Origin of the sequence: Pseudomonas sp. PSE14, from assembly GCF_029203285.1 — a bacterium.
Classification (GTDB): Bacteria; Pseudomonadota; Gammaproteobacteria; order Pseudomonadales; family Pseudomonadaceae; genus Pseudomonas.
In genome coordinates this window covers 2,826,802-2,941,154 of sequence record NZ_CP115669.1, presented here as the reverse complement: position 1 = coordinate 2,941,154, position 114,353 = coordinate 2,826,802, and the positions used below count along the sequence as shown (strand labels likewise).

At 66.3% G+C, this 114,353-nt stretch carries 100 protein-coding genes and 1 pseudogene (1 of these 101 running past the window's edge); 52 read left to right on the top strand and 49 right to left on the bottom strand.

What is annotated here, in order from left to right:
- Positions 1-313 precede the first annotated feature (313 nt).
- Together O6P39_RS13510 and O6P39_RS13505 are read left to right on the top strand one after the other, a co-directional pair.
- On the top strand, positions 314-1,549 hold the full coding sequence (locus O6P39_RS13510) for an MFS transporter (protein WP_275611824.1): 1,236 nt from the start codon (positions 314-316) through the stop codon (positions 1,547-1,549).
- Positions 1,550-1,612: 63 nt separating this feature from the next.
- Positions 1,613-2,512 carry a LysR family transcriptional regulator gene (locus O6P39_RS13505; protein WP_275611823.1) on the top strand — a complete coding sequence of 300 codons (900 nt, stop codon included), beginning with the start codon at positions 1,613-1,615 and terminating at the stop codon, positions 2,510-2,512.
- Between the two features lie 3 nt (positions 2,513-2,515).
- On the opposite strand, the gene O6P39_RS13500 is transcribed toward O6P39_RS13505, so the two are convergent.
- Together O6P39_RS13500 and O6P39_RS13495 are read right to left on the bottom strand one after the other, a co-directional pair.
- Positions 2,516-3,427 carry a LysR substrate-binding domain-containing protein gene (locus O6P39_RS13500; RefSeq protein ID WP_275611822.1) on the bottom strand — a complete coding sequence of 304 codons (912 nt, stop codon included), beginning with the start codon at positions 3,425-3,427 and terminating at the stop codon, positions 2,516-2,518.
- Positions 3,428-3,535: 108 nt separating this feature from the next.
- Entirely contained in the window at positions 3,536-4,516 is a 981-nt protein-coding gene (locus O6P39_RS13495) for a GlxA family transcriptional regulator (RefSeq protein ID WP_275611821.1), read from the bottom strand.
- 103 nt (positions 4,517-4,619) lie between these two features.
- Here O6P39_RS13495 and O6P39_RS13490 point away from each other — a divergent pair, with 103 nt between their 5' ends.
- The 7 genes from O6P39_RS13490 (at position 4,620) to nahK (ending at position 15,202) form a co-directional block, all read left to right on the top strand.
- On the top strand, positions 4,620-5,414 hold the full coding sequence (locus O6P39_RS13490) for an SDR family oxidoreductase (protein WP_275611820.1): 795 nt from the start codon (positions 4,620-4,622) through the stop codon (positions 5,412-5,414).
- 139 nt (positions 5,415-5,553) lie between these two features.
- Positions 5,554-6,153: a DJ-1/PfpI family protein gene (locus O6P39_RS13485; protein ID WP_275611819.1), complete on the top strand. Its 600-nt coding sequence runs from the start codon at positions 5,554-5,556 to the stop codon at positions 6,151-6,153.
- A 116-nt stretch (positions 6,154-6,269) separates the two neighbouring features.
- Positions 6,270-8,528 (top strand): pyrroloquinoline quinone biosynthesis protein PqqF, encoded by a 2,259-nt coding sequence (gene pqqF, locus O6P39_RS13480; protein ID WP_275611818.1) that lies wholly within the window; start codon positions 6,270-6,272, stop codon positions 8,526-8,528.
- Between the two features lie 279 nt (positions 8,529-8,807).
- Positions 8,808-10,007, top strand: a complete 1,200-nt coding sequence (locus O6P39_RS13475) for a porin (RefSeq protein ID WP_275611817.1) — start codon at positions 8,808-8,810, stop codon at positions 10,005-10,007.
- An 84-nt stretch (positions 10,008-10,091) separates the two neighbouring features.
- A complete protein-coding gene (locus O6P39_RS13470; RefSeq protein ID WP_275611816.1) occupies positions 10,092-10,484 on the top strand; it encodes a hypothetical protein in 393 nt (130 codons plus the stop codon).
- Positions 10,485-11,487: 1,003 nt separating this feature from the next.
- Positions 11,488-12,645: a nitric oxide-sensing protein NosP gene (gene nosP, locus O6P39_RS13465; protein WP_275611815.1), complete on the top strand. Its 1,158-nt coding sequence runs from the start codon at positions 11,488-11,490 to the stop codon at positions 12,643-12,645.
- The gene (gene nahK, locus O6P39_RS13460) at positions 12,575-15,202 is read left to right on the top strand and encodes a hybrid sensor histidine kinase/response regulator NahK/ErcS' (protein WP_275611814.1); all 2,628 of its coding nucleotides are present in this window, start codon (positions 12,575-12,577) and stop codon (positions 15,200-15,202) included. The genes nosP and nahK overlap by 71 nt, the downstream gene beginning before the upstream one ends.
- 89 nt (positions 15,203-15,291) lie before the next feature.
- Here nahK and agmR read toward each other — a convergent pair whose 3' ends face one another.
- The 6 genes from agmR to O6P39_RS13430 form a co-directional block, all read right to left on the bottom strand.
- Positions 15,292-15,957, bottom strand: coding sequence for a response regulator AgmR (gene agmR, locus O6P39_RS13455; RefSeq protein ID WP_275611813.1), 666 nt, complete (start codon positions 15,955-15,957; stop codon positions 15,292-15,294).
- A gap of 53 nt (positions 15,958-16,010) precedes the next feature.
- A complete protein-coding gene (locus O6P39_RS13450) occupies positions 16,011-16,586 on the bottom strand; it encodes a PQQ-dependent catabolism-associated CXXCW motif protein (protein WP_275611812.1) in 576 nt (191 codons plus the stop codon).
- 105 nt (positions 16,587-16,691) lie between these two features.
- Positions 16,692-17,510, bottom strand: coding sequence for an ABC transporter permease (locus O6P39_RS13445; RefSeq protein WP_275611811.1), 819 nt, complete (start codon positions 17,508-17,510; stop codon positions 16,692-16,694).
- Complete coding sequence (locus tag O6P39_RS13440) at positions 17,507-18,238, bottom strand: ABC transporter ATP-binding protein (RefSeq protein WP_275611810.1); 732 nt, start codon at positions 18,236-18,238, stop codon at positions 17,507-17,509. The genes O6P39_RS13445 and O6P39_RS13440 overlap by 4 nt, the downstream gene beginning before the upstream one ends.
- Positions 18,235-19,203: a YVTN family beta-propeller repeat protein gene (locus tag O6P39_RS13435; RefSeq protein WP_275611946.1), complete on the bottom strand. Its 969-nt coding sequence runs from the start codon at positions 19,201-19,203 to the stop codon at positions 18,235-18,237. Before O6P39_RS13435 ends, O6P39_RS13440 begins: the two co-directional genes overlap by 4 nt.
- A 41-nt stretch (positions 19,204-19,244) precedes the next feature.
- The gene (locus tag O6P39_RS13430) at positions 19,245-20,447 is read right to left on the bottom strand and encodes an ABC transporter substrate-binding protein (protein WP_275611809.1); all 1,203 of its coding nucleotides are present in this window, start codon (positions 20,445-20,447) and stop codon (positions 19,245-19,247) included.
- Positions 20,448-20,613: 166 nt separating this feature from the next.
- On the opposite strand from O6P39_RS13430, the gene O6P39_RS13425 reads away from it, so the two are divergent.
- From O6P39_RS13425 to O6P39_RS13345, 17 genes are all read left to right on the top strand, one after another.
- Positions 20,614-20,763 (top strand): hypothetical protein, encoded by a 150-nt coding sequence (locus tag O6P39_RS13425; protein ID WP_275611808.1) that lies wholly within the window; start codon positions 20,614-20,616, stop codon positions 20,761-20,763.
- 336 nt (positions 20,764-21,099) lie between these two features.
- Positions 21,100-21,537, top strand: coding sequence for a cytochrome c-550 PedF (pedF, locus tag O6P39_RS13420; protein WP_275611807.1), 438 nt, complete (start codon positions 21,100-21,102; stop codon positions 21,535-21,537).
- A 5-nt stretch (positions 21,538-21,542) separates the two neighbouring features.
- Positions 21,543-22,430 carry a transporter substrate-binding domain-containing protein gene (locus O6P39_RS13415; protein ID WP_275611806.1) on the top strand — a complete coding sequence of 296 codons (888 nt, stop codon included), beginning with the start codon at positions 21,543-21,545 and terminating at the stop codon, positions 22,428-22,430.
- 10 nt (positions 22,431-22,440) lie between these two features.
- Positions 22,441-23,190: a quinoprotein dehydrogenase-associated SoxYZ-like carrier gene (locus tag O6P39_RS13410; protein ID WP_275611805.1), complete on the top strand. Its 750-nt coding sequence runs from the start codon at positions 22,441-22,443 to the stop codon at positions 23,188-23,190.
- Positions 23,191-23,200: 10 nt separating this feature from the next.
- Entirely contained in the window at positions 23,201-24,130 is a 930-nt protein-coding gene (locus O6P39_RS13405) for a quinoprotein relay system zinc metallohydrolase 1 (protein ID WP_275611804.1), read from the top strand.
- Between the two features lie 455 nt (positions 24,131-24,585).
- Positions 24,586-26,358 (top strand): methanol/ethanol family PQQ-dependent dehydrogenase, encoded by a 1,773-nt coding sequence (locus O6P39_RS13400; protein ID WP_275611803.1) that lies wholly within the window; start codon positions 24,586-24,588, stop codon positions 26,356-26,358.
- Between the two features lie 692 nt (positions 26,359-27,050).
- Positions 27,051-28,571 (top strand): aldehyde dehydrogenase family protein, encoded by a 1,521-nt coding sequence (locus tag O6P39_RS13395; protein ID WP_275611802.1) that lies wholly within the window; start codon positions 27,051-27,053, stop codon positions 28,569-28,571.
- 515 nt (positions 28,572-29,086) lie between these two features.
- Entirely contained in the window at positions 29,087-29,158 is a 72-nt protein-coding gene (gene pqqA, locus O6P39_RS13390) for a pyrroloquinoline quinone precursor peptide PqqA (protein ID WP_003106462.1), read from the top strand.
- A gap of 47 nt (positions 29,159-29,205) precedes the next feature.
- Complete coding sequence (gene pqqB, locus O6P39_RS13385) at positions 29,206-30,120, top strand: pyrroloquinoline quinone biosynthesis protein PqqB (protein ID WP_275611801.1); 915 nt, start codon at positions 29,206-29,208, stop codon at positions 30,118-30,120.
- A gap of 11 nt (positions 30,121-30,131) precedes the next feature.
- Positions 30,132-30,881 carry a pyrroloquinoline-quinone synthase PqqC gene (pqqC, locus tag O6P39_RS13380; RefSeq protein ID WP_275611800.1) on the top strand — a complete coding sequence of 250 codons (750 nt, stop codon included), beginning with the start codon at positions 30,132-30,134 and terminating at the stop codon, positions 30,879-30,881.
- A complete protein-coding gene (gene pqqD, locus O6P39_RS13375; RefSeq protein WP_275611799.1) occupies positions 30,881-31,159 on the top strand; it encodes a pyrroloquinoline quinone biosynthesis peptide chaperone PqqD in 279 nt (92 codons plus the stop codon). The genes pqqC and pqqD overlap by 1 nt, the downstream gene beginning before the upstream one ends.
- Positions 31,131-32,279 (top strand): pyrroloquinoline quinone biosynthesis protein PqqE, encoded by a 1,149-nt coding sequence (gene pqqE / locus O6P39_RS13370; RefSeq protein ID WP_275611798.1) that lies wholly within the window; start codon positions 31,131-31,133, stop codon positions 32,277-32,279. Before pqqD ends, pqqE begins: the two co-directional genes overlap by 29 nt.
- A gap of 2 nt (positions 32,280-32,281) precedes the next feature.
- The gene (locus tag O6P39_RS13365; protein WP_275611797.1) at positions 32,282-34,075 is read left to right on the top strand and encodes a S9 family peptidase; all 1,794 of its coding nucleotides are present in this window, start codon (positions 32,282-32,284) and stop codon (positions 34,073-34,075) included.
- Positions 34,076-34,160: 85 nt separating this feature from the next.
- Complete coding sequence (ercA, locus tag O6P39_RS13360; protein ID WP_275611796.1) at positions 34,161-35,324, top strand: alcohol dehydrogenase-like regulatory protein ErcA; 1,164 nt, start codon at positions 34,161-34,163, stop codon at positions 35,322-35,324.
- A complete protein-coding gene (locus O6P39_RS13355) occupies positions 35,308-37,005 on the top strand; it encodes a NahK/ErcS family hybrid sensor histidine kinase/response regulator (RefSeq protein WP_275611795.1) in 1,698 nt (565 codons plus the stop codon). Before ercA ends, O6P39_RS13355 begins: the two co-directional genes overlap by 17 nt.
- A gap of 234 nt (positions 37,006-37,239) precedes the next feature.
- A complete protein-coding gene (hchA, locus tag O6P39_RS13350; RefSeq protein ID WP_275611794.1) occupies positions 37,240-38,118 on the top strand; it encodes a glyoxalase III HchA in 879 nt (292 codons plus the stop codon).
- A gap of 248 nt (positions 38,119-38,366) precedes the next feature.
- Positions 38,367-39,251 (top strand): hypothetical protein, encoded by an 885-nt coding sequence (locus O6P39_RS13345; RefSeq protein WP_275611793.1) that lies wholly within the window; start codon positions 38,367-38,369, stop codon positions 39,249-39,251.
- Positions 39,252-39,280: 29 nt separating this feature from the next.
- Here the strand turns inward: O6P39_RS13345 and O6P39_RS13340 are convergent.
- Positions 39,281-39,394, bottom strand: a pseudogene (locus tag O6P39_RS13340) (glutaminase); the annotation flags it as partial.
- 193 nt (positions 39,395-39,587) lie between these two features.
- On the opposite strand from O6P39_RS13340, the gene O6P39_RS13335 reads away from it, so the two are divergent.
- A complete protein-coding gene (locus tag O6P39_RS13335; protein ID WP_275611792.1) occupies positions 39,588-40,319 on the top strand; it encodes a hypothetical protein in 732 nt (243 codons plus the stop codon).
- Positions 40,320-40,664: 345 nt separating this feature from the next.
- The gene (locus tag O6P39_RS13330) at positions 40,665-40,958 is read left to right on the top strand and encodes a hypothetical protein (RefSeq protein WP_275611791.1); all 294 of its coding nucleotides are present in this window, start codon (positions 40,665-40,667) and stop codon (positions 40,956-40,958) included.
- Between the two features lie 521 nt (positions 40,959-41,479).
- On the opposite strand, the gene O6P39_RS13325 is transcribed toward O6P39_RS13330, so the two are convergent.
- Positions 41,480-42,406: a site-specific integrase gene (locus O6P39_RS13325; protein ID WP_275611790.1), complete on the bottom strand. Its 927-nt coding sequence runs from the start codon at positions 42,404-42,406 to the stop codon at positions 41,480-41,482.
- A gap of 180 nt (positions 42,407-42,586) precedes the next feature.
- Between O6P39_RS13325 and O6P39_RS13320 the strand changes: the two genes are divergently transcribed.
- Positions 42,587-43,558: a DNA-binding protein gene (locus tag O6P39_RS13320; protein WP_275611789.1), complete on the top strand. Its 972-nt coding sequence runs from the start codon at positions 42,587-42,589 to the stop codon at positions 43,556-43,558.
- 23 nt (positions 43,559-43,581) lie between these two features.
- Here O6P39_RS13320 and O6P39_RS13315 read toward each other — a convergent pair whose 3' ends face one another.
- The 8 genes from O6P39_RS13315 to O6P39_RS13280 all read right to left on the bottom strand — a co-directional run bounded on the left by O6P39_RS13315 (position 43,582) and on the right by O6P39_RS13280 (position 51,377).
- Complete coding sequence (locus tag O6P39_RS13315; RefSeq protein ID WP_275611788.1) at positions 43,582-44,490, bottom strand: LysR substrate-binding domain-containing protein; 909 nt, start codon at positions 44,488-44,490, stop codon at positions 43,582-43,584.
- Between the two features lie 210 nt (positions 44,491-44,700).
- Complete coding sequence (locus tag O6P39_RS13310) at positions 44,701-46,125, bottom strand: OprD family outer membrane porin (protein WP_275611787.1); 1,425 nt, start codon at positions 46,123-46,125, stop codon at positions 44,701-44,703.
- Between the two features lie 11 nt (positions 46,126-46,136).
- The gene (locus O6P39_RS13305) at positions 46,137-47,078 is read right to left on the bottom strand and encodes a pirin family protein (RefSeq protein ID WP_275611945.1); all 942 of its coding nucleotides are present in this window, start codon (positions 47,076-47,078) and stop codon (positions 46,137-46,139) included.
- Positions 47,079-47,136: 58 nt separating this feature from the next.
- Positions 47,137-47,535 (bottom strand): OsmC family protein, encoded by a 399-nt coding sequence (locus O6P39_RS13300; RefSeq protein WP_275611786.1) that lies wholly within the window; start codon positions 47,533-47,535, stop codon positions 47,137-47,139.
- A gap of 78 nt (positions 47,536-47,613) precedes the next feature.
- A complete protein-coding gene (gene ycaC / locus O6P39_RS13295) occupies positions 47,614-48,240 on the bottom strand; it encodes an isochorismate family cysteine hydrolase YcaC (protein WP_275611785.1) in 627 nt (208 codons plus the stop codon).
- Between the two features lie 56 nt (positions 48,241-48,296).
- The gene (locus tag O6P39_RS13290; RefSeq protein WP_243808219.1) at positions 48,297-48,983 is read right to left on the bottom strand and encodes a hydrolase; all 687 of its coding nucleotides are present in this window, start codon (positions 48,981-48,983) and stop codon (positions 48,297-48,299) included.
- Positions 48,984-49,103: 120 nt separating this feature from the next.
- The gene (locus O6P39_RS13285) at positions 49,104-49,970 is read right to left on the bottom strand and encodes a pirin family protein (protein ID WP_275611784.1); all 867 of its coding nucleotides are present in this window, start codon (positions 49,968-49,970) and stop codon (positions 49,104-49,106) included.
- Positions 49,971-50,174: 204 nt separating this feature from the next.
- Entirely contained in the window at positions 50,175-51,377 is a 1,203-nt protein-coding gene (locus O6P39_RS13280; RefSeq protein ID WP_275611783.1) for an FAD-dependent oxidoreductase, read from the bottom strand.
- A 139-nt stretch (positions 51,378-51,516) separates the two neighbouring features.
- On the opposite strand from O6P39_RS13280, the gene O6P39_RS13275 reads away from it, so the two are divergent.
- Positions 51,517-53,016, top strand: coding sequence for a PLP-dependent aminotransferase family protein (locus O6P39_RS13275; RefSeq protein WP_275611782.1), 1,500 nt, complete (start codon positions 51,517-51,519; stop codon positions 53,014-53,016).
- Between the two features lie 7 nt (positions 53,017-53,023).
- On the opposite strand, the gene O6P39_RS13270 is transcribed toward O6P39_RS13275, so the two are convergent.
- Positions 53,024-53,929: a LysR substrate-binding domain-containing protein gene (locus O6P39_RS13270; RefSeq protein ID WP_275611781.1), complete on the bottom strand. Its 906-nt coding sequence runs from the start codon at positions 53,927-53,929 to the stop codon at positions 53,024-53,026.
- A 148-nt stretch (positions 53,930-54,077) separates the two neighbouring features.
- Here O6P39_RS13270 and ycaC (O6P39_RS13265) point away from each other — a divergent pair, with 148 nt between their 5' ends.
- Positions 54,078-54,707 (top strand): isochorismate family cysteine hydrolase YcaC, encoded by a 630-nt coding sequence (ycaC, locus tag O6P39_RS13265; protein ID WP_275611780.1) that lies wholly within the window; start codon positions 54,078-54,080, stop codon positions 54,705-54,707.
- A gap of 191 nt (positions 54,708-54,898) precedes the next feature.
- Positions 54,899-55,468 (top strand): cysteine dioxygenase family protein, encoded by a 570-nt coding sequence (locus O6P39_RS13260; RefSeq protein ID WP_275611779.1) that lies wholly within the window; start codon positions 54,899-54,901, stop codon positions 55,466-55,468.
- 106 nt (positions 55,469-55,574) lie between these two features.
- Here the strand turns inward: O6P39_RS13260 and katG are convergent, their stop codons facing one another.
- Positions 55,575-57,761, bottom strand: a complete 2,187-nt coding sequence (gene katG, locus O6P39_RS13255) for a catalase/peroxidase HPI (RefSeq protein WP_275611778.1) — start codon at positions 57,759-57,761, stop codon at positions 55,575-55,577.
- Positions 57,762-58,054: 293 nt separating this feature from the next.
- Positions 58,055-58,525, bottom strand: a complete 471-nt coding sequence (locus tag O6P39_RS13250; protein WP_275611777.1) for a GNAT family N-acetyltransferase — start codon at positions 58,523-58,525, stop codon at positions 58,055-58,057.
- A 169-nt stretch (positions 58,526-58,694) separates the two neighbouring features.
- Between O6P39_RS13250 and O6P39_RS13245 the strand changes: the two genes are divergently transcribed.
- Complete coding sequence (locus O6P39_RS13245; RefSeq protein ID WP_275611776.1) at positions 58,695-60,179, top strand: PLP-dependent aminotransferase family protein; 1,485 nt, start codon at positions 58,695-58,697, stop codon at positions 60,177-60,179.
- A gap of 63 nt (positions 60,180-60,242) precedes the next feature.
- Here the strand turns inward: O6P39_RS13245 and mqo are convergent, their stop codons facing one another.
- Positions 60,243-61,877: a malate dehydrogenase (quinone) gene (mqo, locus tag O6P39_RS13240; protein WP_275611775.1), complete on the bottom strand. Its 1,635-nt coding sequence runs from the start codon at positions 61,875-61,877 to the stop codon at positions 60,243-60,245.
- A 389-nt stretch (positions 61,878-62,266) separates the two neighbouring features.
- Here mqo and O6P39_RS13235 point away from each other — a divergent pair, with 389 nt between their 5' ends.
- The 8 genes from O6P39_RS13235 to O6P39_RS13200 all read left to right on the top strand — a co-directional run bounded on the left by O6P39_RS13235 (position 62,267) and on the right by O6P39_RS13200 (position 69,809).
- A complete protein-coding gene (locus tag O6P39_RS13235; protein WP_275611774.1) occupies positions 62,267-63,016 on the top strand; it encodes a GntR family transcriptional regulator in 750 nt (249 codons plus the stop codon).
- Positions 63,013-64,764, top strand: a complete 1,752-nt coding sequence (locus tag O6P39_RS13230) for a fumarate reductase/succinate dehydrogenase flavoprotein subunit (RefSeq protein ID WP_275611773.1) — start codon at positions 63,013-63,015, stop codon at positions 64,762-64,764. Before O6P39_RS13235 ends, O6P39_RS13230 begins: the two co-directional genes overlap by 4 nt.
- Positions 64,765-65,017: 253 nt before the next feature.
- Complete coding sequence (locus O6P39_RS13225) at positions 65,018-65,263, top strand: ferredoxin family protein (RefSeq protein WP_081517023.1); 246 nt, start codon at positions 65,018-65,020, stop codon at positions 65,261-65,263.
- Positions 65,264-65,468: 205 nt separating this feature from the next.
- Positions 65,469-66,875 (top strand): ABC transporter substrate-binding protein, encoded by a 1,407-nt coding sequence (locus O6P39_RS13220; RefSeq protein WP_275611772.1) that lies wholly within the window; start codon positions 65,469-65,471, stop codon positions 66,873-66,875.
- Positions 66,876-66,926: 51 nt separating this feature from the next.
- Positions 66,927-67,715: an ABC transporter permease gene (locus O6P39_RS13215; protein WP_275611771.1), complete on the top strand. Its 789-nt coding sequence runs from the start codon at positions 66,927-66,929 to the stop codon at positions 67,713-67,715.
- A complete protein-coding gene (locus tag O6P39_RS13210) occupies positions 67,712-68,560 on the top strand; it encodes an ABC transporter ATP-binding protein (protein WP_275611770.1) in 849 nt (282 codons plus the stop codon). Before O6P39_RS13215 ends, O6P39_RS13210 begins: the two co-directional genes overlap by 4 nt.
- Positions 68,557-69,528, top strand: coding sequence for a HEAT repeat domain-containing protein (locus O6P39_RS13205; RefSeq protein ID WP_275611769.1), 972 nt, complete (start codon positions 68,557-68,559; stop codon positions 69,526-69,528). Before O6P39_RS13210 ends, O6P39_RS13205 begins: the two co-directional genes overlap by 4 nt.
- On the top strand, positions 69,525-69,809 hold the full coding sequence (locus O6P39_RS13200; protein WP_275611768.1) for a gamma-butyrobetaine hydroxylase-like domain-containing protein: 285 nt from the start codon (positions 69,525-69,527) through the stop codon (positions 69,807-69,809). Before O6P39_RS13205 ends, O6P39_RS13200 begins: the two co-directional genes overlap by 4 nt.
- 176 nt (positions 69,810-69,985) lie before the next feature.
- Here the strand turns inward: O6P39_RS13200 and O6P39_RS13195 are convergent, their stop codons facing one another.
- Positions 69,986-70,759, bottom strand: coding sequence for an ATP-binding cassette domain-containing protein (locus O6P39_RS13195; protein ID WP_275611767.1), 774 nt, complete (start codon positions 70,757-70,759; stop codon positions 69,986-69,988).
- 243 nt (positions 70,760-71,002) lie between these two features.
- Here O6P39_RS13195 and O6P39_RS13190 point away from each other — a divergent pair, with 243 nt between their 5' ends.
- The 5 genes from O6P39_RS13190 (at position 71,003) to O6P39_RS13170 (ending at position 75,565) form a co-directional block, all read left to right on the top strand.
- The gene (locus O6P39_RS13190) at positions 71,003-72,796 is read left to right on the top strand and encodes an acyl-CoA dehydrogenase (protein ID WP_275611766.1); all 1,794 of its coding nucleotides are present in this window, start codon (positions 71,003-71,005) and stop codon (positions 72,794-72,796) included.
- A 334-nt stretch (positions 72,797-73,130) separates the two neighbouring features.
- A complete protein-coding gene (locus tag O6P39_RS13185; protein WP_275611765.1) occupies positions 73,131-73,544 on the top strand; it encodes a hypothetical protein in 414 nt (137 codons plus the stop codon).
- Between the two features lie 144 nt (positions 73,545-73,688).
- Positions 73,689-73,868, top strand: a complete 180-nt coding sequence (locus tag O6P39_RS13180; RefSeq protein ID WP_207887598.1) for a hypothetical protein — start codon at positions 73,689-73,691, stop codon at positions 73,866-73,868.
- A 159-nt stretch (positions 73,869-74,027) separates the two neighbouring features.
- Positions 74,028-74,702 (top strand): polysaccharide lyase family 7 protein, encoded by a 675-nt coding sequence (locus O6P39_RS13175; RefSeq protein ID WP_275611764.1) that lies wholly within the window; start codon positions 74,028-74,030, stop codon positions 74,700-74,702.
- 272 nt (positions 74,703-74,974) lie between these two features.
- Positions 74,975-75,565: a GNAT family protein gene (locus tag O6P39_RS13170; protein WP_275611763.1), complete on the top strand. Its 591-nt coding sequence runs from the start codon at positions 74,975-74,977 to the stop codon at positions 75,563-75,565.
- A gap of 8 nt (positions 75,566-75,573) precedes the next feature.
- On the opposite strand, the gene O6P39_RS13165 is transcribed toward O6P39_RS13170, so the two are convergent.
- The 9 genes from O6P39_RS13165 to O6P39_RS13125 all read right to left on the bottom strand — a co-directional run bounded on the left by O6P39_RS13165 (position 75,574) and on the right by O6P39_RS13125 (position 84,199).
- On the bottom strand, positions 75,574-77,088 hold the full coding sequence (locus O6P39_RS13165; protein ID WP_275611762.1) for an aldehyde dehydrogenase family protein: 1,515 nt from the start codon (positions 77,086-77,088) through the stop codon (positions 75,574-75,576).
- A gap of 17 nt (positions 77,089-77,105) precedes the next feature.
- Entirely contained in the window at positions 77,106-78,137 is a 1,032-nt protein-coding gene (locus O6P39_RS13160; protein WP_275611761.1) for a phosphotransferase, read from the bottom strand.
- A gap of 4 nt (positions 78,138-78,141) precedes the next feature.
- Complete coding sequence (locus tag O6P39_RS13155; protein WP_017519228.1) at positions 78,142-78,486, bottom strand: cupin domain-containing protein; 345 nt, start codon at positions 78,484-78,486, stop codon at positions 78,142-78,144.
- A 137-nt stretch (positions 78,487-78,623) separates the two neighbouring features.
- Entirely contained in the window at positions 78,624-78,989 is a 366-nt protein-coding gene (locus O6P39_RS13150) for a cupin domain-containing protein (protein WP_275611760.1), read from the bottom strand.
- Entirely contained in the window at positions 78,982-80,286 is a 1,305-nt protein-coding gene (locus tag O6P39_RS13145; RefSeq protein WP_275611759.1) for a glycosyltransferase, read from the bottom strand. The genes O6P39_RS13150 and O6P39_RS13145 overlap by 8 nt, the downstream gene beginning before the upstream one ends.
- 33 nt (positions 80,287-80,319) lie before the next feature.
- Positions 80,320-81,399, bottom strand: coding sequence for an ABC transporter ATP-binding protein (locus O6P39_RS13140; RefSeq protein ID WP_275611758.1), 1,080 nt, complete (start codon positions 81,397-81,399; stop codon positions 80,320-80,322).
- Positions 81,392-82,195, bottom strand: a complete 804-nt coding sequence (locus O6P39_RS13135; RefSeq protein WP_275611757.1) for an ABC transporter permease — start codon at positions 82,193-82,195, stop codon at positions 81,392-81,394. Before O6P39_RS13135 ends, O6P39_RS13140 begins: the two co-directional genes overlap by 8 nt.
- Positions 82,188-83,060 carry an ABC transporter permease gene (locus O6P39_RS13130; RefSeq protein WP_275611756.1) on the bottom strand — a complete coding sequence of 291 codons (873 nt, stop codon included), beginning with the start codon at positions 83,058-83,060 and terminating at the stop codon, positions 82,188-82,190. Before O6P39_RS13130 ends, O6P39_RS13135 begins: the two co-directional genes overlap by 8 nt.
- A gap of 89 nt (positions 83,061-83,149) precedes the next feature.
- Positions 83,150-84,199 carry a spermidine/putrescine ABC transporter substrate-binding protein gene (locus O6P39_RS13125; protein ID WP_275611755.1) on the bottom strand — a complete coding sequence of 350 codons (1,050 nt, stop codon included), beginning with the start codon at positions 84,197-84,199 and terminating at the stop codon, positions 83,150-83,152.
- A gap of 201 nt (positions 84,200-84,400) precedes the next feature.
- On the opposite strand from O6P39_RS13125, the gene O6P39_RS13120 reads away from it, so the two are divergent.
- Together O6P39_RS13120 and O6P39_RS13115 are read left to right on the top strand one after the other, a co-directional pair.
- Positions 84,401-85,333 (top strand): GntR family transcriptional regulator, encoded by a 933-nt coding sequence (locus tag O6P39_RS13120; protein WP_275611754.1) that lies wholly within the window; start codon positions 84,401-84,403, stop codon positions 85,331-85,333.
- An 86-nt stretch (positions 85,334-85,419) separates the two neighbouring features.
- On the top strand, positions 85,420-86,706 hold the full coding sequence (locus tag O6P39_RS13115) for a glycosyltransferase (RefSeq protein ID WP_275611753.1): 1,287 nt from the start codon (positions 85,420-85,422) through the stop codon (positions 86,704-86,706).
- A gap of 93 nt (positions 86,707-86,799) precedes the next feature.
- Here O6P39_RS13115 and O6P39_RS13110 read toward each other — a convergent pair whose 3' ends face one another.
- The 5 genes from O6P39_RS13110 to O6P39_RS13090 all read right to left on the bottom strand — a co-directional run bounded on the left by O6P39_RS13110 (position 86,800) and on the right by O6P39_RS13090 (position 91,890).
- On the bottom strand, positions 86,800-87,237 hold the full coding sequence (locus O6P39_RS13110) for a thioesterase family protein (RefSeq protein ID WP_275611752.1): 438 nt from the start codon (positions 87,235-87,237) through the stop codon (positions 86,800-86,802).
- On the bottom strand, positions 87,234-88,385 hold the full coding sequence (locus O6P39_RS13105; RefSeq protein ID WP_275611751.1) for an iron-containing alcohol dehydrogenase: 1,152 nt from the start codon (positions 88,383-88,385) through the stop codon (positions 87,234-87,236). Before O6P39_RS13105 ends, O6P39_RS13110 begins: the two co-directional genes overlap by 4 nt.
- A 102-nt stretch (positions 88,386-88,487) precedes the next feature.
- Complete coding sequence (locus O6P39_RS13100) at positions 88,488-89,414, bottom strand: FAD-binding protein (RefSeq protein WP_275611750.1); 927 nt, start codon at positions 89,412-89,414, stop codon at positions 88,488-88,490.
- Positions 89,414-90,163, bottom strand: coding sequence for an electron transfer flavoprotein subunit beta/FixA family protein (locus O6P39_RS13095; RefSeq protein ID WP_275611749.1), 750 nt, complete (start codon positions 90,161-90,163; stop codon positions 89,414-89,416). The genes O6P39_RS13100 and O6P39_RS13095 overlap by 1 nt, the downstream gene beginning before the upstream one ends.
- A 155-nt stretch (positions 90,164-90,318) precedes the next feature.
- Positions 90,319-91,890, bottom strand: a complete 1,572-nt coding sequence (locus O6P39_RS13090; protein WP_275611748.1) for an arylsulfatase — start codon at positions 91,888-91,890, stop codon at positions 90,319-90,321.
- Positions 91,891-92,189: 299 nt separating this feature from the next.
- On the opposite strand from O6P39_RS13090, the gene O6P39_RS13085 reads away from it, so the two are divergent.
- From O6P39_RS13085 to O6P39_RS13070, 4 genes are read left to right on the top strand one after another with little or no spacing between them, the layout of a single operon-like run.
- Positions 92,190-93,977, top strand: coding sequence for an acyl-CoA dehydrogenase (locus O6P39_RS13085; RefSeq protein ID WP_275611747.1), 1,788 nt, complete (start codon positions 92,190-92,192; stop codon positions 93,975-93,977).
- 29 nt (positions 93,978-94,006) lie between these two features.
- Positions 94,007-96,118: a 3-hydroxyacyl-CoA dehydrogenase NAD-binding domain-containing protein gene (locus O6P39_RS13080; RefSeq protein ID WP_275611746.1), complete on the top strand. Its 2,112-nt coding sequence runs from the start codon at positions 94,007-94,009 to the stop codon at positions 96,116-96,118.
- A gap of 50 nt (positions 96,119-96,168) precedes the next feature.
- Positions 96,169-97,356, top strand: coding sequence for an acetyl-CoA C-acyltransferase (locus O6P39_RS13075; protein WP_275611745.1), 1,188 nt, complete (start codon positions 96,169-96,171; stop codon positions 97,354-97,356).
- The gene (locus O6P39_RS13070) at positions 97,353-98,123 is read left to right on the top strand and encodes an SDR family NAD(P)-dependent oxidoreductase (protein ID WP_275611744.1); all 771 of its coding nucleotides are present in this window, start codon (positions 97,353-97,355) and stop codon (positions 98,121-98,123) included. The genes O6P39_RS13075 and O6P39_RS13070 overlap by 4 nt, the downstream gene beginning before the upstream one ends.
- A gap of 106 nt (positions 98,124-98,229) precedes the next feature.
- Here the strand turns inward: O6P39_RS13070 and O6P39_RS13065 are convergent, their stop codons facing one another.
- The 12 genes from O6P39_RS13065 to O6P39_RS13010 all read right to left on the bottom strand — a co-directional run.
- Entirely contained in the window at positions 98,230-99,585 is a 1,356-nt protein-coding gene (locus O6P39_RS13065; RefSeq protein WP_275611743.1) for a DUF1329 domain-containing protein, read from the bottom strand.
- A 475-nt stretch (positions 99,586-100,060) separates the two neighbouring features.
- The gene (locus tag O6P39_RS13060) at positions 100,061-101,242 is read right to left on the bottom strand and encodes a lipid-transfer protein (protein ID WP_275611742.1); all 1,182 of its coding nucleotides are present in this window, start codon (positions 101,240-101,242) and stop codon (positions 100,061-100,063) included.
- Positions 101,243-101,380: 138 nt separating this feature from the next.
- Entirely contained in the window at positions 101,381-102,535 is a 1,155-nt protein-coding gene (locus O6P39_RS13055) for an acyl-CoA dehydrogenase family protein (RefSeq protein ID WP_275611741.1), read from the bottom strand.
- 160 nt (positions 102,536-102,695) lie between these two features.
- On the bottom strand, positions 102,696-104,363 hold the full coding sequence (locus O6P39_RS13050; protein ID WP_275611740.1) for an AMP-binding protein: 1,668 nt from the start codon (positions 104,361-104,363) through the stop codon (positions 102,696-102,698).
- A gap of 88 nt (positions 104,364-104,451) precedes the next feature.
- Positions 104,452-105,570, bottom strand: a complete 1,119-nt coding sequence (locus O6P39_RS13045; RefSeq protein ID WP_275611739.1) for a CaiB/BaiF CoA-transferase family protein — start codon at positions 105,568-105,570, stop codon at positions 104,452-104,454.
- A 37-nt stretch (positions 105,571-105,607) separates the two neighbouring features.
- Positions 105,608-106,066 (bottom strand): MaoC family dehydratase, encoded by a 459-nt coding sequence (locus O6P39_RS13040; RefSeq protein WP_275611738.1) that lies wholly within the window; start codon positions 106,064-106,066, stop codon positions 105,608-105,610.
- Between the two features lie 27 nt (positions 106,067-106,093).
- Entirely contained in the window at positions 106,094-107,233 is a 1,140-nt protein-coding gene (locus O6P39_RS13035; RefSeq protein ID WP_275611737.1) for an acyl-CoA dehydrogenase family protein, read from the bottom strand.
- Between the two features lie 13 nt (positions 107,234-107,246).
- Positions 107,247-108,443 (bottom strand): acyl-CoA dehydrogenase family protein, encoded by a 1,197-nt coding sequence (locus O6P39_RS13030; RefSeq protein ID WP_043099930.1) that lies wholly within the window; start codon positions 108,441-108,443, stop codon positions 107,247-107,249.
- A gap of 12 nt (positions 108,444-108,455) precedes the next feature.
- On the bottom strand, positions 108,456-109,643 hold the full coding sequence (locus O6P39_RS13025) for a lipid-transfer protein (RefSeq protein ID WP_275611944.1): 1,188 nt from the start codon (positions 109,641-109,643) through the stop codon (positions 108,456-108,458).
- A gap of 257 nt (positions 109,644-109,900) precedes the next feature.
- Entirely contained in the window at positions 109,901-110,698 is a 798-nt protein-coding gene (locus tag O6P39_RS13020; protein ID WP_275611736.1) for an enoyl-CoA hydratase/isomerase family protein, read from the bottom strand.
- Positions 110,699-110,727: 29 nt separating this feature from the next.
- The gene (locus O6P39_RS13015) at positions 110,728-111,873 is read right to left on the bottom strand and encodes an acyl-CoA dehydrogenase family protein (protein WP_275611735.1); all 1,146 of its coding nucleotides are present in this window, start codon (positions 111,871-111,873) and stop codon (positions 110,728-110,730) included.
- 136 nt (positions 111,874-112,009) lie between these two features.
- A protein-coding gene (locus O6P39_RS13010; RefSeq protein WP_275611734.1) for a LuxR C-terminal-related transcriptional regulator crosses the window boundary here: on the bottom strand, positions 112,010-114,353 show its 3' portion. The gene runs 362 nt beyond the window's last position; only the last 2,344 of its 2,706 coding nucleotides appear in the window; its start codon lies beyond the right edge, outside the window; its stop codon occupies positions 112,010-112,012.

Below are 114,353 nucleotides of genomic sequence, written 5' to 3'. Positions count from 1 at the left end.
CAGTTGCAATGGTGTTTCAAGCGCTGCTCCGGGCGCGGCGCGGAGGACGTTCGCCAGAGTGATGGGCTGCATGGGGGCTTCCTTCTGAACGCTCATGGCCGGCGGGCGGCCCGGTGCTTGGAACGACATGGTAGGCAGCCATTGCGCGGCGACGGTATCGCCTCCGCGCGCAATGCCGTTTTGCGCGAATGGCAATGCCGGGCAGCGTTGCGTGCTGTGCATCGCTGTGTTGCCTGGCCGCCGGATTCCGGACCACGGTGGCGCGCTCTAGTCTGGCGTCCTCACTCTCGAATCACCCCCATGAGGTGCCACCATGTCCTTTGCCAATTCCGCTACGGCCGATCCCGACTCCATTTCCGTCAACGCAACGCCGACGCTGTCCACGGCCCTGGTGATCTTTCTCGCCTTCTGCTGTGGCGCGGTCGTCGCCAATCTCTACTACGCCCAGCCGATCGTGGAGATGATCGCGCCCTCCATCGGTCTCTCCACCGCACATGCCAGCCTGATCGTTTCCCTGACCCAGTTCGGCTATGCCCTGGGTCTGCTGTTCCTGGTTCCGCTGGCCGACCTGCTGGAGAACCGCCGGCTGCTGGTGGGCTTCACCCTGGCCGTGGCGCTGTGCCTGGCCGCCGCCGCGCTGAGCCGTACGCCTTCGCTGTTCCTCGTCAGCTCCTTGCTGATCGGCCTGACCTCGGTGGCCGTGCAGATCCTCGTGCCGCTGGCCGCGCACATGGCCCCGGAAGCCTCCCGGGGCCGCGTCGTGGGCAACATCATGAGCGGCCTGCTGCTGGGCATCCTGCTGTCGCGCCCGCTGGCCAGCACCCTGGCCGAAGCCTTCGGCTGGCGCGGTGTGTTCTACAGCGCAGCAGTGCTGATGGCGGTGATGGCCGTGGTGATGGGGCGGGTGCTGCCGCGCCGGGTCCCGGCGCACCAGGCCAGCTATGCCGCGCTGATCGCCTCGGTGTTCGCCCTGGCTCGCCGCCACGCGGTGCTGCGCGAGCGCTCGCTCTATCAGGGGCTGCTGTTTGCCAGCTTCAGCAGCTTCTGGACCATCGCCCCGATCGAGCTCGTCCGCCAGCACGGCTTCAGCCAGAACCAGGTGGCGCTCTTCGCCCTGGTCGGCGCGGTGGGCGCCGTTGCCGCCCCCATCGCCGGCCGACTGGCCGACGCCGGGCATGGCCTCCGCGGTACCACCGTCGCCTTGCTGCTGGCTCCGCTGTCGCTTCTGGCCGGTGCACTGCCGGGCGCCGGCTGGGTCTGGATGGTAGTCGCCGCGGTGCTGCTGGACTTCGCCGTGCAACTGAACATGGTGCTCGGCCAGCGCGAGGTGTACGCCCTCGACCCGAACAGCCGGGCACGCCTGAACGCCGTGTACATGACCAGCATCTTCGTCGGCGGGGCCTTCGGTTCGCTGATCGCCAGCCCGCTCTACGAACACCTGGGCTGGGCATCCTTCTCAGGTTTGTCCGCACTGTTCCCGGCCCTGGCGCTGCTGCTGTTCCTGTTGCATTCGAACATGAAGAAGAGCACAGACGTGCAAGTCAACTGAGGCTCGGCTGCCTAGGCTCGGAAGTCAGATGTCGAGCCTTGGCGCCGATCCGGGAGTTCTGCCATGGACAAACTGCTGGCCCTCACCATGTTCGTCGAAACCGTACGCTGTGGCGGTTACTCCGCCGCGGCACGCCGGCTGGGCGTAGCGACTTCCTCGGTGGCCCGCCAGGTCGCTGGCCTCGAAGCCGAACTGGGCGCCGCGCTGCTCAATCGCACCACGCGGCAGAACAGCCCAACCGCAGTCGGCCTGGGGTACTACGAAAAGGCCGTGAGCATCCTCGATGCGCTGGCCGAGGCGGACGGCGCCATTTTCGACCGTGGCAGCGAGGCCAGGGGACGCCTGCGGGTCAGCATGCCGGTGGAGTTCGGCCGGCGGATCATCGCGCCGCACATCGGGCGCTTCCTGGCGCAGCATCCCGAACTGGAAGTCAGCCTTTCCCTGAGCGACCAGATGACCGACCTGCTGAAGGAACGGATCGACGTCTCGGTCCGCCTGGGTTCGAGCCTGGCGAACGACGACATCATCAGCAAGCCCGTGGGGCGCTTCGAGCGCTGGGTGGTGGCCAGCCCCGAGTACCTGGCGCGTACCCGCGTTCCCACCCATCCGCACGACCTGCTGGAGCACCAATGCCTGTGCTTCGATTACGACAGCGCGCCGCCGAACTGGGTGCTGCGCGATGACGTGGAGAGCTTTGCGATCAACGTGCAGGGGCGCCTGCAGAGCAACAACGCCGAGATACTCCGCGAGGCCGCGCTCTCAGGTGCCGGCCTGACCCTGCTGGCGGACTGGCTGGTCGCCGAGGACGTGCGCCAGGGACGCCTGACGCGCGTACTGGCCGGCTATGACGCAAGCCCAGGTGGCGCCAGCTGCCTGATCAATGCGCTGTACCTGCCCAACCACCGGGGTTCCAGTCGCATCAGGGCGTTCATCGCCTTTCTTGAAGACGCGTTGCGGCGCTGACCCTCAGGCCCCCGGCTCGGCCATGTGTTCGACGATCTTGTTGCGCAGCCAGCGCTCGGCGGGGTCGTTGTCGGTGACTTCGCCCCAGACCATGGACAGCTCCGAGGTGGCGATGGGGAAGGGCGGGTCGTCGGCACGCAGGCGACTGCCATCGATGAGAGCCGCCGCCGCATAATCCGGGACGCAGGCGAGCAGCTCGGTGCCCGGCAGTATCGAGCGCAGGCCGCTGAACTGCGGGACCGCCAGCGCCACGCGGCGAGTGCGTCCGACTCTGGCCAGGTCGTTGTCGATGTTGCCGCACAGGTCGCCGGAGAACGACACCAGCGCATGGGGGCGCTCACTGAAGTCATCCAGGGTGAGCGCCTCGGGACGATCGTCGCCGCGCAGCACCTTGGCCTTCATGTCGCGCAGCTTGCGGCGCTTGGCGTTGGCCGGCAGCTCGGTGGTGTAGCTGACGCCGACGGAGATTTCCCCCGAGGCCAGCATCGCCGACATCAACAGGAAGTTCACCCGCCGCACCACCACGACCACGTCCGGTGCTTCCTCGCGGATCTGCCTGAGCAATTGCGGAAAGAGGCCGAACTCGGCGTCATCGGACAGGCCGATGCGGAAGGTGTCGCGGTTGGTCGCCGGGTCGAACTCACGGGCGCGGCTGACGGCGCTGGAAATGGTGTCCATGGCCGGCTGCAGTTCACGGAGGATCGCCAGGGCACGCTGTGTGGGCTCGTAGCCCTTGCCGTTGCGCACCAGCAGCGGGTCGTCGAAGAGGTCGCGCAGGCGGGCCAGCGCGGCGCTCACGGCGGGCTGGCCGAGGAAGAGCTTTTCGGCGGCGCGGGTCAGATTCCTTTCGAACATCAGCGACTCGAAGATCACCAGCAGGTTCATGTCGACGCGGCGCAGATCGTTACGGTTCATCCCGGCTCCTCGTGGGTTTTTCGTTGAGCTGGCAAGTATCGTGCGCGCCGGGCGGTTGTCTTGGACGATTGTGTTGAACTCTCTGGGCGCAGCTTCGTGCTCGGCCCATTACGCCCCGGATTCAGCAGCCCCAGGCCGGTCGGCCATCACCCGGCGAGCATCGCGGCGTACCGCCTGCGGGGGTACGCCGAAGCCGCGGATGAAGGCTTCGCGCAGGTGGCGACGATCGCGGAAGCCGGCTTCCCGTGCCACTACGTCCAGGGAGTGGCGGCTCTGTTCGATCATCAGCCGGGCGGCTTCCAGGCGCAGTCCCTCGATGGCCTTGGCCGGGGATTGCCCTGTTTCGGCAGTGAATACGCGGGTGAACTGGCGCGGGCTCAGGTGCACGAAGTCCGCCAGCTCCTCGACGCTGAGCGGGCGGCTCAGGTGGTTGCGCGCGTAGTTCAGGGCGCTCTGGATACGGTCCGACTTGGGCGCGAGGTCGAGCATTTCCGAGTGCTGCGACTGTCCGCCGGAGCGGTGCTGGTGCATCACCAGCTTGTGCGCCACCGAGCGGGCCACGTCCGCGCCCAGGTCCTTCTCCACCATGCCGACGGCGAGGTCGAGCCCGGCGGTCATGCCCGCCGAGGTCCAGATAGGGCCGTCGACGATGTAGATGCGGTCGTCCTCGACGGTGATGTCCGGATGGCGCTTGTGCAGCGCCTGGGCGTAGGCCCAGTGGGTCGTCGCGCGGCGCCCGGCCAGCAGGCCCGCCTCGGCGAGAATGAAGCCGCCGGTGCAGACGCCGACGGTACGCCGCGCCTGGCCGCCAGCCCGGCGCACGAAGTCGAGCACGGCGGTAGGCGTCTCGCTGGTGACGGGATCGTTGACCCCGACCACTATCCAGGTATCGGCCAGCCCCGGCGCCTGCAGGGGGCGGGTTTCCACGGCAAGCCCCAGGGAGGAGCACACCAGGCCGCCGGCCGGGGAGAAGTTCTCGACGCTGTAGAACGGCTCCCCGGCGACCAGGTTGGCGAATTCGAAGACTGTCTGGGTGGCCAGGGAGAGCACCTGGAAACCGTCAGTCAGCAAGTAGCCGATGCGATGCATAGTCGATACTCCTATGTCCTGAATCACTACCTTATACGTCATTTGAGATATCGCCAAGCCGTCGCATCCTGATCTCCAGTACCCCCCAACCTGGAGAACCGACATGACCCAGTCCCATCCCGGCACCGCCCTGATCACCGGTGCATCCTCCGGCATTGGCGCCATCTATGCCGAGCGCCTGGCCCGCCGTGGCCATGACCTGATCCTGGTCGCCCGCAATCGCGGCCGCCTGAATGCCCTGGCCCAGCGCCTGAGCGACGAAACCGGTCGCTCCGTCGAGGTGGTGGTCGCCGACCTGGCCGACAGGTCCGACCTGGCGCGGGTCGAAGAGCTGCTCAGGACCGATGCCAGCATCTCCCTGCTGGTGAACAATGCCGGCGTCGGCGCGACCCGGCCGCTGCTGGAATCCAATGTCGACAAACTGGAAGAGCTGCTCACGCTCAACGTGAACGTGCTGACTCGCCTGACCTATGCGGCGGTGCCGGGTTTCGTCGCCCGGGGTGGCGGCACCCTGATCAACATCGCGTCCATCGTCGCCATCGCCCCGGAGGTGCTGAACGGTGTGTATGGCGGCTCCAAGGCGTTCGTCCTGGCGTTCAGCCAATCCCTGCATCATGAGCTGGCGGACAAGAACGTCAGGGTGCAGGTGGTACTGCCCGGCGCGACGGCTACCGATTTCTGGGGCGTGGCGGGAACTCCGTTGGAGTATCTGCCGGAGGCCATCGTGATGAAGGCCGAAGACATGGTGGATGCGGCGCTGGCCGGCTTCGACCAGGGCGAATTCGCCACCATTCCGGCCCTTCCGGAGATTGCCGACCTGAACGACTACGAGGCGGCGCGCCAGAAGCTGATGCCCAACCTGTCGCTGAGTACGCCTGCTGCACGCTATCGCCATTGATGTCGCGATAGCAGACATTGGAGTACAAGGAATACGGGCCTACTTGACGCAGGCCCGCATTCTTTCGTGCCCGCCAAAGAGCGGGATGCCAGGAGCAGGGCGCATATCCGCCCCACCGCCGAGATCGTGCGAGGTAGCCATGCACATCGCCATTGTGACCTTCGAAGGGTTCAACGAACTGGACTCCCTGATCGCCTTCAATCTGCTCAATCGCGTGAAGCGCCCGAACTGGCGGGTCTCCATCGCCAGCCCCGAACGCTCGGTGCGCTCGATGAACGGGCTAGCGCTGGAGGCGCAGGCCACCCTGGAGGACGCCTGCCAGGCGGATGCGGTGCTGGTGGGCAGCGGAGTCAATACGCGCGACGTGGTGGCCACACCCGAACTGATGTCGCGGCTCCGCTTCGACCCAGCGCGGCAGCTGCTGGGTGCGCAATGCTCGGGGACGCTCATCCTCGCCAGACTCGGCCTGCTGGACGGCGTTCCTGCCTGCACCGACTTGGTCACCAAGCCCTGGGTGGAGGAAGCGGGCATCGCCGTGATCAACCAGCCGTTCACCGCCAAGGGCAACGTGGCGACGGCTGGCGGGTGCCTGTCCTCGCAGTACCTGGCGGCCTGGTTCATCGCCCGCCTGGCGGATGTCGAGGCGGCGCGGGGCGTGTTGTTCCATGCCGCGCCGGTGGGGGAGAAGGAGTTCTACGTCAGCCGTGCCCTGGAGAACATCGCACCCTTCCTGCGATGACGGCGGAGGGGCGCCGCGCATGGCAAGACTGCACCCTGCCCAAGGAAGTATTTTTCTTCCCCTGCAATGCCGCTAAGGTGGCGACAGTTGTACCGCCACCGGAGCCCGTCAGCGAAATGACCGCCGTTTCCGCCCCGACACGAGAGTTGCGCCTGGCCAACGGCCTGCGCGTCGTGCTCGTGCATGCGCCGGATTCGCCGAAGGCCGCCGCCCTGGCGCGGGTCGCAGCGGGGAGTCATGACGAGCCGGAGGATTTTCCGGGGCTTGCGCATTTCCTCGAACACCTGCTGTTTCTCGATAGCGCGAACCACCGTTCGGCGCAGCGGCTGATGCCCTGGGTGCAGGGGCGCGGCGGGCGATTGAATGCCAGCACCCAGGCGCGCACCACCGATTATTTCTTCGAAGTGGCGCCCAACGATCTGGGCGATGGACTGGCGCGTCTCGTGGACATGCTGGCCCGGCCGTTGCTCGATCAGGCCGCGCAACTGAGCGAGCGCGAAGTCCTGGAGGCCGAGTACATCGCCCGCTCGGCGGATGCCGGCACCTTGATCGATGCGGCCTTGGCCGCCGCCGTTGCCAAGGATCATCCGCTGCGACGCTTCGTGGCCGGCCGACGTGCCAGCCTTCCGGTGGAGAGCGAGGCTTTCCAGCACGCACTGACTCACTTCCATCGCGAGCACTATCATCCCGGCAATATGGAACTGTGGTTGCACGGCCCGCAGTCGCTGGATGCGCTGCAGGCACTGGCCGAGCGGGATTGCCTGGGCTGGCCGGCGCAACCCGCGACGGTGCGCGAAGCCGCGCCGCCGTTGCTGCCGCTGATCCAGGACTCGCTCGCCCTGCAACTGCCCGGAGCCCCGCGCCTGGTGCTCGCGCTCGTGCTCGATGGCCTGGATGCCTGCGCCGAGCAGGCCCTGGAAAATCTGGGTGAGCGCCTTGGCGACGACTCTCCCGGCAGCCTGTTGGCCTGGCTGGGCGAGCGTGGGGTGGCGGATGAGGCCAGCCTGAGAGTCGTCTATCGCGCCCAGGAACAAGCGCTGCTGGCGGTGACCTTCGAGTTGGCGGATGTCGGTGCCGCCGCCGTGGTGGAGGCCGCGTTTCTCGATTGGCTTCGGGCCTCGTACGAATGCGGCGCGGACAGCCTGGGGAACTTCCAGAGCCTGCCCGCGCTTGAGCAACTGCGCCTGCGTGTGCGTGGCCTGCCGGCTGCTGCGGACGCCAATTGGCTGGAAAGGCTCGCCAGGGCGCCGATGATTCGCCTGCTGGTGGCGCCGGATATCGAGGGGCTGCCGGTCGAGGTCGCCGGCTTCCCGCTGATGCTCGCCGAAGCGAGCCTGCAAAGCGTTGTTCCGGGATCACACTCCTGGCGCTTTCCTGCGCCTTTGCCAACCAGCACTGCCAAGGCGGGCGCGCTGCACCTGCGCTGGCGTTTCCCGGCGCGCCCTTGCCGCAGCTACTTCCTCGCCATGCGCCTGGCCTTGCGGCCACTCGTTGGCCAGGCGCGGTTGCGCGGTGTGGCGTTGCGGCTTGAGGAGGAGGGCGCCGACTGGGCCCTCTCGGTAAGCGGACCGGTCGACCGGCTGGACGAGCCCTTGGTCGAGGCGTTGAGGGTGTTACAACAGCCACCTTCGGCGGTACTGCAGCAGGGCGAGCGTCTGCTTCAGCGTGAGCGCCAGCGTCAGGCCGCCGAGTTGCCGATACGCCAGTTGCTCGCCGCATTGCCCTCGGCCCTGGCGGGAAACGCCATGGCAGCTCCCGACTGGGCGGTTGCCCGCTGGGATCTGCTGGAGCAGCACGCAACGCTTCCGACAAACGCCCCGGTGCCCGGCGCGCGTGCCGCCGAGCCGCTACTTCCTCCTGCGCTGCCCGGCGGGCGCCACTGGCAGCGCGGGGCGGGCGGGGGGGAAGCGGCTCTGTTGCTGTTCTGCCCCGTGCCCGATCGGGACGCGGCCATCGAGTCCCGTTGGCGGCTGCTCGCCCGTGTGCTGGAGCCCGGCTTCCATCAGCGTATGCGCGGCGAACTGAACCTGGGCTATGCGCTGTACTGCGGCTTCCGCCAGGTTGCCGGTTGGCGTGGCGTGCTGTTTGCCGTGCAATCGCCCCACGCAGGCCCTGACGAGTTGCTGCAGCACTTGCAGGACTTCCTTGATGCTGCGCTGCTGGATGGCATTTCCGAACAGCACCTGCAGAGTCTGGCCGCCACCCTGGCAGGCCCCGTCGACGCCTGGCAGGACCGCCTCGCCGGTGTCGCCGACGATCACCACGAACATCTGATCAACGCCGCACGCCGCCTGACCCGCGCCAACCTCAAGGCAGCCCACACAGAGCTGCTGGCTGCCAGCGGCGGTTGGTGGCTGCTCGCCAACCGCACCTGACCTCATCCTTGTGACACCTCCGGGCCCCGTCGTGACGGAGGCCTTCCTGCGACTTTTGTCCGCCTCCAAACGGGCTGCCCCCAAAGTGCCGCTACCGGTTCCGCCCAAGGTCCCTGGCCTGCCGTCGGGGCGTTTCATGGCCTTGCGCAGCAGTCCCCACGCCCCGGCCAAGGCAGCAGCGAACCGCGCCGAAGGCAGCGTATGGGCGGCGCCAGCACGTTTCGATAATCGCCTCCGCCACGACTGAACCGCAGTCGTACCACCCACGCGGAGCGCGTCATGAACAAGAACAACACCGCCATTCGCCGTTTCCTGCCCCTGTCCCTGGTCTCCCTCGGGGCGCTGGGTTTCCTGCAGGCGGCCGTCGCCGACATCAAGCTGTACGACAAGGACGACACCACCTTTTCCACCGACGGTTACTTCAACGCCTTCTACGTCAACAGCGACGTGGACCGTAACGGCGAAACCTACGACCGCCGCCAGTCGCGGGTGAAGATGGGCTTCCTGCCGAACTACATCGGCTTCAACTTCGGCAAGAAAGTCGACGACCTGACCCTCACCGGGCGCTCCTCGTTCTGGGTGACCATCAACGACAGCGAGCAGGACGGCACCGACACCGCCATCGACGTCCGCCAGTTCTACGGCAACGTCGCCGGAGACTGGGGCGAGGTGCTGATCGGCAAGGACTTCGGCCTGTTCTCGCGCTCCAACATCTTCCTCGACGAACTGCTCGCCGGCTTCGGCAACGCCAGCGACACCCTGGGCCTGGTGGACGGCAAGGGCGTGTCCTTCGGCAACATCGGCACCGGTTACCCGTACCCGTTCCCGACCTCGCAGATCACCTACCGCAACAACAACCTGCTGGACGGCCTGCGTGTCGCGGTCGGCATCATGGACCCGATCGACACCAACCAGATCGACAAGGACGCCAGCGACGGTCTCGACGATAAGGCCTACCAGGACAACCCGCGCTACGAGAGCGAGGTGAGCTACCAGTTCGACCTGGCCGGCGCCAAGATCTACAGCTGGGTCAACGGCGCCTACCAGACCTCGAAGAACACCAACGACGAAGTCGACGACGTCACCTCCAAGGGCCTGGGCTATGGCATCCAGGCGAAGATGGGCGGCGTCTCGCTGACCGGCTCGGGCTTTACCGCCAAGGGCATCAACCCGTTCTTCACCAACAACGCCGGCGAAGCCGCGCTGCGCGAAGTGGACAGCAATGGCATGCTGCTGCAGGGCTCCTATACCTGGGGCAAGAACCGCATGGCGCTGTCCTACGGCGAAACCCGCGACGACGGCAACGGCCTGGGCACCGCTGCCGACTACTCGACCAAGGGCGTCGCCTACTTCCGCACCATCAACGACAACCTGAAGCTGGTGGCCGAGTACAACGTCTACGAGATCGACGGCCGCAAGGGCTCCACCGTCAGCGAGGACACCGACACCTTCGCCGTGGGCGCGGTGCTCAACTGGTAACTCCCCCAAACTCCTTTGGCTCCATTTCGGCGGGTCGACCTTCGGGTTGCCCGCCTTTTTTCTTCGTCTCACGGAAGGTTTCCCATGATCGGACTGTGGAGCGCGCATGCGCAGAGTTACCTGCTGGTTCTAGCCATCGCCACTACGCTGGCGTTCGCCTTGCCCATCTTCCTCGTGCCGCTGACGTGGGCGCGGGTGATGCAGTGGACCTTGCCGGAGCACACGGACCTGGCGGCGTACTTCGGGCGTTGCCTGGGGGCATTCATCCTGATCGTCGAGGGGCTGATGCTGCGGGCGGCGCTGACGGGGGAGGCGTTGGTGACGACGTTCGAGGTGTTGGCGGCGGTGGCGGGGTTCATGGCGGTGGTTCATGTCTACGGCGCGCTGCGAGGGATTCAGCCGTGGACGGAGACGTTGGAGACGGGGTTCTATGCGGGGATGTTGGGGGTGACGTTGATGTTTTGGCCGGTGGGATGACCCGGTGCTGACCCTTGTCCGCGGTCATTTTCGTTTGGGTGTTCTGCGCCGCTTCTGTGTGCTCGGATGTTTCTTGTTTCGCCCCCTCGGGCGACCTACTTTGCCAAACGACGCAAAGTAGGCAAAGGTCTCTGCCCCATCATCCGGCCCCGGCTTCGCCGGGGTTCCCTCGCTCCATCGAAGTTTCAGGGGCCCGCGTCGACGGGCCATCCATGGCCCAACGACGCTCTCGCGGCATCCATGCCGCTCAACCCCTGAAACTCCGATTCCACTCGGCCTCCTGAAGGGGCACTCGGAGTACAAGGAGATTTCTCTGGAAGACCTCAACAGCCAAAGCAGAGCGTCCTGCTCCGCGCTGCTTCTGCTCCCGTAGGAGAGACGGGGGCGCCTAGCCCTTGTCCGCGAAGGCTTGCCACAGCACCCACGTTGCAGGATGAACACCTGTAGGGTGAATAGCGCGCAGCGTTATCCGCCGTGATGGGTTTCGCTTCGCTCTACGCCATCCTACGAAGAGCGATCCAGCATGAAGCAGCCAAAGTTCCAGGCGCGCGCAGAGTCCCGTCAGGAGGCCGAGTGGAGGTATTGCGCAGAGGGGCGAGCGGCATGGATGCCGCGAGAGGCGTAGAGGGCCAAGGATGGCCCTTCTACGCCGACCCTCGGAGCGATACCGGAGCGAGGGGAGTCCGGCGAAGCCGGACCCGGATGTCGGGACGAGACCTTTTGGTTACTTTTCTGGCGTTTGAGAAAAGTGACTCGCCCGAGGGGGCGAAACAAAAAGTCCTCGCGCATGCCGAAGCGACGCAGAAATGCCGAACTCCAAAACGGCGGATAGCGCTTCGCGTTATTCGCCCTACGAAGAGCAAGAGCATCGCGGACGGAGTCCGCTCCTGCGGTGAGGGTATCCCACTACTTTCGGAGGTCCCCACCACGCCCCAAGTAGCATGGGTCGCACCCCGACCACTTCGTAGAATGCCAACGTCGATATCCTGACCAGGCGCACGCCATGCACGAAACACAAGGGGTCGTTCGCGGCATGTCCAGTGCCCGCGACGTCGAGGAAGTCGCCCAGGACCTGGCGCGCCAGCTGATCCATCCGCATCTGGGCTTCGTGCTGTTCTTCTGCTCGGCCGAGTACGACCTGCCGGGCCTGGCCGGCGCGCTGGAGCAGTATTTCGGCGGCATCGACCTGGTGGGTTGCACCACCGCCGGGGAGATCACCCCGCAAGGCTACGGCCGCGGCTGCATCACCGCCGTGGGTTTCGACCTGCGCAGCTTCGCCATCTCCTGTGCGCTGGTGGACGAGATGGAGCGCTTCAGCCTGATCGACGCGCAGCAGATGGTCGAGTCGCTGGTGGCCGACTGCCGCAGCGCCGGACTGGCGCCGATCAAGGACCACAGCTTCGCCCTGACCCTGCTCGACGGCCTCTCCAGCCGCGAGGAAGTGGTGCTCGCCGCGCTCAGCGCCGCGCTGGGCGCCATCCCGCATTTCGGCGGCTCGGCCGGCGACGACAACCACCTGACCCACACCCACGTCTACTACCAGGGCCAGTTCCACACCGGCGCGGCGGTGGTGGTGCTGTTCAATACCTGGCTGGACTTCGAGGTGTTCACCACCCACCACGTGCTGCCCAGCGACGAAAAACTGGTGGTCACCCGTGCCGACAGCGACAGCCGCCGCGTGCTGGAGCTCAACGCCGAGCCGGCCGCGCTGGAGTTCGCCCGCCTGGTCGGGGTGCCGCTGGAGCAACTGGATTTCGCCCTGTTCCCCAGCCACCCGCTGGCCGTGCGGGTGCGCGACCAGTACTACGTGCGCTCGATCCAGCAGGTCAATGACGACCTCAGCCTGACCTTCTACTGCGCGGTGGAGAACGGCATCGTCCTCACCGCCATGCGTACCGGACCGCTGTTGCCGGGGTTGCAGGAACAGTTCCGGCGCCTGCACGAACGCCTCGGTCCGCCACTCCTGACCATCGGCTGCGACTGCTTCCTGCGCCGCCTGGAGCTGGAAGTGGCCGGCGATACCGAGGCCACCGCCGAGTTTCTCCGAAGCCAGCAGGTGATCGGCTTCAACACCTACGGAGAGCAGTTCAATGGCATGCACATCAACCAGACCTTCACCGGTGTCGCCATTGGCCGTCCTCGCGGCAACGCCGGACACTGAGCTGCGCGCCCGCATCGACGAGCTGGAGCGCGACAACCGCAAGCTGCAGCGGATCAACGCGGCGCTGATCGAACGCGTGGAGTCGGCCACCTCGCGTGGCGACAACGCCTACGGCGCCTTCCAGCACTCGGTGGTGCTGGCCGAACAGGTGCGCGAGCGCACCGATGCGCTGAGCGAGGCAATGGTCGAGCTGAAATCCAGCAACCAGCTGCTCAGCGACGCTCGCCTGCGCGCCGAGACCGCGCACCAGCACCTGCTGGATGCCATCGAGAGCATTTCCGATGCCTTCGTGCTGTTCGATCCGCAGCAGCGCATCGTCCTCTACAACCAGCGCTTCCGCGCCTTCTGGGCGCAGACCCGCGCCCGCGTCGGCGCGGGAACCCGGCTCACCGAAGTACGCCGGCTGGCACAGAGCAGCGGGCTGATCGTCGAGGAGCAGCGCAGCAGCGACGACGAACACACCCTCTACCGCCTGCGCAACGACCGCTGGGTGCGCGTCACCGAGCGGCCGACCCGCGACGGCGGGCTGGTGGTGCTCTACAGCGACATCACCGAGATCAAACAGAGCGAGATGGCCCGCCGCGAACAGGCGGTGGCGCAGAAGTCGCACCTGTTGCAGCGCGCCGTCGACAACCTGTCCCAGGGCGTGGCCATGGTCGGCGCCGATGGCGCGCTGGAGTTGTGGAACCGGCGCTTCCTCGAACTCTGCGGGCTGGCGCCGATCGAGGCGCACCGGCCTTTCGCCGAGGTCATGGCCGACAGCGAACTGCCCTTGCTGACCCCGCGCAGCCGCGCCCGCCACGGCAGTGCGGAAGGCGTGCTGGAACAGCGCCTGTTCGATGGCCGCATGCTGGAAATCCGCACCCACGCGCTGCCCACCGGCGGCTTCGTCAACACCTTCACCGACATCACCGAGCGCTACCGCAACGCCGAGGCGCTGCGCGAGAGCGAACGCTGGATACGCCTGATCACCGACCAGGTGCCGGCGCTGATCGCCTACCTGAGCGCCGAACTCAACTACGAGTTCACCAACAAGGTCTACGAGGAGTGGTACCGCTGGCCCAGCGGCTCGATGCTCGGGCGCAACCTGCGCGACGTGCACAGCGAGGACCATTGCCAGCGCCTGGAGCCGTACTTCGAGCGTGCGCTGTCGGGCGAGAGCGTCACCTTCGAGATCGCCGAGACCAATCTCTCCGGGCAGGAGCGCTACATGCAGCGCTCCTACGTGCCCAACCGCCAGGCCGACGGCACGGTGAGCGGGCTGTTCGTGCTGATCCGCGACATCACCGAGCGCCGCCGCACCGCCGAGGCGCTGCACCAGGCCTACCAGAACCTCGAACAGCGGGTGCGCGAACGCACCGCCGAGCTGACCAGCCTGAATGACCAGCTCAAGCGCGAGATCGACGAGCGCAGCCAGGTCGAGGCGCGCCTGCGCGAGGCCAAGCGCGAGGCGGAGCAGGCCAACCTGTCGAAGACCAAGTTCCTCGCCGCCGTCAGCCACGACCTGCTGCAACCGCTGAATGCCGCGCGGCTGTTCACCAGTGCGCTGCAGGAGCGCAGCGGCGAAGCCCTGGTGCGCAATATCAGCCAGTCGCTGGAAGACGTGGAGAACTTGCTCGGTACCCTGGTGGAGATTTCCAAGCTGGATGCCGGGGTGATCAAGCCGGACATCGCCTCGTTCGATGTCGGCGAACTGCTCGACAACCTTGCTGCCGAGTACCGCCAGGTTGCGGCCAGCGAAGGGCTGGCGCTGGACTTCGTTGCCTGTGGCGCCCAGGTCCGCAGCGACATGCAATTGCTGGCGCGCATCTTGCGCAATCTGCTGACCAACGCCATCCGCTATACGCCGTCGGGCCGTGTGCTGCTGGGCTGCCGGCGGCGCCGGCACAGCCTGTGGATCGAGGTCTGGGACACCGGTGTCGGCATCGCGGCCGACAAGCTCGGCGAGATATTCCAGGAGTTCAAACGCGGCGACGTGCAGCGCTCGAACCAGGATCGCGGCCTCGGGCTGGGCCTGGCCATCGTCGAGAAGATCGCGCGGATGCTCGGCCATCGCATCCAGGTGGAGTCGGTGCCCGGCAAGGGCTCGCGCTTCGCCGTCGAAGTGCCCCTGGCGCGCCGTGTGGCGCGCGCCGCACCCGAGCCGGAACGCCCGGCCGCCGATCTGGTGGAGCGCCTGCGCGGCTCGCGGGTGTGGGTGCTGGATAATGACGCTTCGATCTGCGCCGGCATGCGCACGCTGCTGGAAACCTGGGGTTGTCGGGTGGTGACCGCGCTCTCGGAAGAGGACCTGGCGCGCCAGGTGGACAACTTCCACGCCGAATCCGACCTGCTGATCGTCGACTACCACCTGGATGACGGGTTGAACGGCGTCGATGCGGTCGCCTCGATCAATGCCCGGCGCGGCACGCCGCTACCGGCGCTGATGATCACCGCCAACTACAGCAACGAGCTCAAGCAGCAGGTCCGCGAGCTCGGCCACATGCTGATGCACAAGCCGGTAAGGCCGATGAAGCTGAAGACCGCGCTCTGCCACCTGCTGGAGCGTACCGACTGATCAGGACTACATGCGGCGGAAAGCGGTTGGCGAACTTCCGATGTTCGCCAGCCGTCTCGTTTGCGGGGGAATGATGTAGGGCCGGAGCTTCAGCGGCGCAGGTAGGCGGAGAAGTCGATGTCGCTGGCGCTGAGGATGGCCTGCACGCGGTTGTGCACCTTGAGCTTGTGCAGGATCGCCGAGACGTGGGCCTTCACCGTAGTCTCGGCGATCTCCAGGTTGTAGGCGATCTGCTTGTTCGACTCGCCCTTGGTCATCCGCTCCAGCACCAGCAGCTGCTTGCGGGTCAGCGCCTGCAGCAGCTCCGACGGGATGCCGTGCTCCTCATGGTTGCTGCGCCGCGGCGAGCTCTGCTGGGTGCGGATGATGTCGGAGGGCAGGTAGACGTTGCCGTTGAGGATCTGCTCGATGGCTTCGGTCATCTGCACCCGTGGCGACGACTTGGTGATGAAGCCCACCGCGCCGTAGGTGATGGCTTGCAGCACCACCTGCTTGTCCTGCTCGGCGGAGACGATCACCACGGGAATGGTCGGGGCCTCGTTGCGCAGGTTCATCAGGCCGTTCAGCCCGTGCATGCCGGGCATGTTCAAATCGAGCAGGATCAGGTCGAGATCGTCGTGTTCCTGGGTCAGGCCCAGGGCGCTGTCGAGGTCGGCGGTCTCCATCACTTCGCTGCCGGGGAAGCCCTCGGCGATGACGTTGTGGATGGCCTCGCGGAACAGCGGGTGATCGTCGGCGATCAGGATCTTGTACATGGCCTACACCTCGTTGTTGTCGTTATGGGTGGCGAGCGGCGTGCAGTCGCAGGCTACTTCAGCGGTTGCGGTTGTGCGTCCTGCAGGGGCAGTCCTGCCTGTTCCCAGGCGTCGATACCGTCACGGTACCAGTAGAGGCGGGCGTAGCCCAGCGCGTGTGCGCGGCGGATGGCATTCCAGCTCATCCAGCAGTCGGAGCGGCAGTAGAACACCAGCGGTCGCTGGCTATCGCCCCCGGTCAGGCGAGCGAGATTCTGCTCGAAGTAGGCCTGCCACTGCGGCTCCAGGGTGCCGGTGCCGACGTTGGCCAGCCACAGGCTGCCGGGCAGGTTGCGGTGCTTCTCGTCCTCGACGAACTGGCCGTTGAGGAAGGTGCGGCGGTAGACATCCACCAGACGGGTCTGTGGTTCGCCCTTGAGCAGCGCCTGCAGGGCGTGGGTGTCGAGGGTGGTGGCATGGTCGGCGGACGGCGGCGTCGGGCTGCGGTACTGGGTGAGGCGATAGCCGTCAGCGGAAAACAGCGGCGCATCGTCGGCCTGCGCGGTCGGGAGCGCGAGGGCCAGACTGAGCAGGCAGGCGGACAGGCAGCCGCTCACATGGCCATTCAGGGCAGTGGCAAGGCGAGGCATGGCGGTATCTCTAATCGTTCTTTTTGTAGTGGCCATTACATGCCAGCTGTACGGCTTTGGAAATTCGACGTCAGGAGGGGCGAACCAGTACCAAAGTAGTAGGTTTCACCCCTTGCGCAGCGCCGCGTGCTGCGGGTTGAACGTCAGCACGGCGAGCCCGGCGAAGAGCAGGGTCAGGCCCAGGCAGACGCCCGCCGCCAGCGGGTTGAAGCGCTCGTAGAGGGCGAAGCGCACCAGTTCCACGGCGTGACTGAAGGGATTGAGCGCGCACAGCCAGTAGAGCCACTGGCTGGCCTCGCGCATCTTCCATAGCGGGTAGAGCGCGGAGGAGAGGAAGAACAGCGGGAAAATGACGAAATTCATCACTCCGGCGAAGTTCTCCAGCTGGCGGATGCCGTTGGACAGCAGCAGCCCCAGCGCGCCCAGCAGCAGGGCGGCCAGCAGCAGCGCCGGCAAGGCGGCGAGCAGGCCCATGGCCGGTGTTTGCACGCCATACAGCCAGGCGATCAGCAGGAAGGCATAGACCTGCAGCAGCGACACCAGCGCCGTGGCCAGCAGCTTGCTGGCCAGCAGGAAGGCGCGCGGCAGCGGGCTGGTGAGCAGCACGCGCATGCTGCCCATCTCGCGGTCGTAGACCATCGACAACGAGCCCTGCATGCCGTTGAACAGCAGGATCATGCAGCACAGCCCCGGCACGATGTAGGTCTCGTAGGTGACGTAGGTGTCGTACGGCTCGATGATCGAGATGCCCAGCGCGGCGCGGAAGCCGGCGGCGAACACCAGCAGCCAGAGCAGCGGCCGCACCAGCGCGCTGAGAAAGCGCGAGCGTTGCAGGACGAAGCGCAGCCATTCGCGCACGACGATGCCGCGCAGGCATTGCCAGTAGGCGGCCGGGTCGAAGCGCGGGCTTTCCAGGGCGCTCATGCGCAGGCCTCCAGGCGGGTCAGGCGGTCGAAGGTACGCTCCAGGTCGCCGGCGTCCGGCGCGCAGATGTCCCGGGCTTCACCACGGGCGACCAGGCGGCCACGGTCGAGCACCAGCAATGCGTCGTCGCCTCGGACTTCATCCAGCAGGTGAGTGGTCCAGAGCACCGCCAGGCCATCGTCCCGGCACAGCCGTCGTACATGTTCGTTGAGCGCCTGGCGCGCCGCCGGGTCGAGGCCGACGCTGGCCTCGTCGAGCAGCAGCAGACGCGGGCGGTGCAGCAGAGCGCGGGCGATTTCCACCCGGCGGCGGTGCCCGCCGTTGAGCGCGCGGACCTTGTCGCGGCGGCGTTCCTGCAACTGCTGGCGGGCCAGTTCGGCGTCGATCCGCTCGTTCGCCAGGCGGCGCGGCAGGCCGTGCAGGGCGGCGTGGTAGCGCAGGTTCTGCTCCACGCTCAGGTCCAGGTCCAGGGTGCTCTGCTGGAACACCACGCCCAGTTCGCGCAGGGCCAGGCGCGGCTGGCGGCGCAGGCTGCAGCCGAGCACCTCGATCTCGCCCTGCTGCAGGTCGTAGAGGCGGGTGAGCAGGGCTACCAGGGTGGATTTTCCGGCGCCGTTGGGCCCCAGCAGTGCGGTGAAGCGCCCGGCGGGCAGTTCGAAGTCCAGCCCGTCGAGGGCGCGTCGTGGGCCGTAGGCAAAGCTCAGGTCGCGGACAGTGAGCGCGTTCATGGCGTCACCACCACGCCCCAGGGATAGCGGCCGACCTTGATGGATTTGCTGACCTTGCGCGAGGCCACGTCGATCACCGACACATCGCCGCTGACGCCGTTGGTGGCCAGCAGGGTCTTCTCGTCCGGGGTGAACGCCAGGTGCCAGACGCGGCGGCCCACCAGCAGGTAGTCGAGGACCTCGAAGGTCTTGGCATCGACCACCGCCACATGGTTCGCCGGGCCGAGGGCGACGAAGGCGGTCTTGCCGTCGTCGGTCAGCTTCACGCCCACCGGTTGCACCTTGTCCGGATGCACGCCCTGGATGGCGAAGCGCAGGGTCTTGAGGATCTTGCGGCTGGCGGTGTCCACCACGCTGACGGTGCCGCCGATCTCCGCCGAAACCCAGACCTGCGAGCCGTCGCGGGTGAACTCCGCGTGGCGCGGGCGCTGGTCCACCAGGGTGCTGTCCACCAGCTTCTGGGTGGAGGTGTCGATCCAGTGCAGCATGTTGGTGGTTTCGCTGGTGTTCACCGCCCACTTGCCATCCGGGCTCACCGCCATGCCTTCGGGCTCGACGCCAACGTCGATCTGCCCGAGCACCTGGGCGGTCTGGGTGTCGACCACTGTGACCAGTGCATCGTCCTCGTTGGAGATGTACAGCCAGCGGTCGTTGGGGTGCAGGGCGAACTGCTCGGGGTCTGCGCCCGAGGGCAACTGCCTGATGATCTTGCGGGTGGCGAGGTCCAGCACCTGCACGGTGTCCGAATCGCTCGCGCATATATAGAGCAGCTTGTTGTCGTGGGACAGCGCCAGGCCGCGCGGGCGCTTGCCGGTGTCGATGGTACCGGTGACGGTCATGCTGTCCAGGTCGATGACGCTGAGGTTGTTGTCCTTCTCGTTGGACACGTAGGCCGTGGCGGCGAAGGCCGGCGGCGTCTGGTAGAGCGCGGCGCCCAGGCAGGCCAGGGCCAGCAGGCGGGGCAGGGCGGGGCAGGGCATGGCTGCGGTCCTCATGGGCAGTTTCCTTATGGCTGGGCGTCGGCGAGGTGGCACTGGCTTTCCGGAGCATCGAGGCCGAGGCTGTCCAGTTCGCTGGCGGGGTGCAGGAAGCCTTCCTGCGGCGAGGTGCTGACCAGGGCGCGCGGTTGCACCAGCGGGATCGGCTGGCGCAGCTGGCCGTCCCAGGCGCGGAAGCCGAGCTTGTAGCCCTTGAAACCGTCCAGCGGCAGGTCGGGGGAGAGCGACAGCTTGCGGACCGCCATGGGCTCTGCGTCATGCAGGCGGGTGACCGCGCTGGCGACGCTGCGCACGGCGATCCAGGCGGCGAAGTCGCGGTCGTTCATCCAGCGCCCGGCGTGTTCCTCGAAGCGTTTCTGCAACTGTGCGGCGCCGTAGGTTTCCACGGTCTTGTGCCAGCCGGTGGCGACCAGCCCCTGGGTGCCGGCCACGGGGCGCGGCAGCCAGGTGTTGTAGGGCACGTATTCGCCGAAGTCGCCGTGCTCGTCGGCCACCAGCACGGCGTCGTAGTCCTCGCTGGACTGGGTGAACAGCGCCATGTCGGCCTGGGCGCTGCGGCGCTGGTCGTTGGCGAAGGTGAAGGGCTTTTCCTCGACGATCTTCGCGCCGAAGCGCTTGGCCGAGCGGCGCAGGGCGTTGGCATAGGCGGCGTCTTCCGGGCGCTGGCCGACGATCAGCAGCCAGCGCGTCCACTTGCGCAGCACCAGGAACTGGGTGAGGGCGTCGGTCAGCATCAACCGGCTGGGCAGGGTGTGCAGCACGTTCGGCGCGCACTGGCTGGCGCGCAGCTCGTCATCGGCGGCGCCGGCGTTGAACAGCAGGCTATCGGGCAGGGCGGCGGCCAGTTGGCGCAGGGTGTCGGCGGGGGCGTTGACCACGAACAGGCGCAGGCCGGCGTCGTGCAGGCGCTTGGCTGCGGCCAGCAGCTTTTCTGGGCTGTCGGTGCTGGCGGCTTCCAGGCTGTACCGGTGCTTGAGGAAACGCCCGGTGCTGTTGCTGTCGGTGATCGCCAGCTCCGCGCCGCGCAGGCCGGCGTCCGTTGGTTCGGGGATGACGTTGGACAGCAGCGGGCCGGGATCGGGCGTGTAGCCAAGGTAGCCGATGCGGACCTCCAGGACGGGCACCTCGCCAGCGCGCACGCCGAGGCTGAGCGAGGCGGCGCAGGCCACTGCGAGCAGGTAGGCCACGCCGTGCAATAGGAACTGGCGCATGGGCGACTCCTTTGGGGCCGGCTTGTTGTTGTGCGGCCAGCATAGGAATCGCGCGGGGTGCGGCAAATATGCAGAAAGTACCGTTGAGGCAGTACCAAGGTAGTAGGTTGCGCGCCGCGCCCGCGACCTAGGATGGCCCTACAAGAACCCGAAGAGAAAGGTCGCCATGCGTATCGCCGTCACTCTCGTCCTGCCGATCCTGCTGATGCTCAGCCTGCTCGGCTTCGATTTCTTCTATGCCCGCAACAGCTATCCGAGTCCGGTCGAGCGGCATGCCCCGGCGGGGTGTGTCGACAGCTGTCGTGGTGCGCCTTAGCCGCATGCTCGGGGAAACCCCTCCACATCGCGTGGTCGCCAGGAGCGTAGGGCGTATAACGCTCCGCGTTATACGCCGATCAGCCTGGGCTCCAGGGCGCTCCGGGTCTGACCCAGGGGGCGGTTCCATGGCGAGGTGTATCGGCGTACAACCGCGAACGGTTGTACGCCCTGCGGGCGCTGTGGCCCCTGGCCTCCCGTCGCCCTAGTACCAAGGGAGTAGATGGCATCACCCAAAGCAGGATTCGGCCTGCGAGCAAGCGTTCTTACCATCGTCATCACGGTCGCCGCTCCGGGCGCCGAGCCTTGCCAAGCATCTCGATGAGAGGATGAAGTGATGAACAACAAGAACGTGCTGTGCGGCCTGCTGTTGCTGGCTGGACTGAGTGCCTCGGGCCTGGCCCTGTCCCACGGCAATGTGACGCCCCAGGCAGTGGATACCACGGGGCTGGAACCTCTGGGCAAGGAATGGCGCGACACCAACCCCTACCGCGAACCCTACGCCAACCACGCCAAGGCGGTGGAGATCGGCGCCTCGGCCTACAACCAGAACTGCGCGCGCTGCCACGGCCTGGAAGCCAAGTCCGGCGGCATCGCCCCCGACCTGCGCAAGCTCGACGTCGGCGCTGAGGGTGACGAGTGGTTCAAGGAGCGCGTGATCAACGGTGCGGTGCGCGACGGCGCCGTGTACATGCCGAAGATGGCCGACTACATCAGCCAGGAAGGCCTCTGGGCGATCCGCACTTACCTGGACAGCGTGCACGTAGACGAGTGACCGCCATGCGCCTGCTCAAGCTGCTGTTCGGCGTGGTCCTGAGCCTGCTGCTGGGGCAGGCTCAGGCACAGGTCCGCCCCTACGAGGACATGGTCGCCAGCGGCGTGCTGCGGGTGGCCGTGTACGAGAACTTCCCGCCCTACAGCTTCATGCAGGGCGGGCAGCCGCGCGGCATCGATATCGACCTGGCGACGCGCCTGGCCAGCGGGCTGGGTCTGCGCGCGGAATTCCTCTGGGTCACGCCGGGCGAGCGCCTGGATGACGACCTGCGCAACTTCATCTGGAAGGGCCATTACCTGCGCCCCGGCGTGGTCGCCGACGTGATGCTGCGCGTGCCCTACGACCGCGAATACGCCAACCGGCGCAACGACGTGGGCGAGTTCGCCAACGAGCAGGTGGTGATGTTCGGCCCCTACCAGCGCGAACGCTGGCAGGTCGTCAACGATGACCGGCGGCTGCCGAAGGTGGACACCATCGCGGCCTTCCGCGAACACCCCATCGGCGTCGAGCTGGACAGCGTGCCGTCGTTCTACCTGACCTCGGTGCTGGGCGGCCAGCTCAGCCGCATGACCGTGCATTTCCCCAGCACGCAGGCGGCCTTCGACGGCATGCGCGCGGGCAAGGTGGATGCGGTGATGGCCCTGCGCGGCGAGCTGGACTGGATGCGCGCCCAGGCCGCCGATGAGCACCTGAAGAACGCCGAGAATACCTACCCCAACCTCGGCCAGCCCGAGTGGGACATCGGCATGGCGGTGCACGAAAGCAACCGCCAGCTCTCCAATGCCCTGGACGGCGAACTGGAAGAGCTGGTGCGCAGCGGCGAGATGGAAAAGCTCTATGCGGCCTACGGCGTGCGCTACGAACTGCCGGGGCTTTATCAGGACGTGCAGTGAGGGAAACAGGATGCACAGGCGCCACGTGTTGCTCGGGATGTGCGCACTGCCGCTGCTGGCGGCGGCGGTGGAGGGCGACCCGCTGCCCTCGGTGATGTGGGAGTACCACCACAAGCGGCTCCTCAATGGTGAGCCCTATGTCTTCGACGAGCGCGTGAAGCTGGGCGTGCCGCCCTTCGCCGAGGATTCCCGGCAGGTGCCGGTGGAAGTGGACGCCCGTGCCTTGCCGGGACGCTTCGACCGCCTGCTGCTGTGGGCCGAGCTGAACCCGATTCCCCATGTGCTGACACTCTATCCCGGCGAGCACCTGGAGCCGCTGCTGGCGGTACGCATCCGCATCGAACAGGCCACGCCGATCCGCGCCGCCCTGCGGGACGAGAAGGGCGTCTGGCATGTCGGCTCGGCCTGGATCGACGCCGCCGGCGGCGGTTGCACGGCGCCCAGCGTAGTGCGCGCACAGCCGGGGTGGGAGGACAGGCTCGGCCAGGTCCACGGCGAGTCCTACCCCAGGGGCGAATACAGCCGCGTGCGCCTGTCGGTGTCCCATCCAATGGACAACGGCCTGGTCGGCGGCATCCCCGAGTTCTACATCGACCACGCCGAACTGCGTGGCCCGGACGGCGAGGTCTTCGCCCGGCTGGAGCTGTTCCCGGCGGTGAGCGAGAACCCGACGTTCACCTTCGAAGTGCGTGGTCACCCGCACACCGAACTCTGGCTGCACGACAACAATGGCAACCAATTCCAGGCCGCTCTGCGCTAACGAGGTGCCCATGCGTTTCCTCCTGATCGCCCTCGCGTGCCTGTGCCTGCCGGCGCTGGCCGACCTGCAGTACCACCTTCAACCCCGGCAGATCGCCGACGGCACCTGGCTGGTGGAAGGCAGCACCGACAACTTCGGCAAGGACAATGGCGGCGCCATCGTCAACGTCGCCTTCATCGACACCGGCGATGGTGTGCTGGTGATCGACACCGGCCCCTCGAAACGCTATGGCGAAGCCCTGCGCGTGCTGATCCAGCAGACCACCGGCAAGCCGGTGAAGCGGGTTCTGCTGACTCATCATCACCCCGATCACGTGCTGGGCAACCAGGCCTTCACCGACGTGCCCATCGGGGCGCTGGCCGGCACCGGCAAGTTGCTCAAGGAGCAGGGCAACGCCATGGCGGAGAACATGTACCGCCTGGTGGGCGACTGGATGCGCGGCACGGAAGTGGTGTTGCCTACAGAGACGGTGGAGCCGGGCATCGTGCAGATGGGCAGTCACAGGTTCCGGCTGGTGGGGCTGCGCGGGCATACCGGTGCGGACCTGGCGATTCTCGACGAGACCACTGGCGTGCTGTTCGCCGGCGATATCGTTTTCTATCAGCGTGCGCTGACCACGCCCAACAGCCCAGGCATCGACGTTTGGCTGGGCGATCTCGACACCTTGCAGAAGCTGCCGTGGAAACTGATCGTCCCTGGCCACGGGCCCATCGCCACGGATGCTGCGCCGTTTGCCCAGATGCGCGACTACCTCGGCTGGCTCGATAACGTAATGCGCGACGGCATCGCCCAGGGCGCGGACATGAACGACCTGTTGCGCACGCCGATCCCCGAGCGCTTCGCCGGGGTCAGCCTGACGCGCTATGAGCTGATCCGCAGCGTCAGCCATCTCTATCCGCGGTATGAGCAGAAGGCTTTACCCCGCGTGGACAAGCAGTAAAGCCTTGCCGGATGTTCCGGCGCACCGGCGTTGCCCTCATCCCAACCCTCTCCCGGAGGGAGAGGGGGCTGTCTGGAGCGGCCTTGCTGATTGCCGCTCCGACCCTGTTGTAGGAGCGAGCTTGCTCGCGAACCTTCCAGCAGGATGAACTCCTGTGTCCCCCCTTCGCGCCGAATGACTCCCTCTCCCTCTGGGAGAGGGTCGCCGAGTTCATCCAGGGCACCATGACCGCCGGTCAATCCGGTTCGCGAGCAAGCTCGCTCCTACAAGGGGACATCCACCCTCTGAGCTCCTACGCAAGCCCCGAATTTCGCGCCTCTGCAGCCCGGTATTGCTACCAAGGAACTAGGAAATTCGGCACTGCGTTCAATTGTTGGCCCGCCGCACCAAACCAAGAATCTGCGGCAGACCGGGACATTTTCCCGGGTACAACAACAATCGCAGAGGCGCACGCCATGAGACAGCTTCAACCTTTCGCCCGCACCGTGCTGTTCACCGCCATCAGCCTGGCCGCCCTGGGCGCTCACGCCGGGGTCACCGACCAGGACATCAGTGATTCCGCCAAGCGCACCGACCAGGTCGTGGTCAACGGCATCAACCAGCAGGGCCAGCGCTTCAGCCCGCTGAACACGCTGAACAGCGACAACGTGAAGGAGCTGCGGCCGGTGTGGGCGCTGTCGTTCGGCGGCGAGAAGCAGCGCGGCCAGCAGGCGCAACCGCTGATCAAGGACGGCGTGATGTACGTCACCGCCTCCTACTCTCGGGTGTTCGCCGCCGACGCGCGCACCGGGCGCAAGCTGTGGCAGTACGATGCGCGCCTGCCCGACGGCATCATGCCCTGCTGTGACGTGATCAACCGTGGCGTGGCCCTGTACGGCGACCTGGTGATCTTCGGCACCCTCGACGCCAAGCTGGTCGCGCTGAACAAGGACACCGGCAAGGTGGTGTGGAAGAAGACCGTGGCCGACTACAAGGCCGGCTACTCCATTTCCGCCGCGCCGCTGATCGCCAAGGGCAAGCTGATCACCGGCGTGGCCGGCGGCGAGTTCGGCGTGGTCGGCAAGATCGAGGCCTACAACCCCACCAACGGCGAGCTGCTGTGGAGCCGCCCGACCGTGGAAGGCCATATGGGCTACGTCTACAAGGACGGCAAGGCCATCGAGAACGGCATCTCCGGCGGCGAAGCGGGCAAGACCTGGCCGGGCGACCTGTGGAAGACCGGCGGCGCCGCGCCCTGGCTGGGCGGCTACTACGATCCGAGCACCGACTCGCTGTTCATCGGCACCGGCAACCCTTCGCCGTGGAACTCGCACCTGCGTCCGGGCGACAACCTGTTCTCCTCCTCGCGCCTGGCGCTGAACCCGGAGGACGGCTCGATCAAGTGGCACTTCCAGACCACCCCGCACGACGGCTGGGACTTCGACGGCGTGAACGAGCTGGTGTCCTTTGACTACCAGGACGGCGGCAAGACCGTGCAGGCCGCCGCCACCGCCGACCGCAACGGCTTCTTCTACGTGCTGGACCGCACCAACGGCAAGTTCATCCGCGGCTTCCCCTTCGTCGACAAGGTGACCTGGGCCAAGGGCCTGGACAAGGACGGCCGGCCGATCTACGACGACGCCCACCGTCCGGGCGCGCCGGGGCAGGGGACCGAGAAGGGCTCCTCGGTGTTCGTCTCGCCTTCCTTCCTCGGCGGCAAGAACTGGATGCCCATGGCCTACAGCCAGGACACCGGCCTGTTCTACGTGCCCTCCAACGAGTGGGGCATGGACATGTGGAACGAGAACATCGCCTACAAGAAGGGTGCGGCGTACCTGGGCGCGGGCTTCACCATCAAGCCGCTGAACGAGAAGTACATCGGCGTGCTGCGCGCCATCGATCCCAAGACCGGCAAGCAGGTATGGCGCTACGAGAACTACGCGCCGCTGTGGGGTGGGGTGCTGGCAACTCACGGCAACCTGGTATTCACCGGCAACCCCGAGGGCTTCCTGATGGCCTTCGACGCCAAGACCGGCAAGAAACTCTACGAGTTCAACACCGGCTCGGGCGTGATCGCCTCGCCGATCACCTGGGAGATGGATGGCGAGCAGTACGTGACTGTGCTCTCCGGCTGGGGTGGTGCGGTACCGCTGTGGGGTGGCGAGGTGGCCAAGCGGATCAAGGACCTGGACCAGGGCGGGATGATCTGGACCTTCAAGCTGCCGAAAGACCTGGTGGCGAAAAAGTGAGGTTGCTGTGAGGTGAGCAGGGGGCCGGCCGTTGAGCCGGCCTTTTGTTTTTGCGGGCTAGGGATGTGCTCCTACGCGAGCCGGTCCGCCGCATTGCCCTGGCTCTTATGAGACTTCCAGAAAAACATCCGCACGCTCCGGACTGCCCCTTCAGGAGGCCGAGTGGAATCGGAGTTTCAGGGGTTAAGCGGCATGGATGCCGCGAGAGCCGCGATGGGCCATGGGCGGCCCTTCGCGGCGGGCCCCTGAAACTTCGATGGAACGAGGGGAGTCCCGCGAAGCGGGACCCGGATGCAGGGGCAAGCCTTCTTGGTTACTTCTTCGGCGTTTGGAAGAAGTGACTCGCCCGAGGGGGCGAAACAAGGACTTTCAGCACACACCGAAGCGGCGCAGAAACACCCAACCAGAAAGCATCGCGGACAAAGTCCGCTCCTACGAAGAGCCCACGCTCCACATCTACTACCAAATGAGCACCGTAGGGCGCATAACGCGACAGCGTTATCCGCCGTGGTTGCGTCGGCGGATAACCCGTTCCGGGTTATGCGCCCTACAACCTGCGACGCTCGCCGCCTCTACTACCAAATGAGTAACCCACCACTCCCATGGGTGCATTCCGGGCCGGGAAGGGCGCTGCCTAAGATCGCTCCATGACCCGGCCGATTCAGGCTGGGACCCGACAGGAGAGCTTTTCCATGATCTACGCCCCACCCGGAGCCCCCGGCGCCGTTGTCACCCTCAAGCCGCGCTACGGCAACTACATCGGTGGCGAGTTCGTCCCGCCGGTTCTGGGCCAGTACTTCAGCAACACCTCGCCGGTGAACGGCGAAGTCATCGCCGAGTTCCCGCGCTCCACCGCCGAAGACATCGAGCTTGCCCTGGACGCCGCCCACGCCGCAGCAGACGCCTGGGGCCGCACTTCCGTGCAGGACCGCGCGCTGATCCTGCTGAAGATTGCCGACCGCATCGAACAGAACCTGGAACAACTCGCCGTCGCCGAGACCTGGGACAACGGCAAGGCCGTGCGCGAAACGCTGAATGCCGACGTGCCCCTGGCCGCCGACCACTTCCGCTACTTCGCCGGCTGCATCCGCGCCCAGGAAGGCGGCGCCGCCGAGATCAACGAGAACACCGTCGCCTACCACATCCACGAACCGCTGGGCGTGGTTGGGCAGATCATCCCGTGGAACTTCCCGCTGCTGATGGCCGCGTGGAAGCTCGCCCCGGCCCTGGCCGCCGGCAACTGCGTGGTGCTCAAGCCGGCCGAGCAGACGCCGCTGTCGATCATGCTGCTGGCCGAGATCATCGGCGACCTGCTGCCACCGGGCGTGCTGAACATCGTCCAGGGTTTCGGCAAGGAAGCGGGCCAGGCGCTGGCCACCAGCAAGCGCATCGCCAAGATCGCCTTCACCGGCTCCACTCCAGTCGGCTCGCACATCCTGCGCTGCGCGGCGGAGAACATCATTCCATCCACCGTGGAGCTGGGCGGCAAGAGCCCGAACATCTTCTTCGAGGACATCATGCAGGCCGAGCCGGCCTTCATCGAGAAGGCCGCCGAGGGCCTGGTGCTGGCCTTCTTCAACCAGGGCGAGGTGTGCACCTGCCCGTCGCGGGCGCTGGTGCAGGAGTCCATCTTCGAGCCGTTCATGGCCGAGGTGCTGAAGAAGATCAAGGCGATCAAGCGCGGCAACCCGCTGGACACCGAGACCATGGTCGGCGCCCAGGCGTCGCAGCAGCAGTACGAGAAGATCCTGTCCTATCTCGACATTGCCCAGAATGAAGGCGCCGAGCTGCTCGCCGGTGGCGCCAGCGAGCGCCTGGAGGGTGACCTGGCCAGCGGTTACTACATCCAGCCGACCCTGCTCAAGGGGCACAACGGCATGCGCGTGTTCCAGGAGGAAATCTTCGGCCCGGTGGTGGGCGTGACCACATTCAAGGACGAAGCCGAAGCCCTGGCGATCGCCAACGACACCGAATTCGGCCTCGGCGCCGGTGTGTGGACCCGCGACATCAACCGTGCCTGGCGCATGGGCCGGGGCATCCAGTCCGGCCGTGTGTGGACCAACTGCTACCACCTGTACCCGGCGCACGCCGCCTTCGGTGGCTACAAGAAGTCCGGCGTCGGCCGCGAGACCCACAAGATGATGCTCGACCACTACCAGCAGACCAAGAACCTGCTGGTGAGCTACGACATCAACCCGCTGGGCTTCTTCTGATCCCCGGCTGATCCGAGTAGCAAGCCGGCGAGCCTTCCCCCATCGGGCTCGCCGGTTCCCACCTCCGGTGTGCCCGCCGGCCGGGCATCCCTTGTCTCGACGCGCCCGTTCGGGCGGCCGTCCGCTTCCGTGCCCACTTCCTCGGGCGACGGTCTTCGTCGAACGCGACTCCGGTCGCGTTTTCTTTTTTCCGGATGCCTCTCTGTTCGCGAGCAAGCTCGCTCCTACGAAAAGCGGGCCCGGTGCTTTTCTGTAGGAGCGAGCTTGCTCGCGAACCGCCGACCTTCAGGCCACTCCGAAGTCGACCAAGGCGCCAACGGCGAACTAAGGTTTAACGGCGTACCACCGCGAACGGTTGTACGCCCTACGCCGCAAGGCGCGCACTCACTACCAAATCAGGGGGGAATCTCCTTCGAAAGTATCATTCGGCCTCTCTGCCCCCGGTGTTTAACTCGATCTACCGGAACAACCGGTGCGATGCCAGTACGACATCCCTACAACAAGAGGACAGACCCATGTGGACCAAGCCTAGCTTCACCGACCTGCGCCTTGGCTTTGAAGTGACCCTGTACTTCGCCAACCGCTGATCCACTCGGCCCCGGTCCGCCGGGGCCCCTGCCCACGGGGCACTGTCATGCACATCCGAATTCTCGGGTCGGCCGCCGGCGGCGGTTTTCCCCAGTGGAACTGCAATTGCCGCAACTGTCGCGGCGTACGCGACGGCAGCGTGATCGCACAGCCACGCACCCAGTCGTCCATCGCGCTGTCCGACGATGGCGAGAACTGGATTCTCTGCAACGCCTCCCCCGACATCCGCGCCCAGCTGGCGTCCTTCCCGGCGCTGCAGCCGGCGCGGCGCCTGCGTGATTCGGCGATTGCCGCCATCGTCCTGCTGGACAGCCAGATCGACCACACCACCGGCCTGCTCAGCCTGCGCGAGGGTTGCCCGCACGAGGTGTGGTGCACGGAGATGGTCCACCAGGACCTGTCCACGGGCTTCCCGCTGTTCCCCATGCTGTCGCACTGGAACGGCGGGTTGAAGCACAAGCTGATCGAACTGAACGCCGAACCCTTCAGCATTCCTGCCTGCCCAGGCCTGCGTTTCACCGCCATCGCCCTGCGCAGCAGTGCGCCGCCGTATTCGCCGCACCGGGGCAACCCGCATCCGGGCGACAACATCGGCCTGTTCGTCGAAGACCTCTCCACTGGCGGCAAGCTGTTCTACGCGCCCGGCCTGGGCCAGGTGGACGATGGCCTGCTGGCGTGGATGCGCCGCGCCGACTGCCTGCTGGTGGACGGCACCCTGTGGCGCGACGACGAAATGCGCGTCTGCGAAGTGGGCGACAAGCTCGGCAGCGAGATGGGCCACCTGGCCCAGAGCGGCCACGGCGGCATGATCGAGGTGCTCGACGGCATCGACGGACCGCGCAAGGTGCTCATCCACATCAACAACACCAATCCCATCCTCGACATCGCCTCGCCCGAACGCGCCGAACTGGACGCGCACGGCATCGAGGTGGCGTTCGATGGCATGGGCATACAACTGTGAGGGGAGCCGCGATGCCCCGCGAAGCCATGAGCCCCGCCGAATTCGAGCAGGCGCTGCGCGCCAAGGGCGCCTGCTACCACATATTCCACCCGTACCACGTGGCCATGTACGAAGGCCGCGCCAGCCGCGAGCAGATCCAGGGCTGGGTGGCCAACCGCTTCTACTACCAGGTGAACATTCCGCTGAAGGACGCGGCGATCCTCGCCAACTGCCCGGACCGCGACGTGCGCCGCGAGTGGCTGCAGCGCATCCTCGACCATGACGGCGCGCCGGGCGAGGAGGGCGGCATCGAGGCCTGGCTGCGCCTGGCCGAATCCGTGGGGCTGGACCGCGAGCAGGTGCTGTCCCAGGAACTGGTGCTGCCCGGCGTGCGCTTCGCGGTGGACGCCTACGTCAACTTCGCCCGCCGCGCCAGTTGGCAGGAAGCGGCCAGCAGTTCGCTGACCGAGCTGTTCGCCCCGCAGATCCACCAGTCGCGCCTGGACAGCTGGCCGCAGCACTACCCCTGGATCGACGCCACCGGCTACGACTACTTCCGCAAGCGCCTGTCCCAGGCGCGTCGCGACGTGGAGCACGGCCTGCGCATCACCCTGGAGCACTACCGCACCCGCGAGGCCCAGGAGCGCATGCTGGAAATCCTGCAATTCAAGCTCGACGTGCTCTGGAGCATGCTCGACGCGATGAGCATGGCCTATGAACTGGAGCGCCCGCCGTACCACACGGTGACGACCGAGCGCGTATGGCACAGGGGGTTGCTGTGATGAGTCTGCCTTCGCTGGACAGCGTACCGGTGCTGCGCCGGGGCTTCCGCCTGCAATTCGAACCGGCCCAGGGCTGCCACGTGCTGCTCTATCCTGAGGGGATGGTGAAGCTCAACGACAGCGCCGGGGCGATCCTCGGCCGTGTCGACGGTCAATCCGACGTCGCCGGCATCATCGACGGCCTGCGTTCCGATTTCCCCGGCGTGCCGGGCATCGACGAAGACATCCTGGCATTCCTCGAGGTGGCCCATGCGCAATTCTGGATCGAACTGCGCTGAGGCGCCGGTGGGCCCGCCGCTCTGGCTGCTGGCCGAGCTGACCTACCGCTGCCCGTTGCAGTGTCCGTACTGCTCCAACCCACTGGACTTCGCCAAGGGTGGCGAGGAGCTTTCCACCGCACAGTGGATCGAGGTGTTCCGCCAGGCCCGCGAAATGGGCGCGGCGCAACTGGGTTTTTCCGGCGGCGAACCCTTGGTGCGCCAGGACCTCGCCGAGCTGATCGCTGCCGCGCGCGAGCTCGGCTTCTATACCAACCTGATCACTTCCGGCATCGGGCTCAACGAGCAGCGCCTGAAGGAGTTCGCAGACGCCGGGCTGGACCATATCCAGATCAGCTTCCAGGCCGCCGACGAGGAGGTGAACAACCTGCTCGCCGGCTCGCGCAAGGCCTTCGCCCAGAAGCTAGCCATGGCCCGCGCGGTGAAAGCCCACGGTTATCCGATGGTGCTCAACTTCGTCACCCACCGGCACAACATCGACAGCATCGATCGCATCATCGAGCTGTGCATCGAACTGGAGGCCGATTACGTCGAACTCGCCACCTGCCAGTTCTACGGCTGGGCCGAACTGAACCGCGCCGGGCTGCTGCCGACCCGCGAGCAGCTAAAGCGCGCCGAGCGCATCACCGCCGAGTACCGCGAGCGCCTGGCCGCCGAAGGCAACCCGTGCAAGCTGATCTTCGTGGTGCCGGACTACTACGAGGAGCGCCCCAAGGCCTGCATGGGCGGCTGGGGCAGCGTGTTCCTCGACGTCACCCCGGACGGCACCGCGCTCCCGTGCCACAGCGCGCGGCAGTTGCCGGTGAAGTTCCCCAACGTGCGCGAGCACAGCCTGCAGCACATCTGGTACGAGTCCTTCGGCTTCAACCGCTTCCGCGGCGATGCCTGGATGCCGGAGCCGTGCCGCTCCTGCGACGAGAAGGAGCGTGACTTCGGCGGCTGCCGCTGCCAGGCCTTCATGCTCACCGGCGATGCCGAGGCGACCGACCCGGTGTGCGCCAAGTCGGCCCACCACGGCATCATCCTCGACGCCCGCCGCGAGGCCGAGGAGGCGCCGTTGGCCCTGGACCAGCTGACCTGGCGCAACGAGCGCGCCTCGCAGTTGATCTGCAAGGCCTGAGCGTGGGCCGCGACGACTGGAGCGCCGAACGCGCGGTAGCCGCCGCCGGGGACTTCGCCGAGCTGCACGTTGCCCATGGCGGTCTGTTGTGGGCCGCCTTCGACCCCGCCAGCGCACGCTGCCGGCTGTTCCTGCGCCGTGAAGGGCAGACCCGCGAACTGACTCCCCCCGGCGCGTCGGTGCGCAGCCGCGTCTACGAGTACGGCGGCGGTTCCTGCTGCGCCACGACCGACGGCGTGGCCTGGGTGGAAGAGGGCGACCAGCAGGTGCGCTGGCTGCGCCTGGGCGGCGAACCCCGCGCGATCACCCATCGCGACGACTGCCGCTACGGTGACCTGTACTACGTTGCCGCCTGGAACGCGCTGCTGGCGGTGGAGGAGGAGGGCGGTAGCGGCGGGGTGCAGCACTGCATCGTCCGCCTGGATGCCGATGGCCGGCGGCGGGTGATCGCCACAGGCGCGGATTTCTATGCCTCGCCCGTGGCCGACGGCAGTGCCGAACGAATCGCCTGGGTGGAGTGGGACCGTCCCGAACAACCCTGGACACGCACCCGCCTGGTCGAGTCCTTCGCCGGCGAACAACGCTGCCTGGCCGGGCAGACCCGGCACGAATCCATCCAGCAGCCGCGCTTCGCCGACGATGGCCGGCTGCACTGGCTGAGCGACCGCGCCGGCTATTGGCAGCCGTACCACGAAGGCCCCGGCGGCTGGCAGGCTGCGGCTGCGGACCACGCCAGCGCGCCCTGGCAACTGGGCGGGCGCACCTTCCTGCCGCTGGCGGACGGCAGCCTGCTGGCAACCCGTTACGAAGACGGATGCGGTGTGCTGGTGCTTTATGACGGGCACGGTGGCGAACGCCGGCTCGCACCGGAGTACAGCCGCTTCCGCTCCCTTGCGGCGGATGAGCGGCACTTCTACTGCATCGCCGCCGCGCCGGATCGCCTGCCGACGCTATTGGCCATCCGCCGGGTAGACGGCGCCACCCAGGTACTGGCCGGCGGTGAGCAGCCGCTGGCCGAGGCCGAGCTGTCCCGTGGTGAAACCTTCCACTATCCGGTGGGTGAGGACGAGTGTGGCCATGGCTTCTTCTACCCACCCTACGGCGACGTAGAAGCACCGCCCCTGGTGGTGTTCCTGCACGGCGGCCCGACCTCGGCCAGCTACCCGGTGTTCGACGGGCGCATCCAGTTCTGGACCCGTCGCGGCTTCGCCGTGGCGGACCTCAACTATCGCGGCAGCGCCGGTTATGGCCGCGCCTATCGCGAGCGCCTGCGCCTGGGCTGGGGGCAGGTGGAAGTGGAGGACATCGGCGCAGCGCTGGATTTCCTCGCCAAGGCCGGACGCATCGACCGCCAACGGGTCTTCGTGCGCGGCGCCAGTGCCGGTGGCTACAGCGCGCTGATGGCTCTGGCGCGCCTCACGGGTCTGCGCGGCGGCGCCAGCCTGTATGGCGTCAGCGATCCGCAGGCGCTGGCCCGGGTGACCCACAAGTTCGAGGCGGATTACCTCGACTGGCTGATCGGCGACCCGCAGCAGGACGCCGAACGCTACCGCGAGCGCACGCCGGTGCTGCTGGCCGGGCATATCCACGCGCCGGTGATCTTCTTCCAGGGTGAGCTGGACGCCGTGGTAGTGCCGGCGCAGACCGACGCCATGGTCGAGTCCCTGCGCCAACGCGGCGTACCGGTGGAGGTGCACCGCTATGCCGGCGAGCGCCATGGTTTCCGCCAGGGCGCCAATCTCGCCCATGCGCTGGAGGCGGAGTGGCGTTTCTACCAGGCGCTGCTGGCTGTCTGAAGCGTCTGCCAAGGTCGCATTGCAATACCTGACGGATGCAGTAGGCTGCCGGAAACATCCCATAACAATAACGACAGAGCCCCCGATGTCCCACGAGCTCAGCCAGCTGCGCAAATTCGTCTCGCCAGAGATCATTTTCGGTGCCGGATGCCGGCACAATGTCGCCAATTACGTGAAAACCTTCGGCGCCCGCAAGGTGCTGGTGGTGTCGGACCCCGGTGTACTCGCCGCCGGCTGGGTCGCCGACATCGAAGCCAGCCTGGCCGCCCAGGACATTCCCTTCTGCCGCTACACCGACGTTTCGCCCAACCCGCGCGTGGAAGAGGTGATGCGCGGCGCCGACTTCTATCGTAGCCAGGGCTGCAACGTCATCGTCGCGGTGGGCGGCGGCAGCCCCATGGACTGCGCCAAGGGCATCGGCATCGTCGCCGCCCACGGCCGCAACATCCTTGAATTCGAGGGTGTGGATACCCTGCGCGTGCCCAGCCCGCCGCTGATCCTGATCCCGACCACCGCCGGCACCTCGGCGGACGTCTCACAGTTCGTGATCATCTCCAACCAGGATGAGCGGATGAAGTTCTCCATCGTCAGCAAGGCCGTGGTGCCCGACGTGTCGCTGATCGACCCGGAAACCACCCTGACCATGGACCCGTTCCTCTCCGCCTGCACCGGCATCGACGCCCTGGTGCACGCCATCGAGGCCTTCGTTTCCACCGGCCACGGCCCGCTCACCGACCCCCACGCACTGGAGGCCATGCGGCTGATCAACGGCAACCTGGTGCAGATGATCGCCAACCCCTCGGACATCGCCCTGCGCGAGAAGATCATGCTGGGCAGCATGCAGGCGGGGCTGGCGTTCTCCAACGCGATCCTCGGCGCGGTGCACGCCATGTCCCACAGCCTGGGCGGCTATCTCGACCTACCTCACGGCCTGTGCAACGCCGTGCTGGTGGAGCACGTGGTGGCCTTCAACTACAGCGCGGCGCCCGAGCGCTTCAAGGTGATCGCCGAGACCTTCGGCATCGACTGCCGTGGTCTCAACCACGCCCAGGTACGCCAACGCCTGGTAGAACACCTGATCGCCCTGAAGAACGCCGTGGGCTTCCACGAGAGCCTCGGCCTGCACGGCGTCGGCAGTTCGGACATTCCCTTCCTCTCGCGCCATGCGATGCAGGACCCGTGCATCCTCACCAACCCTCGCGAATCCAGCCAGCGCGACGTCGAGGTGGTGTATGGCGAGGCCCTCTGACGAGCAACAGCAACAACAGGCCCTGGCCGGGCTGCTCGGACTGGGCAGCCACTCCGCGCGCAAGAGCCACTACCCCGAGCTGGTGGCGCGCCTGGACGAGCTGGAAACCGAGCGCAACCGCTATAAATGGCTGTTCGAGAACGCTGTCCACGGCATCTTCCAGGCCAGCCTGAGCCAGGGACTGCGGGCCGCCAACCCGGCCCTGGCGCACATGCTCGGCTACGACGACCCGCAGCAGGTGCTGTGGAGCCCCCAGGACATGGCCAGCCAGCTCTTCGCCGGCGGCGAGGCGGAGATGCGCCGCATCCGCGACCTGTTGCAGGAGCGTGGCGGCCTGTTCGGCTACGAGACGCGTCTGCTGCGGCGCGACGGCAGCCACGTCGACGTGCTGATGAACCTGCTGCTCAAGCCGGACGAAGAAGGCCTGGTGGAAGGCTTCGTCGCCGACATCACCGAGCGCGTCCAGGCCCAGCAGCGCCTGCAGAGCCTCAACGAGGAATTGGAGCAGCGCGTCACCGCCCGCACCCGCGAACTGGAGACACTCAACCAGCAGCTGCGCGAAGCCCGTGACGCCGCCGAGTCGGCCAACCTGTCCAAGGACAAGTACCTGGCGGCGGCCAGCCATGACCTGCTGCAACCCCTGAACGCCGCGCGGCTGTTGCTCTCGACCCTGCGCGAGCGGCAGTTGCCAGCATCCGAGCGGCAGTTGGTGGAGCGTACCCATCAGGCACTGGAAGGAGCGGAGAACCTGCTCAGCGACCTGCTGGAAATCTCCCGCCTGGACCAGAGCGCGATCCGCGCCGAGCCGGAATCGCTGAACCTCGGCGAGCTGCTCGGCCCGCTGGCCTCGGAGTTCGACAGTGTGGCCCGCGCCTCCGGCCTGCAACTGCGCGCGCGCATCCCCGACCTGCGGGTACGCACCGACGCCCACCTGGTTTCGCGCATCCTGCGTAACTTCCTCAGTAACGCCTGCCGCTATACCCAGCACGGCGGCGTACTGTTGGCGGCCCGCCGTCGCGGTGACAGCGTGCGCCTGGAGGTCTGGGACACCGGCCGGGGGATTCCTGCCGATCAACTGCAGGCGATCTTCCGCGAGTTCAACCAGCTCGATGTCGGCCGCGCCGCCGAGCGACAGGGCGTCGGCCTGGGTCTGGCCATCGTCGACCGCATTGCCGGCCTGCTGGGCTGTAGCGTCCAGGTGCGCTCGACCCTGGGGCGTGGCTCGCTGTTCGCCATCGAAATCCCCCTGGCTGGCGATCTGCCGATCCACCAACCCGCCTCCAGCACACCGCGCCCCGGTATCGGCGACCCACTGCCGGGAAGACGCCTCCTGGTGATCGACAACGAAGAGGCCATCCTCTACAGCATGTCCGCGCTGCTGGGCCAATGGGGCTGCGAGGTCCTCACGGCGACGGACTTCGAAACCGCCGTGACAGCGCTCGATTCCAAGGCGCCGGACATCATCGTCGCCGACTACCACCTGGACTACGGCCTCACCGGCTGCGAAGTCGTGAAGGCGCTGCGCGAAAAATACGCGATCAGCATTCCCGCGGTGATGATCACCGCCGACCGCAGCGACGAGTGCCGCCGCGCCCTGCAACGGCTGGACATCCCGCTGCTGAACAAGCCGGTACGCCCCGGAAAGCTGCGGGCGGTGCTGAGTTCGTTGGTGCAAGGGTAGGGGGAGGGCGCACAGCACCTGCCGTCTGGTATCGGGGCGGCCCAGGGCTGAAGTTCCCGTCAGTCAGGGGACGGATGACGCAACGTCTGCTCGACTAGACTCACCCAGCGCAGCTCAGGTCAACGTAAGGCTCGCGTGCTCCGCATGGACCGTTGAGGGAAATCCCTCATTGTCTGGCGGTGTTACGCCTCCCTAGCATTGCTCCAGTAATCGACCCGATCGACGGAGAAAACCATGGCTACCGTACCGACTGACGACAAGCGCCCGACCCCTGACCTGGCCGAGGACAACGCTTTTTTCCCTTCGCCGTACTCGCTCAGCCAGTTCACGTCCCCCAGATCCGACCTCAGTGACGCCGACTATCCGAATCCCTATCGCGGCGGGCGTTGGAAGGTCCTGATGATCGGGGCCGATGAGCGCTATTTGCTGACGGACAACGGCACCCTGTTTTCGACGGGAAACCACCCCGTAGAGACCTTGTTGCCCATGTACCACCTGGACAAGGCCGGGTTTGCCTTCGATATCGCCACCCTGTCCGGAAACCCGGTCAAATTCGAGTACTGGGCCATGCCCTCCGAAGATGCCGAGGTGAAAGGGCAGTACGCCAAATATCGCGATCAGTTCAAGACTCCACTCAAGCTGGCCGATGTGATCGAGCAGAAGCTGGGCGAAGACTCCGACTATATCGGTGTGTTCATTCCTGGCGGGCACGGCGCCTTGATCGGTCTGCCCAAGAGCGAAGACGTGAAAGAGGTCCTTCAGTGGGCTACGGCCAACGACAAATTCGTGATCTCTCTTTGTCATGGCCCCGCAGCTCTGCTCGCAGCAGGCATCGGTGAAAGCCGGGACACCTGCATCTACAACGGCTACAAGATCTGCGCGTTTCCCGATGATCTGGACGCGAAGACCCCAGACATCGGTTACATGCCCGGCCATCTGACCTGGAAATTCGGGGAAGAACTGAAGGCGCTGGGCCTTGAGATCATCAACAAGGACATCTCGGGTGCAACCTACCAGGACCGGAAACTGCTCACCGGCGACAGCCCACTCGCGGGCAACGCCCTGGGCAAGCTGGCGGCCGCCGCGTTGCTGAAAGAGGTCGCAGCGGGGTGATCCAGGACGTGGCCGAGGCGGCATTTCGAGCCGTCCTTGCGATCGAGAGTGCGCAAACGCTTTCGCCACGGTGATCTCGAAGGCTGAGGAGGAGGGCGCCAAACGCAGGGGTAGGGCACGAGACTCTCCGCCGACTCGTACGACCACAGATCGGTTATTCCACAGCGCGATGTGGATGAAACTAGAGTTGCGGTATTGCTGCAGACGACGCTCCGGCATGGAGCGCTTGCTGCCGCAAGGAGGTCGGGATGAAAGCGCTACTGCTGTTGCTCAGCGTCAGCCTGTTCACCGCACCTGCCGTGGCCAGTGAGTGGAATCGCGACGATCGGAAGCCTGACCAGCCCAGCCCGGTTGAGAATCCGGCACCAGCGGACGAAGTCTCCCCACCGAACGACCTTCATCCAGCGTCAGCGAGTACCGTACCGATACCCCCCTCAACCGCTATCACCAATAGCGCTGGGGATAGGGTGGGGCTGGAGGAGGCGCGCAAGATCTTCAGCACAAGGATAGGCGGCAAGCCTCGTCGCTGTGATGCTGCCGTCATCGACTTTCCTCGCTGGGAAGGTTTTCCCGTACAACGCTGCGATTACTACGACACTGGGGTGCGCGTTAAGACCTACATGCTCAACCCCTCGATCTATCAGCTATCCCGGTGGACGGTGACGGCCTGTAAAGACGCAGGAGCGAGCAACATGCGCGCTTGTGTCAACGCCGTGGCCGAAACCATCATCATGGCCTCGACCGGCGTCTTTCCCGTCTCGGGATTCATACCGGAGCCCGCCAAATCCGCAGGCGGGCATGGCAATCAAATGCTGTGCCTCCTGTTCAGGGACGGTGTGACGGTGCATTCCGCCCAGTTCGTCGAGGCTCCCGCTGCGATCAACGGAACCTGTCCATCCGTGGATCACGGATCACTGGTAACCCGTGCGATGCAGTTCGCTCGAGTCGCATCGACCACCCGTGATGAATATCGTGCCCATGGTGGGGCCATCTTTGTGGGGACCGACGGGGACGGTAGCGCGCACTGGCTGGATGTTGTCCGCGAACTTTATCAGAGAGCCTGGACCAGTGAGCGCAACGAGCTGATTTCAGCGAAAGCCGTGGCGATGCATGCACAACATCTTTTTGAGTGAGACGAGAGCAGAGCAAGGAAGTCCGTTGATCAGAACACCGACCACCTGATCCGCGAACTCAGCAGCTCAAGCGCCGCCATCCCGGCGTACGAATTGCCCGCAGCATTCAACTCCGGCGACCACACGTATACGCTAATTCGTCCATCAGCAGATCGCCGTACGGTGCATGTTCGATCCTGAAATGTCCTGAATCACGCCCCTATACGTCATTTAAGATATTGCCAAGGCGCTGCATTCTGCTCTCCAGTTCCACCCAACCTGGAGAGTCACACTCTGCTGAACAGCATCGTAGGTGACGCCGGATTGGTTCGACCCAAATCCTAGAGGGCTGCCTCGATGAACGATGAAAACTGCGATCTGCTGGATCGCGTGGTATCCGCCCACGGCGGGCTGGATCGCTGGAATGAGCTCAGTACAGTACGCGCCAGCATTGTGACTGGCGGCTCGTTGTGGGGTATGAAGGGGCTGACCCAGGACAGCACCGCGAGGGAGATGGCTGTCTGGCTGCATGAGCAGCGAGCCTCGGTCATGCCATTCGGGGCACCGAATCAACGTACGGCTTACACGCCCAATCGCATCGCCATCGAGAACACCAATGGTGACGTAGTGGCGGAACGGTGGAACCCCCGGGAGTCATTCCTCGGGCACGGCGAAACGACGCCGTGGGACCCGCTTCATCGAGCGTATTTCAACGGCTATGCGCTCTGGTCCTATCTCACCATGCCATTCCTGTTCACCCTTCCAGGTGTCAAGGTGGAAGAGCTTTCTCCATGGGAGGAGGGTGGCCAACACTGGCGTCGGTTAAGGGTGTATTTCCCGGAGAACGTGGCTACGCACTCCTCGACGCAGGACTTCTATTTCGGCGAGGACTTCCTGTTGCGGCGGCACGACTATTCCGTCGACATCAGCGGAACGCTGCCTGCTGCCCAGTATGTTCACGATTATATAGAAGCCGATGGGCTGCGCATTCCTGGCAAACGGCGCGCCTATCGACGAGATGAGCGCGGCCAGGCGATCGAAGAACAATTGTTGGTTTCCATCGATATCACCAACCTTCGGTACACATGAATTGACTGGTCAGTTCGGGGCGAAAGGTGTTGCGTTCACCGGTTGAATCCCCAATGAAAAGGGGACGTACAGCCCGAGCCATCTACGTCCACATGCAGGAGTAGGCAGCGTAGCCGAGACCGTTGCGCATGGCGCGAGTACATCCGGGACAAGGCTTTGTATTCCATTGTGTCGTTAGGTTGCTCTGACACCTGAGCACATGGCGGCACTTCTTTTCGACACTCTAGAGATACCTCGACGGCATTCAATGGGCCCCATCAGGAGATCGGCGTACGCCACGGAGCACAGCTCCCGGCTGCCTTCGATCCTGTCCTGATTTCCCTTCCATGCTCGAGGATCAATGCCATGAACAACCTGAAAACCTGCCTGACCGCCATCGCCTTCGTCCTGTCCGGTGTTGCCATACACGTGAACGCTGCCGAGAAAAGTTGCGCGGACGGCAACGTCTGCTTCCAGCTGGCGCCCATGGCTGGCAAGAGTGGAGCACCGCAACTTGCAGAAGATGGCTTCAGCAGAACGCCTCTGGGCACGCACCTGAGCCCGGAAGAGCCGGCACAGCAGACTTTGGCCGCAGATGGTTTCGGCAAGACTCCGCTGGGCAAGCATCTGGTGGGGCAACAGGACTCCAGCGTTGCCTGATCTGATTGGAGGGGCCCGGACGGAGAACTGATCTCCATCCGGGTGGCTGGGGCGTCAAGAGAGAGTATGAGCTTTGTGCTGCGCGACAGCGCTCACGCCACATAACGGAGCTGCTGGCAAACCCGGCGGCGTTTAACTGCGTCGGGAAGACTGCAATGAAACACCTCTGGCAGCACCGTCCACGTAGCAAACATGAAGGACGGACGCACTCGATCATCGAGGACGCCACGATCATCACCGAAGGTGAGTGCATTACCTGGATCGGTCCACGCGCCGATTACGCAATATGCAATTTAACATAATATACATTATGCGAATCTAAGGATTGGCCGATGCGAGGCTTCCCCCTATGGATTTCACGCCAGGAACCTGGCCCATTCCACTGGATCTCGTTCCTTAACTTGCAGGCCGCCTTATCGACTGCCGAGCTTGCCCCGGATTAAACCTGGTACCCGATTCACTTCAATCGCCGCCGACTTCCGTTATGTCACCCGCAACGCCCGACGCTATTTGCATTCGGCTCAGGTTATTGCGAACTGGCCTGGCAACGAACCTGCTGGATCAACATAGCGCAGCGCCGATTTCGGATCTCGCCAGCCCACGTAACTCATCAGCGTCTTCTGATCCCAACCGCTGCGAGTTGCCCAGGTCGCGAAACCACGCCTTAGTGAATGACTGCTGTAACGTTCTGCAGGAATGCCGCATTCACGTAATGCTGCGCGCAGGATCGGAATGACGCTGTTTGGATGCAGCGGACCTTCGCTCGCGTGTCCCCAGCGATCAATGCTTCGGAAAACCGGCCCTTGCTGTTCACCAAGCTCGGCTATCCAGTCCTGGTAAGCCTGTACCGGGCACAAACGGGCCAATGCCGGCGTATGAAAGGTCTGGCCGAGGTTTTCCCGATCGGTCTTGCTCCACGGCAGATAGATCGTCATACCTTTTCCTGGCGTGACCTCGATGTGTTCGATCTGCAACCGGCAAAGCTCTTCGCTGCGGAACGCCCGCCAGAAGCCCATGAGAATCAGTGCCCGGTCACGCAGGCAGCGCCGGCGCCGTGGCGCATCGCCCGCCTGGTGAGCTGACAAGGCGGATTGCTCCAGGTACTGAACGCACAGCTCCAGTTCCTGCAGCTGCAACGGTTGAGCCTGCTTCTCCGGCCTTGGATGTAGCACGCGGATTCCCTTCAGTACCTTGCGCACGATCGGTGCTTTGGTGGGATCGGGAAAGCCCTGGCTGACATGCCATTGTGCCAGCGCCGCCAGCCGGGCCTTGAGCGTGTTGGCGCTGAGCACCCCGGCATGGTCGGCCAGGTAGCGGGCAATGGTGTCGCTGGTCGTCGGCAGGAAGCCTCCCCAACTGACTTCGAAGTGCTCGATGGCGGCCTGGTAGCTTCGCCGCGTATTGCTGCGCGTGGCCGCTTCTATATACCGCTCCAACCCCTGGGGCATCACCGCCCTCCTCCTTTATCTGTACCGATCCTTGGCGCCATTGACGCTCGCTTCGGCCATCACACGTGATAATTCGCGATTATCCAGGCTCAGTTTACTCAGCACAAATATTGAATATTCTTGATAAAATGCTATGTATTTACATATTACGTACCACATTACGAAATCGTCGGAGACCCCATGGCGCGCGGCGGAATCACCAAGGCTCTGGTACAGAGGGCACGCTCAGCCATACTGGCGCGCGGAGAAAATCCGAGCATCGATGCCTTGCGCGTCGAGCTGGGCAACACGGGGTCGAAGTCCACGATCCATCGTTATCTGAAGGAAATCGAAGCGGAAACTGCGCCTCGTAGCGGGCAGCCTCGTTCGCTCAGCGACAACCTGACCGAACTGGTGACGCAACTGGCCGGCCAGTTGCAGCAGGAGGCTCGGCAGTCCGTCGCGGAAGACCGGGCTGCCCTCTCCCGCGAACGCCTGGACTACCAGCAGCAGGTGCGCAACGCCCAGGCGCAGATCGACCTGTTGAAGGACTCCGTGCAAGCCATGGAGGCCCAGCTGCAGGACGCTCGCAGCCAGCTCCAGGCCGCTCAGGAACAGAAGCACCAGGCTGACCTGGCCAACGCCCGGCTTCGCCAGTTGGGCAGCGACCTGGAGACCCGCCTGCGGGAGCGGGATGCGCAGATTCTTTCGCTCGAGGAGAAACACAATCATGCCCGTCTGGCGCTGGATCACTTCCGCCAGGCAGCCAAGGAGCAGCGGGAGCAGGAACAGCGACAGCACGAAGCGCAGGTCCAGCAGCTCGGTGTCGAGCTCCGGCAACTGCAGCAGTCGATGATCGTGCGCCAGGACCAGCTGACCCAGCTCAATCGCGACAACGAGCGGCTGCTTACCGAGGCGCGGTTGTTGCGCAGTGAGCAGGACGCCAAGCACCAGCAACTCATGCGGGAAACGCTGGCCTCCGAAGTGCTCCGGCAGGACAAGGCTCGGCTCGACGGGCAGCGCATCGAGATCGAGGAGCGAAACCAGGAACTGACCGATGAGCTTCGCCTGTCACAACAACAGGCAAGAGAACAGGCCATCAGGATTGCCGCGCTGGAAGAGCAGCTTCAGCAAGCCGCTCTGCGTGCAGAGGCGGCTACGGCGCCTGAATAGCCTGAATGAAACCAGCAGGTTGTTCAGGAAGCCACCGGCTCCTCTTCAAATGCCTCGGCAAGAAAGTCGATCAGCTTGCGCACCGCGGGCATGAGGCCTCGCCGGGAGGGGAAGATCGCGACCACGTCGCCCATTTTCGGCGCCCAGTCGTCCAGTACATTGACCAGCCTGCCGCTGGCCAGGTCCCCGCGCACCACCTCCTCCGGAAGCAGCACCACCCCTACCCCCGCCAGCGCACCTTCGCGCAGCACGGACACGTCGTCGGACACGATGCGTGGACGCAGGTGGATGGACGCCGAGGCGCCGTTCGGCCCGTCCAGTTCCCAGACATAATCCTGGACATTCGGCCCCCAGCAGAGACTGGGCAGCTCGACCAGATCCGCCGGCCCCAGCGCCGGGCCCGCGCTGGAAAGCACGCTGGGTGCCGCCACCAGGCGGTATTGGCACTGTGCCAGCTTGCGCATGATCAGTTCGCTGCTTTCCAGTGGCTGATGACGGACGCTCAGGACCAGGTCGAAGCCTTCGCTGATGACATCGACACGGCGATTGAAACTCTTCACCAGCAATTCCACTACCGGGCATTCGGCCATGAACCGCGCCAACATAGTGGCAACTCGCGCATCCAGCAGCGCTGTCGTGCAGGCCACCCGGACCATGCCGCGTGGCTCGGCCCGGCTGCGTTCGATGGTGTCCTCGGCGGCGAGGGCCTGCTCCATCATCGCCACGCAGTGCTGGTAATACTCCTGGCCGATTTCAGTGACCGCGAAGTGCCGGGTCGAACGCTGGATCAGGCGTACGCCCAGGCGCTCTTCCAGCCGTGAAACCCGTCGGCTCAAGCGCGACTTGGGCAGCCCCAGCATCCGCCCGGCGGGTGCGAAGCCACCGTGCTCGACCACCTTGGCGTAGAGGAACAGGTCGTTCAGATCAAACATGGACACTCGCCAACAACATTTCGAACCTGCTCATGAACGGTGACGCCCCGCCCTCGGGACGGCGGCAACAGGAGTCCGCCGGGCAAACGCTGCCCAGGGATTGCCAATCGGCCTGCGGAAACTGATCAGGCATTCAGTGCGAGGGCCCAGTGCGCTTCGGCTACCGGAGCTTCGGGATCGCAAGACGGGAAAAACAGCCGATACGCCATCTCAGAACAGGCTGACCGGGTAATCGACGATCAGGCGGTACTCATCGGCGCTGGAGTTGCCTCGGGTGTTGCCCGGCGCGGTATAGCCGTCACCTTCGCGATGGGCGGCCCAGCGCACGGTCAGCGACAGGTCCTTCGCCGCTCCGGAAGGCACTTGGTACTTGAAGGCCAGGTCGCGTTCCCAGTGCTTGGCGTTCTTGCCGTCCGGGTTGTAGATGTAGCCATAGCCGGTGCTGTTGGGATCGACGCGGGTCAGGTCCGCCTCACCCCGCGTATAGGCCGCGATGAATTGCAGCGTCGGCGCGCCCAGGAAAGCCAAGGGCGTTTCGTACTGCACCCGCCAGGATTTTTCTCCCGGGCCGTTGAAGTCGGCGAACTGCTGGGAGTTGCTCAGGTAAAGGAAGATCCGGTCATTCTGCGTCAGGTAGTCGAAGGGCGTCCGGCCATCGACCTTCTGCAGCCCAAGGGTCACGGTCTGCCCATAGGCGGTCGCAGCGAGCCCGGCGCTGTAGGTGTCGTTGTCGATCGTCCCCAACTGGCTGCTGCCCTCGTCTCGCGTCTTGAAGTAGTGCAGGTAAGGCTTGAGCACCAGCTTGTCAGTGACCGGGATGGCATCGGAGATGCCCAGGTAGTACTGATTCCAGATATCCGTGAGCTGCCCGGCATAGGTCGAGAGCTGCACGCCCCAGGGGCCGCTGTAAATGGCGCCCGCCCACCCCACGTGGGGGCTTTCGCGATCCGCCAGCACGCCGGCCTTGTTCCGCGCGCCGTAGGCGGTGACCAGGTGGCTGTGGCCGCTCTGATTGCGCAAACGCGTGGACTCCACGAAACCCGCGTCCAGCCAGAGGTCCTGCAGGCCATGGTTCTTCAGCGTGACGCCACGATAGGCCTGGGGAAACAGGCGGCTCGTTCCGCTGGCCACCAGCGGGTTTTCAACCAGTTGATCGCCGGCCTTCACCAGGGTGTCGAGGTACCTGAGTTTGAGCGCGGCTCCCGCGCTGGAGAACTCGTCCTCGGGCTTGCGGGATGAGTCCAGGGGCAGCAGGCCGGCACCGCCGCTGCCGCCACCGCCGTCCAGCTTGAGCCCCAGGAAGCCGTGGGCATCGACCCCGACGCCAATCGGCGTGTCGGTGAAGCCGGACCTGAAGGAGAGCAGGAAGCCTTGCGCCCACTCGGTGGGATTGCTGGTGACCAGGTCGGAATGGTTGTCGCGCTGCAAATAGTAATTCCTCACCAGGCCATCCAGCCGCGAACCTTCCACCAGCCCCGGCGGGATGGTCAGCTCGACGGCCTGCCGGTCGTTGACGCCGGTGAAGATGTTGTCCTTCTGTCCCAGGGAGTTGTCGGCCTGGGCGGGTAACGCCAGCAGCAGGCCGATCCCCAATGGGCACAACAGCACGCCTCGCTCGACAAGCGGGGTCTTCATGGCCGCCATCCTCAGGCACGCCAGGGAAGCGGAGGAGCAACCAGGCGAGGCCCGTCGAACTCCGCCACCTCGCCGAATCGGGCACTACCCTCCTCCCATTCGCGCTGGGCCTGGGCGATCTCCGCCTTACTGTGCCCGACGAAGTTCCACCAGAGGAAGATCTCCTCGGCAAAGGGTTCGCCACCGAGCAGCACGGCACGGGCGCCGGCCGATGCCTCAAGATCAAGCGACGTCAGGCCGCGACCGAGATAGGCGAACTCGTTGGCGGCAAAGACCTCGCCATTGATACTCCACTCGCCGGTCAGCGGCAGGACACCATATTCGTGACGCTGTTCCAGGGCCAGCCGGGTCCCTGCCGAATTCTTCGCGGCCAGGTCGAGCCCCACCAGCGGCGAGAAGGTACGGGTGGGCGCGGTGTATTGCCCGAAACTCCCGGCCAGCAGCGTCAGCTCGAAGCCGTCCGCCTGCCATTGGGGCAATTGCGCGTAGTGGTCGAACATCGGCGGCCGGTCACGCTCGGCGGCCGGCAGGGCGATCCACAACTGCACCGCATGCAGCTGCGCCTCGCCCGGCAGAGATTCTTCGGTATGGGTAATGCCATGACCCGCGGTCATAAGGTTCACCTGAGCCGGGCGGATCACCTGGACATTGCCCAAGCTGTCGCGATGGAGCACTTCACCGGCGATCATCCAGGTGAAGGTCTGCAGGCCGATATGCGGATGCGGCCCGACCCGCAGCCCACTTCCGGAGGTGAAGACAGCCGGCCCGGCATGGTCCAGGAAGCACCAGGCCCCGACCATGCGTCGCTGCCGGGAAGGCAGCAGCCGACTGACGGGAATGCCACCGCCGACCTCGGCAGTGCGCGAAACGACCCGCTGAATCGCCCGAACGCCGTTATTCATCGGGCAATCGGCGGAAGATGACAGCTCGCATTGGGTTTCGTGTGTACTCATCATCAGATCTCCCCAGCCACCGGGATACTCACGACCAGGACTGTCGGCTGCACTGACCTCACTCGACCAACTGGCTGGTGATGACAATTTCACCACTCAGCACCTTGTGAATCGGGCAGGCATTGGCAATCTCCAGCAAGCGCGTGCGCTGCTCCTCAGTCAGCGCACCGGCCAGGCGAATGTCGCGCCCGATCTCCGTGTGCCCTGGCCGCTCCTGCAGCACCTTCAAATCCACATCGATGGACTCCAGCGGCAGGCCCTTGCGCTGCGCATACATGGCCACCGTGATGGACGTGCAGGCGCCCAGGGCGGACAGCAGGAGCTGGTGAGGCGAAGGGCCGGTGTCGCCACCGCCCAACCCGGCGGGAACATCGCCGAGCCACTCATGCTCGCCGGCACTCAATTTCACCTGGAATGCCGCGCCTGCAAAGGACGCACGGACTGTCGGTTCTGCCATGGAGAAATTCCCAATTCGATAGGGCCTGTCAGGCCGGGCGAGGAGCCATGCACTCAGGCATGGCTCCTCGCGGTTGGATCACTTCGCTGCGGTCAGCAGGCTGTAGCTGGTGATCAGGTTGCGGTAGTCCGGAATGTGCGCGGAGAACAGCGCGGCCAGACCCTCGATGTCGTTGCGCCAGTCTCGGTGCAGCTCGCAGGCCACGCCGAACCAGGTCATCAGCTGGGCGCCGGCGGCTTCCATGCGGCGCCAGGCGGCATCGCGGGTGACTTCATTGAAGGTGCCGGAAGCGTCCGCCACGACAAACACATCGAAGTCTTCGGCCAGCGCCGAGAGTGCCGGGAAGGCCACACACACTTCGGTCACCACGCCGGCAATGATCAGCTGCTTCTTGCCGGTGGCCTTGACCGCCTTGACGAAGTCTTCGTTGTCCCAGGCGTTGATGTTGCCCGGACGGGCGATGTAGGGAGCATCCGGGAACATTTCCTTGAGCTCCGGCACCAGCGGGCCGTTGGGGCCGTTTTCGAAACTGGTGGTGAGGATGGTCGGCAGCTTGAAGTACTTGGCCAGGTCAGCCAGGGCCAGGACGTTGTTCTTGAACTTGTCCGGCTCGATATCCCGAACCAGCGAAAGCAGACCGGTCTGGTGATCGACCAGCAATACGGCGGCCTGGGTCTTGTCGAGACGGACGTAGGGCTTGCTCATGGCGTTTCCTCGTTCTCAGGTTGAATGCCCAGCGTGGTTCGCTGGGCAAGGGGGATTCAGCGTTGCGAGTCCAGCACTTCGTGATTGGCCACGACCTGCTGTGCCTTGGTGTAGCTCTCGATCAGCAATTGGTAGTGTGGGAACACGGCGCTATACGCCTCTGCCCATTGGGCGGCATCCGCGCGGTTCCAGGTCTGCTGAACTTCGGAACACACCGCGGCGGTATCCATTGGCACCACGCCGGCCTGGACCACGCGGGCCAGGGTGATTTCCTGGGCCATCTTCGAATAGGTGCCGGACGCATCGATGACCGCAAAGACCTGGTAACCGGCGTTGACCGCGCTGATGCTGGGGAAGGCCATGCACACGCTGGTGATGGTGCCGGCGATGATCAGTTGCTTGCGGCCGGTTTTTTCCACCGCGGCGACGAAGTCCGCGTTGTCCCAGGCGTTGATCTCACCCTTGCGCGCCACGTACTGGGCATGCGGCGCGGCCTCGTGGATTTCCGGGATCAGCGGGCCGTTGGGGCCTTGCGGCACGGAGGCGGTGGTAATGACCGGGATCTTGGCGAGCGTGGCGATCTTCGCCAGGGTGATGGCATTGGCCCGCAGCGTGGTCATCGGCATGTCCTTGACCGTCTGGAACAGACCACTCTGATGGTCAATCAACAGCATCGCGGCGTTATTGGGATCGATCTTGGGAATCTGGCCGTTGAAGTTGGCGACTTGTGCAAAATTGCTCATGGTCCTCTCCACTTGCGCAGGATCAAGGCCGTCCAGGCCCCGGCGGCTGAACCGCAGGCCCCACATTCCAGTGCGGGGGATTTATCAGGTTAGATACGCACCTGATCGACACCGTGACCGTCAGTCGTTCAGCTGGCCGAACCGACCACTCTCGAAGTCCTGAATCGCCTGACCTATCTCGCTTTCACTGTTCATCACGAAGGGGCCGTAGCCGACGATCGGCTCGTCAATGGGCTCACCGGCCAGCAGCAACACATGCGCCTCGCCGTTCGCCTCCAGCACCACCTCCTCCCCTGCCCGTTCGAACAACACCGTCTGCGCCTCGCGCACGACTTCGCTGCCGTTCACCAGCAGCGTGCCGTGCAGGACCACCAGGGCCGCAGTGCGTCCCGGCACCACGGGCAGGCTGACCGGCATGCCCTGCTTGATCCGCAGGTCCCAGACATCGATCGGCGTGAAGGTCTGCGCGGGCCCCTGCCGGCCGTCGAACTGCCCTGCGATCAGGCGCAGCGTGCCGGCGCCATTGGCCAGTTCGATGACGGGAATGGCGCTGTCGAGCAGGGTCTGGTAACGCGGCGCCGACATCTTGTCCCGCGCCGGCAGGTTGACCCACAGCTGCACCATTTCCAGGGTGCCGCCGCTGCGGCCGAAGGCTTCGGAGTGGAACTCCTCGTGGAGGATGCCCGCGGCCGCCGTCATCCATTGCACGTCGCCAGGGCCGATACGCCCACCGGCTCCGGTGGAGTCGCGGTGCTCCAGTTCGCCCTTGTAGACGATGGTGACCGTCTCGAAACCGCGATGGGGATGCTGCCCTACGCCCCGGCGCGCGGTGGTCGGCGGGAAGTCCTGCGGGCCGGCGAAGTCGAGCAGCAGGAAGGGGCTGATGTGCTTGCCAAGGCTGTCGTAGGAAAACAGCGTGCGGACCGGAAATCCGTCACCCACCCAATGGGGCCTGGGGCTGGAATAGACACCGAGAATTTTCTTCATTGCGCACCTCCCGCAACTGACGGCAGTAACGGTAGTTGCGCAACGACGCTCCCGCTAGATCCACGAAGTGGCCCTCACAGTTCCATTCCTGGAACACTGAAACCACCCTGATTGGTGGTAAAAGCGCCGCCGCTGCCGATGCCGGAAACAAAAGAGCCGCACGTTGTTCACGTGCGGCTCTCAGCCTTGCTCACCAGTGTCCGGTCACGCCACCACAGGGATCAGCGGGTCGGCTGCAGCCAGCGCAACCGCGCGATCGGCCGCCGGCGGGTAGATCCACTGGGTGTTGATCTGGGTCTTGAGCTGCTTGCCCTCCTCCCCCGTCAGCTTGATCTGGCGGTCCCAGCCCTCGGTGTACACCGCGCCCCAACCGCCCAGGTCCAGGCAGGTGACGTACTTGGGCTGGCTGTAGGGAATCGGTGCGACGCCCAGCAGGTCGGCGGCAGCGTTGTTGCCCGCCGAGCGGCCCAGGGAGATGGCGTGCTGGCAGGTCATCAGCGCGTAGTTGCCCAGGTCGTCCGTCGCGGCGTAGGCGGTATCGCCGGTGGCGTAGATCCGCTCCTGGCCCAGTACCTTGAGATTGCGGTCGACGTGCAGGCGGCCACGGGGATCGCGCGGTGCATCAATCTGCGCGGTCAGCGGCGAAGCCTTCACCCCGGCGGCCCAGATCACCGTGCGGGTCTCGATGCGCTCGCCATTGGCCAGGGTCACGCCGTGCTCGTCCACCGAGCTCACCGGGGCGCCCAGGCGCCAGGACACGCCAAGGGTCTCGCTGGCGTGGGCAATGATCTCGGCGATCGAGTCGCCCATGGCGGCGCCGATGCGCTGGCCCGGATCGACGATGATGACGTTCACCGCAGCGTCCTCACCGAGGATCGCCCGCAGCCGGCCGGGCATTTCGGTGGCGGTCTCGATGCCGGTGAAGCCACCGCCCACCACCACCACGGTATTGCGTGCCGGGCTTTCCGGCAGGCTGGCCAGCGCATGCAGGTGTTCTTCCAGCTTCAGCGCCGACTCCAGGCTGTCCACGTCGAAGGTGTGACGCTCGATGCCGGCGGCCGCCGGGCGCGCCACTTCGCTGCCGGCCGCCAGCACCAGGCGGTCGTATGCCAGCTCGCCCACCTGACCGTTGACGCTGCTGTAGCGGACGCGCTGTGCGTGACTATCGATGCCGGTGGCGCTGCCCTGGACGAAGTTCACGCCGACCGCCTGGAACAGCTCACCCAGCGGCGCGGTGGTGCCGGCGACATTGTGTTCGTAGAAGCGCGGGCGGATGCGCAGTTCGGCCTGCGGCGCGAGCAGCGTGACCGCTACGTCCGCGCGCTGCTGGTCGAGCAGGCGCACTGCGCTGAGGGCACTCCAGAGGCCGCCGAATCCGGCACCGATGATCAGAATCTGTTGTTTCATGATGTGCTCCAGAAAGAGGTCGTGGGGAGGGGACTCACCGGCCTGATGCCGGACTACGGGACGCATTGTGCGGGCGAGCGTGGCCAGCGTATTGATCCAATTCCCTCTAAAATGACTGGTCCACTTCGAGAGACCGGTCATGCCCGCCAACAAGAACGCTCCCCTGATCGTTTCCCTTCCCCTCGGCGCCCCGGAGCCGGGCGTCACCCTGCAACGCTGGCTGTACGAGGCGCTGCGCGAGGCCATCCTCAGCGGGCGCCTGCCCGGCGGCAGCACCTTGCCCAGCACCCGCGCGCTGGCGGAGCACTACAAGGTCGCCCGGGGCACGGCGCAGGCGGCCTACCAGCAACTGCTGTCCGAGGGCTATCTGCAAGCGCGCACCGGCAGTGGTACCCAGGTCAGTGAGGTGCTGCCGGATGCAACCCTCGGCAGCGGCTATGTCCGGCGCAAGATCACCCCCACTGCCGAACTGCCTGTCCCGCCGCCGGACACGCCATGGATAGAGCGGCTGAATGCGATCAAGCCGATCTTCGCCCGGCGCAGCGTCACGCCGGGGCTGCGGCCGTTCTTCCCCCATCGGGGCGATGTCGGCGCCTTCCCGGTGGACCTGTGGCGCAAGCTGCACCTGCACCAGTTGCGCAGCTCCAAGCTACCGGCCCTGCTGGACGCGGACCCGGCTGGCTTGCCGGCGCTGCGCGAGGCGGTCGCCAACTACTTGGCCATTGCCCGCGGCGTGCAGGTGGGCGCCGACTGCATCGTCATTCTCGGCAGCGTGCAGCAAGGGCTGGACCTGTGCCTGCGGCTGCTGGTGCCGCCGGGGGAAAAGGTCTGGATGGAGGACCCGGGATATCCCGGCGCGCGGCAACTGATGGAAGTCTCCGGCGTTGCGCGGGTGGACGTACCGGTGGACCACGACGGCCTGCGGGTGGAGGACGGCATCCGCCTGGCTGCCGACGCTCGCCTGGCCTACGTCACGCCGTCGCGGCAGGCGCCATTGGGCGGCGAGATGTCCCCGGCGCGCCGACTCGCCCTGCTGCGCTGGGCCAGCCAGCGCAATGCCTATGTGTTCGAGGACGACTACGACAGCGAGTACCGCTTCATCGCCAAACCGATCCCGGCGCTGCGCTCGATGCCGGGAGCGAGCCACTCGGTGATCCTCGCCGGCACCTTCAGCAAACTGCTGTTCCCGGCGATCCGACTGGCCTACCTGGTGCTACCGCCGCAACTGGTGGAAAGCTTCACCCGCGCCGCCGCCCTCACCGCCCGGCACGCCAACAGCCTGGGCCAGGCAGTGCTCGCCGACTTCATCAGTGAGGGCCATTTCGACCGGCACGTACGCCGCATGCGCAAGCTCTATGCCTCGCGGGCGGAAGCCTTCGCCGAGGCCGCCGAGCGACACTGGCGCGGCTTGATCCGGGTGCCGGAAATCCGCGCCGGCCTGGACATCGCCGTCGAACTAGAGCTGGACGACGAAGCCGCCGCCTACGCCCGAATCAGCGCCGCCGGCATCGACCTGCTGCCGCTCACGCCCTACAGCGCCAGGCCCCGCGCGCCGGGGCTGGTGATGGGCTTCGCGCCCTACGACGAAGCCTCCATCCACGCAGCCGCCGAGGTACTGGGGCGCGCCTTGAGAAACTGACCGGCACTCAGGCCATATCGCTGCGGGCGAACTCCTCGGCCAGGAAGTCGATCAGCGTACGCACCGAGGGCAACAGGCCGCGCCGTGACGGGAAGATCGCATGGACGATGCCGCAACGGGGCATCCAGCCGGGCAACGGCTCCACCAGCGCGCCGCAGGCCAGGTCCTCGCGCACCGCCACCCGCGGCAGGTGCGCGATGCCCACGCCCGCCACCACGCTGTTGCGCAGGGCCAGCAGATCGTCGGTGACCATGCGCGGCCGGTGCGGGATCACCAGCCGTTCCCCCTCGGGATTGAACAGTTCCCACTGGTATTCGCGCTGCGAGCCGCCCCAGTGCAGGCTCGGCAGAGTGCCGAGGTCCTCGGGACGGAAGTCCGCCGGCAACCGGGCCAGCAGGTCCGGGTGTCCTACCAGGCACTGGGTGCTGTTGGCCAGCACCTTCATCACCATGTCGGTGTTCTCCAGCGGCGGGAAGCGTACCCGCAGGGCCACGTCGAACCCTTCGTGGAGCAGGTCGACACGCCGGTTGGTGCTCTCGATGAACAGCTCCACCGCCGGGTACTTGAGCATGTAGCGCGACAGCATCGGCCCCACCCAGGAGTTCAGCAGCGTCGTCGGGCAGGCCAGGCGCACCAGCCCGCGTGGCTCGCTGCGGTTGCGCTCGATCACCTCCGCCGCGCCCTCCGCCTCCACCCGCATGGCCAGGCAGCGCTGGTAGTAGGCCTGTCCGATCTCGGTCAGCGAGCAGTGCCGGCTGGTGCGCTGCAGCAGGCGCACGCCGAGGCGCTCCTCCAGCTCCGCGATGCGCCGGCTGAGCTTCGACTTGGGCATGTCCAGCGCACGCCCGGCCGAGGCGAAACCGCCGTGCTCCACCACCTGGGTGAAGTAGTACAGGGAGTTCAGGTCTTCCATTTCCGTTCCTTAAATAGAACGCTAGAGATGATTTTTGCAATCTAGCGCACCAAGGGTGTCGATTTTAATCTTTTCCCCATGCAGTGACGCACTGCAGCGAGACTCCGGTACGCCGGGCACCCACTGAAAGCAAATCGAGGATTTCAACATGACCAACACCACCTACAACCGTCTGGACAAAGACAACGCCGCCGTCCTGCTGGTCGATCACCAGGCTGGTCTGCTCTCGCTGGTACGCGACATCGAACCGGACAAGTTCAAGAACAACGTCCTGGCCCTGGCCGACCTGGCCAAGTACTTCAAGTTGCCGACCATCCTCACCACCAGCTTCGAAACCGGCCCCAACGGCCCGCTGGTGCCGGAGCTGAAGGAAATGTTCCCGGACGCGCCCTACATCGCCCGCCCTGGCCAGATCAACGCCTGGGACAACGAAGACTTCGTCAAGGCGATCAAGGCCACCGGCAAGAAGCAACTGATCATCGCCGGCGTGGTGACCGAGGTCTGCGTAGCCTTCCCGGCGCTGTCCGCCCTGGCCGAAGGTTTCGACGTCTTCGTGGTGGCCGATGCCTCCGGCACCTTCAACGAAATGACCCGCGACGCCGCCTGGCGCCGCATGGAAGCCGCCGGCGCGCAACTGATGACCTGGTTCGGCGTGGCCTGTGAACTGCACCGCGACTGGCGCAACGACATCGAAGGCCTGGCCGCGCTGTTCTCCAACCACATCCCGGACTACCGCAACCTGATCACCAGCTACAACCTCCTGAGCGGCGCCAAGTAAGGCAACGCGCAAGCCCCACGGGCCGGTACCTCCAGCGAGGTGCCGGCCTTTTTGCGTGCTCCGGCGCCGCGATGGAAAGCCAGCTAGAGTGGTTACGACTGGGGATTTTCTTCCTCATCGGGAGCGTGGTCGCCTCTCGGGCCGAAGGTTCAGTCCAGGTACTGCGCAGAACCTTCCGGAGAGCCGGCCCAATGACACACCCCATCCTCTCGCGCTTCATCGAACACGCCGTCGAACTCAGCCACGCCGAATCCGAGCCGTGCCAGTGCGTCATGGCGCTCGCCCCGTCGATGATGGAGCTGATCGACCACGCGGTGGACTTCCTCGAACCCGAGCACTACCGGGCAGATCCTGCGCACTACTCGCGCAACCTCATCTACTGCGCCGAGGATGCCGGCCTGTCGCTCTTTGCGCTGGTCTGGTCATCGGGACAATGGACGCCGGTGCACGACCACGGCAGCTGGGGCGTGGTCGGTATCGTCGAAGGCGTACTGGAAGAACGCAGTTACGTGTGCGTGTCGCCCGACCGCAGCCGCGACGACGGCATCGAACTGGTACGCGGCGGCGTCATCCTGCTGCCGCCGGGCTCGGTCACCAGCTTCGTGCCCAACCCCGACCACATCCACATCACCGGTGTCCCCGCCGAACGCCCGCGCGCCGTCAGCCTGCACCTGTACGGGCGGATGATGAACAACTACCACATCTACGACGTGGCGGCCGGAACGCGGGAAATGGTGCAGGTGGAGTACAACCCGCGCTGATTTTGCATGCTGCGAGCTGATAGCCGAGGTAGAAAACAAAACGCCCCGCGAGCCGGATAGCGCTCGCGGGGCGTTGGTTTTACCAAAGAGTTGCTTTTACCGAGGATCAGCGCAGATCGAAGCGATCCAGGTTCATCACCTTGGTCCAGGCCTTGACGAAGTCATCGACGAACTTCTGCCTGGAATCGCTGCAGGCATACACCTCCGCCAGGGCGCGCAGCTGTGCGTTGGAGCCGAACACCAGGTCGATACGGGTGCCGCTCCACTTCACGTTGCCGCTCTTGCGGTCGCGGCCTTCGTAGAGGTCGTTGGCGGACGAGGTCGGTTTCCACACCGTGCCCATGTCCAGCAGGTTGACGAAGAAGTCGTTGCTCAGGGTGCCCGGCTTGCTGGTGAACACGCCGTGGGGCGACTGCCCGACGTTGGCACCCAGTACGCGCAGGCCGCCGACCAGGACGGTCATTTCCGGCGCGGTCAGGGTCAGCAGCTGGGCCTTGTCCACCAGCAGGTGTTCCGGCAGCACCGGGTACTTGGCCTTGAGGTAGTTGCGGAAGCCATCGGCGCGCGGTTCGAGCATGCCGACCGAGTCCACGTCGGTCTGCTCCTGGCTGGCGTCCATGCGACCCGGTGTGAAGGGTACGGTCACGTTGTGGCCGCCGTCCTTCGCCGCCTTCTCGACGGCTGCGCCGCCGGCCAGCACGATCAGGTCGGCCAGGGATATCTTCTTGCCAGCGGAGGCGGACTTGTTGAAATCAGCCTGGATGCCTTCGAGCACCTTGAGCACCTTCGCCAGTTGTTCCGGCTGGTTGACCGGCCAGTCCTTCTGCGGTGCCAGGCGGATGCGCGCACCGTTGGCGCCGCCGCGCTTGTCGGAGCCGCGGAAGGTGGAGGCCGAGGCCCAGGCGGTGGAAACCAGCTCAGAGACAGTCAGACCGGAGGCCAGCACCTTGGCCTTCAGCGCGGCCACGTCGTTGACGTCCACCAGCGGGTGGTCCACGGCGGGGATCGGGTCCTGCCAGATCAATTGCTCGGCGGGGACTTCCGGCCCCAGGTAGCGGGCGCGCGGGCCCATGTCGCGGTGGGTGAGCTTGAACCAGGCGCGGGCGAAGGCGTCGGCCAACTGGTCGGGGTTCTGGTGGAAGCGCCGGGAGATCTTTTCGTAGATCGGGTCGGTGCGCAGCGAGATGTCCGTGGTGAGCATGGTCGGGTCGCGGCGCTTGTTCGGGTCGAACGGGTCCGGAATGCTGCCGGCCCCGGCGCCATTCTTCGGCTTCCACTGGTGGGCGCCGGCCGGGCTCTTGGTCAGTTCCCATTCGTAGCCGAACAGGATGTTCAGGAAGTTGTTGCTCCACTGGGTCGGGGTGTTGGTCCAGACCACTTCCAGGCCGCTGGTGATGGCATCGGCACCGACGCCGGTCTTGTAGGTGCTGCGCCAGCCCAGGCCCTGTTCTTCCAGGGGGGCGGCTTCGGGGTTGGCGCCGACGTTGTCGGCCGGGCCTGCACCGTGGGTCTTGCCGAAGGTGTGGCCGCCGACGATCAGCGCCACGGTTTCTTCGTCGTCCATCGCCATGCGTGCGAAGGTCTCGCGGATGTCGACGGCGGCGGCCAGCGGGTCGGGGTTGCCGTTGGGGCCTTCCGGGTTCACGTAGATCAGGCCCATCTGCACGGCGGCCAGCGGGTTTTCCAGGTCGCGGTCACCGGTGTAGCGCTCATCGCCCAGCCAGGTCTTCTCGTCGCCCCAGTACACGTCCATGTCCGGTTCCCACACGTCCGCACGACCGCCGGCGAAGCCGAAGGTCTTGAAGCCCATGGATTCCAGCGCGACGTTGCCGGTGAGGATGATCAGGTCGGCCCAGGACAGTTTGTTGCCGTACTTCTGCTTGATCGGCCAGAGGAGCCGGCGGGCCTTGTCCAGGCTGACGTTGTCCGGCCAGCTGTTGAGCGGGGCGAAGCGCTGTTGCCCACGCCCCGCGCCGCCCCGGCCATCGCCGATGCGGTAGGTGCCGGCGGCGTGCCAGGCCATGCGGATGAAGAGTGGGCCGTAGTGGCCGAAGTCGGCCGGCCACCACTCCTGGGAGTCGGTCATCAGGGCCGTCAGGTCCTTCTTGACCGCAGCCAGGTCGAGGCTCTTGAAGGCCTCGGCATAGTTGAAGGATTCCTCCATCGGGTCGGACTTGGAGGAATGCTGGTGGAGCAGGTCCAACCTCAGTTGGTTCGGCCACCAGTCACGGTTCGTCGTACCGCCGCCAGCGGCGTGGTTGAACGGGCAGCTGGCTTTCTTCTCGTCACTCATCACAGGCTCCTCGTCTGCGCCCATGCGAAGGCGCTATGGATTCGCTTAACCCATCAGAAGATAGATCAAATGAGCGACAGCGCTATGACCGATCCATTGGAGTTATCGATCGGCCGGTGCGGTAAAAAGCTATGAGTGCCGGATGGTGCGGCCTTGAGCGCCCCCTCCTCGTTCAGCGGTGGTTCAGGCCCAAGCTGGCCGCGATGTTCGACAGGCGCCGGACGGGTCGCAACGCTGGGCTGCGTCGATCTGAGCCCGCAGGGCAGCGGCGCCTTGCACCGCCGCCCTGGCCGTCAGCGCCCGCTGTCCAGCGCCATCCGATACTCGATCACCCCAGGTCGCTCGGCGATCCAGTCATACAGGCGCTGCGCCGTATGATTGGTTTCCTGAGTGTGCCAGTACAGCCGCTCGCACTGCCGCTCGCGGGCCTGGCACTGCACGTATTCGATGAGCTTCTTGCCGATCTTCTGCCCACGCACGCTCGGCGAAACGTAGAGATCTTCCAGATAGCAGAAGTCGTTGCGCCCCCAGGTCGAGCGATGGAAGACGAAATTGACGAACCCGAAGAGCCGCTTGCCGTCGGTGGCCACGGCGCAGTGCACCGGTTCGGCGGTATCGAAGAAGCGCGCCCAGGTGGTCCGGGTCGTCTCCTCGCCCAGGTTCACGGCGTAGAACTCCTGGTACTTGCCCCAATACTCGGACCACGTCTCGAAGTCCTCCTGCACCACCGGGCGAATGGATATGAGCTGTTGTATGGCGGTCATGTCACCTCTCCTTCCCTACTGCGGGAACTGTCCCTTCCTGTATTCGCGACGTGCGGCCGGCTGCCGCTCACATCGCCCGGGCCAGAGCCCTTCGGCTTGACCGGGACTGATTTATAGCGCCCTAATGGAATGGATAGCCCTGCCAATAGATGAATAACGAGCAGACCAATTGTTCAGGAACTCCCTACTCGAATCGGTCAAGGCGCGGCTGGTCCTTCCGGAACTGCTGGCGCTGCCGCTGCACGCACGGATCCAGCGCGCCATTCGCCAACTGATCCTCGACGGTGCGCTCACGGCGGGAACGCCGCTGCCCGCCTCGCGCCAGTTGGCCAGTTCCCTCGGCGTTTCCCGCGACACCATCGAATCGGCCTACAGCCATCTGCACGCCGAGGGCTTCATCGAGCGCCGGGTCGGCAGCGGCAGCTTCGTCGCCGAAGCCACCCGCCTTTCCCCCGGCCGGCGCGCCCCCAGGCGGCCGCGCCAGGCCAGCGCGGGCACGGCACGGCTCAGCCTGCGAGGCCAGGCAATGCTCCATCACGGTGGTGTCCGCGAGCAGCTCGCGCCGCGCCCATTCGCGCCGGGCGTACCGGAAACGCGCACCTTCCCGCTGCCGACCTGGGAGCGCCTGCAGCGCCAGGTGCTGAAGGAGTTCGGCGCCAGGGCTCTGATGCACGGCGATCCACAGGGCGCCGAACCACTGCGGCGCGCGATCGCCGACTATGTGAACCTTGAGCGTGGCGCGCGCACCACGGCGGAACAGGTGCTGGTGCTGACCAGCTCTCAGCAGGCCCTGGGGCTGTGCGCCAGCGTCCTGCTGGACGCGGGCGAGCGGATATTCGTCGAGGACCCGGTGTATTACGGCGCGCGCAAGGCATTCGTCGCCGCGGGGCTCGACTGCCAGGCCATTCCGGTCGACGAGCATGGCATCGAGGTCGACCGGCTACTCGCCCAGCCTCACTCCGCCAGGGCGGTATACCTGACGCCATCGCACCAGTTTCCCACCGGCGCGACGCTCTCGCTGGAGCGCCGGCTGGCATTGATCGAGTGGGCCGAGCGAGCGCAGGCGTGGATCATCGAGGACGACTACGACAGCGAATTCCACTACGCCGGCAAGCCGACCGCCTGTGTCCAGGGCCTGGACGCCCATGACCGTACGCTCTACATCGGAACCTTCACCAAGTCCCTGTTCCCGGGGCTGCGTGTCGGCTACCTGGTGCTGCCGCCCGCACTGGTGGAGCCCATGACCATCGCCCGCTCCCTGCAGGATGGCCACACCGCCTCCATCGCGCAGTTGACCCTGGCGCGCTTCATCAGCGGCGGGCACTTCGGCGCCTACGTGCGCCACATGCGCGGCCTCTACGCCGAACGCCTGGCCCTGCTGGCCGAGCTGCTGGAGCGGCGACTCGGCGGGCTTGTGCAGCCCCGCGTGCCTGCGGGCGGCCTGCAGATGCCCTGCCTGCTGTCCACCGCGCTGGAGGAAGACGTCGTCATCGCCGCCGCGCGCAGCGCGCGTATCGAACTGCTGGGCCTGAGCGGCCTGTACGTTGCCCGGGCGCCGCAGCCGGGCTTCCTCATGGGCTTCGCCGCCTACACGCCCGATGAACTCGAGCGTGCGGTCGATGGCCTGGCGCGATGCCTCGAAAAACGGGTCTGAGCCACAAAGCACAAGGCCCGCCATTGGCGGGCCTTGCGTATCGAGGAGACGACGGATCGTCGTTCAGAGCGCCATGTCGTTGGCGGCCTTCTCGGCCGGTGCTGCAGCGGCGGGCTGCACGGCGAGAGCCGGGTCGATGGCCGGCGGCGGGTCCAGTTGCAGGACTTCGCTGGTGTAGGCCCATTCCTGCTGGGTCTTCTCCGGGCTGTCGTTCAGCTTGGTGCCGTAGCTGGGAACGATCTGGTGGATCTTCGCCTGCCATTCGGGGGTGGCGACCTTGTCCTTGAACACCTTCTCCAGCACGCTGAGCATGATCGGCGCGGCGGTGGAGGCGCCCGGCGAAGCGCCGAGCAGGCCGGCGATGCTGCCGTCCGCGGAGGAGACGATCTCGGTGCCGAGCTTCAGCACGCCGCCTTTCTCGGCGTCACGCTTGATGATCTGCACGCGCTGGCCCGCCTGCCACAGGCGCCAGTCTTCGGCCTTGGCTTGCGGGAAGTACTCGCGCAGCGCGGCAAGGCGGTCCTCGTCGGAGAGCATCAACTGGCCGGCGAGGTATTCCACCAGCGGGTACTCGTCGATGCCCACGCGGGTCATCGGCCAGACGTTGTGCACGTTGGTGCTGGCCAGCAGGTCCAGGTAGGAACCCTCCTTGAGGAACTTGGTGGAGAAGGTGGCGAAGGGGCCGAACAGGATCACGCGCTTGCCGTCGAGCACGCGGGTATCCAGGTGCGGCACGGACATGGGCGGTGCGCCGACCGACGCCTTGCCGTAGGCCTTGGCCAGGTGCTGCTGGGCAATGGCCGGGTTCTCGGTGACCAGGAAGGAGCCGCCCACCGGGAAACCGGCGTAGTCCTTGGCCTCTTCGATGCCGGATTTCTGCAGCAGGCGCAGCGCACCGCCGCCGGCGCCGATGAAGACGAACCTGGCGTCGGTCTCGGTAACGCTGCCGTCCTTGAGGTTCTTGTACTCGACGCGCCAGGTGCCGTCGTCGTTGCGGGTGATGTTCTCCACCTCGCTGGACAGCTTCATCGCGAAGTTCGGCTTGCCCTGCAGGTAGCCGGCGAACTGGCGGGTGATCTCGCCGAAGTTGACGTCGGTGCCCAGCGGCGACCAGGTGGCGGCGACCTTCTGCGCGGGGTCGCGGCCCTGCATCATCAGCGGCACCCACCTGGCGATCTGCGCCGGGTCCTCGGAGTACTGCATGCCGCGGAACAGCGGGCTGGCCTGCAGCGCTTCATGGCGCTTCCTGAGGAAGGCGACGTTGTCGTCGCCCCAGACGAAGCTCATGTGCGGCGTGGAGTTGATGAAGGAACGGGGATTCTTCAGCACGCCGTTCTTCACCTGCCAGGCCCAGAACTGGCGGGAAACCTGGAAGGATTCGTTGATTTCGATGGCCTTGGCGATGCTGACCTTGCCGTCCTTGTCTTCCGGCGTGTAGTTCAGCTCGGCCAGCGCGGAGTGGCCGGTACCGGCGTTGTTCCAGCCGTTGGAGCTTTCCAGGGCGACGCCGTCCAGGCGCTCGACCATCTCCATCGACCAGCCCGGTTCCAGCTCGTTGAGCCAGACGCCCAGGGTGGTGCTCATGATGCCGCCGCCAATCAGCAGCACATCGACCTTCTTGGATTCGGCCGCGAAGGCCGGCGCGCAATTCACTGCCAGGGCGAGGCCGAGCAGCGCCCCGCTCACTTTCTTGATCATGGGATGAATCTCGTCGTTAGGGCTTGGCCTGCCCCACCGGCGTCATGCAGCGTGAAGGCCCGGACTTCATGGGAAGCCAGGGCGACAGTACGACGGGATGGAAACAGGGCTCACCTCCCTCCTCCGCCGGCTTCTGGGACCGGTTCGATGGAGCGGGAGACACGTCCTGCGCAGAGAGACACGCAAAGCCTTCGGCTTTGGCTTTTGTTGTGGGAGGGATGCATGGTCTGCTGAAACGTTTGCGCATTCTATAGAAACAGGGCGGCTTCACCAACCATTGCAGTCAACTAATCGTTGCCCTTCCATATAACGATATGCAAATTGGTTCCTTCATCTTTCGCGGTTATTCCATCTATAGTCACTCAACTCGTCATAACAAGTTATGAGCTATGGCCGAATTACTCCCGCTCTCCCCCGTTCCGCTCTACAGCCAGCTCAAGGAGCTGCTGCGTACCCGCATCCTCGACGGCACCTATCCGCCGCTCAGCCGCATGCCCTCCGAGGCCGAGCTGGGCAAGGCCTTCGAGGTCAGCCGCATCACCGTGCGCCAGGCGCTGGGCGACCTGCAGAAGGAAGGCTTGATCTTCAAGATCCACGGCAAGGGCACCTTCGTTGCCAAGCCCAAGGCCTTCCAGAACGTCAGCACCCTGCAGGGCCTGGGCGAATCCATGAGCCAGCGCGGCTACGAAGTGATCAACCGTCTGCGCAGCTTCAAAGTCATCCCCGCCGACGCCCAGGTCGCCACGCGCCTGCAGGTGACCGAGGGCGCGAACGTGGTGCAGATCAAGCGCGCCCGCCTGGTCAACCGCGAGCTGGTGTCGCTGGAAATCACCTACCTCCCCGAGGCCGTGGGCAAGCGCCTGGAGAAGGCCGACCTGGTCAGCCGCGACATCTTCCTGATCCTGGAAAACGACTGCGCCCTGCCCCTGGGCCATGCCGACCTCGCCATCGACGCCATCCTCGCCGACGCGGAACTGGCTGGCGCGCTGGAAGTGGAAGAAGGCTCGCCGGTGATGCGCATCGAGCGCCTGACCCACACCGCCGACGGCACGCCGCTGGACTACGAACACCTCTACTACCGCGGCGATGCCTTCCAGTACCGCCTGCGTATCGACCGCCACAAGGGACAGCATCAATGAGCCAGTTCGACCTCTCCCAGGTTCCCGAGGACAAGCAACTCGCCTACGACATCGTGGTGATCGGCGGCGGCACCGCCGGCCCAATGGCCGCGATCAAGGCCAAGGAAGCCAACCGCGAGCTGCGCGTGCTGCTGGTGGACAAGGCCAACGTGAAACGCAGCGGCGCCATCAGCATGGGCATGGACGGCCTGAACAACGCCATCATTCCCGGCCACGCTACGCCCGAGCAGTACACCAAGGAAATCACCGTCGCCAACGACGGCATCGTCAACCAGGCGGCGGTCTATGCCTACGCCACCCACAGCTTCGAGACCCTGCAGCAGCTGGACCGCTGGGGCGTGAAGTTCGAGAAGGACGAGGTCGGCGACTACGCGGTGAAGAAGGTCCACCACATGGGTGCCTACGTGCTGCCCATGCCCGAGGGCCACGACATCAAGAAGGTGCTGTACCGCCAGCTCAAACGCGCGCGCATCGAGATCACCAACCGCCTGGTGGTCACCCGCCTGCTCACCGATGCCGAAGGCGCAGTCAACGGCCTGCTCGGCTTCGATTGCCGCACCGCGCAGTTCCAGGTGATCCGCGCCAAGGCCGTGGTCCTCGCCTGCGGCGCCGCCGGCCGCCTGGGCCTGCCCTCTTCCGGCTACCTGATGGGCACCTACGAGAACCCCACCAACGCCGGCGATGGCTATGCCATGGCCTACCACGCCGGGGCGGAGCTTGCGAACCTGGAGTGTTTCCAGATCAACCCGCTGATCAAGGACTACAACGGTCCGGCCTGCGCCTACGTTACCGGCCCGCTGGGCGGCTACACCGCCAACTCCAAGGGCGAGCGCTTCATCGAATGCGACTACTGGAGCGGCCAGATGATGTGGGAGTTCCACCAGGAACTCGAAGGCGGCAACGGCCCGGTGTTCCTCAAGCTGGACCACCTGGCCGAGGAGACCATCCAGACCATCGAGGAAATCCTCCACAGCAACGAGCGCCCCAGCCGTGGCCAGTTCCATGCCAATCGCGGCACCGACTACCGCCAGCAGATGGTGGAGATGCATATCTCCGAGATCGGTTTCTGCTCCGGCCATTCCGCCTCGGGCGTGTGGGTCAACGAGAAGGCCGAGACCAGCGTCAAAGGCCTTTACTCGGCCGGCGACATGGCCGCCGTGCCGCACAACTACATGCTCGGCGCCTTCACCTACGGCTGGTTCGCCGGCAGCAATGCCGCGCAGTACGTGGCCGGCCGCGAGTTCACCGAGGTCGACTCCGCCCAGGTCGAGCGCGAGCGCGAACGCGTCTTCGCTCCGCTCAAGCGCGAACACGGCCTGCCGCCGGCTCAGGTGGAGTACAAGCTGCGCCGGATGGTCAACGACTACCTGCAGCCGCCCAAGGTGACGAAGAAGATGGAGATCGGCCTGCAGCGCTTCGCCGAAATCGCCCGCGACCTCGACCAGCTCAAGGCGAACAACCCGCACGAGTTGATGCGCGCCATGGAAGTCAGCGTGATCCGCGACTGCGCCGAAATGGCCGCCCGTGCCTCGCTGTTCCGCACCGAGAGCCGCTGGGGCCTGTACCACCACCGTGTGGACTACCCGCTGCGCAACGATGCCGAGTGGTTCTGCCATGCCCACCTGAAGAAGGGTGAGGACGGCGAGATGACCAGCTTCAAGAAGCCCATCGAGCCTTATGTGATCTCGCTGGATGAGGATGAGCAGCAGGCGTATGAGCGGCTGCGGGTGAAGAGTGAGGCGGCTTGAGAGTTTTCGGCGGACCGAAGAGCCCCTCGCCCCCCGCCCTCTCCCGCAAGCGGTAGAGGGAGCTGTCCGGCGCCAGCGGCGATATCGGAGTCAGCCGGCGAGCACGGAAACATCCACCACTCCGAACAGTCCCCTCTCCCTTCAGGGAGAGGGCTGGGGAGAGGGTCACGAGCCACCGCGCCGAACCCACGACCTGAACAACCAGCCCGCCGCCACGGCGGCCGGCAAAGCAACACGATGAGGACCGCGTGCAATGGCCTACCAACCCCAGGAAATCTTCTTCCGCTCCAGCGCCCCGGTGACGGTGGACGAGGACAAGTGCATCGCCGACAAGGGCTGCACCGTCTGCGTCGAGGTCTGCCCGATGGACCTGCTGGCGATCAACCCCGCCACCCAGAAGGCCTACATGGCCTTCGACGAATGCTGGTACTGCATGCCCTGCGAGAAAGACTGCCCGACCGGCGCGGTGAAGGTGGAGATTCCGTACCTGCTGCGTTGAGTTTCCGCAACGAAGTTTCCCTGTAGGAGCGAGCTCGCTCGCGAACAGCTCCCGCAGCGGACCTTCATTCGCGAGCAAGCTCGCTCCTACGAAAAGAAAAAAGCAACCGGCCAACGACCGGACGCCTGATGCACCGCCCCTCGTTTCCCACCGCAACGCCTGCGGCGGAGACGATTCCAACACTCATGATTCGAGGGGAACACCCATGACCTTGCGCACCACCCTGGCAGGCCTTGCGCTCGCCATCGCCAGTCTTTCCGCCCATTCGGAGACCATCCGCGTCGCCATCGGCACCCAGGACACCACCATCAACTGCGCCGCCGGCGGCCTGCTGATCCGCGAACTCGGCCTGCTCGACAAGTACCTGCCCCACGACGGCCCGTACAAGGACGCGCAGTACGACGTGCAGTGGAAGAACTTCACCAGCGGCGCCCCGCTGACCAACGAGATGCTCGCCGGCAAGCTCGACTTCGGCGCCATGGCCGATTTCCCCGGCTCGCTCAACGGCGTCGCCCACGAGGCCGCCGGCAAGCGCAGCCTGTTCATCAGCGTGCTTTCGGGCAGCATCGAGGGCAGTGGCAACGGCATCGTGGTGCCCGCCTCGTCCAAGGTGCAGTCGCTCGCCGAGCTCAAGGGCCAGACCATCTCCGTGCCCTTCGCCTCCACCGCCCATGGCCTGCTGCTGCGTGCCATCGCCGCCCAGGGCTGGGACCCGGAGAAGGACGTCACCATCATCGCGCAGCCGCCGGAAGTCGCCGGCTCCGCCCTGCAGGCCAACAAGATCGCCGCCCACGCCGACTTCGTGCCCTTCGCCGAGCTGTTCGAAAGCCGTGGCATCGCCCGCAAGATCTACGACGGCTCGCAAGCCAAGGCGCCGACCTTCCATGGGGCGCTGGTGGAAGCTGACTACGCGCAGAAGTATCCGGAAATCGTCGAGGCGTACCTGCGCGCCACTTACGAGGCCAACCAGCTGCTGGCCAAAGACCCGGAGAAATACAGCGAGCTGATCGAGAAGGTCGCCGGCATCCCCGCCGAGGTGAACTACCTGTTCCACGGCCCGCTCGGCCTGCAGACCCGCGACCTGACCTGGAAGCCGGAATACCGCCAGGCCGTGGCCACCGCCATCGACACCCTGAAGCTGCTGAAGAAGGCCGACCGCGGCCTGAACGTCGAGCAGTTCGTCGACGACCGCTACATCCGCGCCGCCTTCAAGGCTGCCGGTGCCGACTACGACCAGGCGCTGCAGAACTACGCGCAGCAGCCGCTGCTGGGCAACGATGCGCTGACCCACAAGCCGATCACCGACACCCGCAAGGTCGCGCAGATCTGGGTTCGTGGTGAGCCGAAGGTGCGCAGTTATGCCTCTGCCAAGGAAGCGCTGGGCCAACTCGCCGAACTGAAGAAGCAAGGCAAGGACATCCGCGCGGTGTATGCACAGGCCAGCGACAGTGGCATCAAGCTGCTCGCCGGGCAGGCCTGGTTCGTGCGCGGCAAGGACGGCGCGCTGGATGCCTTCCTGCTGCGCGAGCAGGCCGACGCCTTCGCCCGCCAGCACGGAGGCGAGGTGGCCGACTTCGCCGGCGCCAGCCAGCAGGCCGTGGCCAGCCGCTGACCTGAAGACCAGCCCCGACGCCCACCCGCCGGGGCTGCAGGAGATACGCAGATGAACACACCCACCCTCACCCGCTGGAGTCTGCGCCTGGCCTCGCTGCTGGTGTGCCTGGCGCTGTGGCAGGTGCTCAGTGCGCGCCACGTGAACCTCGGCGTCGTCACCTTCGCCAACGTACCCGGCCCGCGCGACGTGCTGGACGCGGCATGGAACCTCGCGCAATCGAGCAAGCTCGGCCGCCACCTGGGCAGCAGCCTGCTGCGGGTGCTCGCCGGTTACCTGCTGGCCGCCGTCGCCGGCATCCTCCTGGGGCTGATCATCGGCCGTGGCCGCTGGGCCCGCGACAGCCTGCTGCCGCCTCTGGAGGTGCTACGGCCGATCCCGGCGGTGGCGTGGATCCCGCTGGCGATCCTGATGTTCCCCAGCTCCGAGCTGTCGATGATCTTCATCACCTTCACCGGCGCGCTGTTCCCCATCCTGCTCAACACCATCCACGGCGTGGAGGCGGTCGACCCGCGCCTGCTCGCCTCCGCCCGCAGCCTGGGAGCGAGCCGTCTCGCGCTGCTGCGCGAAGTGGTATTGCCGAGCGCGACGCCAAGCATCATCACGGGGCTGGCCATCGGCATGGGCACCTCGTGGTTCTGCCTGGTGACCGCCGAGATGATCTCCGGACAATGGGGCATCGGCTACTACACCTGGGAGTCCTACACCTTGCAGAACTACCCCGACATCGTTGTCGGCATGCTGCTGATCGGCGTGCTCGGCATGGCCAGCAGCCTGCTGGTGCGCCAACTGGGCGCCTTCGTCACACCCTGGCAGCGCCAGGCCGGAGGCAAGCCATGACCTTGCCCGCCAGCGCGCCGGGGCGCGTGCGCGTCGATGGCCTGTCGATCCACCTGGGCAGCGGTCGTGACGCCTTCGAGGCCGTGCAATCACTCAGTTTCGCGATGGAGCCGGGCGAGTTCGTCTGCGTGCTCGGCCCCTCCGGCTGCGGCAAGTCCACCCTGCTCGGCGCACTGGCCGGGCACCTGGCGCCCAGCGCCGGAAAGCTGGAAGTGGACGGCCGCACCGTCGCCGGCCCCTCGCCGGAGCGTGGCATGGTGTTTCAGCACCACACCCTGCTGCCCTGGCGGCGGGTGCGCGACAACGTCGCCTTCGGCCTGAAGATGCGCGGCGTTCCCCGCGCCGAGCGCCATAGGCAGGCCGATGAAATGCTCCAGCTGGTCGGCCTGAATGGCTTTGCCGATCGTTGGCCAGCGCAGCTCTCCGGCGGCATGCAGCAGCGCGTGGAAATTGCCCGCGTGCTGATCAACCAGCCGCGCCTGCTGCTGATGGACGAACCCTTCGGCGCCCTCGACGCGCAGACACGGATGATGATGCAGGAACTGCTGCTGGACATCTGGACGCGCCTGCGCACCAGCGTGCTGTTCATCACCCACGACATCGACGAGGCGCTGTTCCTCGCCGACCGCATCCTGGTGATGAGCCCGCGGCCCGGACGCATCCTCGAGGACATCCGCCTCGACTTCCCGCGCCCGCGCCACGCCGACCTGCTCACCACGCCTGAATTCTCCCGGCTCAAGCGCCACTGCCTGGAACTGCTGCGCCACGAAGACGGCCGCCAGCTGCCGCGCCTGACGCCCCTGGGCCTGCCCACTCCTCAACGGATACCGCGATTCGCCATATGACTGCCTTCAACTTGAGCACCGACAACCCCGACATCCTCGACCTGCAACCGCGCCTGCAGGATGCCGACGCCGGCGTGCGCCGCATCGCCCTGATCGAACTGGCCGACCTGGAAGATCCCGATGGCCTGCCCTGGCTCGCCGCGGCCCTGACCGGTGACGAAGCCGCCAACGTCCGCGCCGAAGCCGCACGCCTGCTGGAAGCCTGGGAGGAACCCGAGGTGGTGGACGCCCTCTGCCAGGCCCTGGCCGACAGCGACGACGACGTTCGCGCAGCCGCCGCCCAGAGCCTGAGCGAGCTGAAGACCGCCGAAGCTGGCGTGCGCCTGCTTCCCTGGGCAACTCACGCCGATATCTTCGTGCGCCGTAGCGCCTTGCGGGCCCTGCGCGAGCTGCGCCTGGAAGAGGCTGCCGAGCCTGCGCTCAACGCACTGGTAGACACCGACGCCGGCGTACGCCGCGAAGCCGTGGGCATCCTCGGCTGGCTCAAGCGCACCAACGCCCTGCCGCACCTGGCGCGCCTGACCCGCGACGACCCGGACGCCGAAGTCCGCCGCGCCGCCGCCGGCGCGCTCGGCCTGGCCATCGACGCCAGCGTGCTGCCCGCCTTGCAGGCGGCGCTGGCCGATCCGGCCTGGCAGGTGCGCGAAGAAGCCGCCGGCACCCTCGGCAAACTGGCTCAACCCGAAGCCGGCGATGCGCTGGTGCGTGCCCTGGAAGATGACTTCTGGCAGGTGCGCCTGCGCGCCGCCCGTTCGCTGGGCAGGCTGCGCTATCTGCCGGCGTTGGAAGGCCTGAAGGTCGTACTTGGCCACGGCATCAGCAACCTGCGCAAGGAGGCCGCGCTGGCCCTGGGCGAGCTGGGCAGCGGCGACGCCATCGACGCGCTGCGCAATGCCGAGCACGACAGTGATCCGGAAGTCCGCAAGGCCGTGCGCATCGCCCTGACTCAATTGGGACAATCGGCATGAACACGCCCGTCACGCTGCACCGTTCCAGCACCGACGGTGAATTGCGCATCCGCTGGAACGATGGTGTCGAACAGTGCATCGCCTTCACCCGCCTGCGCGGCGCCTGTCCCTGCTCGCAATGCCGGGCGGCGCGGCTGCAGGGACGGATCGATCTGGTCCCGGCGAGCGTCGTCCTGCAGGAGCTGAACCTGCAAGGCTACGGCGTGCAGCTGGTGTTCGATGACGGCCACGACCGGGGTATCTACCCGTGGGAGTACCTGCGCGGTCTGGGAGCTCGATAACGCTTAGTCCGGTGCAATACCGGCTCGCGATTCCGCCGGTTAATCCGGTTCCATCTCGGGTTCGCGAGCAAGCTCGCTCCTACGAAAAGCGTGACGGTGCCTGACTGTAGGAGCGAGCTTGCTCGCGAACCGTATGGCGCGACACGAAGCCAACCACGGAAGAGGCCCGCTCCTTTTCACGCATGCCAGCAGCGGTACCAGCCATCCTGCTCGGTGACTTTCAGCGGCACGTGGTACAGCGCGGACAGGTGTTCACTGGTGAGGATCTCCGCCTTGGGCCCGTCGGCGACCACCTGGCCCTGGGCGATCAGCACCACCCGCTCGATCTCCGGGATGATCTCGTCGATATGGTGGGTGGTGATGATCATGGCGTGCTCTTCGCCACAGAAGCGCCGCAGCAGCTTGAGCATCTGCAGGCTGGCGCCCATGTCCAGGCCGTTGGCCGGCTCGTCGAGGATCAGCGCGCGGGGTTCGTGCACCAGGGCGCGGGCCAGCAGCAGGCGACGCTTCTGCCCGGTGGAGAGGCGCTGGAACATGCGATCGGCGTAGCCATCCATCTCCACGGTGGAGAGCAGCTCGCGCGCCTTCTCGACCTGCTCCGGCGTGGGCTGCAGGTGACCGTGGCTGCCGATGGCGCCGAAGAAGCCGGAAATCACCACGTCCAGCGCCTGGGTGAAGGGTGTGTAGTCTTCCTGCAGGTCCTGGGAGACGAAACCGATGCGGCTGCGCAGGTCCCAGAGGGTGACGTTCTGCAGGCCGAACAACGACAGCGAACTGCCCTCGCGATCCACCGGGTAGAGCTCGCGGCTGATCAGTTTGAGCAGCGTGCTCTTGCCGGCGCCGTTGGGGCCTAGGATGGCGACTTTCTCGCCTTCGCCAATGTGCAGGGAAAAACCATCCAGCACACGGGTCTGCTGCTGGTAGGCGGTGACATTCTTGAATTCGATCATGCGGGGCATTCGTCAACGATCAGCGGGGCGCCAGTTCTACCACGAGCCATGCTCCCCCGGAAACGCCCGCCCTGACATAGTTCCGCGCCGATGGTGAAAACTTCCGCCCTCCTGCGCAGGTCCATTCTTTAGCGCCCCCCAAATGCCTCCCGCTCGATGCAGGAGGTGCTGGATTCCCCGGTATCCGCCTGAGCGTGGACCGACGCCTCCCGACCGCACAGCAGGCTGCACAGGAGTTCCGAAATGAGTGAATACATCGCCCCCCTGCGCGACATGCAGTTCATCCTGCGCGAGCTGCACCTGCTGGACGCACTGGCCGAGCTGCCCGGACAGCAGGACATGAACGCCGAACTGGCGGCGGCCATCCTCAACGAAGCCGGACGCTTCGCCCAGGGCGTGCTGTCGCCGCTGAACGTCGTCGGCGACCGCCACGGCGCACGCTGGCAGGACGGCCAGGTGAGCACCGCCCCGGGCTGGCGCACGGCCTACGAACAGTTCGCCGCCAATGGCTGGAACGCGCTCTCCGGCCCCGCCGACTTCGGTGGCCAGGGCGCGCCAAGGCTGATCTCGACGCTGGTTGAGGAGATGTGGAACGCCGCCAACCTGGCCTTCGGCCTCTGCCCGATGCTCACGCGCGGTGCCATCGAAGCCATCGAACTGCGGGGCTCCGACGAGCTCAAGCGCACCTGGCTACCCAAGCTGGTGAGCGGCGAATGGACCGGCACCATGAACCTCACCGAGCCCCAGGCCGGCTCCGACCTCGCCGCCGTGCGCAGCCGCGCCGAGCCGCGTGGCAATGGCACCTACAAGCTGTTCGGGCAGAAGATCTTCATCACCTACGGCGAGCACGACCTCACCGACAACATCGTTCACCTGGTGCTGGCCCGCGTACCCGGCGCGCCGGAGGGCGTGAAAGGCATCTCGCTGTTCGTGGTGCCCAAGGTATTGCTGAACCCCGATGGCAGCCTGGGCGAGCACAACGACGTGCGCTGCGTGTCCATCGAACACAAGCTCGGCATCCACGGCAGCCCTACCGCCGTGCTGGCCTTCGGTGACCACGGCGGCGCCACCGGCTGGCTGGTAGGCGAAGAGAACCGTGGCCTGGAATACATGTTTATCATGATGAACGCTGCCCGCTTCTCGGTCGGCATCGAAGGCATCGGATTGGCCGAGCGCGCCTACCAGCGCGCGGTGAGCTACGCCCGCCAGCGCATCCAGGGCGTCGAAACCGGCAGTTCCAGCCGAGAAAAGGTGGCCATCCTGCGCCACCCGGACGTGCGCCGCATGCTGATGTCGATGCGTTCGCGCATCGAGGCCATGCGCGCCCTGGCCTGCGAAGTGGCGCTGGCCATGGACCAGGCCCACGGCCATCCCACTGTCGCTGTGCGCCGCAGGAAACAGGCCTTCGTTGAGCTGATGATCCCGGTGATCAAGGGCTGGTGCACGGAAAACGCCGTGGACATTGCCTCCCTGGGCGTACAGGTCCACGGTGGCATGGGCTTCATCGAGGAGACCGGCGCCGCCCAGCACCTGCGCGACGCGCGGATCACCCCGATCTATGAAGGTACCACTGGCATCCAGGCCATCGATCTGATCGGTCGCAAGATCGCTCGCGACCGGGGCGAAGCGGCGGCCGCGCTGATCACGGCGATACGCGATACCCAACGCGGCCTGCCGGACGAGGACGCGCAACTGGCAGGCATCCGGCACCACCTGTTCCTGGCCGTCAATGCCCTGGATGACGCCGTGACCTTCGTCGTCAATCACTACGACCACCAGGTGCGCCTGGTTGCGCTCGGCTCCGTACCGTTGCTGGAGCTGTTCGGCATCGTTGCCGGCGGTTGGCAGTTGGCACGCGCCGCGCGGATCGCCCAGCAGCACCTGGCCACCGGCAGCGGAGACGCCACCTTCTACCGCGCCAAGCTGCGCACCGCGCAGTTCTACGCCGGGCATGTCCTGACCCGCGCACCGGGACTGGCGCAGAGCATCATCGACGGCAGTGATGCCGCCCTGGCCATGGATGATTTCGCATTCTGACGACCATGCCTTAGCCGCCCGTCCGAAGTCCAGGTGGGCGGTGATGAGGTGTAACGTCAGCTTTACACCCCTCGCATAATCCGTCGTTCCTGCTCCTGGCCCGCGCCACGCCATACGGCAGAGCGCTTGGCTATTTCCGTCTCCGCCCTTATGCGGGATTGCTCATTGACAGTGCGCCGGCGCTTAAGTGAGATGGCTTTTCGTTCAGGAGAATGGCATTGCCGGCTGACTGATGTGTGCGTTGTAGTTGCTGCAATGCCGCGATGACGAAACCCACGCGATCCCGACGCTCGCAGCGGGTTTCATTGATTCATCGACACAGGAGAGGCCGGCGATGCATAACCAGGCAACCCGGAACACCCCGGAAGTCGATTTCGACGATCAGTTCTTCCTCGCCTTCGAAATCCAGGTCCTGCAGAAGGCCCTGCCCGCATTCGAAGAAGCCTCACGCTTCGCCCGCGACCGAGGCCTGCGCTGTAGCGTGGAGCTGATCACCAATGCCGATGGCCACCCCGAACTCAGCCTGCTCGCCAGGCAGCGCGAGGACCTGCCGGACAGTTGTTATCGCCTCATCGCCGACCCGCTGACGCAGGGCATCGTCCATGAGGAATTCACTGCCGTCAGCCGGCGTACCCGGCGGCAACCTTCGCACCTGGCATCGCTCAACGCGCAGACGCTGGAACTGCAGCTGTCAGCGTTCTTCATGCATGCCTTCGGTATGCGCCTGGACTACGCCACAGAACGTTGACCGCCTTGCGACCCGCCGGTCGTCGGATCAGTTGTCTGCGCAGCCCGGTAAAGGATGATTTATGGCAACGCCAGGACAGCGGGAGCCGCTATCATTCGTGGCCTGTGCGCCACTTTGTGCGTGTTTCTCCGCTGTCGCTTCGCCATGAATGAATTCCTCGTACATTTTCAGGACGGTCACTGCCTGGGCAAGACCGTTCTCCGCTCGTTCTCCCGTCACATGACCCTCTCCGAAGCTCGCGTGCGCCTGCAGGCCTGCTACCCGCTGCGTGTCCCGCACCTGCTGAACATCCTGCACCTCACCCCGATGCTGCCGGGCCGCTGAAGCCACTACTGAAGGCTTTCCTGTGCCAGCCTTTCCCAGGTTGTAACGCAAGGCGTTCACAGGGGCCGAGAGCCACCATGACCGCTCGGCCGAAAAATCGACACGGCAGGGCGAAGTCCGGTCAAAGCCAGCACCCCCGACGAAGGAAGGAGTGCCGGTATGAACGTGAATATCGACAACCTCAATATCGCGCTGCCAGTGGGAAAGACACCTACCGACACGCTGGCTATTGAAGTTCCCGGTCCCGTGGCTCTAGAGCAGTATCCGGAGCTGGTCACCCGGCTACCGGACGGCAGCCTGCAGCTCACTGCGCCGACCAAGGGAGCGGCGAGCAAGAGCGTCCACCGGACTCGCTGCGAATGGAAGGAGCCCATCTACTGGAGCCTGACAGGCGCTACCGAGCATGTGAACCATCAGTTGATGAAGGTGACCCAGGTGAATTCGGCGCAGAAGGTGGTGGTGGCCCAGATGCACGTGAAGAACGACGACAGCCCGCTGCTAAAGGTGTTCTGGCAGAAGGGCAAGCTGACCATGGGCTTTCGCCAGAACTTCAACCAGACCACCCCGGTGAACAGCACGGTGCTGGACAACGTGCCGCTGGGTTCGGACTTCGACATCCTGATCCTGGCCACGTCCAGCCTGATGCTCAGCGTGCAGGCCAGTTGCAACGGCCGCACCTCCAGCGTGCCCTCAATGCCGCTGGACGCCAGTTGGGCAGCGCAGACCTTCGATTTCCATGGCGGCGTCTACAACCAGGTAGATTTCACCGACACTACGCTGGCCACCGATGCTTCGGTCTGCGTGATCAAGGACCTGCAGATCTGGCATATCTGAGGGCGGGCCTTGGGCGGCGGCCTGCGGCTGCCATCGCGGCGGGAGTCCGTTCCTACGTAGGGATCGGCTCTCGCAGGAGCTCACTACGTTCGCGAAATCCTGACATGGCACCAAGCTGTCAGGAATGACTCCCATGGATCTGGCGCCCGTCCAAGACAGTCACCTGCAAGGTTTCAATCCGCGGCATGTACTTGTGTGGGCAAGACCCGCTCCTTCGAAACGCACGCCGTTTCCGGTAGGCTTCAGGCTCGTTCCGCCCAGAGCTCAACAGCATGCCCGCCCTCGCCTGCCCGCACCTGCCCGGCAATCATGTCGAACTCATCCCCCTGCGCGCCGAGCACGCCGACGCCCTGCTCGCGGCCGCCGCCGATGGCGAATTGTGGAACCTTAAAGTCACCGTGGTGCCTGGCCCGGACACCGTGGGAAGCTACCTTGCCAAGGCCGAAAAAGGCCTGGAGGAAGGCACCGTCCTGCCCTTCGCCATCCTCGACCGTCGCACAGGGAAGATCGTCGGCAGCACCCGCTTCTGGAAGGTCGACCGTATCAACCGCAAGCTGGAGATCGGCCACACCTGGCTCGCCCTGTCGGCGCAGCGCACGCCGATCAATACCGAGGCCAAGCTGCTGTTACTCACTTACGCTTTCGAGGAACTCGATTGTGTGCGCGTGCAGTTCACCACCGACGAGCTGAACGAAAAATCCCGCGCCGCCATCCTGCGCCTGGGTGCAGTGCAGGAGGGCATCGTCCGCCACGAGCGCATCATGCCCGACGGCCGCAAGCGCAACTCGGTGCGCTTCAGCATCATCGACAGCGAGTGGCCCGAGGTAAAGACGCGACTCCTGGAAAGACTGGGCCGCGCCTGAGCCTCATTTCAGCCCTGGTAGAACACCTCATCCCCGTAGGGGTACCACCAGGAGTGAATCTGCGGCTGGTGGTCGATGATCACCATCTTCGAGCGGCGGAACGCATCCAGGCCCTGGCGGCCCAGTTCGCGGCCCATGCCGGACATCTTCCAGCCGCCGAAGGGCAAGGCGTCGTTGTCGATCAGCGGGTTGTTCACCCAGACCATGCCGGCTTCCAGGCGGTCCGCCGCTTCCATGGCCTCGGCCAGGTCGGTGGAGAATAGCGAAGCGCCCAGGCCGAACGGCGAATCGTTGGCCAGGCGCACGGCCTCGTCGAAGTCCTTCACCTTGCAGATGGCCGCCACTGGGCCGAAGCACTCCTCGTGGAAGATCGCCATGGCCGGGGTGACGTCGGTGAGGATGGTCGGCTCAAAGTACCAGCCCACCGGGAATTGCGGCGGAATTCGCCCGCCGCAGACCAACGTGGCGCCCTTGGCCACGGCGTCGTCCACCAGGCGGATGACCTTGGCGCGGGCCGCTTCGCTCACCAGCGGACCGATCTCCGAGCGTTCCAGCCCATGGCCGATGCGCAGTGCGCGGGTGCGTTCGGCGAAGCGCGCGACGAACTGGTCGTGAATCTCGTCCACCACGAAGAAGCGCTCGGCCGAGGTGCAGATCTGCCCCGTCAGGTGGAAGGCAGCGGTCACCGCGCCGGCCGCCGCCACTTCCAGCGGCGCGTGGCGGGAGATGATCATCGGGTCGCTGCCGCCCGCCTCGATCACTGCAGGCTTCATCCGCTCGGCACAGGCCACCGCCACTGCCTTGCCGGCGGCGACGCTGCCGGTGAAGGCCACGGCGTGGGTGCGCTCGGACTGCACCAGGCGCTGCGCGGTGCTGGCATCGCCCGGCACGCAACTGACCATGCCCGCCGGCAGCACCTTGAAGTGCTCCATGAATTTCAGGGTGCACAGTGTGGTGCTTTCCGCCGGCTTGACGATGCAGGCGTTGCCCGCCGCCAGCGAGGCCGCCAGAGTCCAGCACATCAGCAGGATGGGGAAGTTGAACGGCATGATGTGCACGCTCACGCCATAGGGCTCGTAGCGCACATGCTGGAACGAGCCGAGCTGAGTGGTACCGGCCACCTTGCCAGCCTCGTCGCGCGCCATCTCGGCGTAGTAACGGAAGATCGGCGCGCAGTTGGCCAGCTCGCCCATGGCCTCCGGGAATGGCTTGCCCATTTCCAGGGTCATCAGCCGCGCCACTTCGCGCTGGGTGGCCTGGTCGGTTTCGATGGCGTTGGCCAACTGATGGAGGATCGCCGCGCGGGACTTCGCATCCACGCGCTTCCACTCGCGCTGGGCGGCGTTGGCGGCGTCGATGGCGGCATCCACGTCCTCGCCATCGCACAGGGCAATGCGGCCGACCGTGGTCAGGTCGGCGGGATTGATGATGTCGCGCAGGCGATGCGTCGCGGCGCGCTGGTAGTGCGGGCCGATGAAGCGCAGGGGCGAATCGGGATGGAAAGCGCTGTGGAATTCGGTCATGGAATGCTCCGCAAGATTCAGTGGGTGGCCAGACGTTCGGCGAGCAATTCGCCGGGCAGCGGCTGGCGCCAGGAAGGGAGTTCGGCATCGAGCAGGTCGCGCAAGGGGTGCAGGGGCTCGCTGTCCAGCGCTCGCCGGAACAGCCCGAGCACGCGCGGCAGGTGCTTCAGGTAGCCACTCTTGCCGTCCCGCCGGGCCAGGCGCACGAAGATGCCCAGCACCTTGGCGTGGCGCTGCGCGGCCAATGCCTGGTAGTCGGCCATGAAGCGGCGGCCATCGACTTCCGGGCGCTGGCTCAGGTAGCGGGCCAGCAAGGACACGCGCAGCGTTTCAGACACGTCGCGACGGGCGTCTTCGAGCAGGGACATCAGGTCATAGGCCGGTGAGCCGCAGAGGGCATCCTGGAAATCCAGCAGGCCGCAGGCGGCGACGCCTTCGCGGTCGGCCAGCAGCATCAGGTTGTCGACGTGGTAGTCCCGCAGCACCAGCACCTCGCGGCGCATGGCGACGTCACGACAAACCCTGGCGAAGGTGTCGAGGTAGGCCTCGCGCAGTCGCGCGGTGTTGCGCTCCCCCGCCAGCAGCGGCGCGTACCAGTCGATGAACAGCGCCGCCTCCTCGCCCAGCTTCTGGCCGTCATAGGCCGGCACGCCTTCGGCGGCCTGGGGGCCGGCGCGATGCAGGCGCACCAGGGCGTCCACGGCGAGGCGGTACAGCGCCGCTTCATCATGGCCGACGGCGAGCAGCCGGGTGTAGGTGGCGTGACCGAAGTCCTCCACCAGCGCCAGGCCCAGCTCGACATCCGCGGCCAGCACCTTCGGCGCCGACAGCCCGCAGCCGCGCAGCAATTGCGCCACCCGCAGGTAGGGTGCCAACGGCTCGGCGCCGGGCGGCGAATCCATCAGCAGCAGACCTTGCCCCTCCAGGCGGAAGTAGCGTCGCGCGGAGGCATCCGCCGGCAGCGCGAGCAGGGGCCGGCCAGCATGGCCGCAGCCGGCGAGAAATATCTCGCGGGCTGCGGCACGGGTGGTTTCCAGGGGCAGGTTCATGGCATCACCGGATCATGTAGACCTTCTTGATGGTCTCGTGCACGGTGCACACGCCCTTCCAGTCCTTGGGGAAGAAGGCCGCGGTGTCCGGCTCGATCTCGATTACCTCGCCGGACTCGTGCACATAGGTGCAGCGGCCTTCGAGGAAGTGGCAGAACTCGTCGCTGGTGACGTGGCAGAACCACTTGCCCGGCGTGCAGTGCCAGATGCCGCATTCGGACTGGCCTTCGGGCCCCTTGTGCAGCACCACGCCGCTGACGTGGGACTCACCCTCCAGCATGGTCGGGATCACGCCCCAGTCCTTGAGTTCGGTGACTTGCAACGGGCGGTGGATAACGGGGGTCTTCATGTCTTTCTCCAGCAATGGCCACCCACTTGGGCGGTCGGATAAGGCGTAGGGCGAATAACCGCTTGCGGTTATCCGCCGAGGGGTTCGGCGCAGGATCGACGGCGGATACCGCTTGGGGCGTTATGCGCCCTACGAAATCACGCCAGCATGTAGAGATTGCGCAACGTGGTATGCACGGTGCATTCGCCAGTCCAGCCGGCCGGGAACAGAACCAGGGTGTCGGGCTCGACCTCGATCACCTCGCCCTCGTCGGAGCGGTAGGTGGCGCGGCCGGCGACGAAGTGGCACAACTCGTCGCGCGGGATCGACAGCCGCCAGCGTCCAGGGGTGCAGACCCAAAGGCCGGTTTCCGGGCTGTTGTTCGGCCCCTTGAACAGCAGGCGGCCGCTGGAGTGCGAGACGCCTTCCAGCGCGTCGGACTGCACGCCCCAGTCCACCAGGTCGTCGTATGCGCGGGCGCCGCGGATGTGCGGCGCACTGCTGTCGGCCTTGAACTCAGGCATGGTTCACCGCCTTGCCCTGCATGAGCTGGTCGAGGATACGCGCGGCGTCCTCCGGCCCTTTGCGCGAGCGCATGTAGTCGCTGGTGCGCGCCAGGCGCTCCTTCATCAGGTCATCGCCCAGCAGCTGGGCGATGTTGCGCGCCAGGTCCTCCTCGCTCCACTCGTAGCGGTCCATGCGCAGGCCGTGGCCACTTTCCTGGGCGCGCATGGCGTTGTCGTGGCCGTCCCACACGTAGGGCATGACGATGGCCGGTTTGCCGAAGAACAGGCACTCGGTGAAGCTGTTGTTGCCGCCGTGGTGGATCACCGCGTCGACCTGGGCGATCACCGAGGGCTGCGGGTACCAGTTGGAGACGATCACGTTGTCCGGCAGGTCGGTGTACTTCTCCACGTGCTCGCCGACGTTGAACAGCGCGCGGTACGGCAGCTTGCCGATGGTGGTGACCAGGCGCTTGAGCAGATCGACATCGCCCGAGCCCAGGCTGCCGAAGCTGACATAGAGCAGCGGCTTGTCGTTGTGCGCCTTGAACTGCGGGATCTCGTAGGGCTTGTCGGTGCGAACGCAGCCCTGCAGGTAGTGGAACTGCCGCGCCGGCAACGGATGGCGGCGCTGGAACTTCACCGGGTCCGGGTACAGCAGCAGGTTCATGTAGGGCGACTCTTCGAAGAAGGTGCCCAGCGGATAGGGCCGCTCGCCGCACTGGGCGAGGAAGTCGTTGAAGTCGGCATGGATCGGCGCGATCACTTCTTCGAAGCGTTTCTGGAAGCGCGCGTGACCGTCCTTGTCCTCCACGCTCATGCCCGACAGATACGGCGGGATGTCCGGGTCATGCACTTCGTTTTCCGAGCAGGAGATGATCCGCACCCACGGCTTGCCGTAATGCTTGATGGCCGGGAAGAGGATCACGTTGTCCACGCAGATCAGGTCCGGCTTGATCCGGTCGAGGATCGCCGGCAACTCCTTCTGCGCCCACTTGGAGGTGGAGACGATGGCCTCCCAGCATTCCTTCACGTAGTTGTCGAGCTGGTCGATCGGCGCCTTGCGGAAGTTGGGGATGTGGCCATTGATGAAGTCGGACCAGTAGCGCGCCATCTCCTCGGCCGGCATCGGCTCGGACATGTTCACGTAATGCTCCTCGAAGCCGTAGGCGGAATAGACCCCGGTCATCCCCGGATCGGTGAGGAACACCGCCTTGTGCCCCAGCGCCTCGCAGGCCTGGGCGATGCCCACGGAGTTCAGGGCCGGGCCGTAGGCGGCCTCGGGAAAGAAGGCGATGACCTTGCGTTCACTACTCATGGTGCTCTCCTGTAAGTCTTGTTCTTGAAGCAATCAGTGAGTCAGCACGCGGCCGTGCCGCGCATCCCAGCCCAGGCGCACCGGCATGCCGGCGGCAAGGCGCAAGAAGTCGTAGTCCGAAGACGGCACGCGGACGATCAGCGGCTTGCTGGAGAGCGCCGTGTTCACGTGCAGGTTGGTGTCCAGGCCGTGGTAAGCGACCTCCGCCACCTCGCCATGGACCTGGTTGTCGGTGGTCGGCGTGGCGTCGGTGAGCACGCGCAGACGTTCCGGGCGCAACGCCAGGGTCACGCTCTCGGGGCTCGACTCGGCGGTGGTCTCGATGCTGAGCACCTGGTCGCCGGCCTGCAGGCGGTTGGTGCCCACGCGGCGCCCTTCGATCAGGTTGCTGACACCGATGAAGTCGGCGACGAAGCGGCTGCCCGGGTTCTCGTAGAGCTCGCTGGGGCTGCCGCACTGGCAGACCTTGCCGTCGCGCAGCACGGCCATGCGGTCGGACATGACCAGGGCTTCTTCCTGGTCGTGGGTGACCATGATGAAGGTGATGCCGCTCTCGTGCTGCAGGCGCTTGAGTTCCAGCTGCATCTTCTCGCGCAGCTTCTTGTCCAGCGCACCGAGGGGTTCGTCCAGCAGCAGCACGCGCGGACGCTTGACCAGTGCGCGGGCCAGGGCGACGCGCTGGCGCTGGCCACCGGAGAGCTGGTCCGGCCGGCGGTTGGCGAGCGGACCGAGCTGCGCGGTGTCCAGCACCGCATCCACACGCTGGCGGATTTCACCAGCGGGCAGCTTCTCCATCTCCAGGCCGTAGGCGATGTTGCCGCGCACGGTCATGTTGGGGAACAGCGCGTAGGACTGGAACATCAGGTTCAACGGGCGCTTGTTCGGCGGCAGCGGCGAGATGTCCTGGCCGTTGAGATAGATGGCGCCGGAGGTCGGTGTCTCGAAGCCGGCGATCATCCGCATCAGCGTGGTCTTGCCACAGCCGGACGGGCCCAGCAGCGCGAAGAACTCGTTCTCGCGGATCGCCAGGGACACCTGGTCCACCGCCGTCAGGCCCTCGCCGTAGGATTTGCTCACCTGGTCCAGCACGAGCAGGTCGGATGACTTAGTCATGGGCTTTGGGCACCTTGTTCAGACGTTGGGAAGCGAACAGCGCGGTGAAGCTGACCAGCATCACCAGAGTGGCGAGGGCGTTGATTTCCGGGGTCACGCCGAAGCGGATCATCGAGTAGATCTGCATCGGCAGCGTGGTGGACGCGCTGCCCGAGCCGGAGTTGAAGAAGGCGATGATGAATTCGTCCACCGACAGGGTGAACGCCAGCAGCCCGCCCGCCAGTACGCCGGGGAAGATCGCCGGCAGCAGGACCCGGCGTGCGGTGGTGAACCAGCCGGCGCCCAGGTCGATGCTGGCTTCGAGGATCGAATAGTCGAAGTGCTTGAGCCGGGTGCGCACCACCGCGCAGACGAAGGCGATGTTGAACACCACGTGACTGAGGATGATGGAGTGCAGCCCCAGGCTCATCTTCAGCAGGTTGAAGAAGCTCAGCAGCGCGATGGCCAGGACGATGTCGGGAATGATCATCGGCGCCATCAGCAGGGTGTCGGCGAGGTTGCTGCCTTTCTTGCCGCTGTTGCGCGCGCGCATCTCCACGCCGAGGGCTAGCAGCGTACCGAGCACGCAGGCGATGAAGGTGGAGGTCAGTGCGACGATCAGCGTGTTCAGCGCCGCATGCTGGATCGACGCGTTGGCCAGCAGCTTGGCGTACCACTTCAGCGACGCGCCGCCCCACGCGGTGGGCAGGCCGCTGGCATTGAACGACAGCAGGATCAGCACCAGGATCGGCACATAGAGGAAGGCGTACACCAGCCACAGGTGTGTGCCGAGGGCGATGCCGGATGAGTTACGCATGGCGTTCGCCCTCCGCGCCCTGGGCCCGGCGCGAGACCATGGCCTGGATGAACAGCAACAGCAGCATGATGCCGATCAGGAAGAAGCTCAGCGCCGCGCCGAAAGGCCAGTCCCGCGCGGTGAGGAATTGCGCGTAGATCAGGTTGCCGACCATCTGCACCTGCTTGCCACCCAGCAGGTCGGCGGTAATGAAGTTGCCGATGGAGAGTACGAAGACGAATACCGCGCCGGCGGCCACGCCCGGTACCGACAGCGGCAGGATCACCCGGCGGAAGGTGGTCCAGCCGGAGGCGCCGAGGTCTCGCGAGGCTTCCCAGAGCTCATTGTCGATGCGCGACAGCGAGCTGTAGATGGCGAGGATGACGAAGGGGATGTAGTTGTAGACCAGCCCGAGCACCACAGTGGCGTCGGTGTAGAGCAGGCTGATCGGCTCGCCGCTGTAGCCCAGCAGGCTGAACAGTCGGTTGAGCAGGCCTTCGCGGTTGAGCAGCACGATCCAGGCGTAGGTGCGGATCAGGTAGTTGCTCCAGAACGGCAGCATCACCAGGAACAGGTATACCGCCTGCCGGCGCGGCGTGGTGCGGGTGATGGCGTAGGCCGCCGGGTAGCCGATGAGCACCGCGAACAGCGTGGCGAGGCCGGCGATCTTGGCCGAGCGCAGGAGGATATCGAGGTACAGCGGGTCCACCGCGCGGCGGTAGTTTTCCCAGGTGAACACGTAGTCGATGCCACCATAGGCACCGCGCTCCAGGAAGCTGTAGAGCAGCACCAGCAGGCACGGCAGCAGCAGGAACAGGGCCAGCCAGCCCAGACCGGGCGCGAGCAGCCAGGCCGACAATTTGCGGTCGGCGGACAAAGCGGTCATGCGTAGTTCCCCCAACCCCACGCCAGGCGGGGTGCTTCAGGGTTATTCCGGAGAGAATTGCGGGGCGCCAGTGCGACGCCCCATCGGCCTTACTGAGCGGCCATGATTTCCGTTACGGCGCGGGTGTACGCCTTCTGCGTCGAGCCACCCACATCACGCAACTGCTGCTGCTTGACCAGTTCGGCCGGCGTGGTGGTGAGGTTCGGGTACTTGGCCAGCAGATCGGGCTTCAGGGTCGCCATCGCCGCCTGGTTGGGCACCTTGTAGAGGATGTTCTCAGCGACCCAGGCGTGGTTCGCCGGCTCCAGCATGTAGTTGATGAAGCGGTAGGCGGCGTCGGGATTCTTCGAGCTCTTCAGCACGACCATGGTGTCCACCCAGAGGTCGGAGCCTTCCTTGGGCACGACGAACTTGATCGCCTCGTTGGCCTGGGTGCCGTAGTTGCACCAGCCGTCCCAGGCATGGGCCATCAGCGCCTCTCCCGAGGCCAGCTTGGAATAGAAGGTGGTGTCGTCGAAGGACAGCAGGCGTTTCTTGGTGGCGATCAGCTGGTCGCGCACGGTGTTGATCTGGTCCGGATTGCCGTCGTTCACCGACCAGCCGTTGGCCAGGAAGCCGGCGCCCAGCAGCCAGCGGTCGGTGGCGAGCATGGTGGTCTTGCCCTTGAGGGCGTCGGACGGCTTGAGCAGGTCGCTCCAGCTGGTCGGCGCCGGGCTGACCTTGTCGGAGCGGTAGCAGATGCCGGTGGTGCCCCAGGTGTAGGGCACGGAGAAGTGGTTGCCCGGGTCGTATTCGAGCTTCTGCGCTTCGGGGTAGAGATTCTTGAGGTTCGGCACCTTGGCCGGATCGATCTCGGCGAGCAGGCCCTGCTTGTGCAGGATCTCGGCGAAGGGCGAGGAAACGAACACCACGTCGTAGCCTTCGCCGCCGGAGGCCATGAGCTTGCCCATGATCTCTTCGTTGGTGGCGTGGAGGGATTTGTCGGCTTCGAGGCCGGTGGCCTTCTGGAATTTCTCCAGGTTGTCCGGGGCCATGTAGCCGTCCCAGATGGAGATCACCAGATCCTTGGCGCTGGCGGTGGTGGCGGACAGCGTGAGCGCGAGGGTCGCCCCTGCGTAGAGCATGGTCTTCAGCTTCATCTTGCGCACCTGACGATTGGTTGTTGTTGTGTCGACGGCAGCGGAACGAAAAGCGTACTACATGTCTTTTTTTCAAAATAAAAACCGAACCACTGGCGAAGTCAACAATTTCCTACAACCATTTCCACATTCTTGTTGGACCACCCTCGCTGTGGCATAAGGGGTCGCCCCTTTACCACGGGCCCCGCTGGAGAACGCCGCTTGAGCAAGGACACCGAGAAAAGACCGCGCACCAACCACCTGGAACTGGCCCGGCGGATCATCGAGCACGCCCAGGACACCGGCCTGGGCGATGGCGACGGACTGTCCGAGCAGCAACTGGCGCGCACCTTCGGGGTGTCGCGCACACTGATCCGCGCGGGGCTCGACCTGCTGCTGGAGCAGCAACTGGTGGCCCATGAGCCCGGCAAGGGCTACCGCCTCGCCGCCGACCCTTCCGCCCAGGTGCTCGGCCCCGCCCTGCCCCAGGCCGAAGAGGAAGCCCTGGCCGCCTCGGTGCTGCGCGACCGCATGGCCGGACGGCTGGGCAACAGCCTCAGCGCCAGCGAGCTGATGCGCCGCTACGACATCAACCGCGCCGCCGCGCAGAAGGTGCTGGCGCAGCTCAGCGAGGACCAGGTGCTGGAACGCGGCGCCGGGCAGAGCTGGTCGTTCCGCCCGCTGCTGAACAACCTCGCGGCGCTGGAAGACAGCCTGCGCTACCGGCTGATCCTCGAACCCGAAGCCCTGCTCGCCCCCGGCTTCGACCCGGACCTGGCGCGCCTGGCGCTCATGCGCGGCGCCATGGAAGAGCTGCTGGCGGCGCCCGTCGAACGCTTCGACGTCGCGCAGTTCCGCGAGCTGGACATCGGCTTCCACGAACTGATCGCCCAGGGCTGCGGCAACCGCTTCGTCGGCGACGCCCTGCTGCAACACCAGCGCCTGCGCCGCCTCCCTAACCTGCTGCCGATGGTCAGCGTGCACCGCCTGCAGGAGGCCTTGCGCGAGCACCTGCGGATCATCGAGCAGATCGAGCGCGGCCAGCTGGAAGTCGCCGCCGACCTGATGCGCCTGCACCTGCGGCTGTCCGCGGCGCAGCGTCCGCAGACCGCCAACCGCGGGATTCCGCAGTCCTTCGCCGGGGCACGCCGGTAACTATTTTTCGATCACGGTGTTTTTTTTAGCGAAAAAATGCAGTATCAGTTTCACGCAGTGCCCGTGAGCAACACCCGGATGCGCCCATGACGCAAAGAACAAGAACCATCGCCTTCTTCCCCGAGGCCAGCTTCGGCGCCGCGCTGAACTGCATCGGCATCGCCCAGGCGCTGCGCGAGCTCGGCGCGCGCCCGGTGTTCATCTGCCACTCGCACTTCCAGGGCATCTTCGCCGAGTACGGTTTCGCCGAGTACCCGTTGCAACTGGACTCGCCGCTCTCCGCCGCCGACCACCAGCACTACTGGGAGCGCTTCATCGAGCGCAACGTGCCCTACTTCGACCAGACGCCGCTGGCGCAGATCGACAGCTACGTGGCGCCGGCCTGGGAAGCCATCATCGACACCGCCATCGAGTCGGAGCGACCGCTGCAGCAACTGCTCGCCCGGCTCAAACCCGACGCCATCGTGCTGGACAACGTGGTGGCCTTCCCCGCCATCGCCGCTGCCGGCTGCCCCTGGGTGCGGATGGTCTCCTGCGCCGAGACCGAACTGCCGGACCCGGCCGTACCGCCCTATCTGTCCGGGGCCAGCAGCCAGGACCCACAGGCCTGCGCGACCTTCCGCGAACGCTATTTGCAGGCGGTGAAACCCACCCACGAGCGCTTCGCCCGCTTCCTCGCCGAATGCGGCCATCCCGCTCTGCCCGCCGGCCAGTTCCTGGAAGACTCGCCCTGGCTCAACCTGCTGCTGTCGCCGACGCCGGTGCGCTACGAGCGCACCAATCCGCTGCCGGCCGAGCGCTACCTGTACCTCGACGGCTGCGTACGCAGCGAGGCGCCCTACATCCCGCCGCAATTCCCCCGGCACGATGACGCCCCGCTGATCTACGTCAGCTTCGGCAGCCTCGGCGCCGCCGACGTGGCAATGATGCGCCGGCTGATCGACGCCGTGGCGCAATTGCCCTACCGCTTCCTGATCAACGTCGGTGCCTACCGCGAGCACTACGACACGGTGCCGGACAACGTCTATCTCGACAGCTGGTTCCCGCAGCCGGCGGTATTGCGCGAATGCCAGCTGTTCATCCACCACGGCGGCAACAACAGCTTCTGCGAGGCGCTGTATTTCGGCCTGCCGTCGGTCATCATCCCCTACTGCTGGGACGGCCATGACAACGCCCGGCGCGCCGAGGAAGTGGGTGTGGCGCGCTACCTGCCGCGCTACGAGGACCCGCTCGCCGCACTGCCCGAAGCGCTGGCCGAACTGCTCGCCGACCCGTCAATGCGCCAACGCCTGGCCGCCGTACGCGAGCAGATGCAAGCCTCGCGCGGCACCACGGCGGCGGCGCGGGCCATTCTCGACATCTGCACCGACTGAGCACACCGAAGGCAATGTCCAAAGACCCAGCCAGGAGCTGCCGCGCGAGCGGCCGGGAACCCGGCGCAGACCTGTAGAGCCGGTGAGGGCCGATCAGTTGGCCAGTTCGATCAACTCGCCACGAATCGCCTCGGGGATGCTGGCTGATCGCTGGCTGTCCCGCTCGACATAGACGTAGACCACTTCCCCCCGCGCGCAGGCTTCGTCCTCGTCATTGCGGAACACACCCAGTTCGTACCGCGCACTGCTGTTACCCAGGTGGGCGATGCGCAGGCCCACGGTGACCCGGTCGGGAAAGGTGATCGAGGCGAAGTAGGTGCAGTTGGATGCGACTATCAGACCGATGACCGGGCTGCTGGCGATGTCCAGCGTGCCGCACTCGACCAGGAACTGGCTGATGGCCGAGTCGAAGAACGAGTAATAGACGACGTTCTGCACATGGCCATAGGAGTCATGGTCGCCCCAGCGCGTGGTGATCTCGTAGCAACGCACGAAGTCACCACGGAGCGGACGCGGCTTGCGGTCGCTCATAGCACCTCCTGGTAGATCGCCCGCACGTCGTCCAGGCTGACCACGCGCGGATTGTTGCCCAGGAGGCGTGTCTGATTCATGGCATCCCGCGCCAGGGCCTCGAGGTCCTGTTCGGTAATCCCGACTTCACGCAGACGGGTCGGCAGGTTCAGCCGCGCCGGCAGCTCGGCGAAATGCTCGGCGAGCGCGCGGGCCTTGCCATGGGCGTCGCCCTGCACGCCGGGAAGGACGATGTCCGCAAGTTCGGCATAGAGCGGCGCCACGGCGTCCAGGTTGAAGCGCAGCACCGGAGCCAGCACCAGCGAGTTGGACAGCCCGTGGGGCACATGGAAGCGCGCCCCCAGCGGATAAGCCAGCGCGTGCACGGCGGCGACCGGCGAGTTGGCGAAGGCCATGCCCGCCAGGCAAGCCCCCAGCAGCATGTTCTCCCGCGCCTCGACATCGGCGCCGTTGCTGCACGCGCGTTCGAGGTTGCCCGCCAGCAGGCGCAAGGCTTCGCGTGCCAGGCAATCGGAAATCGGGTTCTTGCGCTCGCGGCTGGTATAGGCTTCGATGGCGTGCACCATCGCGTCGATGCCGGTCGCGGCGGTGACGTGAGTGGGCAGCCCAAGGGTCAGGCTGGCGTCGAGCACCGCCAGGTCCGGCAGCAGGATCGGCGAGATGACGACGTTCTTTTCTCCCGACGCGGTGGTGACGACGGAAACGGCGGTGACCTCCGAACCGGTACCGGCGGTGGTCGGCACCAGGATCAGCGGCAGGCGCGGGCCACGGGTCTGTTCGATGCCGTACACACTGGCCAGGGACTCGCCGCTGAGCGCCAGCAGCGCCGCCAGCTTGGCCGCATCGAGGGAACTGCCGCCGCCGAAGCCGATCACGCAGTCCGCGGAGCAAGCCAAGGCGGCCTGCACGGCGGCCTGGATCACATGTTCCGGCGGGTCGGCCTGAACGTCACTGAACACGCGCAGCGGGATATCGGCCTTGGCGAACCCGTCGATCAGCGGCTGCATCAGCCCGGCGGCGAGCACGCCCGGGTCGGTGACCAGCAGCACCGAGCGGCAGTTCATGGCGCGCACGCGCTCGGCCAGGCGCCCGGCGGCGCCGCGCTCGATGCAGATCGAAGGGGTCGTGTTGAAAGTGAGGGTCCGCATGGTGCCTCCGTTTTCCTGGATGACAATCGCAGAGCGATCCGCCCTTCACCCCTGGGCTGAAGCGGACCGCTCGGTTGGCGTACTTAGGGATGGGGCTGGGCCTCAGACGGCCTGTTCCAGCTCCGGCACGGCTTCGAACAGGTCAGCGACCAGACCGTAGTCGGCGACCTGGAAGATTGGCGCCTCTTCGTCCTTGTTGATCGCAACGATCACCTTGGAGTCCTTCATGCCCGCCAGGTGCTGGATGGCACCGGAGATGCCCACGGCGATGTACAGCTGCGGCGCGACGATCTTGCCGGTCTGGCCGACCTGCATGTCGTTGGGCACGAAGCCGGCATCAACGGCAGCACGAGAAGCACCGACAGCGGCGCCGAGCTTGTCAGCGAGGCTGTAGAGGAATTTGAAGTTGTCGCCGTTGCCCATGCCCCGGCCGCCGGAAACCACGATCTTCGCAGCGGTCAGGTCCGGACGGTCGGACTTGGCCAGGGCCTCGCTGACGAAGGCCGAAGTGCGCGAGTCGAACACGCTGTTGAGCGTCTCCACGCTGGCCGACCCACCCTCGGCGCTCACCGCGTCGAAGCCCGTGGTACGCACGCTGATCACCTTGACCGGCGCCGAGGAATGCACGGTAGCGATGGCGTTGCCGGCGTAGATCGGACGCTTGTAGGTGTCGGCGCTGACCACTTCGATGATCTCGGAGATCTGGTCGACGTCCAGCAGGGCGGCGACGCGCGGCAGGAAGTTCTTGCCGTTGCCGGTGGCGGCGGCCAGGACATGACTGACATCCCCCAGGGAGGCCACCAGCGGTGCGATGTTTTCCGGCAGCTGATGGGCATAGGCGACATTGTCGGCGACCAGCACGCCGGAAACCCCGGCGATCCTGGCGGCGGCCTCGGCGACGCCTGCGACGTCGTGGCCCGCGACCAGTACGTGGATGTCGCCACCGATCTTCTGTGCGGCGCTAACGGTGTTCAGCGTCGCCGAGGCCAGCGCGCCATTCGAATGTTCTGCAACAACCAGGACAGCCATCAGATCACCTTCGCTTCGTTCTTCAGTTTCTCGACCAGTTCGGCCACCGACTTCACCTTGATGCCGGCGCTACGGGTAGCCGGCGCCTCGACCTTCACGGTCCTGACGGTGGACGCGGTGGAAACGCCCAGGGCATCGGGGGTCACCACGTCCAGCGGCTTCTTCTTCGCCTTCATGATGTTCGGCAGCGACGCGTAGCGCGGCTCGTTCAGGCGCAGGTCGGTGGTGACGATCGCCGGCAGGTTCAGCGCGACGGTCTGCAAGCCGCCGTCGATTTCACGGGTGACGTTGATCTTGTCGCCGCTGACCTCGACCTTGGAGGCGAAGGTCCCCTGGGCGAAGCCACAGAGTGCGGCGAGCATCTGGCCGGTCTGGTTGTTGTCGCTGTCGATGGCCTGCTTGCCGAGGATGACCAGCTGCGGCTGCTCCTGGTCCACCAGCGCCTTGAGCGCCTTGGCGATGGCCAGCGAGCCGAGTTCCGCCTCGGTTTCCACCAGGGTGGCGCGGTCGGCGCCCAACGCCAGCGCGGTACGCAGTTGTTCCTGGGCAGCGTTCGGGCCGACCGAGACCACCACGACTTCACTGGCGACGCCCTGTTCCTTCAGGCGCACGGCCTCTTCCACGGCGATTTCACAGAAGGGGTTGAGGGCCATCTTCACATTGGCGAGATCGACGCCGCTCTGGTCCGCCTTGACGCGGACCTTGACGTTGAAATCGACCACGCGCTTGACCGCTACGAGGACTTTCATCGGGGGCACTCCTGAAAAAAGAACCGGGCCTTGCGGCCCGGTCACGGAAAGGGGGACAGCCCCGAGGTGGGCCAGCCCCAGCCAGCGTGGCCACTATAGGGGCGGGCCTCGCCGTGGCTCCCCTCCCCCTAAGGGAGGCTGGGGGGATGGCCGGCTCAGTTGCCAGCGGCCGAGGAGGACAGCTTCTGCAGCTGCGTCAGCGCCCGCTTCACTTCCAGGCTCTGGTAGTTGATGCCCGCGGCGTTCATGCTCACGCCCGGCTGGAACGGGTATGGCGCAATGGTCGCCATGAACTTCTGCAGCTCGGCCTTGATCGGCACGAACAGCCACATCTGGTCGCCCATCCAGCGGGTGAACATCTTCGACTCCTCCTCGGCGGACTCGAACGGGTCGGCCTTGAGGTTGGTCAGGGCCGGCCAGTTGGAGACGTTGCGGCTGCCGGAGGCGATGCTGCCGTTATTCTTCGCGAAGCTGACCTTCCAGTCCTTCCAGCGCACGGCGTTGAGCTCGCCGTTCTGCGAGAAGTAGAAGTACTCCTCGCGCGGGCTGTCCCGCGTCTCGCCCTTGAAGAACGGCAGGAAGTTGTAGCCGTCCAGGTGCACGCGGAACTGCTTGCCGTTGAGCGCGCCGCCCTTGGCCATTTCCGCCACCAGGTCAGGGTCGCCGGCCGCTGCGGCCAGGGTCGGCATCCAGTCGTTGTGGGCGATCATGTTGTTGAAGTGGCTGCCCGGCTTGATCACGCCCGGCCACTTCACCAGCAGGGGCACACGGTGTCCGCCTTCGAAGGTGCTGCCCTTTTCGCCATGGAACGGCGCGGTGCCGCCGTCCGGCCAACTGACCTTCTCGGCGCCGTTGTCGGTGGTGTAGATGACGATGGTGTTGTCGGCGATGCCCAGATCATCCAGCTTCTTCAGCAACTGCCCGACCAGCGCGTCATGCTCGACCATGCCATCGGGATACAGGCCGATGCCGGTCTTGCCCTCGGACTCCTTCTTCAGGTGCGTCCAGACGTGCATGCGGGTGCTGTTGAACCAGACGAAGAACGGCTTGTCGGCCTTGTGCGACTTGTCGATGAAGTTCTCCGCGGCCTGCAGGAATTCGTCGTCGATGCTCTCCATGCGCTTGCGGGTCAGCGGGCCGGTATCCTCGATCTTGCCGTCCGCGTAGGAGTGGATCACCCCGCGCGGCCCGTACTTCTTCCGGAACTCCGGGTCCTTCGGGTAGTAGTAGGTCTCGGGCTCTTCCTCGGCGTTCATGTGGTAGAGGTTGCCGAAGAACTCGTCGAAGCCGTGGTTGGTCGGCAGGTGCTTGTCGCGGTCGCCCAGGTGGTTCTTGCCGAACTGCCCGGTGGCGTAGCCCTGCTGCTTCATCACGTCGCCGATGGTCGGCGCCCAGTCGGGGATGCCGTGCTCGTCGCCGGGCATGCCGATGGTCAGCAGGCCGGTGCGGAACGGGTGCTCGCCGAGGGCGAAGGCGGCGCGGCCGGCGGTGCAGGACTGCTCGCCATAGGCATGGGTGAACAGCGCACCCTCCCTGGCGATGCGGTCTATGTTGGGCGTCTCGTAGCCCATCATCCCCTGGTTGTAGGCACTCAGGTTGAAGTAGCCGATGTCGTCACCGAAGATCACCAGGATGTTCGGTTTGTCGGCGGCCTGGGCGAAGGACGCCGCGCCCGCCAGGGTTGCCGCCAGGGCGAGCCCGGCCAGGCGTTTTCCGATTGTCTTCATGCTCGTTCTCTGCAAGTGCGTAGGCCGGCCCCCTGTGGCCATGGAGCCGTCGGGACCGCTCGCCGTCGATGGTAGCGACGCACTCGCCCCGCCGGGTCCCCACTAATGGAGGGGGGCGCCGGCACCGCCCTGCCCCGCACGCTGCCATGCCCGGCCTGCCGCCCCCGCGAACGCCCGGCCATCCCGCCGCCCTCTCATAAAGGGGGGAACGCCACCTGCCGCTCTCCTGTTTCACTGGACGCCAACCCGGCCGCGGGTCCCGTGGCCGCCATCACGCGCGCCTGCCAACGAGGGCCCCCATGACCGATCAACTGCTCAACGAACGCGAGCTGGACTTCCTGCTCTACGAGCTGCTCGACACCACCGCGCTGCTCCAACGCCCGCGCTACGCCGAACACGATCGGGCGGTCTTCGATGCGACCCTGCAGACGGCGCGCGGCATCGCCGCCGAATACTTCGCACCGCACAACCAGAAAGGCGACCAGCAGGAACCGACCTTCGACGGCGAGAAGGTCCGGCTGATCCCGGAAACCCGGCGCGCCTGGAACGCCTTCGCCGAGGCCGGTTTCCTCGCCGCCCACCACGACTGCGCCGACGGCGGCCTGCAATTGCCCGAGGTGATCCTGCGGGCCAGCATGGCCTACTTCAACGCCGCCAACATCGCCACCGTCGCCTACTCCTTCCTGACCATCGGCGCAGCCAACCTGGTCAAGAGCTTCGCCGACGACAGCCTGCGCCAGCGCTTCCTGCCGGCCATGCTCGACGGCCGCTTCAGCGGCACCATGGCGCTGACCGAGCCGGGCCAGGGCTCGGCGCTGGGCGACCTGCGCACCAGCGCACGGCCTGCCGCCGATGGCAGCTTCCGGTTGTTCGGGCAGAAGATGTTCATTTCCGGCGGCGACCACGACCTGACCGAGAACATCGTGCACATGGTCCTCGCCCGCATCGAGGGCGCGCCGGCCGGCACCCGCGGCATCTCGCTGTTCCTGGTGCCCAAGTTCCTCGACGACCGCACGCGCAACGACGTGGCCCTGGCCGGCCTGCTGCACAAGATGGGCTACCGCAACACCACCTCGACCGTGCTCAACTTCGGCGAACGGGACGGCGCCGTCGGCTACCTGGTGGGCGAGCCGAACAAGGGCCTGGCGTACATGTTCCAGATGATGAACGAGGCGCGCATCGGGGTTGCCCTGGGCGCCTCGGTGCTGGCCTACCAGAGTTTCATCCATGCCCTCGACTACGCCCGCGAGCGCCCCCAGGGCCGCCTGCCGGGCGCCAAGGACCCGCTGGCCCCGCAGGTGCGCATCGTCGAGCACGTCGACGTGCGCCGCATGCTGCTGCAACAGAAGGTCTACGCCGAGGGCAGCCTCGCGCTGTGCCTGTACGCCAGCAGCCTGTTCGAGGATGCCCACACCGCCGAAAACGCCGACGAGCGCCAGGCCGCCGCCGACCTGCTCGACCTGCTGATCCCGATGGTCAAGTCCTACCCCTCGCGCTACGGGGTGATCGCCTCGGATATCGGCATCCAGGTGCTGGGCGGCTCCGGCTACATCCGCGAGTACCCGCTGGAACAGTACTACCGCGACAACCGCCTGAACCCGATCCACGAAGGCACCGAAGGCATCCACGGCCTGGACCTGCTGGGCCGCAAGCTGGAGCAGCGCGACGGCGCCGGCTACCGGCAGTTCCTCGCCCTGGTGCACGCGAGCATCGACTCGGCGCGGGACGATGCAACCTGCGCCCCGCTGGCCCACGCCCTGGCCGCCGCCCTGAAGCCGCTCGAACAGGCAACCGCCGCGTTACGCGAACAGGTCGCCGCCGACGCCAACCTCGGCCTGGCCAATGCCACCGCCTACCTCGACCTGTTCGGTCGCGTGCTGGTCGGCTGGTTGTGGCTGCGCATGGCGGTCATCGCCAGCCGCGCCCTGCAGGTTGGAACCGCCGGCGGCGAGGCCGACTTCTACCGCGGCAAGCTGCAGGCGGCGCGCTACTTCATGGACTGGGAACTGGCGCCCATCGAGGCCCAGGCCCGCCTGCTCATAAACGGCAACCGCCTGAGCCACGACATGCAGGACCGCTGGTTCTGACGCCCGCTCCACCCCGACGAGGAAACATCATGAATCCCCTTGTGCATTACCGACTGGACGGCCAACTGGCCCTGATCGGTCTGAGCCGCCCGCCGGTCAACGCCCTCGGCCAGCCGCTGCGCGCGGCCCTGCTGGAAGCCTGCGAGCGCGCCGCCGCCGACCCCGCGGTGCGAGCCATCGTGCTGCATGGCACCAATGGCCTGTTCAGCGCCGGCGCGGACATCAGCGAATTCGGCAGCCCCGCCTCCCACGCCGCCCCTGACCTGCCCGGCCTGCTGCTGCGCCTGACGCGCATCGACAAGCCGTTGATCGCCGCCGTCGGCAAGCTCGCGCTCGGCGGCGGCCTGGAACTGGCGCTGGCCTGCGGCTACCGCATCGGCGAGCCCGGCGCGCGCATCGGCCTACCGGAGATCAACCTCGGGCTGCTGCCGGGAGCCGGCGGCACCCAGCGCCTGCCGCGGCTGATCGGCGCCGAGTCGGCGTTGAACATGATCCTCTCCGGCGAGCAGCTGGACGCCTCGCGCGCGCACCTGCTGGGCCTGTTCGACTGCCTGGCCGACGGTCCCGAGCAACTGTTGGAGCAGGCCTGCGGCTATGCCCGTGACCTGCTGACGCGGGGTGCCCCGGCGCAGCCCGCCGCGCCCTACCCCAACCCGGGAGCGGAGCTGCCGGAGGACTTCTTCGCCTTCTACCGCGCCGAGCACGAGGCGCGCTGGAAAAGCCGCCTCGCCCCGCGCCTGGTGCTGGCCGCCCTGGAAGCCGCCTGCGTGCTGCCGCTGGATGAAGGCCTGGTCCGCGAGCAGGACCTGTTCCGCCAGGCCGAGGCCTCCCGCCAGTCGCAGGCGCTGCGCCACGTGTTCTTCGCCGAGCGCGAAGCCGGCCGCGTGCCCGGCATCGACCCGGCCATCGAGCTGCGGTCGATCCGCCAGGTCGCGGTGATCGGCGCCGGCACCATGGGCGGCGGCATCGCCATGAACTTCGCCAACGCCGGCATCCCGGTGACCGTGCTGGAGCAGCAGGCCGACGCCCTGCAGCGTGGCCTGGGCAACGTGCGGCGCAACTACGAGATCAGCGTCCAGCGCGGCAAGCTGAGCCAGGAACAACTGGAGCAGCGCATGGGCCTGCTGCGGGGCACGCTCGACTATGCCGACATCGCCAACGCCGATCTGGTGATCGAGGCGGTGTTCGAGAAGCTGGAGGTCAAGCAGCAGGTGTTCCGCACCCTCGACGAGGTGTGCAAACCGGGCGCCATCCTGGCCACCAACACCTCCAGCCTCGACGTCGACGCCATCGCCGCGGTGACCCGGCGCCCGCAGGACGTCATCGGCCTGCACTTCTTCAGCCCGGCCAACGTCATGCGCCTGCTGGAAGTGGTGCGCGCCCGCGAGACCACACCGCAGGTGCTCGCCACCACCCTCAAGCTGGCCCGTCGCATCGGCAAGCTGCCGGTGGTCTCCGGGGTGTGCTTCGGCTTCATCGGCAACCGCATGCTCGAACCCTATGCCCGCGAAGCCATGCGCCTGGTGCTCGAAGGCGCCACGCCAGCCCAGGTGGACGCGGTGCTGACCGGCATCGACCTGAACATGGGCGTGCTGAGCATGCTCGACCTCGCCGGTATCGACGTGAACTACCTGGTGCGCCAGGCCAACCGCGCCGCCTTCGCCGACGATCCCAGCTACTGCCGCCTGGGCGACGAACTCTACGCCCAGGGCCGCTACGGGCAGAAGACCGGCTCCGGTTTCTTCCGCTACGAAGGCCGCCAGCGCCTGGACGACCCGGAGGTGACGACGCTGGCCGAGCGCCTGGCTGGCGAGCTACGGATCCCCAGGCGCCCGATCGATGCCAGCGAAATCCACGACCGCTGCCTGTTCATGCTGATCAACGAAGGCATCCAGTTGCTCGACGAGGGCATCGCCCTGCGCGCCAGCGACATCGACCTGGTGTGGATCAACGGCTACGGCTTCCCCGCGCACCTCGGCGGGCCGCTGCACTACGCCGAGCAACTGGGCCTGGACAAGGTGCTCGCCGGCATCCTGGCCTACCAGGCGAGCCTCGGCGAGCACGGCCAGCGCTGGTTCCAGCCGGCACCGCTGCTGCAGCGCCTGGTGGCCGCCGGGCGCACCCGCATCGAAACCTTCTGACCTTCCCGCCGCCACCTCCGGGTGGCGGCACCTGCCCCAAGGAAAATCCCATGAAAGAAGCCGTCATCCTCTCCACCGCCCGCACGCCCATCGCCAAGGCGTTTCGTGGCGCCTTCAACATCACCACCTCGCCCAGCATGGCCGCCTTCGCCATTCGTGCCGCCGTCGAACGCGCCGGCATCGAGGCCGCCGAGGTCGAGGACCTGGTGATGGGCACCGCCATGCCTGCCGGCACCGCCGGCTGGAACCTCGGGCGCATGAGCGCGCTGGCCTCCGGCCTGCCGCAGTCGGTCAGCGGCCAGACCCTCGACCGCCAGTGCGCCTCCGGGCTGATGGCAGTGGCCACCGCCGCCAAGCAGATCATGGTCGACGGCATGCAGGTGGCCATCGGCGCCGGCCAGGAGCACATCAGCCTGGTGCAGAACCGCCACATGGAATGGGTCGGCGAATACCACGACGCGCAGGTGCTGAGCCTGGCGCCCAGCGCCTACATGCCCATGCTCCGCACTGCGGAACTGGTGGCGGCGCGCTACGGCATCAGCCGCGACGCCCAGGACGCCTATGCCCTCCAATCCCAGCAGCGCACCGCCGCGGCACAGGCCGCCGGCCTGTTCGCCGACGAGATCGTCCCGGTGAGCGTCACCCGCCAGGTACTGGACAAGGCCACCGGGGCTACCCGCCACGAGCAGGTCAGTCTGTCGCTCGACGAGGGCAATCGCCCGCAGACGGTGCTCGGCGACCTGCAGGGCCTGAAGCCGGTGATCGAGGGCGGCTGCATCACCGCCGGCAACGCCAGCCAGCTGTCCGACGGCGCCAGCGCCTGCGTGCTGATGGACGGCCGCCTGGCCGAACAACGCAACCTCGAACCGCTGGGCGCCTACCGGGGCATCGCCGTGGCGGGCCTGGCGCCAGAGGAAATGGGCATCGGCCCGGTGCTGGCCGTACCCAGGCTGCTCCGGCAGCACGGTTTGACGGTGGACGATATCGGCCTGTGGGAGCTCAACGAGGCGTTCGCCTGCCAGGTCCTCTACTGCCGCGACAAGCTGGGCATCGACAACGACCGGCTCAACGTCAACGGCGGCGCCATCGCCATCGGCCACCCCTACGGCATGAGCGGTGCGCGCATGGTCGGCCACGCCCTGCTGGAGGGCCGGCGCCGCGGTGTGAAGTACGTGGTGGTGACCATGTGCGTCGGCGGCGGCATGGGCGCGGCCGGCCTGTTCGAGGTGTTCCCATGAGCGAGCGCTTCTCCCTCGCCGGCCGAACCGTGCTGGTCACCGGTGCGTCCAGCGGTATCGGCGCGCATCTGGCCAAAGTCGCCGCACAGTCCGGCGCGCGGGTGGTGCTCGCCGCTCGGCGGGTAGAGCGCCTGGCGCACCTGGCCGAGGACATTGCCGCCCAGGGCGGCAGCGCCCTCGCAGTGCCCCTGGACGTCACCTGCCGCGACAGTGTGGAAGCGGCCTTCAACGCCGCCGAGGAGGCCTTCGGCGTGGTCGATGTGGTACTCAACAACGCCGGCATCGGCAACGGCCAGCGCGTACTGGAGGTCAGCGAGGAGGACTGGCGCGCCATGCTCGCCACCAACCTCGACGGCGTCTGGCGCGTTGCCCAGTGCGCGGCCCAGCGCCTAGTCCGTGCCGGCGCGCCCGGGAGCATCGTCAACATCGCCTCGATCCTCGGCCTGCGCGTGGGTACCGGCTACAGCCACTACTGCGCGGCCAAGGCCGGGGTGGTCCAGCTGACCCGCTCGCTGGCCCTGGAACTGGCGCGCTACGAGATTCGCGTCAATGCCATCGCCCCGGGCTACTTCAAGACCGAGATGAACGATGCCTTCTTCGACAGCGCCAAGGGCCAGGCCTACATCAACGACGCCGTGCCGCTGCGCCGCCTCGGCCAATTGGCCGAGCTGGAAGGTCCCTTCCTGCTGCTGGCGAGCCAGGCCGGCGCCTTCATGACCGGCAGCGTACTGGCGGTGGACGGCGGCCACCTGGTCGGCAGCCTCTGAGCCGTTCACCGGGCGGCGTCCTGCCGCCCGGTTCCTTCTTTCTCTGGCTGAAACGAAAACCGGGGCCCAAGGGCCCCGGTTGTGTTTTGCTCAACCGCGAAAGGTCTTAACGGATACCGGCGCCGGCGAGGCTGTCGGGGGTCCACTGGTTGTCCGAGGTCATGGTCTCGGAGACCTTCAGGCCGTTTTCGCTCGGCCACAGGTTGATGTAGTAGCTGCCGGCGATCAGGTCGTAGTGACCGGTATTGGTGGAGTTGATCGCCTGAACGTCGTAAAGCGGCGCCAGATAGGCAAAGCCAGGGCGCCACAATTGGCCGCGACCGTCGTACTGGTCATCGGCGAGCACTGCCCAGCTGTCCTCGTCGAGGTAGAAGGTACGCTTGGCGTAGATGTGGCGCGCGCCGGGCTTGAGGGTCGCCTCCACCACCCAGACGCGGTGCAGTTCCCAGCGCACGTAGTCGGGGTTGATGAATTTGGCGCCGAACACCTTGTCCGGGTCGGCAGCGTAGGTGAAGCGGTAGGTGTTGTAGGGAACGTACATCTCCTTCTTGCCCACCAGCTTCCAGTCGTAGCGGTCCATGCGGCCGTTGAACAAGTTCACGTCGTCCACGGTGGACATGCCCGAGGTGCTGGGGTTGGGCGTGTCGTAGGCCAGGTCCGGGGCCAGGCGCACGCGGCGCTGGCCGGGCAGGTACTGGTAGGCGCGGCGGCCCTTCAGGCCTTCGATGCTCTCGAAGGTCATGATCGCCTCGCCGACACGGCGAGCCGGGCCGGTGTAGTTGGCGCGAGCGCGGGTGTAGATGCTCGGGTCGGGGTTGCGGGAAACGTCGTAGAACGGGCTTTCCAGGGTCCACACACCCTGAGTCGAGAGCACGCGCTTGCCGGCGGCGTCGATGTTGAAGGCCAGGTATTTGGGAATGACGTAGGAAATCCCCTGGTAGCGCGCGATGTGGTTGATCATCGCCTCTACGCCGCTCTTCGGGATCGGGAAGGGAATCCCACCGGCGGCGTTCAGCGGCGTGTAGCCATCGCTGGCCAGGGAAGCGCGGGTGGCGTTCTTCACGCTGTTGTCCAGGACGAACTGCGGATAGGCCACGGTGCGGTGCGTCGGGTACACGTCGATGCGGTAGCCCGGCAGCTTCTTGATCAGCGCCTTGGCGCCCTCGGTGAGCTTGTCGGCGTGGCTGTCGACGTTCTTGGCGTCGATCGACAGCACGGGCTTCTCGTTGGCGAAGGGATCGGGGCGCACGCCGGAAGCCTTGTCGAAGCTGGCCGGCGGCGTGGTCAGACCGCCGCTGTAGGCCGGGATGCTGCCGTCCTGGTTGCCGGCCTTCTCGGCGCCGATCGGCGTCAGGGTAGTGCCCAGTGCCTTGGCCTCCTCCGCCGATACCGCCGCATGGAGCACGCCTGCATGGGCGACCAGCAGGGCGGCCGCGAGCAGGGTTCTTGTCGGTTTTTGCATGTCTCCACCTATTCGTCTTGGGGGGTTGAGCGTCGCCCTGGGGCGCGCGCTGCCTACGGGATCGGCGCCGGCGGCTGCCGACCGGGCGAAGGAGCGTGACGCCCGGTCGACTCGCGCAAGCCGGAATGGCCGGCTCCTGGATGATGTTTTATCCAAGCCCCCTGCCCCCTCGCCCCCCCCGATAGGCATGGGGGTGGGAGGGGCCCGCCGGGCGTCCGCCCAACCCCCACGCAAAAACGCCGCAACCCTTGCGGGCTGCGGCGTCAAGCGCGGGTCGAACGGGGCTTGCAGGCGTTGTCTAGAGCCGGAACGGCGCCTTGGCGACGCTGACTTCCGGGCTCTTCATGCGCACCGGCAGGAAGCTGATACCGACCTGCTTCGTCACGTCGGTGTCGGTGCGCGCCGGCAGGAAGTCGCGGACCTCCTGACGGAACGCCTCGAGCCCGGCATCAGGTTGGATCCATCACGGCCCCCGTCAGTCGTTGCGGTACAGGGTGACCACGCAAGCACCACCGATGCCGATATTGTGCTGCAAGGCCACGCGCGCGCCTTCCACCTGGCGCTGTTCGGCCTGGCCGCGCAGCTGCTGGACCAGCTCGGTGCATTGCGCAAGGCCGGTGGCGCCGATCGGGTGGCCCTTGGACAGCAGGCCGCCGGACGGGTTGACCACGTAGCGGCCGCCGTAGGTGTTGTCGCCGTCGTCGACGAACTTCTGCGCGCCACCTTCCGGGCACAGGCCCAGGGCCTCGTAGGTCAGCAATTCGTTATGGGCGAAGCAGTCATGCAGCTCCACCAGGTTGACGTCCTCGGCGCCGAGGCCGGCCTGCTCGTAGACCTGCTGCGCAGCCGCCCGCGACATGGAATAGCCGGCAATGTTGCGCAGGTCGTCGCCGAAGGTCTCCGGGCCGTCGGTGGTCAGCGCCTGGCCGGCGATCCACACGCTGCCGTCAAGGCCGTGGCGCTTGGCGTAGGCCTCGCTGCACAGCACCACCGCCGCCGCGCCGCAGGTCGGCGGGCAGGCCATCAGGCGGGTCATCACGCCGGGCCAGAGGACCTGATCAGCCAGCACGTCCTCGGCGGTCACCACCTTGCGGAATACCGACTTGGGGTTGTTCGCCGCGTGGCGGCTGGCCTTGGCGCGAATCTTGGCGAAGGTTTCCAGAGGCGTGCCGAAGCGCTTCATGTGCTCAAGTCCGGCGCTGCCGAAGATGCGCAGCGCGGCGGGCAGCCCCGCGGCCTCGGGTACGCGCTCGGCCTGGCGCAGGAACAGGTCGGCCGGTGACGGGCGGTCATGGAAGGTGTCGCCCAGCGCGCCGGGGTTCATCTGCTCGAAGCCCACCGCCAGCACCACCTCGGCCATGCCGCCGGCGATCGCCTGGTTGGCCAGGTACAGCGCGGTGGAACCGCTGGCGCAGTTGTTGTTGACGTTGATCACCGGGATGCCGGTCATGCCGACGTTGTAGAGCGCCCGCTGGCCCGAGGTGGAGTCGCCGTAGATGTAGCTGGCGTAGGCCTGCTGGATCGACTCGTAGCCGACGCCGGCATCGGCCAGCGCCAGGCGCACGGCCTGCTCGCCCATGGCCACGTAAGTCTCGTTCTGCCCCGGCTTCATGAACGGGATCATGCCGACGCCGGCGACTACGACTTTCTGACTCATCTGTGCTTGTCCTCAGTTCTGGTAGGTCCGTGGCCCGCTTGCCTTGCGGCCGGCGCGCCGTGCCGGGGTCGAGCATAGGCGCCCGGCGGTCGACGCCTCCCCTCCCCAACAGGACGGATCGGCGCCGGCCAGGGGCGTTCAGACGAACGCCGAGATGCCGGTCAGGGCACGGGAGATCATCAGCTTCTGGATCTCGGTGGTGCCGTCCGGAATCGGGATGACGATGGCTTCGCGGGCCAGGCGCTCGACGTCGAACTCCTTGGTCAGGCCGTTGCCGCCGTGCAGTTGCACCGCGTCGCGGCACACCTTCACCGCCATCTCGGTGGCGAACCACTTGGACATCGACGACTGTACGTCGCACCGCACCCCTTCATCCATCATCGAGAAGGCGCGGAAACACATCAGCCGCGCGGCATCGAGCAGGGTCGCCATCTCCGCGATCTTGGCCGCCACCAGCTGGTGCGCGGCGATCGGCTTGCCGAACTGGTGGCGCTCCTGGGAATAGCGGATCGACGCTTCCAGCGCCGCGCGCATCAGCCCCACCGAGAGCATGCCGACGTTGGCGCGGGCCTTCTCGAACAGTTTCATGGTGTTCTTCAGGCCCGAGCCCTCCTCCCACACGACGTTGCGCGCCGGCACCCGCACCTGGTCGAAGAACACCTGCGCGGTGGACTGGCCGTTGAGGGCGATCTTGTCGATGTTGGCGCTCTGGTAGCCGTGCTCCTCCCGGTCCACCAGGATGTGCGACAGCTCGTTGGGGCCGGTGCGCACGGTGGTGATCAGGAAGTCCGAGTAGTGGCCGTTGGAGATCCAGGTCTTCTCGCCGTTGACGATGAAGCTGTCGCCATCGCGCTTGCCGGTGGCCTTGATGTCGATGACGTTGGAGCCCACGTCCGGCTCGCTGATGCAGAAGCCGCCGAAGGTCCGTCCGGCCATGATGTCGGCCAGGTAGCGCTCGCGCAGGTGCGCCTGCGACGGGGGCAGCTCGGCCAGGGTGACCGCCATGCCCTTGTTGATCATCACGCACAGGCCGACATCCACCGACACCGCGCAGAGTTCCTCGAACAGCATGGCCTCGGTGACCAGCGACAGCCCGAGGCCGCCGTGTTCCTCCGCCACGCTGACCCCGGGCAGACCGAACTCGGCGATGCCCTGGGTGATCTCGCGCATGCGCGCCTTGGGGATGTGCTGGTCGCGGAACTCCCGCACCACGGGGCGGACTTCCGCCTCCAGGTACTTGCGGAAACTCTCCACCGCCAGCTTCTGTTCCTGGCTCGGCAAATTGACTTTCATCGGTCCTGCTCCTTGTACTGTCGTGACCGCCACCGCTCGACGTGGCGGCCTTCTCGCGGAGCCCGGCGCTGCGCTTGAGGCAGCCACCGGGCATGGACTCGACAGTACCGGGCCCGCCCCGGGCCCTCCCCCCCATCTACGGAGGGGCCGGGAGGGGCGTTCAGGACGCTTCGAAGAGGATCGGCTCGCCCGCCGCCAACCAGGCGGCCGCGCGGTGCTGGTACTGGTCCTCGATGACGCTGCGCTTGATCTTCAGCGTCGGGGTGAGGAAGCCGTTGTCGACCGTCCAGACGTCCTTGACCACCACGAGATAGTCCAGCTGCTCGTGGGCTTCGAGGCTCGAGTTGACCTGCTCCAGCAGCGCCAACAGCTCGCCGCGCAGGGTCTCCCTCCCGGCGTCATCGGTCAGCCGCGTACGCCCGTCGGGTGACAGCAGCAGCAAGGCGAACGGCTGCGGCTGGCCCATGCCGGTGACGCAGGCGGCTTCCACCAGGTCGTTGACCAGGCGGTTCTCCACCGGTCCGGGCGCGACGTACTTGCCCTTGCTCGTCTTGAACAGTTCCTTGAGCCGCCCGGTGATCCGCAACCGGCCCTGCTCGTCCAGCTCGCCACGGTCGCCGGTGTGGAAGAAGCCGTCCTCGGTCAGGGTCTGCGCGGTGAGTTCCGGGTCGCGGTAGTAGCCCATCATCTGGGTCCGGCTGCGCACCAGGATTTCGCCTTCCGCCGAAAGCCGGCACTCCACCCCGGGCAGGGCCTGGCCGACGTAGCCCAGGCGCACCTGGCCCGGCCGGCTGTAATGCGAGTAGCAGAAGTTCTCCGACATGCCGTAGACCTCCAGCAGCTCCAGGCCGAGGTTGCGGTACCAGTCGACGATCTCCGCCGGCAGCGGCGCCGAACCGGTGAAGGCGATGCGCGTGCGGTCCAGGCCGAGCATGCCGAGGATCTGCCGCTTCAGCGGCCCCGCGTCGGGGCCGGCCAGGGCCTCGCGCTGCTCGTGGCCGAGCCTGGCGCAGACGCTCTGGTAGAACTTGGTCCACAGTCGTGGCATGGAAATGAACACCGTCGGCCGCGCCCGGCAGAGGTCGCGGGCAAAGGTCTCCAGGCTTTCGTTGAACAGCACCCGCACACCGTGGCAGAGCGAGTTGGACTCCACCGACGAACGCTCGGCGGCGTGCGCCAGGGGCAGGTAGGACAGCATGCTGTCGTCGGGCGTCAGCTGGCAGAAGTCGCCGCCGCCCAGCTGCGCGTAGGTGTACATGCTGCCGAAGCTGTGCATCACGCCCTTGGGCATGCCGGTGGTGCCGGAGGTGTAGATGATGGTGGCGAGCTGCTCGGGACGCGGCAGGCTCAGCTCGCGCAAGGGCGCGTGGCTGGCGGCCAGTTTTTCCCAGCTCGGCGCCTGCAGCGCCGGCGCCAGCGGCAGGGCAACTTGCGGCACTCCCGCGACGGCGGCCTGGCGGCCCTCGTCCCAGACGTCCAGGCGGCCGATGAAGGCCAGCCGCACGTTGGCGTGATCCAGCACATAGGCCAGGGATTCGACGCTGAGGGTCGGATAGAGCGGCACCGAAACGTGGCCGGCCATCCAGATGGCCAGGTCGGCCATTATCCAGTGCGCGCTGTTCTTGCCGAGGATGGCCACGGCGCTGCCCGCCGGCAGGTCCAGGCCGCGCAGGTAGGCGGCCATGCGCCGGGCCTGGTCGCCGACTTCGCGCCAGCTGTAGTCGAATACGTCCTCACCCACCGGCTGGCTCAGGTAGACGGCGTCGGGCAGGGTCTCCTCCCAGTGGAGGAATCGATGGAGCAAGGTCGTCGTATTGTTGTTGTCCATGCATCGCTCCTAAAGCGTTTCAGCGCCGCCGGAAGTCACCGCCCGGCGGCGTGGGGCGCGGCGTTGCGGCCGCGCCTGGGTGGTCCGCTCAGCGCAGGTTCCAGTCGCGCAAAATCTCCTCGCCGGCCGCGCCGCGCACCGGCACGGGCCCCGGTGCGGCCGCCGGGGTCGCCGAGAAGCGCGGCGCCGGGTTGGCCTGCAGCACACCGTCGACCCGCGAATAGACGCCCCGCGCGGTCATGTGCGGGTGCTGCGCGGCTTCGTCGATGTCCAGCACCGGGGCGAAGCAGGCGTCGCTGCCTTCGAGCAGCTCGCACCACTGGTCGCGGGTGCGGGTGGCGAACAGTTCGGCGAAGCCCTGGTGCAGCGTCTCCCAGCGCGACGGATCGTAGGCGTTGGCGTAGTGCGGATCGTCAGCCAGGCCCAGCTTCTCCAGCAACAGCTTGTGGAAGCGCGGCTCCACCGACCCCACGGAGATGAAGTGGCCGTCGGCGCAGCGATAGGTCCGGTACCAGTGCGGGCCGTCCAGCAGGCTGCGGCCGCGTTCGTTGTGCATCTGCCCGGCCGACTTCAGGCCGAGCATCAGGTTCAGCATGTGCGCGCTGCCATCGACGATGGCGGCGTCCACCACCTGGCCCTGGCCGGTGGCGCGGGCGTTCATGACCCCGGCGAGGATGCCCACCGCCAGGTACAGCGCGCCGCCACCGATGTCGCCGACCAGGCTGGGCGGCGTCATCGGCGCCTCGCCCGGCTGCCCGGACCACCACAGCGCGCCGGAGAGCGCGATGTAGTTGAGGTCATGGCCGGCCGCCTGGGCCAGCGGCCCTTCCTGGCCCCAGCCGGTCATGCGGCCGTAGACCAGCGCCGGGTTGCGTTGCAGGCAGACCTCCGGGCCCAGACCCAGGCGTTCCATCACGCCCGGGCGCATGCCTTCTAACAGCGCGTCGCAGTTGGCCACAAGGTCCAGCACGGTGGCCACGCCCTCTGGGCTCTTCAGGTCCACGGCGATGGAACGTTTGCCGCGGTTGGTCACGGCGTGGCGCTCCAGGTCGAGGTCCTCGGGACCGGCCTGCTGGCGGTCCACCAGCACCACGTCGGCGCCCAGGTCGGCCAGCAGCATGCCGCAGAACGGCGCCGGCCCCAGGCCGGCGATCTCCAGGATGCGCAGCCCGTGCAGCGGGCCGCGGGGTTGTTGTTCTTGACTCATGATGGGTTCTCGCACTCCGGTTCGCCGGCCACGGGGCTCAGGCGAACACCCGCAGGATGGCTTCGGCGACGCAGGCCGGCTTGGCCGCACCCTCGATCTCGATGGTCATTTCGTAGGTGATCTGCGCGCCGTTGCCCTCCAGCGGCTCCCACGCCTGCACCCGGAAGTGCCCGCGCACGCGGCTGTCCACTGGCACCGGCTGGACGAAGCGCACCTTGTTCAGGCCGTAGTTGACGCCCATCTTCACGTCGCGGATCTCGAAGGCGTCGGTCATCAGCGGCGGCAGCAGGCTGAGGGTCAGGAAACCATGGGCGATCGGCTTGCCGAACGGCCCCTTGGCAGCGCGCTCGGGGTCGACGTGAATCCACTGGTGGTCGCCGGTGGCCTCGGCAAAGGTATTGATGCGCGCCTGGTCGATGGTCAGCCACTCGCTGCTGCCGATGACTTCGCCCACCAGGGCCTTGAGTTGCGCGATGCTTTCGTAGCTCTTTTTCATTGTTTTCACTCGCAAGGATTGGGGGCGTCAGCCACGCAGTTCCGCCTGCAGGGCGGCGGCGCAGGCGGCTTCGTGGCGGTCGCTGCTGCCCAGTTGCAGGTCGGCGACGATCGCGCGCTTGTAGTAGTGGCCGACCAGGTATTCCTCGGTCATGCCGATGCCGCCGTGCAGCTGGATGCCCTGGCCGCAGACGAACTTGGCGGCGCGGCAGACCAGCATCTTCGTGGCCGACAGGGTCTTCTGCCGGGTCGCCTCGTCGTCGTTGGCCAGCGAGGCCAGCGCCCCGTGCAGCATCGAGCGGGCCAGTTCCAGTTCGGCGGCCATGTCGGCCATGCGGTGCTGCAGGGCCTGGAAGCTACCGATGGCCACGCCGAACTGCTGGCGAACCTTGAGGTATTCGGCGGTGACTTCGATGGTTTTTTCCATCGCCCCGATCAGCTCGGCGCAGAGCACCACGGTGCCCTGGGCCAGGCCCACGCGCAGTGCTGGCAGGCCCTGGCCGGGCTGGCCCAGCAGCGCCTCGGCGCCGACCTGCACACCATCGAAGGTCAGTTCTTCGACCCAGGTGTCGTCATGCAGGCGCAGCGCCTGGCGACCCAGGCCGGCACTGGCGCCGTCCACCAGCAGCAGGCTGATGCCCGGCACGCCGGGGATGCTGGCCGAGACGATGAACGCCGAGGCATCCACCGCACCCAGCACCAGGGTCTTGCGCCCGCTCAGGCGGTAACCCTGGCCCTGGGGCTCGGCGACCAGGCCCACAGGCTCCGGCATGCCACGGGAAGCCGGCTCGGCGTAGGCCAGCGCGATGCGCAGGCTGCCGTCGGCCAGTTGCGGCAGCAAACGTGCCTTCTGTTCCTCGGCGGCGCTGGCCAGCAGCGTCTGTGCGGCCAGCACGGCGCAACCGAGGAAGGGTTCCAGTACCAGGCCGCGGCCCAGCTCCTGGGCGATGATCACGCTGTCCAGCACCGAGCCACCCAACCCGCCATGCTCCTCGGGCAGCGCGGCCATCAGCCAGCCATTGGCTGCGAAGATGCCCCAGTTGTCGGCGCTGCCGTTGCGCCCGGCCTTTACCAGCGCGGTGCGCGCCTCGAAGCTGTACTGCTTGTCGATATAGCGTCGAACGCTGTCCTGGAGGAGCTGCTGCTCAGAATTCAATACGAAGTCCATAACCCCATCCTGATCAAAGTTGGAACAGCATCTTGACGATGATGCCGCGCTGCACCTCACTGGTGCCGCCGTAAATAGTGGAAGCGCGACGGAAGAACATGTCGTTGGCAATGCCGCGCGCCAGTTGCTGCAGGGGGTACGGCCGCTCCGGCGCCTCGGCATGCGGATGCGCATAGGCGACGGCGCCATAGCTGCCCAGTGCCTCGACCTGCGCCTCGGTGAGGCGCTGCTGCAACTCCGTACCGCGCATCTTGAGCATCGACCCCAGAATCGGCGATGAGGGATCGTGTCGCTGCTCCAACTGCGCAACCCGCTGCACCAGCATCCCGATCGCTTGCAGCTCCGCATCCAGCCGTGCCAGCTTCAAGGCGAACTCCGGGCGCTCGATCAGCGGCGTGCCGTCCACCGGCAATTTGCTGGCGAACTCACGGAGTTCGCGCATATAGCGCCGGAGCGCGGGCAAGTCCGCCGCAAAGGCGTGTTCGTTATTGAGCAGGAACTTGGTAATGGCCCAACCCTGGCCCTCCGCACCCACCAGATTCGTGACGGGAACCCGGACGTTATCGAAGAAGGTTTCATTCAGGTGATGGGCATCGTCGATGCTGCGAATCGGCCGCACGCTCACGCCCGGGGATTTCATGTCCACCAGCAGGAAGCTGATTCCCGCCTGTTTCTTCACTTCGGTATCCGTGCGCACCAACAGGAAGATCCAGTCGGCTTCGTGGGCATAGCTGGTCCAGATCTTCTGGCCGTTGACGACGTAATGATCGCCGTCTCGCACCGCGCGGGTTTTCAGCGACGCGAGGTCCGATCCGGAACCCGGCTCGGAAAAACCCTGGCACCACAAGCGCTCACCCCGGAACACCGCGGGCAGATGCTCGTCACGCTGCTCCTGTGTCGCAAAGACATTCAACACCGGCCCTAGCAGGGTGTGCACGAATCCATCGAGCGTGGGCGTGCCATGGGCGACGCATTCTTCATCGAAGATCAGCTGCTGCTGCACCGTCCAGCCGTTGCCGCCGTGCTCCTTGGGCCAGTAGGGAGCGCTCCAGCCCTGTTCACTGAGCAGCTTCTGCCAGCGCAGCACTTGATCGCGGGGTGAACGCGTGCAGCGCGGCAGCCCCGTCAGTTCCTTCGGAACGCGCGACGCGATGAACGCCCGGACCTCCTCGCGGAAGGCCTGCAGATTGGCATCAGGTTGAAAATCCATCATCGCCTCCGGTCAGTCTTTGCGATACAGGGTGACCACACAGGCACCGCCGATACCGATGTTGTGCTGCAGCGCCACGCGGGCGCCTTCCACCTGGCGCTGTTCCGCCTGGCCACGCAGTTGCTGGACCAGTTCGGTGCACTGCGCAAGGCCGGTGGCGCCGATCGGGTGGCCCTTGGACAGCAGGCCCCCGGACGGGTTGACCACGTAACGGCCGCCGTAGGTGTTGTCGCCATCATCGACGAATTTCTGCGCACCGCCTTCCGGGCACAGGCCCAGGGATTCATAGGTCAGCAGCTCGTTCTGGGCGAAGCAGTCGTGCAGCTCCACCAGGTTGACGTCCTCGGCACCGAGGCCGGCCTGCTCGTAGGCCTTCTGCGCCGCAGCGCGGGACATGGAGTAACCCGCCACGTCGCGCATGTCGCCGGAACGGAAGGTCTCGGCGCCGTCGGTGGTCAGCGCCTGGCCGGCGATCCACACGCTGCCGTCGAGGCCATGCTTGCGCGCATAGGCTTCGCTGCACAGCACCGCTGCCGCCGCGCCGCAGGTCGGCGGGCAGGCCATCAGGCGGGTCATGACTTCCGGCCAGACCACCTGGTCAGCCATCACGTCCTCGACGCTGACCACCTTGCGGAACACCGCCTTGGGGTTGTTCGCCGCGTGACGGCTGGCCTTGGCGCGGATCTTGGCGAAGGTTTCCAGCGGCGTGCCGAAGCGCTTCATGTGCTCGACGCCGGCGCTGCCGAAGATCCGCAGGGCCGCCGGAATCTGCGCGGCGCCCGGAATGGCCGCGTCGCACTGGTCGAGGAACAGCTCCAGCGGGCTCGGACGGTCGGCGAAGGAACTGGGAATCGCGCCCGGCACCATCTGCTCGAAGCCGAAGGCCAGGACGATGTCGACCATACCGCTGGAGATCGCCTGGTTGGCCAGGTACAGCGCGGTGGAACCGCTGGCGCAGTTGTTGTTGACGTTGATCACCGGGATGCCGGTCATGCCGACGTTGTAGAGCACGCGCTGGCCCGAGGTGGAGTCGCCGAAGACGTAGCTGGCGTAGGCCTGCTGGATCGACTCGTAACCGACGCCGGCATCGGCCAGCGCCAGGCGCACGGCCTGCTCGCCCATGGCCACGTAGTTCTCGTTCTGGCCCGGCTTGACGAACGGGATCATGCCAACCCCGGCGACCACTACTTTCTGCCCCATCTGCTTCTCCTCGATCTCTGCGTTGGCGGCGCCCGCGGCGGGTTCCAGACCCGGCCTGCGCCAGTGAGCCTCCAGCATAGGGATACCCACCATGGGCGGCCCCTCCCCAATAGGATGGGGTGGCGGCCGCCCGGCCTCCGCATCTTCCCCATCCTGACATGGCGCCGGCCGCATGGGCGCCCAGGCGACGTGGCGCAATAATGGCAAAAGCCGGGTTTCCCTGGGAAACCCGGCTCCTTGTACCGCAGGCACCGGCGCTAGCCGGGCAGTACCGCCCCGGCGTAGGCCGGCCCCTGCTTGCCAAGGAAGCGCCGCACCGCCTCGGCATGGTAGAGACTGTTGCCGCACAGCGACTGGGCTGCGGCTTCCAGCTGGGCCATGGCCTCGCGGTCGGTCTCGAAGGCGCGGTTGAGCAGGGTCTTGGTCAAGCCCAAGGCCCTGCGCGGTGCCTCGTCGAACTGCCGGGCATAGGCCAGTGCAGACTCCAGCAGGCTGTCCTCGGGCAGTATCGCCTGGGCGATGCCCAGCTCCAGCGCTTCCTGCGCCGCCACCGGGCGTGCCGAGAAGAGGATTTCCTTGGCCTTGGCCAGACCCACCAGGCGCGGCAGGCTGTACAGCAGCGACAGGTCGGGAACCAGGCCGATGCCGACGAAGGACGGCAGCAGCCGGGCGCGCGGCGTCATGAAGACGAAGTCGGCGGCCAGGGCCAGGGAGAACCCCGCGCCCACCGCGGCACCGTCCACCGCGGCGATCACCGGCATTTCCAGTGTCGCCAGGGCGTTGTGCCAGCGCTGGTGGCTCAGCACCAGGTCACGGCCGAAGAACGCCGGGTCCTCATGGGCGCCGTCATCGGCGAGATCGGCCCCCGAACAGAAGGAGCCACCGGCGCCGGTGAGCACCAGCGAGCGTAGCGAGTTGTCCGCCCGCACCGCCTCGACGCCCTCCAGCAAGGCCTGGGCCAGGCTGGCGTCCAGCGCGTTGCGGCGCTGCGGGCGGTTCAGGGTGAGCAGCGCGGTCCTGCCGATCTTCTCAAGGCGTAGCGAAGCGTCGGTCATGCGATTCTCCCAATGCGCGCGTGCCGGGCTCAGCCCAGATTGCGCGCGATGATCAGCTTCTGGATGTGGCTGGTGCCTTCGTAGATCTTGGTCACGCGGGCATCGCGGTAATAGCGCTCGACCGGGAAGTCGTTGAGGTAGCCATAGCCGCCGTGGATCTGCAGCGCGTCGGAGCAGACCTTCTCGGCCATCTCGCTGGCGAACAGCTTGATTGCCGAGGCTTCCTTCGAGCAGCGGATTCCGGCCTGGCACAGGCGCGCCGCATGCAGCATGTACACGTGCGACACTTCCACCTGGGTCGCCATGTCGGCCAGATCGAAGGCCACGCCCTGCAGATTGATGATGGGCGCGCCGTAGGCTTCGCGTTCCTTCGCGTATTTCACCGCGGCTTCCAGAGCGGCACGGGCAACGCCGGTCGCCAGCGCGGCGATGGCCACGCGGCCTTCGTCCAGGTTGGCAATGATGTGTTTGTAGCCGGTCCCTTCCGCGCCCAGCAGGTTGCCCGCCGGCACACGGCAGTTCTCCAACTGGATCGCGGCCAGGTTGGCCGTGCGCTGCCCCATCTTTTCCTCATTGCGCGCAACCACGTAACCCGGGGCGCTGGGGTCGACCATGATCAGACTGACGCCCTTCTTGCCGGCGTCCTTGTTGGTGACGCTCACCACGATGGCCACGCCCGCTTCGCCGCCGTTGGAAATGAACTGCTTGCTGCCATTGAGCACATAGTGATCGCCGTCGCGGCGGGCCGAGGTGCGGAAGGCCGCGGTATCCGAACCGGCGTGCGGTTCGCTCAACAGGAAGCAGCCGATCCTTTCCCCGCGGATCATGGCAGGCAACCATTGTTGTTTCTGCTCCTCCGTACCCTCGCGGAAGATCGACAAGGCGACGGAGTTGTGCACGTGCAGGACGGTGGCAAAGCCCGCGTCGACGGCGGCGAATTCCTCGATGACGAGGCAGTACTCCACGAAGTCCATGCCGACACCGCCGTACTCTTCCGGGATGTGCAGGCCGAGATAGCCGAGTGCGGCGATGGCATTGAGTTCGTTACGCGGCCAGGCGCCGGTGCGGTCGCGCTCGGCGGCAGTCGGCGCGACCACTTCCTGAGCCACCTTGCGGGCGGCGTCGCGGATCATGACTTCCTGTTCACTCAGGAACACTGCGGATGTATCGCTCATATTCTTCCTCACGAAGGGGGCGGATTGCCGATGTGGTGCTTTGCGACGAGCCGGGCAGGCACGTGCGCCATGTGGCCAGAGTGCCCGCCGGCCACATGGCGCGCGCCTCCCCTCTTGGTAGGGGAGCGGCCGGACGTCAGGGAATCACCCCCTGCTGGCGAGCCAGGGAAATCGCCGCATAGCGGCTGGATACGCCGAGCTTGGCGAGGATGTTCTTCACGTTCCATTTCACCGTGCCGAAGGTGATGTTGAGGGTCAGGGCGATACGCTTGTTGGACATGGCCTGGGCGATCAGCCCGAGGATTTCCACTTCGCGCGGGGTCAGGATGCTGCGCGGCTCGGCACCCGGCGCACGGCGGGCGGTTACCGGTTCCACCTCTTCCGCGTCGCGCCCGCCACGGGCCAGCAGCTCGTCGAGGTAAGCGGCGCAAGGGCCTTCCAGCCCGCCCTCCTCGGCCAGTCGTTCGAGCAGTGCCAACAGGCGCGGCCCCTCGTCGAGCAGGGTGCGCACCAGGCCGAAGCGCGCGGCGTCCTGCAGCACCGCCGCCAGGCAGTCCATGGCCTCCTGCTCCTGCCCCAGGTCGGCATGGGCGATAGCCGCCAGCAACCGCGCCTTCACCGCCGTGCGGCCACGGCCATAGCGCTCGGCAAAACCGCCCACTCGCGCCAGGCACTCCAGCGCCCGGGCCGGCTCGCGCTCCGCCAGGGCCAGGCGCGCCCTGGCGAAGGCGGCAATCGTGGCGACTTCGTCGCGGCAATCGCCACGGTAGCCCTCGGCCAGGGTTTCCAGACGCACTACCCGCTCCGAGGCGCGGCGCAAGTCCCCCTGGGCCAGCCAGGTCTTGGCCTGCTCGGCCAGCATCAGCGCCTGCGGTCGATCCAGACCGAGCTTGTGGAAGTGCGCGGTCTGGGCCTCGAGGAACTCCTGCAGCGCCTGGGGCGACTCGCGCAGCGCGGCGATCCGTGCGCGACACACCGAGGCACGGGCCATCACGTCAGGCATCGACGACTGCAGGATGCCGTTGCGGTTGGCCAGCACCGCCAGGGCCTCGTCGATGCGGTCCAGTTCGTAGTAGGCGTCGCAGAGATTGGCCGCGCACAGGCTGGCCGACACCGAGCTGCGCCCATAGCCCGCCTCGGCGCGCGCCAGCAGGTTGCCGCCAAGGCGCGCCGCCTCGGCGGCGTCGCCCCCGCGCAGCAGGGCGAGGATCAGGGTGCTCTCGTAGACCAGCGCCATGTCGTTGTCGCGGTCCTCGGCGAGGATCGGGTTGTCTTCGTGCAGCCGGTGTACGGCGTCCACCCGGCCCAGCAGCAGATAGGCGGTGGCCAGGGCCGACAGGCTGATGTAGCGCAGCGAGCGGTTCTCCAGCGGCGCCCGCTGCGCCGGCTCCAGCAGGCCGATGACCCTCCGGGGATTGTCCAGCTGCAGGGCGATGGCGGCGTCGGCCAGGGCAAAGCGCGAGGACAGCGCAGGATTCTTCGCCGCCTCGGTGCGGCGGATCTGCTCCAGCCAGCGCTCGGCCTTCTCCGGGCGAGCGGTGAAGGCGTAGGTCAGGCAGCCGACGATGAACAGCCGTGGATGCTCGAACAGCGTCTCCTGCGGCAGGCGCTCCAGCAGGTGCAGCATCGGGCTGATGCAGGCCATGCTCCAGGCGGTACTGGCGGCCTGCTCCATGGCCGCGACGGCGAAGTCGAGGTCGCCGCCCAGGTTGGCGTGGCGCACTGACTCCACCAGCAGCTCATGTTCGGCGAACCACTGGCTGGCCCGGCGGTGCAGCGCCTCCAGCGCCGCCGCGCCGCGCATCGCCAGGCGCTGTCCGAGGAATTCGCCGAACAGTGGGTGGAAACGGTACCAGGGCATGCTGTCCTCGGAGTCGACCCGGTAGATCAGCAGGTTCTCGTCCTCGGCACGCTGGATCAGCGCGGCGGCCTGGGTGCTGCCAGTGACGAAGGCGGCCAGGTCGGCGTTGAAGCGACGGAATGGCGACAGCTGCTCCAGCAGCCCGATCAGTTCCGGCGCCAGGCACGCCACCACGTCCTCGGCCAGGTAGGCCTGCAGGTCGCTGGACTTCCACAGCAGCGAGCGCAGCTTGGGGCGCCGCGCCGGGCGGATGCGCAGCATGGTGGCAATGGGTTGCAGGCTGGCCGGCCAGCCGCCGGTCAGCTCGTGGATCAGTTGTTCCTCGTCGGCGGTGAGCCTGAGGCTGCCCAGGTTGTGCTCGAAGAAGGCACGGGTTTCCTCCAGGTCGAAGGGCAGCTCGGCGAAGTCGATCTCCGCCACCTGGCCCTGCATGCGCAGACGCCCCAGGCTCAGTGGCGGCGTGCTGCGCGAGGCGATCACCAGGTGCAGGTTGGCCGGGCAATGGTCCAGCAGCTTCTGCAACAGACGGTGGGCCAGCGGCGCCTCGACGTGGTGGTAGTCGTCGATCAGCAGGTACAGCTCGCGCCCGGCCTGCTCGGCCTGGCGGGTCACCAGCGCC

Bases quoted from the DNA above. Each gene is read 5' to 3' on its own strand.
- O6P39_RS13020 (WP_275611736.1), bottom strand. From the start codon at position 110,698: ATGACCGACGCTTCGCTACGCCTTGAGAAGATCGGCAGGACCGCGCTG.
- O6P39_RS13085 (WP_275611747.1), top strand. From the start codon at position 92,190: ATGACCGATCAACTGCTCAACGAACGCGAGCTGGACTTCCTGCTCTAC.
- O6P39_RS13080 (WP_275611746.1), top strand. From the start codon at position 94,007: ATGAATCCCCTTGTGCATTACCGACTGGACGGCCAACTGGCCCTGATC.
- O6P39_RS13225 (WP_081517023.1), top strand. From the start codon at position 65,018: ATGGCCTACCAACCCCAGGAAATCTTCTTCCGCTCCAGCGCCCCGGTG.
- O6P39_RS13200 (WP_275611768.1), top strand. From the start codon at position 69,525: ATGAACACGCCCGTCACGCTGCACCGTTCCAGCACCGACGGTGAATTG.
- O6P39_RS13065 (WP_275611743.1), bottom strand. From the start codon at position 99,585: ATGCAAAAACCGACAAGAACCCTGCTCGCGGCCGCCCTGCTGGTCGCC.
- O6P39_RS13305 (WP_275611945.1), bottom strand. From the start codon at position 47,078: ATGAGTACACACGAAACCCAATGCGAGCTGTCATCTTCCGCCGATTGC.
- katG (WP_275611778.1), bottom strand. From the start codon at position 57,761: ATGAGTGACGAGAAGAAAGCCAGCTGCCCGTTCAACCACGCCGCTGGC.
- O6P39_RS13285 (WP_275611784.1), bottom strand. From the start codon at position 49,970: ATGAAGAAAATTCTCGGTGTCTATTCCAGCCCCAGGCCCCATTGGGTG.
- O6P39_RS13320 (WP_275611789.1), top strand. From the start codon at position 42,587: ATGGCGCGCGGCGGAATCACCAAGGCTCTGGTACAGAGGGCACGCTCA.
- O6P39_RS13415 (WP_275611806.1), top strand. From the start codon at position 21,543: ATGCGCCTGCTCAAGCTGCTGTTCGGCGTGGTCCTGAGCCTGCTGCTG.
- O6P39_RS13315 (WP_275611788.1), bottom strand. From the start codon at position 44,490: ATGTTTGATCTGAACGACCTGTTCCTCTACGCCAAGGTGGTCGAGCAC.
- O6P39_RS13185 (WP_275611765.1), top strand. From the start codon at position 73,131: ATGCATAACCAGGCAACCCGGAACACCCCGGAAGTCGATTTCGACGAT.
- O6P39_RS13355 (WP_275611795.1), top strand. From the start codon at position 35,308: ATGGCGAGGCCCTCTGACGAGCAACAGCAACAACAGGCCCTGGCCGGG.
- O6P39_RS13345 (WP_275611793.1), top strand. From the start codon at position 38,367: ATGAAAGCGCTACTGCTGTTGCTCAGCGTCAGCCTGTTCACCGCACCT.
- O6P39_RS13070 (WP_275611744.1), top strand. From the start codon at position 97,353: ATGAGCGAGCGCTTCTCCCTCGCCGGCCGAACCGTGCTGGTCACCGGT.
- O6P39_RS13490 (WP_275611820.1), top strand. From the start codon at position 4,620: ATGACCCAGTCCCATCCCGGCACCGCCCTGATCACCGGTGCATCCTCC.
- O6P39_RS13140 (WP_275611758.1), bottom strand. From the start codon at position 81,399: ATGACTAAGTCATCCGACCTGCTCGTGCTGGACCAGGTGAGCAAATCC.
- O6P39_RS13510 (WP_275611824.1), top strand. From the start codon at position 314: ATGTCCTTTGCCAATTCCGCTACGGCCGATCCCGACTCCATTTCCGTC.
- O6P39_RS13045 (WP_275611739.1), bottom strand. From the start codon at position 105,570: ATGAGTCAAGAACAACAACCCCGCGGCCCGCTGCACGGGCTGCGCATC.
- O6P39_RS13160 (WP_275611761.1), bottom strand. From the start codon at position 78,137: ATGAACCTGCCCCTGGAAACCACCCGTGCCGCAGCCCGCGAGATATTT.
- pqqC (WP_275611800.1), top strand. From the start codon at position 30,132: ATGCCCCGCGAAGCCATGAGCCCCGCCGAATTCGAGCAGGCGCTGCGC.
- agmR (WP_275611813.1), bottom strand. From the start codon at position 15,957: ATGTACAAGATCCTGATCGCCGACGATCACCCGCTGTTCCGCGAGGCC.
- O6P39_RS13135 (WP_275611757.1), bottom strand. From the start codon at position 82,195: ATGCGTAACTCATCCGGCATCGCCCTCGGCACACACCTGTGGCTGGTG.
- O6P39_RS13230 (WP_275611773.1), top strand. From the start codon at position 63,013: ATGAGCCAGTTCGACCTCTCCCAGGTTCCCGAGGACAAGCAACTCGCC.
- pqqE (WP_275611798.1), top strand. From the start codon at position 31,131: ATGCGCAATTCTGGATCGAACTGCGCTGAGGCGCCGGTGGGCCCGCCG.
- O6P39_RS13060 (WP_275611742.1), bottom strand. From the start codon at position 101,242: ATGAGTCAGAAAGTCGTAGTCGCCGGCGTCGGCATGATCCCGTTCATG.
- O6P39_RS13100 (WP_275611750.1), bottom strand. From the start codon at position 89,414: ATGGCTGTCCTGGTTGTTGCAGAACATTCGAATGGCGCGCTGGCCTCG.
- O6P39_RS13030 (WP_043099930.1), bottom strand. From the start codon at position 108,443: ATGGATTTTCAACCTGATGCCAATCTGCAGGCCTTCCGCGAGGAGGTC.
- O6P39_RS13105 (WP_275611751.1), bottom strand. From the start codon at position 88,385: ATGCGGACCCTCACTTTCAACACGACCCCTTCGATCTGCATCGAGCGC.
- pqqD (WP_275611799.1), top strand. From the start codon at position 30,881: ATGAGTCTGCCTTCGCTGGACAGCGTACCGGTGCTGCGCCGGGGCTTC.
- O6P39_RS13110 (WP_275611752.1), bottom strand. From the start codon at position 87,237: ATGAGCGACCGCAAGCCGCGTCCGCTCCGTGGTGACTTCGTGCGTTGC.
- O6P39_RS13215 (WP_275611771.1), top strand. From the start codon at position 66,927: ATGAACACACCCACCCTCACCCGCTGGAGTCTGCGCCTGGCCTCGCTG.
- O6P39_RS13155 (WP_017519228.1), bottom strand. From the start codon at position 78,486: ATGAAGACCCCCGTTATCCACCGCCCGTTGCAAGTCACCGAACTCAAG.
- O6P39_RS13495 (WP_275611821.1), bottom strand. From the start codon at position 4,516: ATGCATCGCATCGGCTACTTGCTGACTGACGGTTTCCAGGTGCTCTCC.
- O6P39_RS13125 (WP_275611755.1), bottom strand. From the start codon at position 84,199: ATGAAGCTGAAGACCATGCTCTACGCAGGGGCGACCCTCGCGCTCACG.
- nahK (WP_275611814.1), top strand. From the start codon at position 12,575: ATGGCATGCACATCAACCAGACCTTCACCGGTGTCGCCATTGGCCGTC.
- O6P39_RS13335 (WP_275611792.1), top strand. From the start codon at position 39,588: ATGAACGATGAAAACTGCGATCTGCTGGATCGCGTGGTATCCGCCCAC.
- O6P39_RS13405 (WP_275611804.1), top strand. From the start codon at position 23,201: ATGCGTTTCCTCCTGATCGCCCTCGCGTGCCTGTGCCTGCCGGCGCTG.
- O6P39_RS13300 (WP_275611786.1), bottom strand. From the start codon at position 47,535: ATGGCAGAACCGACAGTCCGTGCGTCCTTTGCAGGCGCGGCATTCCAG.
- O6P39_RS13015 (WP_275611735.1), bottom strand. From the start codon at position 111,873: ATGAGCGATACATCCGCAGTGTTCCTGAGTGAACAGGAAGTCATGATC.
- O6P39_RS13205 (WP_275611769.1), top strand. From the start codon at position 68,557: ATGACTGCCTTCAACTTGAGCACCGACAACCCCGACATCCTCGACCTG.
- O6P39_RS13075 (WP_275611745.1), top strand. From the start codon at position 96,169: ATGAAAGAAGCCGTCATCCTCTCCACCGCCCGCACGCCCATCGCCAAG.
- pqqB (WP_275611801.1), top strand. From the start codon at position 29,206: ATGCACATCCGAATTCTCGGGTCGGCCGCCGGCGGCGGTTTTCCCCAG.
- O6P39_RS13270 (WP_275611781.1), bottom strand. From the start codon at position 53,929: ATGGAAGACCTGAACTCCCTGTACTACTTCACCCAGGTGGTGGAGCAC.
- O6P39_RS13500 (WP_275611822.1), bottom strand. From the start codon at position 3,427: ATGAACCGTAACGATCTGCGCCGCGTCGACATGAACCTGCTGGTGATC.
- O6P39_RS13310 (WP_275611787.1), bottom strand. From the start codon at position 46,125: ATGAAGACCCCGCTTGTCGAGCGAGGCGTGCTGTTGTGCCCATTGGGG.
- O6P39_RS13440 (WP_275611810.1), bottom strand. From the start codon at position 18,238: ATGAACGCGCTCACTGTCCGCGACCTGAGCTTTGCCTACGGCCCACGA.
- pqqF (WP_275611818.1), top strand. From the start codon at position 6,270: ATGACCGCCGTTTCCGCCCCGACACGAGAGTTGCGCCTGGCCAACGGC.
- O6P39_RS13170 (WP_275611763.1), top strand. From the start codon at position 74,975: ATGCCCGCCCTCGCCTGCCCGCACCTGCCCGGCAATCATGTCGAACTC.
- O6P39_RS13150 (WP_275611760.1), bottom strand. From the start codon at position 78,989: ATGCCTGAGTTCAAGGCCGACAGCAGTGCGCCGCACATCCGCGGCGCC.
- ycaC (WP_275611780.1), top strand. From the start codon at position 54,078: ATGACCAACACCACCTACAACCGTCTGGACAAAGACAACGCCGCCGTC.
- O6P39_RS13475 (WP_275611817.1), top strand. From the start codon at position 8,808: ATGAACAAGAACAACACCGCCATTCGCCGTTTCCTGCCCCTGTCCCTG.
- O6P39_RS13330 (WP_275611791.1), top strand. From the start codon at position 40,665: ATGAACAACCTGAAAACCTGCCTGACCGCCATCGCCTTCGTCCTGTCC.
- ercA (WP_275611796.1), top strand. From the start codon at position 34,161: ATGTCCCACGAGCTCAGCCAGCTGCGCAAATTCGTCTCGCCAGAGATC.
- O6P39_RS13130 (WP_275611756.1), bottom strand. From the start codon at position 83,060: ATGACCGCTTTGTCCGCCGACCGCAAATTGTCGGCCTGGCTGCTCGCG.
- O6P39_RS13505 (WP_275611823.1), top strand. From the start codon at position 1,613: ATGGACAAACTGCTGGCCCTCACCATGTTCGTCGAAACCGTACGCTGT.
- O6P39_RS13145 (WP_275611759.1), bottom strand. From the start codon at position 80,286: ATGAGTAGTGAACGCAAGGTCATCGCCTTCTTTCCCGAGGCCGCCTAC.
- O6P39_RS13180 (WP_207887598.1), top strand. From the start codon at position 73,689: ATGAATGAATTCCTCGTACATTTTCAGGACGGTCACTGCCTGGGCAAG.
- O6P39_RS13470 (WP_275611816.1), top strand. From the start codon at position 10,092: ATGATCGGACTGTGGAGCGCGCATGCGCAGAGTTACCTGCTGGTTCTA.
- O6P39_RS13235 (WP_275611774.1), top strand. From the start codon at position 62,267: ATGGCCGAATTACTCCCGCTCTCCCCCGTTCCGCTCTACAGCCAGCTC.
- O6P39_RS13430 (WP_275611809.1), bottom strand. From the start codon at position 20,447: ATGCGCCAGTTCCTATTGCACGGCGTGGCCTACCTGCTCGCAGTGGCC.
- O6P39_RS13175 (WP_275611764.1), top strand. From the start codon at position 74,028: ATGAACGTGAATATCGACAACCTCAATATCGCGCTGCCAGTGGGAAAG.
- O6P39_RS13485 (WP_275611819.1), top strand. From the start codon at position 5,554: ATGCACATCGCCATTGTGACCTTCGAAGGGTTCAACGAACTGGACTCC.
- O6P39_RS13410 (WP_275611805.1), top strand. From the start codon at position 22,441: ATGCACAGGCGCCACGTGTTGCTCGGGATGTGCGCACTGCCGCTGCTG.
- O6P39_RS13210 (WP_275611770.1), top strand. From the start codon at position 67,712: ATGACCTTGCCCGCCAGCGCGCCGGGGCGCGTGCGCGTCGATGGCCTG.
- O6P39_RS13190 (WP_275611766.1), top strand. From the start codon at position 71,003: ATGAGTGAATACATCGCCCCCCTGCGCGACATGCAGTTCATCCTGCGC.
- nosP (WP_275611815.1), top strand. From the start codon at position 11,488: ATGCACGAAACACAAGGGGTCGTTCGCGGCATGTCCAGTGCCCGCGAC.
- hchA (WP_275611794.1), top strand. From the start codon at position 37,240: ATGGCTACCGTACCGACTGACGACAAGCGCCCGACCCCTGACCTGGCC.
- O6P39_RS13090 (WP_275611748.1), bottom strand. From the start codon at position 91,890: ATGAAGACAATCGGAAAACGCCTGGCCGGGCTCGCCCTGGCGGCAACC.
- O6P39_RS13035 (WP_275611737.1), bottom strand. From the start codon at position 107,233: ATGGACTTCGTATTGAATTCTGAGCAGCAGCTCCTCCAGGACAGCGTT.
- O6P39_RS13055 (WP_275611741.1), bottom strand. From the start codon at position 102,535: ATGAAAGTCAATTTGCCGAGCCAGGAACAGAAGCTGGCGGTGGAGAGT.
- O6P39_RS13325 (WP_275611790.1), bottom strand. From the start codon at position 42,406: ATGCCCCAGGGGTTGGAGCGGTATATAGAAGCGGCCACGCGCAGCAAT.
- O6P39_RS13165 (WP_275611762.1), bottom strand. From the start codon at position 77,088: ATGACCGAATTCCACAGCGCTTTCCATCCCGATTCGCCCCTGCGCTTC.
- O6P39_RS13275 (WP_275611782.1), top strand. From the start codon at position 51,517: ATGCCCGCCAACAAGAACGCTCCCCTGATCGTTTCCCTTCCCCTCGGC.
- O6P39_RS13040 (WP_275611738.1), bottom strand. From the start codon at position 106,066: ATGAAAAAGAGCTACGAAAGCATCGCGCAACTCAAGGCCCTGGTGGGC.
- O6P39_RS13095 (WP_275611749.1), bottom strand. From the start codon at position 90,163: ATGAAAGTCCTCGTAGCGGTCAAGCGCGTGGTCGATTTCAACGTCAAG.
- mqo (WP_275611775.1), bottom strand. From the start codon at position 61,877: ATGATCAAGAAAGTGAGCGGGGCGCTGCTCGGCCTCGCCCTGGCAGTG.
- O6P39_RS13195 (WP_275611767.1), bottom strand. From the start codon at position 70,759: ATGATCGAATTCAAGAATGTCACCGCCTACCAGCAGCAGACCCGTGTG.
- O6P39_RS13260 (WP_275611779.1), top strand. From the start codon at position 54,899: ATGACACACCCCATCCTCTCGCGCTTCATCGAACACGCCGTCGAACTC.
- O6P39_RS13025 (WP_275611944.1), bottom strand. From the start codon at position 109,643: ATGGGGCAGAAAGTAGTGGTCGCCGGGGTTGGCATGATCCCGTTCGTC.
- ycaC (WP_275611785.1), bottom strand. From the start codon at position 48,240: ATGAGCAAGCCCTACGTCCGTCTCGACAAGACCCAGGCCGCCGTATTG.
- O6P39_RS13290 (WP_243808219.1), bottom strand. From the start codon at position 48,983: ATGAGCAATTTTGCACAAGTCGCCAACTTCAACGGCCAGATTCCCAAG.
- O6P39_RS13115 (WP_275611753.1), top strand. From the start codon at position 85,420: ATGACGCAAAGAACAAGAACCATCGCCTTCTTCCCCGAGGCCAGCTTC.
- O6P39_RS13395 (WP_275611802.1), top strand. From the start codon at position 27,051: ATGATCTACGCCCCACCCGGAGCCCCCGGCGCCGTTGTCACCCTCAAG.
- O6P39_RS13450 (WP_275611812.1), bottom strand. From the start codon at position 16,586: ATGCCTCGCCTTGCCACTGCCCTGAATGGCCATGTGAGCGGCTGCCTG.
- O6P39_RS13445 (WP_275611811.1), bottom strand. From the start codon at position 17,510: ATGAGCGCCCTGGAAAGCCCGCGCTTCGACCCGGCCGCCTACTGGCAA.
- O6P39_RS13050 (WP_275611740.1), bottom strand. From the start codon at position 104,363: ATGGACAACAACAATACGACGACCTTGCTCCATCGATTCCTCCACTGG.
- pedF (WP_275611807.1), top strand. From the start codon at position 21,100: ATGAACAACAAGAACGTGCTGTGCGGCCTGCTGTTGCTGGCTGGACTG.
- O6P39_RS13220 (WP_275611772.1), top strand. From the start codon at position 65,469: ATGACCTTGCGCACCACCCTGGCAGGCCTTGCGCTCGCCATCGCCAGT.
- O6P39_RS13425 (WP_275611808.1), top strand. From the start codon at position 20,614: ATGCGTATCGCCGTCACTCTCGTCCTGCCGATCCTGCTGATGCTCAGC.
- O6P39_RS13400 (WP_275611803.1), top strand. From the start codon at position 24,586: ATGAGACAGCTTCAACCTTTCGCCCGCACCGTGCTGTTCACCGCCATC.
- O6P39_RS13280 (WP_275611783.1), bottom strand. From the start codon at position 51,377: ATGAAACAACAGATTCTGATCATCGGTGCCGGATTCGGCGGCCTCTGG.
- O6P39_RS13250 (WP_275611777.1), bottom strand. From the start codon at position 58,525: ATGACCGCCATACAACAGCTCATATCCATTCGCCCGGTGGTGCAGGAG.